At 59.9% G+C, this 115343-nt stretch carries 104 protein-coding genes, 2 tRNA genes and 1 pseudogene (2 of these 107 running past the window's edge); 65 read left to right on the top strand and 42 right to left on the bottom strand.

Annotation, left to right across the window (positions count from 1 at the left end):
• From BM399_RS06355 to gspD, 3 genes are all read right to left on the bottom strand, one after another.
• On the bottom strand, positions 1-541 hold the start of the coding sequence (locus tag BM399_RS06355; protein ID WP_092865673.1) for an RtcB family protein. Its footprint begins 815 nt before the window's first position; only the first 541 of its 1356 coding nucleotides appear in the window; its start codon is at positions 539-541; its stop codon lies beyond the left edge, outside the window.
• 101 nt (positions 542-642) lie between these two features.
• Positions 643-718: transfer RNA gene (locus BM399_RS06350), tRNA-Pro, on the bottom strand.
• A gap of 275 nt (positions 719-993) precedes the next feature.
• Positions 994-3126, bottom strand: coding sequence for a type II secretion system secretin GspD (gene gspD / locus BM399_RS06345; RefSeq protein WP_244531101.1), 2133 nt, complete (start codon positions 3124-3126; stop codon positions 994-996).
• A gap of 699 nt (positions 3127-3825) precedes the next feature.
• Here gspD and BM399_RS06340 point away from each other — a divergent pair.
• Genes BM399_RS06340 through BM399_RS06295 form a run of 10 tightly spaced genes read left to right on the top strand, consistent with a single transcriptional unit; the run spans position 3826 to position 12093 of the window.
• The gene (locus BM399_RS06340) at positions 3826-5559 is read left to right on the top strand and encodes a GspE/PulE family protein (protein ID WP_244531100.1); all 1734 of its coding nucleotides are present in this window, start codon (positions 3826-3828) and stop codon (positions 5557-5559) included.
• An 18-nt stretch (positions 5560-5577) separates the two neighbouring features.
• Positions 5578-6792, top strand: a complete 1215-nt coding sequence (locus BM399_RS06335) for a type II secretion system F family protein (RefSeq protein ID WP_244531099.1) — start codon at positions 5578-5580, stop codon at positions 6790-6792.
• A 32-nt stretch (positions 6793-6824) separates the two neighbouring features.
• Positions 6825-7328 carry a type II secretion system major pseudopilin GspG gene (gene gspG / locus BM399_RS06330; protein WP_244531098.1) on the top strand — a complete coding sequence of 168 codons (504 nt, stop codon included), beginning with the start codon at positions 6825-6827 and terminating at the stop codon, positions 7326-7328.
• On the top strand, positions 7309-7782 hold the full coding sequence (locus tag BM399_RS06325) for a GspH/FimT family pseudopilin (protein WP_092865664.1): 474 nt from the start codon (positions 7309-7311) through the stop codon (positions 7780-7782). Before gspG ends, BM399_RS06325 begins: the two co-directional genes overlap by 20 nt.
• Positions 7727-8170, top strand: a complete 444-nt coding sequence (locus BM399_RS06320; protein ID WP_092865660.1) for a type IV pilus modification PilV family protein — start codon at positions 7727-7729, stop codon at positions 8168-8170. The genes BM399_RS06325 and BM399_RS06320 overlap by 56 nt, the downstream gene beginning before the upstream one ends.
• Complete coding sequence (locus BM399_RS06315; protein ID WP_092865657.1) at positions 8163-8942, top strand: PulJ/GspJ family protein; 780 nt, start codon at positions 8163-8165, stop codon at positions 8940-8942. Before BM399_RS06320 ends, BM399_RS06315 begins: the two co-directional genes overlap by 8 nt.
• Entirely contained in the window at positions 8935-9861 is a 927-nt protein-coding gene (locus BM399_RS06310) for a type II secretion system minor pseudopilin (RefSeq protein WP_092865654.1), read from the top strand. Before BM399_RS06315 ends, BM399_RS06310 begins: the two co-directional genes overlap by 8 nt.
• A 34-nt stretch (positions 9862-9895) precedes the next feature.
• Complete coding sequence (locus BM399_RS06305) at positions 9896-10993, top strand: PilN domain-containing protein (RefSeq protein WP_092865651.1); 1098 nt, start codon at positions 9896-9898, stop codon at positions 10991-10993.
• The gene (gspM, locus tag BM399_RS06300; RefSeq protein ID WP_092865647.1) at positions 10990-11568 is read left to right on the top strand and encodes a type II secretion system protein GspM; all 579 of its coding nucleotides are present in this window, start codon (positions 10990-10992) and stop codon (positions 11566-11568) included. Before BM399_RS06305 ends, gspM begins: the two co-directional genes overlap by 4 nt.
• Positions 11569-11571: 3 nt before the next feature.
• The gene (locus BM399_RS06295; RefSeq protein ID WP_092865644.1) at positions 11572-12093 is read left to right on the top strand and encodes a hypothetical protein; all 522 of its coding nucleotides are present in this window, start codon (positions 11572-11574) and stop codon (positions 12091-12093) included.
• Positions 12094-12144: 51 nt separating this feature from the next.
• On the opposite strand, the gene BM399_RS06290 is transcribed toward BM399_RS06295, so the two are convergent.
• The gene (locus BM399_RS06290) at positions 12145-12627 is read right to left on the bottom strand and encodes a hypothetical protein (protein ID WP_092865641.1); all 483 of its coding nucleotides are present in this window, start codon (positions 12625-12627) and stop codon (positions 12145-12147) included.
• Positions 12628-12771: 144 nt separating this feature from the next.
• On the opposite strand from BM399_RS06290, the gene BM399_RS06285 reads away from it, so the two are divergent.
• On the top strand, positions 12772-13392 hold the full coding sequence (locus tag BM399_RS06285) for a TIGR02466 family protein (protein ID WP_092865638.1): 621 nt from the start codon (positions 12772-12774) through the stop codon (positions 13390-13392).
• A 55-nt stretch (positions 13393-13447) separates the two neighbouring features.
• Positions 13448-13909: a copper resistance CopC family protein gene (locus BM399_RS06280; RefSeq protein ID WP_092865635.1), complete on the top strand. Its 462-nt coding sequence runs from the start codon at positions 13448-13450 to the stop codon at positions 13907-13909.
• A gap of 253 nt (positions 13910-14162) precedes the next feature.
• On the opposite strand, the gene BM399_RS06275 is transcribed toward BM399_RS06280, so the two are convergent.
• Positions 14163-16169 carry a hypothetical protein gene (locus tag BM399_RS06275; protein ID WP_177228054.1) on the bottom strand — a complete coding sequence of 669 codons (2007 nt, stop codon included), beginning with the start codon at positions 16167-16169 and terminating at the stop codon, positions 14163-14165.
• Positions 16170-16448: 279 nt separating this feature from the next.
• Here BM399_RS06275 and BM399_RS06270 point away from each other — a divergent pair, with 279 nt between their 5' ends.
• From BM399_RS06270 to BM399_RS06255, 4 genes are read left to right on the top strand one after another with little or no spacing between them, the layout of a single operon-like run.
• Positions 16449-17312 carry a peptidyl-prolyl cis-trans isomerase gene (locus BM399_RS06270; protein ID WP_177228053.1) on the top strand — a complete coding sequence of 288 codons (864 nt, stop codon included), beginning with the start codon at positions 16449-16451 and terminating at the stop codon, positions 17310-17312.
• Complete coding sequence (locus tag BM399_RS06265; protein WP_092865628.1) at positions 17309-18292, top strand: HupE/UreJ family protein; 984 nt, start codon at positions 17309-17311, stop codon at positions 18290-18292. Before BM399_RS06270 ends, BM399_RS06265 begins: the two co-directional genes overlap by 4 nt.
• Positions 18293-18323: 31 nt before the next feature.
• Entirely contained in the window at positions 18324-18935 is a 612-nt protein-coding gene (locus tag BM399_RS06260; RefSeq protein WP_092865625.1) for a HupE/UreJ family protein, read from the top strand.
• Positions 18932-19552, top strand: coding sequence for a HupE/UreJ family protein (locus BM399_RS06255; protein WP_177228052.1), 621 nt, complete (start codon positions 18932-18934; stop codon positions 19550-19552). The genes BM399_RS06260 and BM399_RS06255 overlap by 4 nt, the downstream gene beginning before the upstream one ends.
• Positions 19553-19620: 68 nt before the next feature.
• On the opposite strand, the gene BM399_RS06250 is transcribed toward BM399_RS06255, so the two are convergent.
• Positions 19621-20712 carry an ABC transporter ATP-binding protein gene (locus BM399_RS06250; RefSeq protein ID WP_092866457.1) on the bottom strand — a complete coding sequence of 364 codons (1092 nt, stop codon included), beginning with the start codon at positions 20710-20712 and terminating at the stop codon, positions 19621-19623.
• Positions 20713-20762: 50 nt separating this feature from the next.
• Complete coding sequence (locus tag BM399_RS06245; protein WP_092865619.1) at positions 20763-22079, bottom strand: ABC transporter substrate-binding protein; 1317 nt, start codon at positions 22077-22079, stop codon at positions 20763-20765.
• A gap of 118 nt (positions 22080-22197) precedes the next feature.
• On the opposite strand from BM399_RS06245, the gene BM399_RS06240 reads away from it, so the two are divergent.
• From BM399_RS06240 to BM399_RS06195, 10 genes are all read left to right on the top strand, one after another.
• Positions 22198-22989: a DeoR/GlpR family DNA-binding transcription regulator gene (locus BM399_RS06240; protein ID WP_143111344.1), complete on the top strand. Its 792-nt coding sequence runs from the start codon at positions 22198-22200 to the stop codon at positions 22987-22989.
• Positions 22986-23858, top strand: a complete 873-nt coding sequence (locus tag BM399_RS06235) for a carbohydrate ABC transporter permease (RefSeq protein ID WP_092865613.1) — start codon at positions 22986-22988, stop codon at positions 23856-23858. The genes BM399_RS06240 and BM399_RS06235 overlap by 4 nt, the downstream gene beginning before the upstream one ends.
• Positions 23851-24684 (top strand): carbohydrate ABC transporter permease, encoded by an 834-nt coding sequence (locus tag BM399_RS06230; RefSeq protein ID WP_092865610.1) that lies wholly within the window; start codon positions 23851-23853, stop codon positions 24682-24684. The genes BM399_RS06235 and BM399_RS06230 overlap by 8 nt, the downstream gene beginning before the upstream one ends.
• Entirely contained in the window at positions 24681-25496 is an 816-nt protein-coding gene (locus BM399_RS06225) for a choline/ethanolamine kinase family protein (protein ID WP_092865607.1), read from the top strand. The genes BM399_RS06230 and BM399_RS06225 overlap by 4 nt, the downstream gene beginning before the upstream one ends.
• Entirely contained in the window at positions 25493-26881 is a 1389-nt protein-coding gene (locus BM399_RS06220; protein ID WP_092865604.1) for an NAD(P)/FAD-dependent oxidoreductase, read from the top strand. Before BM399_RS06225 ends, BM399_RS06220 begins: the two co-directional genes overlap by 4 nt.
• Complete coding sequence (locus tag BM399_RS06215; RefSeq protein WP_092865601.1) at positions 26874-27836, top strand: FAD-dependent oxidoreductase; 963 nt, start codon at positions 26874-26876, stop codon at positions 27834-27836. Before BM399_RS06220 ends, BM399_RS06215 begins: the two co-directional genes overlap by 8 nt.
• A gap of 262 nt (positions 27837-28098) precedes the next feature.
• Positions 28099-28995, top strand: coding sequence for a D-alanyl-D-alanine carboxypeptidase family protein (locus BM399_RS06210; RefSeq protein WP_092865598.1), 897 nt, complete (start codon positions 28099-28101; stop codon positions 28993-28995).
• A complete protein-coding gene (locus tag BM399_RS06205; RefSeq protein ID WP_143111343.1) occupies positions 28982-30037 on the top strand; it encodes a hypothetical protein in 1056 nt (351 codons plus the stop codon). The genes BM399_RS06210 and BM399_RS06205 overlap by 14 nt, the downstream gene beginning before the upstream one ends.
• A complete protein-coding gene (locus tag BM399_RS06200) occupies positions 30025-31272 on the top strand; it encodes a glycosyltransferase (RefSeq protein WP_092865591.1) in 1248 nt (415 codons plus the stop codon). Before BM399_RS06205 ends, BM399_RS06200 begins: the two co-directional genes overlap by 13 nt.
• Positions 31273-31310: 38 nt before the next feature.
• A complete protein-coding gene (locus BM399_RS06195; RefSeq protein ID WP_092865588.1) occupies positions 31311-31922 on the top strand; it encodes a GNAT family N-acetyltransferase in 612 nt (203 codons plus the stop codon).
• Positions 31923-32075: 153 nt separating this feature from the next.
• Here the strand turns inward: BM399_RS06195 and BM399_RS06190 are convergent, their stop codons facing one another.
• The gene (locus BM399_RS06190) at positions 32076-32876 is read right to left on the bottom strand and encodes a FecR family protein (protein ID WP_092865585.1); all 801 of its coding nucleotides are present in this window, start codon (positions 32874-32876) and stop codon (positions 32076-32078) included.
• A gap of 48 nt (positions 32877-32924) precedes the next feature.
• Here BM399_RS06190 and BM399_RS06185 point away from each other — a divergent pair, with 48 nt between their 5' ends.
• On the top strand, positions 32925-35060 hold the full coding sequence (locus BM399_RS06185; RefSeq protein WP_092865582.1) for a CHASE2 domain-containing protein: 2136 nt from the start codon (positions 32925-32927) through the stop codon (positions 35058-35060).
• Here BM399_RS06185 and BM399_RS06180 read toward each other — a convergent pair.
• The 3 genes from BM399_RS06180 to glsA all read right to left on the bottom strand — a co-directional run bounded on the left by BM399_RS06180 (position 35057) and on the right by glsA (position 36903).
• Positions 35057-35467, bottom strand: coding sequence for an ATP-binding protein (locus tag BM399_RS06180; protein ID WP_092865579.1), 411 nt, complete (start codon positions 35465-35467; stop codon positions 35057-35059). The genes BM399_RS06185 and BM399_RS06180 overlap by 4 nt on opposite strands.
• Positions 35468-35480: 13 nt before the next feature.
• Entirely contained in the window at positions 35481-35816 is a 336-nt protein-coding gene (locus BM399_RS06175) for an STAS domain-containing protein (protein ID WP_143111342.1), read from the bottom strand.
• 70 nt (positions 35817-35886) lie between these two features.
• Entirely contained in the window at positions 35887-36903 is a 1017-nt protein-coding gene (gene glsA / locus BM399_RS06170; RefSeq protein ID WP_244531097.1) for a glutaminase A, read from the bottom strand.
• Between the two features lie 1159 nt (positions 36904-38062).
• On the opposite strand from glsA, the gene BM399_RS06165 reads away from it, so the two are divergent.
• The 11 genes and pseudogenes from BM399_RS06165 to BM399_RS06115 all read left to right on the top strand — a co-directional run bounded on the left by BM399_RS06165 (position 38063) and on the right by BM399_RS06115 (position 57301).
• Complete coding sequence (locus BM399_RS06165; RefSeq protein ID WP_092865573.1) at positions 38063-38842, top strand: sigma-70 family RNA polymerase sigma factor; 780 nt, start codon at positions 38063-38065, stop codon at positions 38840-38842.
• On the top strand, positions 38839-39435 hold the full coding sequence (locus BM399_RS06160; protein ID WP_092865570.1) for a hypothetical protein: 597 nt from the start codon (positions 38839-38841) through the stop codon (positions 39433-39435). The genes BM399_RS06165 and BM399_RS06160 overlap by 4 nt, the downstream gene beginning before the upstream one ends.
• Before the next feature lie 3 nt (positions 39436-39438).
• The gene (locus BM399_RS06155) at positions 39439-42855 is read left to right on the top strand and encodes an ATP-dependent helicase (protein ID WP_092865567.1); all 3417 of its coding nucleotides are present in this window, start codon (positions 39439-39441) and stop codon (positions 42853-42855) included.
• 93 nt (positions 42856-42948) lie between these two features.
• Complete coding sequence (locus BM399_RS06150; protein ID WP_143111341.1) at positions 42949-43620, top strand: multiubiquitin domain-containing protein; 672 nt, start codon at positions 42949-42951, stop codon at positions 43618-43620.
• Positions 43595-44767, top strand: a complete 1173-nt coding sequence (locus BM399_RS06145) for a ThiF family adenylyltransferase (RefSeq protein ID WP_092865561.1) — start codon at positions 43595-43597, stop codon at positions 44765-44767. The genes BM399_RS06150 and BM399_RS06145 overlap by 26 nt, the downstream gene beginning before the upstream one ends.
• Positions 44764-45179, top strand: a pseudogene (locus BM399_RS21605) (ubiquitination-like system serine protease family protein). The gene BM399_RS06145 and the pseudogene BM399_RS21605 overlap by 4 nt, the downstream one beginning before the upstream one ends.
• A 180-nt stretch (positions 45180-45359) precedes the next feature.
• Complete coding sequence (locus tag BM399_RS06135) at positions 45360-46769, top strand: DUF2130 domain-containing protein (RefSeq protein ID WP_092865555.1); 1410 nt, start codon at positions 45360-45362, stop codon at positions 46767-46769.
• A gap of 285 nt (positions 46770-47054) precedes the next feature.
• Positions 47055-48278, top strand: coding sequence for a DUF6361 family protein (locus BM399_RS06130; RefSeq protein WP_092865552.1), 1224 nt, complete (start codon positions 47055-47057; stop codon positions 48276-48278).
• Positions 48271-50109 carry a phospholipase D family protein gene (locus BM399_RS06125; RefSeq protein ID WP_143111339.1) on the top strand — a complete coding sequence of 613 codons (1839 nt, stop codon included), beginning with the start codon at positions 48271-48273 and terminating at the stop codon, positions 50107-50109. The genes BM399_RS06130 and BM399_RS06125 overlap by 8 nt, the downstream gene beginning before the upstream one ends.
• A gap of 2 nt (positions 50110-50111) precedes the next feature.
• A complete protein-coding gene (locus BM399_RS06120) occupies positions 50112-53336 on the top strand; it encodes a helicase-related protein (protein WP_092865546.1) in 3225 nt (1074 codons plus the stop codon).
• A gap of 455 nt (positions 53337-53791) precedes the next feature.
• On the top strand, positions 53792-57301 hold the full coding sequence (locus BM399_RS06115) for an AAA domain-containing protein (protein ID WP_092865543.1): 3510 nt from the start codon (positions 53792-53794) through the stop codon (positions 57299-57301).
• 152 nt (positions 57302-57453) lie between these two features.
• Here the strand turns inward: BM399_RS06115 and BM399_RS21535 are convergent, their stop codons facing one another.
• The gene (locus BM399_RS21535) at positions 57454-57957 is read right to left on the bottom strand and encodes a recombinase family protein (protein WP_092865540.1); all 504 of its coding nucleotides are present in this window, start codon (positions 57955-57957) and stop codon (positions 57454-57456) included.
• 235 nt (positions 57958-58192) lie between these two features.
• On the opposite strand from BM399_RS21535, the gene BM399_RS06105 reads away from it, so the two are divergent.
• Positions 58193-59269, top strand: coding sequence for a hypothetical protein (locus tag BM399_RS06105; RefSeq protein WP_092865537.1), 1077 nt, complete (start codon positions 58193-58195; stop codon positions 59267-59269).
• A gap of 444 nt (positions 59270-59713) precedes the next feature.
• On the opposite strand, the gene BM399_RS06100 is transcribed toward BM399_RS06105, so the two are convergent.
• Positions 59714-60400 (bottom strand): winged helix DNA-binding protein, encoded by a 687-nt coding sequence (locus BM399_RS06100; RefSeq protein WP_092865534.1) that lies wholly within the window; start codon positions 60398-60400, stop codon positions 59714-59716.
• A 315-nt stretch (positions 60401-60715) separates the two neighbouring features.
• Here BM399_RS06100 and BM399_RS21090 point away from each other — a divergent pair, with 315 nt between their 5' ends.
• Both BM399_RS21090 and BM399_RS21085 read left to right on the top strand, forming a co-directional pair.
• Positions 60716-60892: a hypothetical protein gene (locus tag BM399_RS21090; protein WP_177228051.1), complete on the top strand. Its 177-nt coding sequence runs from the start codon at positions 60716-60718 to the stop codon at positions 60890-60892.
• Positions 60893-61690: 798 nt separating this feature from the next.
• Complete coding sequence (locus BM399_RS21085) at positions 61691-62908, top strand: site-specific integrase (protein ID WP_092865531.1); 1218 nt, start codon at positions 61691-61693, stop codon at positions 62906-62908.
• A 33-nt stretch (positions 62909-62941) separates the two neighbouring features.
• On the opposite strand, the gene BM399_RS06090 is transcribed toward BM399_RS21085, so the two are convergent.
• From BM399_RS06090 to BM399_RS06060, 7 genes are all read right to left on the bottom strand, one after another.
• Positions 62942-63017, bottom strand: a tRNA-Lys gene (locus BM399_RS06090).
• Positions 63018-63216: 199 nt separating this feature from the next.
• Positions 63217-64353, bottom strand: coding sequence for a rod shape-determining protein RodA (rodA, locus tag BM399_RS06085; protein WP_244531096.1), 1137 nt, complete (start codon positions 64351-64353; stop codon positions 63217-63219).
• Entirely contained in the window at positions 64350-66143 is a 1794-nt protein-coding gene (mrdA, locus tag BM399_RS06080; protein WP_092865525.1) for a penicillin-binding protein 2, read from the bottom strand. The genes rodA and mrdA overlap by 4 nt, the downstream gene beginning before the upstream one ends.
• A complete protein-coding gene (gene mreD / locus BM399_RS06075) occupies positions 66140-66655 on the bottom strand; it encodes a rod shape-determining protein MreD (RefSeq protein ID WP_092865522.1) in 516 nt (171 codons plus the stop codon). The genes mrdA and mreD overlap by 4 nt, the downstream gene beginning before the upstream one ends.
• Entirely contained in the window at positions 66652-67587 is a 936-nt protein-coding gene (gene mreC / locus BM399_RS06070; RefSeq protein WP_092865519.1) for a rod shape-determining protein MreC, read from the bottom strand. Before mreC ends, mreD begins: the two co-directional genes overlap by 4 nt.
• 39 nt (positions 67588-67626) lie before the next feature.
• Positions 67627-68667 carry a rod shape-determining protein gene (gene mreB / locus BM399_RS06065; RefSeq protein WP_092865516.1) on the bottom strand — a complete coding sequence of 347 codons (1041 nt, stop codon included), beginning with the start codon at positions 68665-68667 and terminating at the stop codon, positions 67627-67629.
• 203 nt (positions 68668-68870) lie between these two features.
• Complete coding sequence (locus tag BM399_RS06060; RefSeq protein ID WP_092865513.1) at positions 68871-70442, bottom strand: 2-isopropylmalate synthase; 1572 nt, start codon at positions 70440-70442, stop codon at positions 68871-68873.
• Positions 70443-70918: 476 nt separating this feature from the next.
• On the opposite strand from BM399_RS06060, the gene BM399_RS06055 reads away from it, so the two are divergent.
• Positions 70919-71485 (top strand): cytochrome b, encoded by a 567-nt coding sequence (locus tag BM399_RS06055; RefSeq protein WP_244531095.1) that lies wholly within the window; start codon positions 70919-70921, stop codon positions 71483-71485.
• A 4-nt stretch (positions 71486-71489) separates the two neighbouring features.
• Here the strand turns inward: BM399_RS06055 and BM399_RS06050 are convergent, their stop codons facing one another.
• The 3 genes from BM399_RS06050 to ilvC form a co-directional block, all read right to left on the bottom strand.
• Complete coding sequence (locus BM399_RS06050; RefSeq protein WP_092865507.1) at positions 71490-72401, bottom strand: PhzF family phenazine biosynthesis protein; 912 nt, start codon at positions 72399-72401, stop codon at positions 71490-71492.
• A gap of 123 nt (positions 72402-72524) precedes the next feature.
• Entirely contained in the window at positions 72525-73286 is a 762-nt protein-coding gene (locus BM399_RS06045; RefSeq protein WP_177228050.1) for an NUDIX hydrolase, read from the bottom strand.
• Positions 73287-73896: 610 nt separating this feature from the next.
• A complete protein-coding gene (ilvC, locus tag BM399_RS06040) occupies positions 73897-74916 on the bottom strand; it encodes a ketol-acid reductoisomerase (RefSeq protein WP_092865504.1) in 1020 nt (339 codons plus the stop codon).
• A 271-nt stretch (positions 74917-75187) separates the two neighbouring features.
• On the opposite strand from ilvC, the gene BM399_RS06035 reads away from it, so the two are divergent.
• Entirely contained in the window at positions 75188-75670 is a 483-nt protein-coding gene (locus BM399_RS06035; RefSeq protein WP_092865501.1) for a DUF1190 domain-containing protein, read from the top strand.
• 17 nt (positions 75671-75687) lie between these two features.
• Here the strand turns inward: BM399_RS06035 and BM399_RS06030 are convergent, their stop codons facing one another.
• The 8 genes from BM399_RS06030 to BM399_RS05995 all read right to left on the bottom strand — a co-directional run bounded on the left by BM399_RS06030 (position 75688) and on the right by BM399_RS05995 (position 83332).
• On the bottom strand, positions 75688-76293 hold the full coding sequence (locus BM399_RS06030) for a LysE family translocator (protein ID WP_210186950.1): 606 nt from the start codon (positions 76291-76293) through the stop codon (positions 75688-75690).
• Positions 76294-76358: 65 nt separating this feature from the next.
• Complete coding sequence (gene ilvN / locus BM399_RS06025; protein WP_092865498.1) at positions 76359-76904, bottom strand: acetolactate synthase small subunit; 546 nt, start codon at positions 76902-76904, stop codon at positions 76359-76361.
• 34 nt (positions 76905-76938) lie between these two features.
• Positions 76939-77613 (bottom strand): glutathione S-transferase family protein, encoded by a 675-nt coding sequence (locus BM399_RS06020; RefSeq protein WP_092865495.1) that lies wholly within the window; start codon positions 77611-77613, stop codon positions 76939-76941.
• Positions 77614-77617: 4 nt separating this feature from the next.
• Positions 77618-78106: a hypothetical protein gene (locus BM399_RS06015; protein WP_092865492.1), complete on the bottom strand. Its 489-nt coding sequence runs from the start codon at positions 78104-78106 to the stop codon at positions 77618-77620.
• A gap of 50 nt (positions 78107-78156) precedes the next feature.
• Positions 78157-79923 carry an acetolactate synthase 3 large subunit gene (locus tag BM399_RS06010; protein WP_092865489.1) on the bottom strand — a complete coding sequence of 589 codons (1767 nt, stop codon included), beginning with the start codon at positions 79921-79923 and terminating at the stop codon, positions 78157-78159.
• A gap of 82 nt (positions 79924-80005) precedes the next feature.
• Positions 80006-80944 (bottom strand): tRNA (adenosine(37)-N6)-dimethylallyltransferase MiaA, encoded by a 939-nt coding sequence (gene miaA, locus BM399_RS06005; protein WP_092866447.1) that lies wholly within the window; start codon positions 80942-80944, stop codon positions 80006-80008.
• Between the two features lie 97 nt (positions 80945-81041).
• A complete protein-coding gene (locus BM399_RS06000) occupies positions 81042-82292 on the bottom strand; it encodes a carbohydrate porin (RefSeq protein WP_244531094.1) in 1251 nt (416 codons plus the stop codon).
• 344 nt (positions 82293-82636) lie between these two features.
• Entirely contained in the window at positions 82637-83332 is a 696-nt protein-coding gene (locus BM399_RS05995) for a hypothetical protein (protein ID WP_092865483.1), read from the bottom strand.
• A 370-nt stretch (positions 83333-83702) separates the two neighbouring features.
• Between BM399_RS05995 and BM399_RS05990 the strand changes: the two genes are divergently transcribed.
• Positions 83703-83888 (top strand): hypothetical protein, encoded by a 186-nt coding sequence (locus tag BM399_RS05990; RefSeq protein ID WP_092865480.1) that lies wholly within the window; start codon positions 83703-83705, stop codon positions 83886-83888.
• A 44-nt stretch (positions 83889-83932) separates the two neighbouring features.
• On the opposite strand, the gene BM399_RS05985 is transcribed toward BM399_RS05990, so the two are convergent.
• Together BM399_RS05985 and BM399_RS05980 are read right to left on the bottom strand one after the other, a co-directional pair.
• Positions 83933-85840 carry an ABCB family ABC transporter ATP-binding protein/permease gene (locus BM399_RS05985; RefSeq protein WP_092865477.1) on the bottom strand — a complete coding sequence of 636 codons (1908 nt, stop codon included), beginning with the start codon at positions 85838-85840 and terminating at the stop codon, positions 83933-83935.
• Positions 85841-85882: 42 nt separating this feature from the next.
• Positions 85883-87643 (bottom strand): LysM peptidoglycan-binding domain-containing protein, encoded by a 1761-nt coding sequence (locus BM399_RS05980; RefSeq protein ID WP_092865474.1) that lies wholly within the window; start codon positions 87641-87643, stop codon positions 85883-85885.
• A gap of 196 nt (positions 87644-87839) precedes the next feature.
• Here BM399_RS05980 and BM399_RS05975 point away from each other — a divergent pair, with 196 nt between their 5' ends.
• Positions 87840-88505: an LOG family protein gene (locus BM399_RS05975; RefSeq protein WP_092865471.1), complete on the top strand. Its 666-nt coding sequence runs from the start codon at positions 87840-87842 to the stop codon at positions 88503-88505.
• A gap of 6 nt (positions 88506-88511) precedes the next feature.
• On the opposite strand, the gene BM399_RS05970 is transcribed toward BM399_RS05975, so the two are convergent.
• Positions 88512-90533, bottom strand: a complete 2022-nt coding sequence (locus BM399_RS05970) for an acyltransferase family protein (RefSeq protein WP_092865468.1) — start codon at positions 90531-90533, stop codon at positions 88512-88514.
• Positions 90534-90675: 142 nt separating this feature from the next.
• On the opposite strand from BM399_RS05970, the gene meaB reads away from it, so the two are divergent.
• Positions 90676-91650 (top strand): methylmalonyl Co-A mutase-associated GTPase MeaB, encoded by a 975-nt coding sequence (gene meaB / locus BM399_RS05965; RefSeq protein ID WP_092865465.1) that lies wholly within the window; start codon positions 90676-90678, stop codon positions 91648-91650.
• A gap of 127 nt (positions 91651-91777) precedes the next feature.
• The gene (locus BM399_RS05960) at positions 91778-92158 is read left to right on the top strand and encodes a hypothetical protein (RefSeq protein ID WP_092865463.1); all 381 of its coding nucleotides are present in this window, start codon (positions 91778-91780) and stop codon (positions 92156-92158) included.
• A gap of 99 nt (positions 92159-92257) precedes the next feature.
• Here BM399_RS05960 and BM399_RS05955 read toward each other — a convergent pair whose 3' ends face one another.
• On the bottom strand, positions 92258-93262 hold the full coding sequence (locus BM399_RS05955) for a magnesium transporter CorA family protein (RefSeq protein WP_092866444.1): 1005 nt from the start codon (positions 93260-93262) through the stop codon (positions 92258-92260).
• A 229-nt stretch (positions 93263-93491) separates the two neighbouring features.
• Positions 93492-94928 (bottom strand): APC family permease, encoded by a 1437-nt coding sequence (locus tag BM399_RS05950; protein WP_244531093.1) that lies wholly within the window; start codon positions 94926-94928, stop codon positions 93492-93494.
• A gap of 333 nt (positions 94929-95261) precedes the next feature.
• On the opposite strand from BM399_RS05950, the gene BM399_RS05945 reads away from it, so the two are divergent.
• From BM399_RS05945 to BM399_RS05915, 6 genes are all read left to right on the top strand, one after another.
• Positions 95262-95504: a CDGSH iron-sulfur domain-containing protein gene (locus tag BM399_RS05945; RefSeq protein WP_092865460.1), complete on the top strand. Its 243-nt coding sequence runs from the start codon at positions 95262-95264 to the stop codon at positions 95502-95504.
• Between the two features lie 885 nt (positions 95505-96389).
• Positions 96390-97697, top strand: a complete 1308-nt coding sequence (purB, locus tag BM399_RS05935) for an adenylosuccinate lyase (RefSeq protein WP_092865457.1) — start codon at positions 96390-96392, stop codon at positions 97695-97697.
• A 101-nt stretch (positions 97698-97798) separates the two neighbouring features.
• Positions 97799-98569 carry a phosphatase PAP2 family protein gene (locus tag BM399_RS05930; RefSeq protein WP_092865454.1) on the top strand — a complete coding sequence of 257 codons (771 nt, stop codon included), beginning with the start codon at positions 97799-97801 and terminating at the stop codon, positions 98567-98569.
• Between the two features lie 83 nt (positions 98570-98652).
• Positions 98653-99465, top strand: coding sequence for a phosphatase PAP2 family protein (locus BM399_RS05925; protein WP_092865451.1), 813 nt, complete (start codon positions 98653-98655; stop codon positions 99463-99465).
• Positions 99459-100628, top strand: a complete 1170-nt coding sequence (locus BM399_RS05920; RefSeq protein ID WP_092866435.1) for a glycosyltransferase family 2 protein — start codon at positions 99459-99461, stop codon at positions 100626-100628. Before BM399_RS05925 ends, BM399_RS05920 begins: the two co-directional genes overlap by 7 nt.
• The gene (locus tag BM399_RS05915) at positions 100625-102157 is read left to right on the top strand and encodes a glycosyltransferase family 39 protein (protein ID WP_092865448.1); all 1533 of its coding nucleotides are present in this window, start codon (positions 100625-100627) and stop codon (positions 102155-102157) included. Before BM399_RS05920 ends, BM399_RS05915 begins: the two co-directional genes overlap by 4 nt.
• A 2-nt stretch (positions 102158-102159) precedes the next feature.
• Here the strand turns inward: BM399_RS05915 and BM399_RS05910 are convergent, their stop codons facing one another.
• Together BM399_RS05910 and BM399_RS05905 are read right to left on the bottom strand one after the other, a co-directional pair.
• Positions 102160-102663 (bottom strand): hypothetical protein, encoded by a 504-nt coding sequence (locus BM399_RS05910; RefSeq protein ID WP_092865445.1) that lies wholly within the window; start codon positions 102661-102663, stop codon positions 102160-102162.
• A gap of 189 nt (positions 102664-102852) precedes the next feature.
• Complete coding sequence (locus BM399_RS05905) at positions 102853-103341, bottom strand: YciE/YciF ferroxidase family protein (RefSeq protein ID WP_092865442.1); 489 nt, start codon at positions 103339-103341, stop codon at positions 102853-102855.
• A gap of 201 nt (positions 103342-103542) precedes the next feature.
• Here BM399_RS05905 and BM399_RS05900 point away from each other — a divergent pair, with 201 nt between their 5' ends.
• Complete coding sequence (locus BM399_RS05900) at positions 103543-104127, top strand: RBBP9/YdeN family alpha/beta hydrolase (protein WP_092865439.1); 585 nt, start codon at positions 103543-103545, stop codon at positions 104125-104127.
• A gap of 158 nt (positions 104128-104285) precedes the next feature.
• On the opposite strand, the gene BM399_RS05895 is transcribed toward BM399_RS05900, so the two are convergent.
• On the bottom strand, positions 104286-104612 hold the full coding sequence (locus BM399_RS05895) for a DUF1476 domain-containing protein (protein ID WP_092865436.1): 327 nt from the start codon (positions 104610-104612) through the stop codon (positions 104286-104288).
• A 377-nt stretch (positions 104613-104989) separates the two neighbouring features.
• On the opposite strand from BM399_RS05895, the gene purC reads away from it, so the two are divergent.
• The 5 genes from purC (at position 104990) to BM399_RS05870 (ending at position 108227) form a co-directional block, all read left to right on the top strand.
• Positions 104990-105805 carry a phosphoribosylaminoimidazolesuccinocarboxamide synthase gene (purC, locus tag BM399_RS05890; RefSeq protein WP_092866432.1) on the top strand — a complete coding sequence of 272 codons (816 nt, stop codon included), beginning with the start codon at positions 104990-104992 and terminating at the stop codon, positions 105803-105805.
• Between the two features lie 59 nt (positions 105806-105864).
• A complete protein-coding gene (gene purS / locus BM399_RS05885) occupies positions 105865-106104 on the top strand; it encodes a phosphoribosylformylglycinamidine synthase subunit PurS (protein ID WP_092866429.1) in 240 nt (79 codons plus the stop codon).
• A 3-nt stretch (positions 106105-106107) separates the two neighbouring features.
• Positions 106108-106554, top strand: a complete 447-nt coding sequence (locus tag BM399_RS05880) for a hypothetical protein (protein ID WP_092865433.1) — start codon at positions 106108-106110, stop codon at positions 106552-106554.
• 343 nt (positions 106555-106897) lie between these two features.
• A complete protein-coding gene (gene purQ / locus BM399_RS05875; RefSeq protein WP_092865430.1) occupies positions 106898-107602 on the top strand; it encodes a phosphoribosylformylglycinamidine synthase subunit PurQ in 705 nt (234 codons plus the stop codon).
• Between the two features lie 388 nt (positions 107603-107990).
• Positions 107991-108227 (top strand): hypothetical protein, encoded by a 237-nt coding sequence (locus BM399_RS05870; protein ID WP_092865427.1) that lies wholly within the window; start codon positions 107991-107993, stop codon positions 108225-108227.
• Between the two features lie 444 nt (positions 108228-108671).
• Here BM399_RS05870 and BM399_RS05865 read toward each other — a convergent pair whose 3' ends face one another.
• On the bottom strand, positions 108672-109061 hold the full coding sequence (locus tag BM399_RS05865) for a hypothetical protein (protein ID WP_092865424.1): 390 nt from the start codon (positions 109059-109061) through the stop codon (positions 108672-108674).
• Between the two features lie 322 nt (positions 109062-109383).
• On the opposite strand from BM399_RS05865, the gene copM (BM399_RS05860) reads away from it, so the two are divergent.
• The 6 genes from copM (BM399_RS05860) (at position 109384) to BM399_RS05835 (ending at position 114272) form a co-directional block, all read left to right on the top strand.
• Positions 109384-109761 (top strand): CopM family metallochaperone, encoded by a 378-nt coding sequence (copM, locus tag BM399_RS05860; protein ID WP_092866426.1) that lies wholly within the window; start codon positions 109384-109386, stop codon positions 109759-109761.
• A 157-nt stretch (positions 109762-109918) separates the two neighbouring features.
• Positions 109919-110347, top strand: coding sequence for a CopM family metallochaperone (gene copM, locus BM399_RS05855; RefSeq protein ID WP_244531092.1), 429 nt, complete (start codon positions 109919-109921; stop codon positions 110345-110347).
• A gap of 212 nt (positions 110348-110559) precedes the next feature.
• Positions 110560-112788, top strand: coding sequence for a phosphoribosylformylglycinamidine synthase subunit PurL (gene purL / locus BM399_RS05850; protein ID WP_092865421.1), 2229 nt, complete (start codon positions 110560-110562; stop codon positions 112786-112788).
• Positions 112789-112895: 107 nt separating this feature from the next.
• Entirely contained in the window at positions 112896-113123 is a 228-nt protein-coding gene (locus BM399_RS05845) for a hypothetical protein (RefSeq protein ID WP_092865418.1), read from the top strand.
• 110 nt (positions 113124-113233) lie between these two features.
• Positions 113234-113803 (top strand): hypothetical protein, encoded by a 570-nt coding sequence (locus tag BM399_RS05840; RefSeq protein WP_092865415.1) that lies wholly within the window; start codon positions 113234-113236, stop codon positions 113801-113803.
• Positions 113804-113813: 10 nt separating this feature from the next.
• Positions 113814-114272 carry an FKBP-type peptidyl-prolyl cis-trans isomerase gene (locus BM399_RS05835; RefSeq protein WP_092865412.1) on the top strand — a complete coding sequence of 153 codons (459 nt, stop codon included), beginning with the start codon at positions 113814-113816 and terminating at the stop codon, positions 114270-114272.
• Positions 114273-114378: 106 nt separating this feature from the next.
• On the opposite strand, the gene BM399_RS05830 is transcribed toward BM399_RS05835, so the two are convergent.
• Both BM399_RS05830 and BM399_RS05825 read right to left on the bottom strand, forming a co-directional pair.
• Positions 114379-115164 (bottom strand): glycosyltransferase family 2 protein, encoded by a 786-nt coding sequence (locus tag BM399_RS05830; RefSeq protein ID WP_092865409.1) that lies wholly within the window; start codon positions 115162-115164, stop codon positions 114379-114381.
• Between the two features lie 152 nt (positions 115165-115316).
• On the bottom strand, positions 115317-115343 hold the 3' portion of the coding sequence (locus BM399_RS05825; RefSeq protein WP_092865407.1) for a hypothetical protein. Its footprint extends 243 nt past the window's final position; the window shows 27 of its 270 coding nt (coding positions 244-270); its start codon lies off the right edge, out of view; its stop codon occupies positions 115317-115319.

Below are 115343 nucleotides of genomic sequence, written 5' to 3'. Positions count from 1 at the left end.
CGACGCGATCTGCATTGGTCCGGCCGACGCCGAACGAGATTACCTTCGCTATATCGCGCGCGATGTCGCCAATCTTGCTCTCGATCGACGCAAAGGGCGTATCGAGGCGAACGGCCATGTTCCCGCACCCGATGTCGAAGCCGACACCGGAAATCGAAATTTGTTTCTCGTAGGCGATAACACCACCAACGGGCTGGGCATAACCCAAATGGCCATCAGCGCAGACGACGCCGGCGACGACGTTACCGACGCTCATGCAGTTCTGCATCTGGGTGACCGTCGCCTCGTGGTGCGTGCCGATGATCTTCATGGGCGCATCGCGATACTTGTCGTCCTGGGGCCGAAGATTGGCGATTGACTTCGCAGCGTCGGCTGCTTCGCGCGCCAACTGTTCGTCGCGCGCAGCCTGGCGAAAGCCGCACCATGCAGGCCACGGCTTCAGCTCTGGGCCGCGATCGACTTTGACATCGGGGTCCGCATAACCTGCTGCAATAGCAAGCTCACGCGCGCGCGCCTTATAAGGATCAGCTCTCTCTGTCATATTAAGGTCTCCACGATCAAAAGTGGCGCTTCCGGCATGGTCTCGAACGCGTAACAGCCCGTGAAAAAGGGCTGTTCCAACATTGGAGTTACGGAAGCAATTGGTCGGGATGACAGGATTTGAACCTGCGACCCTCCGGTCCCAAACCGGATGCTCTACGCCCTGAGCTACACCCCGACGAAACGCAATTAGCCGATCACGCTTGATAGCGTGACGGTCTACTCGTCGGTCGTGTGGGTCGTCTATTCATGGCGTGAGCGGATAAACTGGTTTCACGAATTTCGCAACCAGTCTTTTCATTTTTTTCAAACGACCTGCAATATCGGTGCGACGCATGACGCGCACCACGCGCGAGAGATCTTGTTTGAATCTTGGATGCGAAAGATCACAATCAATCCATGGAGAAGCGAGGGGTTCTCATCCCTCAGCTTATTGTCCGACTGTCGAGCCAGCTATTTGAGCTTGCGATTGTCGCTCTGGTTATCCCAAGCCGCGGCCCGCGGTGCCATGGACTGCATCCCGCCCCGAACGGCCTCGGCGACATTGCTTGCGTCCTGCGGATCGTGGATGACGGTGGGCCGCAAGAACACGACGAGCTCCGCTCTGGATCTCCCGTTCGTGGTATTGCCGATCAAGTCGCCGAGATAGGGAATCTTGCTCACGACGGGAACGCGCTTCTTCTCGCGATCGACCTGCTCGCTGATGAGACCACCAAGCACGACCATTTGTCCGCTCTGCACCGCAATCGTACTGCTGATGCGACGCTGCGAAATGGTCGGCGTCAACGTCTCGGAGTTCGTGGCGCCTGTAACGGCGCTGATTTCCTGCCCGATCTCCATCGTCACGAGACCGTTCGAATTGATCCTCGGCGTCACCTTGAGGATCACACCGGTATTTTTGAACGTGATCTCATTGACGACCGGCGAGTCCGGATTGATGACACTCGTCGCCTGCCGCGTAGTGATCGGAACTTCGTCACCGACCTGTAAGGTGGCCGTCTGATTATGGAGCACCACGACCGACGGTGACGAGACGACACGCACCGCGGTTTCGGTCGCCAGCGCATCGAGCACGACTCTCGGGTTCGACGCGATGTTGCCGACAATGAAGTTCAGGCCGGGCGCGGACGGCGAAATTTCGATCTGCGATCCATTCGTGAAGCCAAGGCCGCCGCCTTTACCGCCGTTCTTCTGCAGGAAGAATTGCACGCCATACTTGAGATTGTCGTTGAGCGTCACTTCCGCAAGCGTGGCATTGATCAGCACCTGCAAGGGCGGCTGATCAATGCGGCGCAGAATGCTGAGGATTTTCCGCAGGTCCGCGCCCGACGCCTTGATGAGCAGCTTGTTGTTGCGCTCATCCGGCGTGACGCGAACCCCCGCCCCGCGGGATCGGCCACCTCCGGCTCCCGAAATCCCCATCGTATCGGCTGCGAGCGATGACGTTACCGCCGACGCTATGGCATTGGCATCAGCCCGTTTGTCGGAAGACGCTCGACCCTCCCGTTCTCCGCCAATGTTGTTACTACCGCTACTACCGCCACGGCTTTGCGAGCTCATGCTGGTGGCGATCTCGGTCGGCGCAACCTGTGTTTCCTCGGCTTGACGGCCGCCGCCGCCACCGCTCGATCCCGTGAACGCTTCCATGAGCAAAGCCGCAAGATCCTTGGCCCGCCCGTTCTCCACGCGGTAGACGTAGAAGTCCTCACCCTCGCCGCCGGCGCGATCGAGCCGGGCGACCCAGGATTCGATCTCATCCAGGAATTTCGATTTCTGTGCCAGAACCAGGATCGCGTTCAATCGGACGATCGGCTGAAAGAGCACGAGCCCCTTGCCCTGCCCTTCGCTCTGGAAGACCTGCTGCAGTTCCTTGATGACATCATCGGGCGCCGCGTTCTTTAGAACATAGATGCCGGCCGACTGGCCCCGCATCCAATCGACGTCGAACGTCGACGCCAGTTGAAGAAGCGATTCACGCTCGCGGCCTGTGCCACGAATGATGAGCAGGTTCTTGTCGACGCTCACGCCGAGTCCGTCTTGACGCGCCGAGACGGACTCGAGCATCCGCATCATCGTCGCGCTCGAAACGAACTTCAGCGGCATGATCGTCACGCCGAACCCTGGACCGACGGACTCACGTTCCCTCGCATAGTCGAAGGAGGAGACGGCTTTGAGATTGCCTTCCGTCATCGGGACAATGCGATAGAGGCTACCCTCGACGATCAAGGAGCCGTGATACATCGCCAACGTACTTTCGAGTATCGAAAGCAATTCCTCACGCGACACGGCGCCACCGGTCGATAGCGTCACACGTCCCTGCACAGCGGGATCGTAGGCGTACGGGATGCTGAGCGTGTCTTTCAATATGACTTTCGCGAGATCCGAAAGCTCGGCGTCGTTGAAATTCAACTCAAAGCCGTTCCGCCCCTGCGTAACCCCGTGCGATGTTTGCCTGGGCTTGGCAACCGTGTCGGTGCCTGGATATTTTTCTGCATAGCCATCGACGTTCGACCGTTCCGCACTTTGCTGTCGCGTAGGCCGTCCGCCATTGGCGGATAAATCCGCATTCGACAATTGGTCGATCATATCCGGCGGCCCCAACGAGGGCACCGCGCCCGGAGACGAACAGGCGGCAAGCACCGCACAAACCAGGCTCGCCAGGAACGAACGGGCCCGGCAAATCATTAGCGAGCGCCGCGCGCCGCTAAGTGCTGAATCGGAAACTTGCAGGATCTTACCCTCTTGCGATCGAGCTTCGAACGCGGTCGATCGGCCAATACTTCTCTTGCTCACGCGGAGTCCGCGAAACCTGGACCAGCCAAAATGCGAGCATTCCCCCTTCTTTCTCGTTCACGACGCTAGACCCTCGATGACTCGAAACAGAGCGCGCGACGCCTTATCGCGATCGCTTTGCACATCGCACGAGTTTCCTTCGTCGCTCGTCGTCTTTGAAATTCGTCTGTTGCCCACACGTAACGTCATAAATCCTTCGCAACGCACGCCCTCGCCTCGCACATCACCATCCGCCGCGCGCGCACCCCGCACGATGGTTCATCGACGAAGGCATCGGCCGGACGACAGTCGTCGGCGACTTCGCCGAGACCAGAGTCCGAATACCATCATCGTCTGCTTGTTGATGTCCCCCGCAATGCCATGACATCCGCCTGTCACAGCTTTGCGACAATGTCCGCCGCGCGATGCCGCACGGCATTGAGCAATCGTAACTTTGCATCCAGGGCCACTGCCTCGAGCGGGTCCGGTAGTGCGCAAACCCCTTGGCCCACGGTGGACGGTACTCAAATCCAAAGCGCTAGAACGAGCGATCACGCGAGCGTCGCGAGAGAGGACGCGCCCGCGTTCGAGGACTACCTGCTGGAGCGTGGCCTCATATCAAGGTCTGACTTCGACAAGGTCGAGCGCTTTCGCCGGGAAACAGGCGCGACGCTGCGTGCCGCTTTACGAAAGTCCTCTGCGCTGACAACGCACGCGCTGGTTCACGCCGTTGCCGAATATCACGGCGTTCGAGTGGTCCGCGAAGACCAATGGCTGAACCAGCCATCCGCTTTCAGCAGCATTTCCCATGCGTTCTTGCGCGAGAATAAAGTCCTTCCGCTCGAAGGGGTCGACGGCGCGGTGCTCCTCGCCATGGAGGATCCATCCGACGTCAAGACGATCAACGCCGTGCGTCTCGCATTGGAGCGCCCGATCATCCCCCTCGCCGCATCGGCCGAGGACATTCAGAACGCGATCGAGCATGCGGCCCGTCGCCGTGATGCGCCGTCGGTTTGGACGGAGGCGCCAACCGAAACATCAGGCGACGACGTCGAGCATTTGCGCGACATGGCGCTCGGCGCGCCGGTCGTACGATTTGTAAATCAAATGCTTAAGGACGCGGTCCACGCGCGCGCCACCGACATCCATATCGAGCCGTTCGACGGTCTCCTTGCCATTCGCATGCGCGTGGATGGCATGCTTCGTGATACGACGCCGCCTCCATCGCAAATGTCGAAGGCGATCATCTCGCGGATCAAGATCCTTTCCGGCCTGAACATTGCCGAGCGGCGGCTGCCTCAAGACGGACGCGCCCGCATCCGCGTCGACGACCATCGCCTCGATTTGCGCATAGCAACCATACCGACGATCCATGGCGAGGCCGTCGCAATCCGCTTGCTCGACAACGTCCGCCGCGTCTTGGACTTCTCCGCACTCGGCTTTTCACCACGCGATGAGAACGTCATTCGCAAAGAGCTTTCAGCTCCCTATGGGCTGATCCTCGTCACGGGGCCAACTGGCAGCGGCAAAACCACCACGCTCGCGACCGCGCTTTCCGTACTCAATCAATCGCACCGGAAAATCCTCTCCATCGAGGACCCCATCGAGTACGAGATCAAAGGCGTAAATCAAACGCAGGCGAAACCCGCGATCGGCCTGACCTTCGCGAGCGCTTTGCGTTCGTTCTTGAGGCACGACCCCGACGTCATGATGGTCGGCGAAATGCGCGATGCCGAAACAGCAAGCATCGGCATTCATGCGGCACTTACAGGCCATCTCGTGCTGTCGACGCTCCATACGAACACCGCTGCGGGCGCCATCCCGCGCCTTCTCGATATGGGCATAGACGCCTTCCTTCTTGCCTCATCGCTCCGCTGCGTCATCGGTCAGCGGCTCGTGAGAGTGTTGTGCTCCCACTGCAAGAAATTGGCGGCGGCGCCGGAAGAAGCCTTCTTTTCCCCGCAACACCGATCGACCGCGTCGGCGTTAGCCGTGCAAGAGCAGTGGCATGCTGTCGGTTGCGATCGATGCTTTGGCACCGGCTACAGCGACCGTATCGTCATCGCTGAGGTGCTCGACGTGGACGATGAGATCCGCAATCTCATCCAGCCAAATGCGCGCCCGGCAGCGATCGAGGACGTGGCATGCCGCAACGGCATGACCAAAATGATCACGGACGGGCTCGCGAAGTGCCGCGCCGGGCTGACCACGCCCGAGGAAGTGCGCCGGGTGGCGCTTGATATATAGCCGCCGCGAGGATCTCCAGTGACGCTCTACCGATATAGCGCTGTTACCCGCAGCGGCGGCAAACTGACCGGCGAAATGGAAGCCGTCAGTCCCGCCAGCGTCATCGAGTACCTGCACAAACTCGGACACATGGCGATCGATGTCAGCGAGGGTAAGCGCGCTGGCCAAGCGAAGGGCGCGATCGGAAATATCTCCGGCAAACCCTCCGAAAGCCAGATTACCCTCTTTACGCGCGAGCTCGCCATGCTGCTGAAAGCGGGCCTTCCGCTCGATCAATGTCTCGGCTTCTTGCAAAGGGATGCGCGCTCCAAAAACTTGAAGCGGCTCATCGGCGACATCGCCGGGCTGATCAGGAGTGGAAAGAGTTTCCACGAAGCCCTGGAGGCCCAAGGCAAGGCATTCCCGCCCATCTACGTCAGCATGGTACGCGTCGCCGAGGCGAGCGGCACGCTCGAACCTGTTCTCGATCGCATCGCGCAATGGCGCGAAAAAGCGCAAAAGCTCCGGGGCAAAGCCCTGTCGCAGGTTCTCTATCCGAGCATCTTGATTGTCGTCGCCATCGCCGCCGTCACGATCATGCTTCTGTTCGTCGTGCCGCGCTTCAAGCAAATGATCATCCAGGGCGGCACAACTATTCCCGAACAGGCCCGCGTCGTCATCGGAGCCTCAGATTGGCTTATCGCCAATGGCCACTATTTGCTCATGGGGCTCAGCCTCTCCGTGCTGGCGATAATCTTCGCCTGGCAACGGGGGCTAGGCCGGCAAAGGATAGAGACGTCGTTGCTTCGTATGCCGCTGATCGGCACGATTATGCAGCTCAATCTCACGATCCGCTTCTGCCGCGCACTTGGAATTCTGCTTGAGAACGGAGTTGCATTGCCCGTCGCGATGAAACTCGTGCGTGACGTCATCAACAGCAAGTTCGCAGCCGACGTTCTCGACGAAACCTACGACGCGCTTCGCAAAGGAAAGAGCTTCCTCGAACCGTTGTCACGCTCCGGCCTGTTCCCGCCCGTCGTCGTCAACATGCTGCGCGTCGGCGAAGAGACCGGCAACCTCACGGCATCGCTCTCTCACATGGCGGACATGTTCGAGGAGAAGCTCGAGACGTCGGTACAGCGGACGTTCACGATTATGGAGCCCGTCATCATTCTGCTCGTGAGCGGATTTGTCGCCGGCATCATCATGTCCATTCTGAGCGCCGTCATCAGCGTCAATGACTTGGCGCTCTAGCAACGTCGACACACGATCGAAAAGGAAAGGCCATGTATTCAATGCTCCATCTATCGCGCCGCAGACGCCATGGCGAGCCACAGGCCAAGCGCGGCACGCAGGACGGACGCAACGCGCGGGACCGATCCCACGAGGCAGGCTTCACGCTCATCGAACTTCTGGTGGTGATGGTGATCCTCGTGCTGCTCGCGAGCCTCGTTGCGCCCCGCGTCATAGGCTATCTCGGCAGCTCGCGTACGAAGACCGCCAAGGTCCAGATCTCGAGCCTCGCCACCTCGCTCGAATTGTTCAAGCTCGATGCCGGCCGTTATCCAGATGCGCGCGAGGGATTGAGCGCGCTCGTGCAGCGGCCTACCGGCATCAATGCCTGGAACGGCCCCTATCTAAAGACCGATCGGGTGCCGCTCGATCCGTGGGGACAGCCCTACATTTACCGCGTCCCCGGCCAGCGCGCCGCTTTCGACGTCATTTCGCTGGGCGCCGATAAGCGTGAGGGTGGAGGAGGCGAGGATCAGGATGTCTCGACCGGCGATTAGCCCGCCCGGCAATCGCGCCGCCGGCTTCACGTTGCTCGAGGTTCTGGCCGTTATGGTTGTTCTCGGCATGATGGTCGTCGCACTGTCCGCGTTCAATCGCCCGGGAACGGGCGCGCTGGAGCTGAAGGCGGCTGCGATAGAGACGGCTTCCCGCTTACGCGACCTGCGCTCGGACGCCATCGCCAGGGGAAAGGACCGCGTGGCAATCATCGACGTCAACGCCCGCGGGGTCGCGTTCAGCGATGGACGCGCACCCGTGGCCATCAATCGCGCCATTGCTGTCGACGTGACTGCCGCTGAAAGCGAACGCCGCTCCCCGACGGCGAGCGGAATTCGCTTCTTCCCGAACGGCAGCTCCACGGGAGCGACGATCAAACTGAGTTCTGAAAGGCAAGCGTATGAGGTTCGCGTCAACTGGCTCACAGGCCGCGTGTCGACAAGGGTGCTCAATTGAGGAACTGGCCGCAGATCCCCGCGCAGGCTTCACGCTTCTCGAGACCATGACGGCTCTGACGATCCTCGCAATTGCGTTCGTCAGCCTATACGAGGCGCACGCGGCCGCCATGCGGGCGGCGAGCGCTGCCACAGACGGAACACGAGCACGCATCATTGCCCAATCCCTGCTCGCAGAGGCCGCCCGCGGATGGAACATTCATCCAGGTTCACGCAGTGGCTCGGACGGCCGCTTCAAGTGGTCGATCGATATCGCGCGGGAAGAAGCGGCTTGGGGCCTCATCAAATCCGATCAATGGCGCCTCAACCGCATCCGCGTCGCTGTCACCTGGGACCGGGCGAGACGCCTCCAACTTGATACGCTGAAGTTCGGACGCGCCGATGAATAGCTTCCAACCGTTGCCTAAAAGCCGGACGGACGTTCCCCTCAGGCGGCCAGACGAAGCCGGCTTCACGCTCGTCGAATTGCTCGTCAGCATCACGATTCTGAGCGTCGTTCTCGCGCTCTTGGGTGTTGGGATCCGCATCTTCTCGACGAACTGGGAGGCGAACTCAAAACATATCGAGACCTTGGACATGGTCTCCCGCTCGTATGACATCCTGAACAGAGATGCAGCGGGCCTGCAGCGCTTGATCAACGCCGACGGGGCATCTCCGCGCTACCTCTTTTCCGGCGAGCGCGATGCGCTCTCCTTCGTCACCGTCGAGCCGCCTTACCCATCTGAGACAGGTCTCTACTTCGTCCGCTATTCGGCCGGCTCAGGGGACCAAGGCACGGAGCTGATCAGAGCGCGCGCGCCTTATCAGCCCGCCATGCAAACTTTTCCGGGCGCGACGCCGGCAAATCATGTGTCTCTCCTCGAGGGACCATTCGCCTATCGGTTTTCCTACGCGATGGCGAACGATGGGCAGAAGAGTTGGCTTATATCGTGGCCCTATCAAAATCGGCTGCCCGATCTCGTCCGCCTCGAGATCATCGACGTCAGAGAGCAGAAGCCCCTCGCCCCGCCGCTCGTAGTGGCCATCCGTGCTGACGCGGAACTTGCCTGCATCGAGGAGAAGTCTCCGCTTTGCAGCGCCGCGAAGGACGGCGCACTTGGGAAAGCATCAAACAGTGATCACGACGAAGCCAACCCCAGAGAGAAAGCTGAACATGAGTAGACCGGTCTTTCCACTATCGGGCGCGTACAGCGACAGAGATGCGGGCAGACAACGCGGCGTGGCGCTCCTCATCGTTCTGTGGATCATCGCATCCGCGGCTCTTCTCGTGTCGGCCTTCGGCGTCACAGCCCGCAGCGGAGCGTCTTTAGCATCGTCTGAAATTCAGATAACGACCGCAGAAGCGCTTCTCGACGCGGGCGCCGAAATCGCCGCCGCACACTTGATCGACGACGATGCGGACCTGCGATGGCTGGCAGATGGCAAGCCCCATCAGGTGGTGTTTGCTGGTGCCAACCTGAAGATCACCATAGCGGACCCCAACGGCCTCATCGACCTGAACAGAGCCGATGGCGGCCTTCTACTCGGCCTCTTTCGGCAATTCACCTCGTCCGAGCAACAAGCGAGAGAAATCCGCGATCGCATTCTCAAGACTCGCGGCGAGGCGGCCGGCGATTTGGACCAGAATATTAAAAACACCAGCGCGAAATCGAACGATCCCTCGCGACCTGCCGCTTTCCTAGACGTTACCCAACTTCGCTACGTCGAGGGCATGACGCTGGAACTCTACAAGCAGCTCCTGCCGTATCTCACCGTCTATAGCCGCGAAGGTCTTGTAAATCCTCTGTCTGCACCCGACGCCGTTCTCTCCTCAATTCCCAACATGACGCTATTCGATATCGAGAAAGTGCGGACGTACATGCGAGCCGCCAGCGATGACCAGTCGAGTGCTCCTCCGGTGATGGACAAAGTCAGCTCATTCTTCACCGACGAAACCGGACCCGCCTATTTGGTGTCCGTCGAAACGCAGAGGCCCGGCCAAGACTATCGCGCAGCGAAGGCCTTCGTTCTCATGCCCGCATTCGACAACGATGCTCCCTACCGTCTGATTTCCGAACGTCCCCTTGCACTCCTCAATTGACCGATATCCAGCACGAGATCGCCCGAGCAGCACCATGACCGTAGACGAACTCTCCAGCGCCGCAGCTCAACTCTATGCACGTTGGATCCGCGACTTGAGCCGCATACTGACGTCCCGCAACTCGGGACCGCGCGGCTGGAGCACGCTTCTGCTGAACACCCCTGAAGGAATATCGGTGCACGCCGGCGACCCAACCGCGAACGGACCTGTCCTGCGGCTCTCGGCGAACGCTGCGCCCGAGGAGATCGCAGCAATGAGAAAGCGCGCCACTCAGGAGGCAGGCAAAGACCACAAGAAGATCCTGTTACGCCTGTCGGCAAGCGACATCGTCGACCGCACCATTCAAATTCCAGCTGCCGCAAGCGATCTCGTCGAGCCCCTGCTGCGAAACCAGATGGAACGCATCGTCCCCTGGCCGGTGGAAGAGACCCACTATGGCTATCAAATCGTCGGCGCCAATGCGGACTCACCGGACCAACTCGACATCTACGTCGCGGCAACGACGCGAAAAATCGTCGACAATGCATTGCTTCGAGCCTATGCGCTCGGGCTGAAACCATACGCCGTCGATTTCGCGTCGGAACCCAAAGCCACGACGGGTATTGAACTCCTGTCCCTGGAAGCAGACGCGCTGAAGCAGACAGAGCAGGTGCTGCACATTGTGTTGATGGTTCTTCTCGCGGCAAGCGTCGCGATGGGAAGCTTCGGCTTCTACCTGGCATTCGACCACATGTCGCGGAACGACGACCTCGAAGTGAAAATTATCGCCAGCAAATCGCAAGTCGAAGAGATCACCAAGCTCAACGACGAAAATACGCGCCTTAAAGAGCAGCGCGAGCATCTGACCAAACGCAAGATCACCGAGCCACCCGCATTTCTCCTATTCGAAGCCATGAGCCGGGCCTTGCCGGACAGCGCCTACCTTACGGAGTTTGAAATTCACGGCCGCGAGACCCGCATAGTTGGAAAGTCCGATGACCCAACGGCATTGATCACGAAACTCGAGGACAGCCCGCATTTTGAGGACGTTCGCTTTTCCGCTCCGACAACCCGCCAAGAAGGCGACTCTGTCGGGACATTCTCAATCGTCGGCCGCGCTGAAGGCGGCGCGAATTTGGAAGACCAGCCATGACCGCGCGCTCAGAGATATCCGCCAACGTCGTTTCCCTTTCGGTATTGGCCGCCGCACTTGCGCTCATGGTGCTATTCGCCGCCGCGCCTTTCGTGCGTTTAAGCACAATCGATGCCGCCATATCGGAGCATCAGGTGGAGCTCTCGAACCTCCAACGGCAGTTGGCCACGGAGGGAGAGGTTCGGAAAGAGAACAGCGAATTGGCCATGCTCGGGCAAGACACGGATCTGCTTCTCAAAGGCGAAACCACAGGAATTGCGGGAGCCAATCTGCAAAAACTGCTGAACAATCTCGTGGTCGCGCACGGCGGAGCCGCATCGAGCTTTCAAATCCTGCCGCCGCAGGAGGATGGAAATTTGGTGCGCATTCCCATGGGTCTCTCGATCAGCGTCGGAGTTGATGGGCTGCGCGATATTCTTTACGACCTGGAAACCGGCACACCGTTGATCTTTCTCGATGAGATTGCCATTCGCTCCAGGCAGGGCGATTTCCAAGCTCCCGATCCGAATTACATCGGCCCATACGATGTGACGCTTCAGTTGAGCGGCTTTGCTAAAAAGAACGGGACGCCCTGAAAGATGAATCAGTACCGTCTCTACCTGATGATCGTGGCTTGTCTGGCTCTTGCCTGCCTGGTCTGGTTCGACAACCAGCAGCCAAGCCCCATGGCTTCTGCGCCGCCCATCGCATCCGGCGAGCCGCAAGACCAAACCGATCCTGACTTGTCATCAAACGATGAAAACAAGCAGTCGAGCCACATCTCGATCGGCAATCCTCTGGTAGCGATCTCGAAAGATGAGCTGAGGGACACGGTCGAGCGCCCGCTGTTCGCACCAACCCGCAGGCGCCCGGTCGAGACCGATACAGCCAAGCACCAGGACACAACATTGATCGGCGAGAAACCTGTCTACGAATTGCTCGGCGTGGTTCTCAACGGCGATCGTGCAATCGCGCTCCTGCGCAATGCCGCCGATGGAACGAGCTTTCGTGTAGAGAGTGGAGATATGGTGGGCAGCTGGCGCGTTGCGACGGTAGAAGCAGCATCCGTATTTCTGGAGCGCAGCGATGGCACACCGCTCTCTGTGAGTCTCAATCACTAAGGGACGACCCAGCACATGGCATGTGGATCGACACGCACATGCTCAGAAAACTTATTCGTCCGGACCGCTTCCGACATTTCGCGGACGAGTGCGTTTCCCGTCGTCGGAATACCCCTGACGAGGCGCCGCCGGAGCATGGCCCGCGGCCCCCCTCACAACCGCCTTCGCCTGGCGGGCACCATAAACAGCGTCGATGACTATGACCTTCTCGATGCCGCTAACGGTATCGGTTGAGCGAACGATAACGTGGTTGCGGTTGCGAAGCAGGCGCTCGAGAATGCTGTGGAGGTCTCCCGAGAGGGTCGCTGACAGCGTGTCGCCGCCCTCGTCGACCTTCTCGATCCCGAGAATTTCGAATCCGTATTTTTCACTGAGGTTCTGAAGGATGCCGCCCACGGCCATGTCTTCAATCGTGAGCGTGACGCTCTCACGCGGACTGTCGCCAGCGACAGTCAGGCTGGCAGCGAGCGAAGGTTGCGCACGAAGCAGGAAGACGCAAGCCACGATAAGAAGATGGCGGCAAACCTTCAGCATTTCCCCTCCGAGACGTATTTCGGGCGGGACAATGCCCCGATGCCGGCCGCCGCGCCACCGAAATATTCCGATGTCTAACTGTCATCGGTTGTTCACAAGACAAAGGCAAAAGGGCGCGACTAACTTCGGAGACACTAAGCATTCATGAGCCAAATTGCTCAGCTATTTCCCACTCCGGTGATGCGCGTTGAAAAGCTTTTGCATGAAGACTTGATACGCCGGTTGACCAGCGAGTTCGCAGCTTCCCGCAAGCTGGATAACGACAAGTCGAACCAACTCTCTCATAGCGAAATTATGAGCCCGAGCGGACGAGAGTCCTTTCTCGAGGTGAGCAAGCTCATCCGGCCGAAGCTCGTCGAGTTCGGTGCCTTACTATTCGGCGAAGACCTCGAGTGGACGATCAAAGAGATCTGGATCAACATCCTCGAAACCGGCGGAAAGCAGGCAATCCACACGCACGCGAATAGCTTCGTATCGGGCGTGCTCTACCTGACAAACTCTCATCGCTCTGCAAATCTGGTCTTTCACAAAAGCCTCGGCGGTACGGATTTCATCTTCAGCAATCAAAACAAAAATGTGAAATACGGTCCGTTCAACGGCAGCAAATGGGCGATGCCGGTGATCTCCGCCGGGGACCTCGTTTTGTTTCCGAGCTATCTGCTTCACGAAGTGCCGGTGAACCACGGCGACCGCCGCATTTCGGTTGCCTTCAACGCGGTTCCAAAACGGCTCGATTCATTCGGCTACGCGGTCAACTTCTCTTGAAATTTGATGATGCTCGCTTTCTAGACCAAAGCCTCTCGTCCAAAAGAAGTTGATCATGCGAACCGTTATCGTGCGCGGCGCCTACATCCCCATGCTGGCACTTGGCGCATCACTGCTCATGCCGGCGCAAACGCGCGCTCAGGAAATGTACGACACGTCCGTTCCGGCCGTTGGCGATATCCTGAAAGAACCCCCGACGACGATGCACATCAGTTTCTCGGAGGGAATTCATCTGACCGAAGTCCGGCTTGTGAGCGTCGATAACGGGCGCGAGATATGGCCAATCGAATGGCCAAAGACGAATGAGGATGTCTTCAAGGTCGAGATCGCAGTGACCAAGCCGCTGCCGCCTGGCAAATACCAACTCGAATGGCTTGCCGATGTGCGTCAGCACTATCACTCGGATGGCGGCGTCATTCCCTTCACCGTCACGTCCCAAGACCTGCAGCAACCGAGCAATCCGGTAATGCCCGTGGCGGTACCACCTGAAGATGCCGCGCCGTCGGATGTTCGTTGAACGTCAATTGCCGCGCTACACCTGACCCTCAAAGGTAGCAGCGTCAAAAGTCGCGCCGCTTGGTCGCGACAAGCCGCCCCGGTCGTCATGGTCCGCCGTGCCTGGTTCATTGAATTAACGGCCGGCAAGGCGACGCGCTGCGCGTGAGCCTCTGGGCGCACTCGCGAAAAGAAAACTGGGAGCCGGAAGCCGGCCCCCAGTCACATTCTTCGGAAGACGGTGCGACCGCGAGATCACGATCGCACCTATGCCGTTAGTTCTTCGCGAGCTGCTGTGCGAGCTCGGCGTTCTTCTCAACCAGAAGCTTCGGCTGATCAGATACGCGGATGAAGATCGGGTTCGTGTAGAACCACAGATCCGCCCAAGCTGCGACGTCGTAGCTTGAGAACTTCTGACCGTTCAAGACCTGCAAGTGGGCAGGGCAGGCCTTGTCGGTGCAGGGGATCGTGTTCTTCGCGTCCGTGATCGCCGTCGGATCGAGATCCGCCAGCGGGTTGCCCTGAGCATCCGTCTCGAGCGGCGTCGAGCGAGGCAGGTTGGTGCCGCGGGCGCGGACGTACTGGTTGCTCTGGACGTTCGGAATAACGAAGCTCATCGTGCGCTTCTGGCCCTGCTTCGTCCACTTGTTGCCATCGAACGTGGCATAAATGGCAGCCGTAGCGTTCGTCGCGTCCGTGTACTTCGGATCAGTCGGCGCAATGACGCCGGTGACCTCGCCGCGAATGAAGTCGACATGGTCGAGCTTCGGCTTGTTCAGCGGCTGCTTGATGCCAACCTGCAGCAACGACGGGTTGTTGAACTTGTACGGCGAGTTGTTCGCCTTGTCCGGATCGGTAACCGTGAGCGTGATCCGAACGGACTTGCCGCGCGGAACAACCAAGGTCTCGCCCATCTTCGCAACATTCGTCACACGAGTGCAGGGCTGGTTCCTCCTGGGGAGCACGCATTCCTCGATAAGCTCGGCCCTGTACGACAACTCGCCGGAGATCAGGTCACCCGAAACAGAGAACGAGTTGCCGGCACGTACCGCATCGACGATCAGCTGCGGACGCAGCAAAACTGAACGGCTGCCAGGACGCGGGATATAGAGCTTCTGATATTCACCAGGATAGAAGTCCTGCGTCGATTCACGAACGTACGGGCTGAACGCGCCGCGGTTGTGCCAATCGGAGCTCGCAAAGAAGAACCAATTGCGGCCTTCGCCGAGCATTGCATCCCACAGGCCGCCGATCTTGGCGCCGTAAATCCCCGTGCCGCCAAAGGTCGTTACGCCAGCGGAGTCGATGCCCGCACCGCCGAAATTTTTGCGATATTCGCCGCGGTTATTGCTGGCCTGATGGCCCGGCATCGTTTCGAAGCCGACTGCAACCGTCGGGCCCGCGTTATTGAAGTCGCGGAAGTGCTCGACGTTGAAGCCACGGTTACCGTTCGGGTCGAACACGCCGGCGCGCTCTACGTGAGCCGGAACGAAGTAGCTCTGCAGCGGATAATTGGCCTGCATCCAGGCAACGCTCGGAACAGCTTTGTTGATGTGGTTCGCCGTGCCGAGCCCGGTGCCGGAGGCATTCGCGACCTTGCCCTTCCAGATGCCGCTATTGGCGACACCCGGCGTACCGCCTGGACCGCTCATATCCGTGTCGCTGCGATCGAACCGGTATTCGAACTCGGCAAGCGCGTCGACGTTGCCCGTGCTGCCCTTCCAATCCCAAGAACGCTGCGCACCGAGAACCGTGCTGCTGACGTGCTCGTGGCCGGGAGAGTTGGTCTCGAGGCCGACGTACAGCATCGGATTTTTAAGCTTCTTCGACATCCGCGAAACTTCGGGATACACGAACTCCTGCAGCATCTGCCAACGCCACATGGCGCGGTGAGGCAGTCCATCGGGAGAGTACGAAGTCGAGTTCGCGACGTCGCCTTTGATTGCGGCGGCGCCAATCGTCTGTTCCCAGAGCTTGCCGCTGCCGGTCTTCGAGGAATCACCTTCCGGATCGTCGTAACGGCAGTCACGTGTGTAGCTGCCGCCGTGGCCTGCCTGTGCCATCCAGTCGAGATCGAACGTATTGATCGACTTGGTGATCATCGTCTCGAGCGAGGTGGTGCCGTCGGTGCAGGTGGTGTGGTTGTGAAAGTCACCCGCCATATAGCTGTCGGTTTCACCGGAATTACCGGCGTTGGCGGGCGCGAACCCGGCAACGCTCGCTGCGATGACCAGCGCTGACGCCTGCACGACGCGGCGACCGTAAGAATCTGATTTAGACATACCCTCTCAATTTCCCTGTAGCCCCATGATTGAACCGCCTCAGAGCGGACCGCGCGACGGATAACTACTGACGATGACAGAGGTCTGAAGGAAAAATAACAGCGTCCGAGGAAAGCACCCTGTCGGCGCACATGAATCGAAACTCATTTCGCCCCATCGCTTTGCACTGTCATAGGCCCGACATCTCGGTGCGTTTAATCCCACTTTGCTCGCGCAGTGAATGGCGGCCACACGCGGCCGAATTCCGCGACCGGGATGTTAGGGAGTCAAATATCCGTTATGACTTTCACGCCGCCTGCCGACGGCAGAACGACGCCGTCAACAGACGTTCCACAGAATTCAGCATTTGCAAGTTTGGCGCGCGAACCGCTTCTGCACTTTCTGCTGATTGGCGCACTGTTGTTTGCGGTCCACGCCGCCGTCACGCCATCGGTGAGCAAAGAGCGGCTCATCGAAGTGACGCCTGAGGTTCGGCAATCGATCATCGACCTCTACAAAGAGAAGCACGACATCGAGCCGAGCAAAGCCGAGCTCACGCGCTTGATCGATAATTGGATCCTCAACGAGGTGACGTATCGTGAGGCGCTCGCTCAGGGTTTAGACCGCGGCGATGACATGATCCGCGAACGCATCATGCAGAAAATGCGCCTTCTCGTATTCGGCAACGTCAATGTCGAAGAGCCGACCCGGCAGCAACTTTCGGAATGGTTCGAAGAGAGACGCGCCCAGTACGACGTTCCGGATTTTGTCGGCTTCTTCGAGGTCCCTTTCACCGGACCGGAAGCCGAGGTCCAGGCAAAAGCAACACTTCAGCAGATCGAATCCGGCAGCGAGCCGGAAGAGGTGCGGTTGCGCGCGCAAATTTTTGCCGACCGCCCCAAGCCAAGTCTCGAATCGTCCTTCGGGAAGACATTTGTCGACCAGATCGCCGCCCTCCCGGTCGGCAAGTGGACGACCCTGCAATCAGCTTCTGGCTGGCATATCGTCCGCCTCGACTCGTTCGTTCCTGGCCACGCCGTTCGAATGGACGAGATCGAGACCCAGCTCATCAATGAGTGGAAAGACGACCGCGCGCGCCGCCTAGGCGTGGCCACGATACGCGACATGGCGAAGGCCTACGTCATCAGGCGCGGTGAGCCATGATCGGCGCTGCACGAAACGTGTTCGCAGGTGTGCCAGCACTTTTATTGACATTGCTGGCCTTCCTCGGCTCGCATTTCAATTCGGCGGGCACGGCATCGGCTCACGAGGCTTCGATGGCCGTGATGACGCTGCGCGAGATGGCGCCGGGTCGCTACTTTACGCAGTGGACGATGCCGCCGACGGAACAGAGCTACCATCCGATTTTTCCCGAACACTGCGTCTGGAACGCACCCGATCTCAACTGTGGTGAAAAGGGTCTAGTCGGTCAGCTGAGTTTTACCGGCCTCGGCAGCAAGCAATCGGCGGCGATGATCCGGGTCATCGCCAAGGAAGGCCCAGTGCATGCCTACACCGTCAGCGCGGCCAATCCTGTGGTGACGCTTGCTCGCGATCCTGGTCATGATCTGAATGCGTGGCTCGACCTTGCCAGCACCTACATCAATCTCGGCATCGATCACATCCTGCGTGGCATCGATCACCTGCTGTTCGTTCTCGGGTTGATCTGGCTTGTACGCGGCCCATGGATGCTCGTTCGCACCATCACGGCTTTCACCATCGCGCATAGCTTGTCGCTGGCCGCAGCGACATTTGGATGGGTTGGTGTTCCCGAGCAGCCGCTCAATGCAGCCATCGCGCTCAGCATCGTTTTTCTTGGCGTGGAGATCGTCAAGCTTCAGCGCGGTCAAATAGGCCTTACGGCTCGCTATCCTTGGTTTGTCGCGTTCATGTTCGGCCTTCTGCACGGACTGGGCTTCGCCACGGCGCTCACTACCATCGGTATTCCGTCCGCAGTCCTGCCGATGGCCCTCCTCTTTTTCAATGTCGGCGTCGAGATCGGACAACTTCTCTTCGTCCTGCTCGTGCTCGCGCTGATGTGGGCTCATCGCACAACACAATCCATGCTGCCTCAATGGGCTGCAGCGTTACCTGCCTACGCCATCGGTAGCGTCGCCTCATTTTGGTTTCTCTCGCGCATCTGAAAGCCAAGGATTTCCCGAAGGAGTCAAAGAAATGAAAATCGCTTCGCTCAAAGCGAGCTTGGCCTTGGCCACGATATTCGCGCTCATGCCCCTCGCGCCTGCGTTTGCGCACACGGGAACGGGCACGTCCGCTGGACTGCTCTCTGGCTTCATGCATCCGATCACCGGCGTCGATCACCTCGTCGCCATGGTGGCAGTCGGCCTATGGGGTGCCCAACTCGGCAATCCCGCGATCTGGATACTGCCGATTGCGTTCCCGCTTGTGATGGCGATCGGCGGCCTCTTCGGCGTCTCGGGATTTGATCTGCCCTTCACGGAAATCATGATTGCGATTTCAGGAATTGCGCTCGGGCTAGCGGTCGCGATGAATATCCGCCCTCCGCTTTGGGTCGCCGCCCTCCTCGTAAGCGTCTTCGCGGTTTTCCACGGCTACGCGCATGGACGCGAGTTGCCTGAAGCCGCCGATCCCCTCGCTTTCGGTGTGGGCTTCGTCGTCGCCACTGGCCTCTTGCATCTCTGCGGCATCGTCATCGGCGTGCTCACCCGTTGGCCGGCCGGCGCACAGCTCGTTCGTGCCAGCGGGGCCGCGATTGGTGCAATCGGCGGATACTTCCTCTTGAGCGCAATGGGATTGGTGGCTTGAAAAAGGGAACGCTGATCCGCGCCATTGCTGCGGCGCTCGCACTCGTCGCCGCGCCCGCGAGCGCCGATGCACATCTCATCAACACGACCCTCGGCGACTTTTACGGCGGCGTGCTTCATCCGCTCTCCGGTCCTGAGGACGTCGTGCCTTGGTTTGCGCTCGCGGTCCTTGCTTCTATTCAGGATTCACGGAACGCACGCTGGTTGTTGTTCGTATTTCCGATCTCCCTTGTGGGAGGAGCGCTGCTGTCGGTTGTTGCACCGGCTCTGTCCATCTCTCCAGCCTGGAACCTTGCAGTCATCGTCGTCACGGGCCTGGCTGTTGCAGCGGCCGCCAAGCTTCCCTTCCCGGTCTTTGTCGGCCTCGGCACGCTCATCGCTCTGCTGCACGGCTACCACAACGGCCAGGCGATGACGCAAGACACGGACCGCCTACTGTTTATCTGCGGGGTCGCAGCGGTCGGTTATGTTTTCGTCACGCTGATTACGGCCCTCGCGATTTCTTTCCTTCAGGGCGGCATGGAATGGCGACTGATCGCATTGCGGGCAAGCGGAAGCTGGGTCGCCGCCGTGGGCGTCATAATGATAGGGCTGCAGCTGCGCACTTCAGCCATGTAAGCGATGCTCGCGCAAAGGTGCGAAGGGCTGCGACCAAACCCAACCCCCCATGTATGCGCGCGCGAACCTTAGGCGGTGCTTTTCTCGCTCATTCGCGCACCGGTCTCAGCATCGAACATGGATATGCTGGAAGCCGGCGCGAACAGCGATATGACGCTCCCTGGCTCCGGCATCGGCTCCCGCCATGCCGTGACAGCGACCAGGCGGACCTTTCCTCCGTCCGTTTCCAAATCGACGAGGAGCGATGCGCCGAGCGGCTGCAGGGCGACAACGGTCGCCGGAAAACGAATGCCCTCGCCACCCGAAGCTTCCAGTTGGATATCCTCGGGACGGCAGCCCAGGATGAAATTCGGATCATTCGGCAACACGCAACCGGCGCTGACGTCCGCCTGCGCGCCGCCAACGGTTATGCCAGCGCCGTCACGTTTCAGGTCCAGGAGATTCATACCCGGACTGCCGATGAAGCGGGCAACGAAGGTGTTGGCAGGCGTCTTATAAACTTCGCGTGCAGTGCCGATCTGCTGGATCACGCCCTTGCACATAATGACGATACGCTGGGCCATCGTCATGGCCTCGACCTGATCATGAGTCACGTAGATCACGGTCTTCTTCTGCTGTTCGTGGAAACGGATCAGCTCGGACCGCATTTCCTCGCGCATGCTCGCGTCGAGGTTCGACAACGGCTCATCGAACAGAAATACATCCGGTTCGCGCACCATCGCCCGGCCGAGCGCAACACGCTGGCGTTGACCGCCGGAGAGCTGTCTCGGCTTGCGATCGAGGAGTTCCGCCAGCCCGAGCAAACCACTCACGCGGGCGACCTGCCACTCGCGCTCAGCCTTGGGCATTCCTTTGACCCGCAAAGGAAAGGCCAGGTTTTCTCCGACCGTCAAATGCGGGTAAAGCGCATAGCTCTGGAAGACCATCGCGATGTCGCGCTCGCTCGGACGCAATCTCGTCACCGCGCGATCACCGATGAAGATTTCGCCGTTGCTTGGGTCCTCCAGTCCGGCGACCATGCGCAAGAGCGTGGTCTTGCCGCAACCGGACGGACCGAGAAGAACGGTGAATTCGCCGCTGCGGATCACAAGATCCAGCTCTGGAATGACATCGGTCGCACCAAAGCTTTTCGATACGCGGCGCAGGGAAACGTCGGCCATTGAAGTCTCGCTGATGGTGGAGCGGGCCGGCACGAAGCCGGCCCCTTCCGTCACTTCTGATAACCGAGCGACTTCATCAGCTCGTCGAGGTTTTTGTTCGCAGTCGAAATAGCTGCGTCGGAGGTCGACTTTCCGACCCAGGCCGCGAACAGCTGATCGTAAACGGTCCGCTGCATCTCAACATATTCCGCGAGCCCGGACGTCAACGGAACCAGCACTTCCGTCTCTTTGACAGGCTTCAGGAAGGGAAACTTCGTCAGCCATTTATCGTTGTTGTAGACGTCAGCGCGATAGGCGCCTGATGCACCGGCTTCGAGCATGATGTCTTGCCCTTCAGCACTCGTGACGAACGCGATGAACTGATACGACGCATCCGGCTTCGGTGCATTAGCTGCAATCGCGATCTGGTAGCCGCCGATATAATCGGTGCGCTTTCCGTCGAGCGTCTCACGCGGAGGCAGCGCATACGCGACCTTGCCGAGAACCTTGCTGGTTTCGGGATTTTCGATGTCGGGGAAGAATCCGAACCAGTTGATGTACATTGCAGCGTTGCCCTGCATGTACGCATTGGTGGCTTCGGCGTAGCCCATCTCGTTTGCGCCAGGCGCGGTGAAAGGCTTGATCTCGAGCCAGCGATCCAGTGCCTTCCGGCCGTTGCCGTCGTTCTCCAGCATCGGCTTGAAATTCTTGTCCCAGACGAACTGGGTAGAGTTCGGCGGCATCGGAAGGCTTGCGAGACGCACGGTCCACTCCGAATACCCGCCATCCTGCTCGCCCGGCATGCTCACGACGCCGTAGACGTTGTTGGCCGGATCGTTCAGCTTCTCCGCGTGAGCCTTGAATTCATCCCACGTCTTCGGCGGTTCTTTGAGGCCGGCCTTCTCGAAAAGATCGGTACGATAGCCCATCACTTCGATGAAGAAATCGACGGGCGCAGCCCAGCGCTTGCCGTCAATGACGTCGTAGGCGTCCGCGATGCCCGGCAAGAACGCGTCCCACTCGACTTTCTCTTTTGCTTTTTCCTCGAGAGGCTCGAACGGCTGAACCCACTTGTTCTTCACGAAAATTGGCAGCCAGATGCAGTCCAGCACCATCATGTCGTATTCATCGGACCCAGCGGTGCCGAGCAGAACTTGCTTGTTGTAGGCATCTGAGTAAGGAAACTGGTCGACCGTGACTTTGATACCGGTCTTCGTTTCGAAGACCTTCGCCGCCGCCTTGAGGCCGAGACCATAGGGCTCGCCGGTGGCGATGATCCGCAGCTCTTCCGCTTTCGCGACAGAAAGCGTTCCGCCAAAAACTGCGGCCAGCACCGAGCCACCCAACAGCACCGCACCAGCATGCTTTGCCAAATTTCTCGAACTCATCCCGTCACCCCTTTTCAGGCCTGCACTTTCGTGACAGTAAAAGGAAATAATCACAAAACGCAAACACTATGATTGATAGTGATTGTTTTGTGCGCACCTGATCGATTATAATGCGGCAATGCAAAAATCGAAGCGAGCCCCCGGCGTGCGCCGGGCCGAAATCCGTCGGATCCTCCGCACCCAGCAATCTGCGACGGTTGAAGAGCTGTGCGCGCTTTTGAATGCCTCGCCTGCCACCATCCGCCGGGATCTCGCGGCTCTAGAAGACAATGACGAACTCGAACGAAGCCACGGCGGCGCGGCCGTTCCGCTTCTTCGCGAAGCCGAGCAAAATTTTGCGCAGCGCGAAGCCATCGACGCCGAAGAGAAGCAAGCGATCGCGGAGGCGATCCTTCCCCTCCTCGCTCCGGGAAGCACATTGTTCATGAATGATGGCTCAACCGTGATGGCGATCGCGAAACTGATCGTCGAGAGCGGGATCGAGTTGTTCGTCGCGACACCGGCTGTCAACGTCGCTGCCAAGCTGTCGGAGAGCAAATCGATCACCGCATGTTTGCTCGGCGGTTTTGTGCGGCAATCATCGCTGGCGACGTCCGGTCCATTTGCTGAAGCCATGGCTGCCCAGATCAACGCCGACCTTGCAATCATTTCGCCCGATGGCCTGCATCCCGAACAGGGACTGACATTCCTGAATGCAGAGGATGCCGCTCTGGCGCGGAGAATGGCGTCTCAATCAAAAAGCGTCGCAGCGGTCGCGACCAAAACAAAACTCATGTCGGTCAAACGCGTCATCGGCGTCGCCATGTATGCCGTCGATCATCTGGTGTGCGGCTGCTCGCGCGCCGAAATCCCGTCGGCACTCACGGAGAGCGGCGTGAATATTTTATCGCGATCGAAGGAAAAAGCATGAAGGGGCCCAATGCGCGGGCGGCTCGTCAGGGCCTTTGGTTTTTTCTTCCCGCTGGCGTGTTTCTGACCGTCATTCTGGTCTATCCGATGCTGTACTCGCTCTATGCGAGCCTGACGAACATGCGGCTGACGAGCCCCATCACGCGTTTTGTCGGGCTCGATACGTATTGGAGCGTTCTGACGAACAGCGCGTTCGGAAGTTCTCTCGCAGTGACGGTGATTTTTCTCGTCGCAGCGATTTCGCTCGAATTTCTGATCGGCTTTGCGCTCGCGCTCTCCTTCAAATCCATGCGCAACACGCATCCCATTATGCGCGCGCTCCTCATGCTGCCGTTGATGGCAACACCAGTCAGCGTCGGCTTGATCTGGAAGCTGATGCTCAACAGCGACTTCGGGATCATCCCCTATGCCGGTCAACAGTTGGGCTTCGGTACGCTTCTCTGGCTTGCGGATCCCATCCTCGCGATGGTGTCAATCATCATCATGGACGTCTGGCAGTGGACGCCCTTCATGTTTCTGATCCTGCTGGCAGGGCTTGAGGGCTTGCCGGAAGAAGTCTTCGAAGCGGCTGAAGTCGACGGATCGCGATCATTCGACTTGCTGATCCACATCACGCTGCCGCTCATGTCTCGCATAATTGCGGTGGCGCTGGCATTCCGCGTGATGTTTGCGATCGCGACATTCGACACGGTCTTCGTTCTGACGAAGGGCGGCCCTGCGCGCGCAACGGATCTCATCACTCTTCTCATTCAGCGCGAGGGACTGGTGAACCTCAACGTGGCTTTGGCATCGGCGATGTCGTTCCTCGTGTTGCTGATGGTCACGGCATTCAGCGCCTTTACATTCAAGCGAGTGCTGTCAAATGGCTGAGAACCGTCGCAAGAGCTGGCTCGAAGCCGCGCATCTCGCCGCCAACATCCTGATCGTTGCGCTGTTCCTGTTTCCATTGGCATGGATGATCCTCGGCGCCTTCAAGGCGCAAGCCGATCTCCTCTCTCCAACCCCCGTATGGTTCTTCACGCCGACGCTCGATCATTGGTATTTCATTTTTGACAATTGGAATGTCGAACGGCATCTGGTGAACAGTATCATCGTCAGCGTTGCGACGACGGTCCTCACTTTGCTGTTGGCTTTGCCTGCAGCCTACGGGCTTGCCCGGTTTCCGATCAAAGGCAAAGACGCGATCACATTTGAGATCCTGAGCCTCAAGATGATCCCGCCGATCGCGGCAGTCGTGCCGCTGTTCATCTTGATGCGACAGGTCGGGCTTTATAATACGCTGACGGTTCTCATCCTCCTCAACACGGCGTTCCAGCTGCCATTCGCCATTCTCGTTCTCAAATCTTTCGTCGAGGAGATCCCGCGCGAGATTGACGAGGCTGCGACGGTCGATGGCTGCCGTCCGTTCGGTGTGCTTTGGCGCGCCATCCTTCCGTTGTCCGTGCCCGGATTGATTTGCTGCGCCGTGTTCGTATTCATCTTCAGTTGGAACGAATTCATGATCGCGAACACGCTCGTGGGCGGAGACTTGCGGCCGCTGCCCCCAATCGTCGGATTGGCACTCACGCATCGCGGCATCCTCTGGGGACCGGCGCTTGCACTTGGCGTCGTTGTCCTGCTTCCGGTCTTTGCTCTGACGTTCTCGCTCTCGCGCTACATGGCGCGCGGACTGACATTCGGAGCCGTCAAAGGATGACCGAGGAGGAAGCCATCGCTGCTTTGCCGATCTGGCGTAGCACACCGAGCCTGGTGCCTTTGGAGAAAGGCCGGACCAACCGCAACTTCATCATCCGCCATGGCGATGACCGCTATTTCGGCCGCATGGGCGTAGACTTACCGCATCACGACGTGAAGCGCACGAATGAGCAGGCGTGCGCGAAATTCGCGGCCGAATTAGGCGTTTCACCGGGCGTCCACTACGCCGACAACGGCATCCTGATTACTGCCTTCGTCGACGGCGCCACCTTGTGCGCCGCTGACATGCATGACGACGAGACGATTGACGCGATCGCCGCAGTTCTTCGCCGCCTTCATGCCCGCCCCGCACCTCGCACGATCACGGCGCGCTGCGGCGTTGCGATCTGCCGTAACTATCTCGAAACGACGCCCGACGACGAGCTACCCGTACCGCGCGAGACCATCATCCGGCTGCTGGGCGAGCCAAATCTCCATGGCGACTGTCTCGTCCACACCGACATCATCCCTGAAAACTTGATGCGCACCACAACCGGTTTGCTGCTGATCGATTGGGAATACTCCGGGCGCGGCGCTCCTGAAATCGATCTCGCATCAGTCATCTCGAATGGCGATCTCACTCCGGCTGAAACACAAAGGCTGCTTGCCGCATACGGGCCTCATCGCACCGAAGTATTGGAACAACAGCGCGTGGCTCTCATCGTACGCGAGGCCTTGTGGTGCCTCGCTCAACTCCGTCACGGCGGACCGCAGGGCGACATGGTTTCGTACACGAATCTCTGCATCGACCGAATGCTGAGACTATTTTCATGAGTGCTCAGTTCGATATCGCGGTCATTGGCGCGGGAGTCGTCGGTTCGGCGATTGCCCGCGATCTATCCCGCTACGACTTGAAAGTCGTTCTGCTCGAAGCCAATACGGATCTTGGCGACGAGTCGAGCAAAGGCAACTCCGCCCTCATGACCGAGGGACACGACACGCCGGCCGGTTCCCTGGAGCGCGATCTCGTTGTGCGCGGGTACCAACGCTATATGACTGAGGCTCCGCAACTTGGCCTGCCGATGCGCAAGACCGGCGCCATCATGCTGGCCTGGACTGACGAGCAACGCGCGACTGTCGAGAAGCTTGTCGAGGAAGTCCATAGCGAAGGGTTTCACAACGTCCACCTGCTCGAGGGCTATGAAGTGGCAAGGCGTTGGCCTCAGTTCCGCCCCGGTGTTCTTTGTGCGCAATGGATGCCCGATGAAATCATCGCCGATCCGTTCTCGACGCCATACGCCTATGTACTCGACGCGGTCACCAATGGAGTCGCGTTCTGGCGGCCGTGGCGCGTCTCACGCGCCGAGCGAAACGCTCGCGGCTGGCGGTTGAGTAACAACCGTGGCGACGTTCTCGATGCCGGTCTGGTCATCAACGCGGGCGGTATCCGTGCCGATATGGTCGAGAGCTTGGTCGGCCATTCCGATTTCGTGATGCGCCCTCGGCGCGGGCAATACATTCTGCTCGACAAGCCGGCGCGAGCGATCCACGACATCATCGCGTATCCGACACCGACACCGGCATCGCGCGGCATTCTGATATCGCCGACGATATTCGGAAACGTACTCGTCGGCCCGACTGCCGAAGAGGTGGAAGATCGCGACGACCGCGGCGTCACCGAGGCCGGACTCCGCGCGTTACGGCAGGCAATCGATGACATGGTTCCGAGCCTGCGTGGCATGCCGGTGAACACGATCTATGCCGGCATGCGGCCAGCAACCAACCACAGCGATTATCAAATCATCCCGCGCTTCGATGAGCGCTGGCTGACGGTTGCAGGCATTCGCTCGACAGGGTTTTCAGGCGCCTTGGGTATCGCCGAACATGTGATGTCTCTCGTGTTTCCAAACGTTTTCGATAAGCAGCCGGTCAATCCAGTGCGCGGCGTGCGCGTGCCGGATCTATCGGAAACCAGCATTCGACCCTGGGCGGATCCGGAGAAAATCGGGGCCGATCCCGCGTATACGGATATGCTCTGTCATTGCGAACGGATCAGCGTCGGAGAAGTGCGGGACGCTCTCAACTCACCGGTCCCACCGGCATCGATCAAAGCTCTGAAGCGACGCACACGCGCAATGTTCGGCCGTTGTCAGGGCTTCTATTGCGGCGCGCGCGTGCAGGCCATGTTCGACGAAGCAAAGGTCAAGCGCGATGCGTGACCCGAAGGTACTTATCGTCGGCGCAGGCCCCGCAGGTCTGGCCGCAGCGGCCGAACTGACAAAACGCGGCGTGAGCGACATCCTCATCATCGATCGCGATGATGCGCCCGGCGGCCTGCCGCGCTTCTGCGCGCATCCGGGTTTCGGCATCGGCTATTCGGCAATTCCCCGATTTGGTCCTGAATTTTCCGCGCGTCTCGTCCGCGCTGTCGAAGACAAAAACGTGCGCATCCTCTGCAGCACCACCATGACCGCCCTCGATAACGGTCCCGCTGTTTCGATCACCGGGCCCGAATGCGGCTATCGGATCATCAAGCCTCGCACCGTAATTCTCGCGACAGGCATTCGCGAAGCAAACCGTGGCAACAGAATGGTGCCAGGGGACCGGCCGGAAGCTGGAGTTTTGACCACAGGGTTGCTTCAGCAGATGGTCGCGCGGAGTGTCCCCTTCCCCGCCGCCATGAAATCAATCGTCGTTGTCGGCACAGAGCACGTATCATTCTCGGCGATATGGACCGCACATCATGCAGGGTTGAAAGTACGCATGATGGTGGATGACGGCCCGCGGATCAGCTCATTCCGCCCCGTGGGATGGCTCGCCAAAGCGATCGGCATCGATATTCGCCTTCGCACGCACGTCGCTGCGATCAAAGCGCGCGACAACCGCGTTTCAGGCATCGTTGTCGATGGCCCTCGCGGAACCGAGACGATCGCCTGCGATGGCGTCGTATTCACCGCCGGTTGGATACCCGAAGTCGCAGCCGTCGCGACCGGTCCTGTCAAGGTCGATGGACAAACCGGCGGTCTCGCAGTCAACCGCGCCGGACTGACGAACGTCCCCGGCGTCTTCGCAGCCGGCAACGTTCTTTCCCCGCTCAAGGCAAGCGGCTCGTGCGCGATACAGGGCCGGCGCGTTGGATTATCCGTAGCAAAATATCTGGGCTCACAGAGCTAGGCGACGCCGAAGTGACTCTGCCGATCAGTAACAGTCCGACTACGGTGGCTTAGCGCCGAACATCCTCAGTTTTTCTTGCATTTGGTGGGTCGTGCTCGAACGGAATCAACGTTTCCGTGCCGGCTCAAGCATAGGGCATTCAAGAGCAAATAATGTTTTGAACAGATAGTGCACAAGTAAATCAGGCGGCCGGCTTCGTCGCCAATCGAATCACCAGTAAGCAATAGGGGTTTGCGCGCGGGTACAAGGATTTACGTCTGGAATGGCGGAGAAAAGCGAGACAATTGCGAATCTCGATACTGCCGTCGCTGGGCCATCTGTAAGCCGAATGCCTGCTAGGCCCTTTTTGAGACTTTCGAAGTCTCCGGCGACAAGCTTCGCAGCGCTTCCGATTGCGGCCGAACGGGTAATCGTCATCGAGCCAAAAAGTGGCGCCGTTCTCTTCTCAAAAAATCCCACCGTGGGCCGTCCTATCGCCAGCATTCAAAAGTTACTGACGGCCCTCCTTATTGTTGAAAGGGGATCGTTGAAAGAACGCATCGAAGTATTGCCGGAAGATCTGCCGGCAGATGCGCAATGTCTACCCGTGACGGCGGGTCTCCGCCCCGGCGACGCTTATTCCCGGCAGAGCTTGCTTTCAGCAATGCTGATTGGCAGCGCCAACGATGCCGCGAGTGCCCTGGCCCGTGACCACTCCGGCAAGGTCCAAGCTTTCGTAGATGCGATGAACGTGCGCGCGAAAGAGTTGGGAATGCACAGCAGCCGGTTTTGCAATCCCGGCGGCCTCCCCCACGAAGAGCAGTTTTCTACCGCCGAAGATGTTGCGGTCCTCGCAAGAACGGTCGACGACATTCCCGATGTGCGAGCCATCGTCGCCACACAGGCCTGCAATTTGATCCACGGCGACGGATCATCGGTGCGCTTGAACAATACCAATCGCTTGTTGCGTACGATGCCGGCCTGCGACGGCATGAAAACGGGCTTCACTCGAGCATCGGGCAACTGCCTCGTCGCGTCCGGTTCTTTGAGACAGATGCGGCGCATCGTTATCGCGCTGAACAGCACCATGGATCAAATTTGGAGCGATGCCCGCCAGCTCTTGACTCTCAGTCTCGGCATCCCCGATCGAACCAGCGGAGCCTCACTTGTTCCAGACTGATCAGCGCCGAGAGCCCCCCACCTTCACCAACCGGAATAGCGCTTGCCAAGCCCGCTTGCGGGATTTGACGTTCGCACTGTCGGGACCCAAGACGCGGCAGCACGCGCGGGTCTATGGCCGCGGCAAGCAATGGCAAAAGACGGCACGGCAACTGGACGATCAATTCGACACCTTTCTCCGGACGTTCGGATTGCCCTTTAAAACCTGGGCCGAAAACAGCGTCGGCGAACGCTACGACCCGGAGACGGTGTTCTACCCCTTCGGCGGTCCCGACTTTTGTTTTCCCTACTACCTCTCCCCGAATGCCCGCGAGTATATCCTCGTCGGCTTCGAGCCCTGTTCGCTTTGGCCGCTTGACGCGTTGTCGCCCGCGTTTGAATTCGGCGACACCCTCGAGGCGATGCGCCATTATCTTTGCTTTTCTTACTTCATCACGAAGGACCTTCACCGCAGTTTGGCGGCGACTAACGTGCGCAGCGTATTGCCTTTGCTTCTGACGCAGATTGCCCGTTGCGGATTGCCGTTGCTCTCGCTCGAGTTCATCGATGGAGCAGAAGGTCTGTGCATTGAGTTCGGCGAGAGAGATGATCCTCGGCGCCTGCATTACTTCCGGCAGGATTTGCGTGACGGTCATTGGAGTGAAAGCAGCAGCCTGCATCGCCGTCTCTTGGCGGCTAAAGGTCTGGCCGTGTTCGTGAAGAGCGCGAGCTATCTGCTGCACGAGCCGCCGTTTGAGAGGTTACGGCAAGTGATCAGGGATCACGCGTCGGTATTGGTTCAGGATCCAAGCGGCGTTCCCTACGATTTGCTGAAGACGTGGCGCTGGAGCGTTGGTCTTCATGGCCAATTTACGTCTGACATCCCTGTCTTCTCTCGATATGACCAATCGAGCCTCGCGCGCGCGTATCTGGCCTCGAAAGACAGTCGCCGGCTCGATTTCGGAATAGGGTATTTGACGACTCCCTCCGCATCGAGCCTCATCGTGGCCAGTCCGCCGGAGCGCGCTTTCGTATCCCATCAGGAGGTGTCATGCGCATCGTGATGACGCAGCGCGAGCTGAGCAATGTCGCTGGCTCGGAGATGGTGACTGTTGAAGTGGCAAAGACTTTGGCCGCTCGCGGGCACGAGATCGCGGTGTACAGCCCGAAGATCGGCGATGTCGCCAAGCTGCTGCTGCCGAGCGGCGTACAGGTTCTGTGCGAGCTCCGCGACGCCCCGTGGACACCTGACCTGATCCACGGTCAGCACCACTTGCCCGCTATGGCCGCGATTGCGAGGTTCCCGACATCATCGGCAATTTACTACTGCCATGGCACGCAGCCATGGGTCGAAAGACCTCCCGTCCACGGCAGGATCGGCAGATATGTGATGATGTGCGAGTGGATGGTGCTTCGCACTCAAGCTGAACTCGGACTGGCGCCCGAGCGCGTTACGTTCATTCCGAATTTCGTCAATACGACGCGCTTCTCCGAAGTGCGCCGGGCGCCGGCGCAAATTCGCAACGCACTGCTGTTCGGGGGATCGCGTCTACCTGAGGCCGAGCTTGTTCAACTGGAGGCCGCGTGCGCAGCTCTTGGCATCAAACTCGACAAAATCGGGCACGCATATAAAAGCCACCGACCGCGCCCCGAGGTCTTCCTTCAGCAATACGATCTCGTCTTCGCCATCGGCAAATGCGCGTTGGAGGCGATGGCGACAGGCTGCGCAGTTATACCCATCATTCCGGGACAAGCCGGCGCGCTTGTAACCGCCGACACATTCGACGAATGGGCCTTCTCGAATTTCGGACCGCGCTATTTCATGTCGTCTAGCCAGATCAACGAGCAGTGGCTGCGAAAGCAGATCGACAGGTATTCGCCCTCAGATTTGGAGCGGATCACGGCAAAAGTCCGCGTTGAATGCACGATCGACGTCGCCGTCGATAGGCTCGAAGCCATTTATCGCGAGGCGGCGCAAGCAAAGCCAGCAGCGCTCGTCGCGGACGATTCCTTCGCGCCCTATCTGGAACAGCTCGCGAAGGATGTTGACCCCATGTGGGCCGAGCTGGAAGGCATCCATGGCAAGCTCAAGAAGTTGGCGGAGATGAAAGCGAAGTTGCGCGAGAGCACCAGAGCACAGCAGCACCAGCAAGTGGAGTTGCTCGCGCTCTACCGCAAATTTCACGGAGACCATCTCCCTCGACACCTGCGCTGTCGAGAGCTTCTTCACCGCATGTGGGCGAGCTTGCGAGCGCAATGGTCACGAAAGCGTCTCAGGCACGTGATCCCTGCGGAGTAATATAGCCCCGGCAATCATTTGATATTGGCACCTTAAGCATGACGCAGATGATCAGTTTCGACTGGCCGAGGACAATGGGCTCTGCGATGGCGCCATTAGCGCCGCTTCATCCGAGCTTCGTCGATGGCGCGACGGCCCTTTGTCCGTTCAATGATGACACACCGAAACTATTCGAGCGCTGGTTTGCGGACCAGGAGCTTATAGGCGTCATGGGCGACTGGGAATTTCTTCCTCTGCCCTATTACGACCAGACGCCCGAGGAATTCGTTCGTCGAACACGTCGCAGCACCTGGTTGGTGTGCGCGAGAGAGAACGAAAGCCTCGTCCCAATCGGCTATACGGGGCTTTATGTACAGTCTCGCCATCGCGTCGGAATATTAAGGCTAGCGATTGCTGAATCAAAATATCGCCGGCAGGGTCACGGGCTGCGAGCCACGCGAATGGCGATCGATTGGGCGTTCCGATCATTGGACCTCTTCACGCTGCATCTTTCGGTCACGGCCGCAAATCAGTCCGCGATTGAGCTTTATCGCGGATGCGGCTTTCGCGAATGCGGCCGTTATCAGCTGTCCCGATTTTCCCGCGATGGCCGGTCCGATGAAGTTCTGATGGAGTTGATGCGCTCCGATTGGCCGCCGGCCAACCGATAACAAGCCCTCACTTAGCGCTCAGTTGAATACGCTGATGTCTGGTTTTGGCCCATTGCGGACATCGGCAACGGAAGATCGTACCGTCTGATTTAGGATGGATAGCTGACATGTCGGGATCGCAAAGCAGTCTCCCGTGATGAATTCCCAATCAACCTAAAATGGAATGGCCTTCCGAAGCGATCGGCCGATTTCACCCGCTCCCTTCGTAATGGAGCGTCCCGCTTTTGTGGCAGGATCGGCAATGATATCGGCTGTTTTCAATCGCCGGATGGGATCGATGCGCAGAGTCTTTCCGACAAACGGAAATGCAGTGCCGACTCCCAGCCCCGGAATGAGGTCCTTTGAAAACTTGAGGGGCGCTGAAAGTATGCCCCCAACCGTCGCCCGAACGATGCGCCCGACGGTATTATGGCGGCGGCATGTATGCGTCTTCGTGCAGATATCAACCTCGCCCTCCTGGAGAAGCACCAGGGTATCGCCATTACCGTCGACATAGACGTCGAACACCGTTCCGCGCACGCCGATCGTCGCTGACGGCGTGTCGATGCGATAGGCATCTTTCTTTTCCGAGCCGGTGATGAAACGAAATGTGCCCTTGATGAAATTGACCCCGATGCTCGTTATACCGCCTGAATTTCCGATCACGAAATCATCGAGCTTCAGACCAGCGTTCGGCCCGAGAGCAAGCTTCGTCTGGTCGTCGAGCTTCAACTCCGCCTGCGCCTCGCTCCCCGTCTCCAGATATTCGGAGCGGTGAACGCGGCCACCTTCCTGCAAATCTCGTTTTTCCTCGCCGAGCGTTGCAACGACCTGTCGCTTGATCGTTAGGGCGGTGCCAATCTCTGGCGCGCCGTCGTCAGCGAAGGCCGGACTGTCGAACGCGAGCCATATCGCCGCAAACACGACGACGACTTGGCCAGCACGTCGAAGGCTCGGCAGCAAATTGCTCCGCATGCAAAATATCCGAATAAAGTATTTCCCTCATTCTGAGCCTTATGTATCATGCTCCACGAAATCCACCACGGGCGTTTTTTAGTCGACATGCTGCATAAAGAGGCGCCTCGCGATCGCTGGCTGAGCATTCGCGCGACTTACTGGCTGCTGATCGCCGGAGTGCTGGCAGCAAGCGTCCAGTTACGTGAGAAAGACCCAGAATTTATCGCCCGTTTGCGATTGCTCGGCTTCGACGTTCTGCAGCAAACGATGCCGCGCGCTGTGAACGCTGATTATCCGGTCCGTATCATCGATGTCGACGAACCCTCGATAAAGGCATTCGGCAATTGGCCGTGGAAACGCGACGTCCTCGCTCGGCTCATTGACAGGCTCTTTGCGTCGGGCGTCCGCGTCGTAGCATTCGATATGGTTTTTCCGGACCAGACGCCGGGCCTGTTGGCCCAATTGCCGGAAGCATTGCGCAACGCCCCCGAGTTAAAGCCGCTTCTCGACACCTATGCTGACGCGCCATCCCCCGACGATGCGATGGCGAAATCATTGCGCGGTCGCCCCATCGTGCTCGGCATCATCGGCACGTCCAGGGATACGGGTTTCACCTCACAGGCCAAGGCATCGTTTGCGACGATCGGCGAAAATGCCTCTGCTTTTGTTCACAGATTCCCCGGTGCATCCGGCAATATCCCTGTTCTTGCGCACGAGGCCGCCGGAATCGGCGCGTTAAACTGGTTGCCGGACCACGACCAAATCCTCCGCCGTATTCCCTTGCTCGTCAGCATAGCGGGCGAACTCTATCCCTCGCTCGTTGGCGAGTCGCTGCGTGTGCTCATCGGCGCGAAGACGATCCGCGTGCGCACCGCCGGAGAGGGTGGCTTCACCGGAAACACAGGCATTACGACGGTCGGGATCGGTGACGCAATCATCCCGACTGATGCCGATGGCCAACTATGGCTTCACTTCTCACGGCACGATCCTAAACGTTCGATTTCTGCTGCCGACGTGCTTCGAGACACGGTGCCGCCCGGCAGTCTCGAAGGCCGCGTCGCAATCGTCGGCACGAGCGCGCCGGGACTTCTCGATTTGCGCGCGACACCGCTCGATCCCGTCATTTCCGGCGTCGAAATCAATGCGCAGGCGTTGGAACAGTTGATCGATGGCGCTCCACTCGTCCGTCCGGACTACGCCAAGGGAATGGAAATCGCTGTCACGGTGATCTCGACCCTGCTGCTGGCGGCGATGATCTATCTGTGGGGCGCACGGATTGCTGCCATCGTCGGATTTGCTACGGTTTGTCTATTTGTCTTGGGCAGCCTCTGGGCTTTTTCCTATGGGTTGCTTTTGGACGCAGTGTTCCCGATCATGACCAATTCCGCCGCCTACATCTTGGGGACCGGCTACCTCTACTTCGAGGCGGAAAGCGAGCGCAACCGCGGCCGTCAGGCATTACAGCGCATCGCACAGGAGATGGAGTCAGCGGCACAGATCCAGCGGACCTTTCTTCCGCAAGCTATCCCGACCGGTCCGCTCGATGACAAGTTCGATATTTTCGCCATCATGAAGCCCGCCAAGTCTGTGGGTGGCGATTTCTACGATTATTTCCTGATCAACGATAGAAAGCTCGGCTTCTTGGTAGGCGATGTTTCCGGCAAGGGCGTACCCGCCGCGCTCTTCATGAGCGTCTCACGAACCGTGCTACGGACGATCGCGTTTGAGAACGATGAGCCCGGACAGGTGCTGTCCAAAGTCAATTCCATTCTGGCACGCGACAATACCGAAGGCATGTTCGTCACGATCGCCTATGCCGTGCTCGATCTCGAGACCGGTGTCTTGACGTTCTCGAGCGCCGGACATGACGATGCTGTATTATTGACCGGTATCCAAGATTTCGAACAAATAAATCACATGGGCCCCGCGATTGGTCTGTTCGATGGTGCGGAATATCCGACCGCGATGCGCCACCTTTCACCAGGCGACGCTGTCGTTCTTCTCACCGACGGGATCACAGAGGCATTCAACATCGACGGTCGGGTCTTCGGCTCCGAGCGCCTCATGAAATGGCTGAACAAGAGAACCCACGTCGCATCGGCCGAAATGGTTCAACACTTGACCGCCGAGGTGGAACGCTTTGCAGAAGGAACCGAGCAGTCCGACGACATAACATGCGTGGCGCTCCGTTTCCGCGGCTAGCCTTCACATGCGATATCGAGACGATTGAACTCTCCCTCGCGCGCGTAGTCGATCCGGCTGGCGCGTTCTCGGATAAGCGCGACGCCAAAGCCGCCAGGCTCACCCGACATCAAATCTCGATCCTTAGGAAGCGGCCATTCCCGGATGTCGAAATAGGCACCGTTGTCCCGGACGGTCGCCTTGGCGCAGCCCGGTTGAAGATTGATGTCGATAGATATGAACGGGCCCGCGCGATCCTTGAGGCCGTAGCTGATGAGATTGGCGACGATCTCGTTGAGACAGAGTTTAAGATCGGCCGCCAACGATTTTTCAATGCGGCTTTCAACAAACGTTCGGTCGAGCCAGGCATTCAATCGTGTAACGTCGGAGGGTGTGGGCTGGAGACTGATCTGACCTGCGAATTTCATTGACGCTCAACTGTCACCCACACGTCGCGATCGCGGCCGCCTCGTCCGCTACGACAAGGACGATGCTGTCGATTCCGGTTGAGCGCAGAACCTTTCGCGCATCATCTGTTGGGCTGAACACGACAAGACGCCCGTTTCTTTTGGCGATATTCCGCGCGGCTTTCACGAGAAGCCTGATTCCGATCGAGGCTAGGAACGTAACGTCCTTGAAGTCGATAATGACCTTATCATTGTTGCTCGAAATGGCGCTGAAGGGCGCATCGACTTGCCCTGCGCCAGCGATATCGAGCGGCCCGCTAAGTTTTACCTTGAGTATGCCGCCCGGCAGCCCGACTTGATCTAAACGCATCTCTTTTTCTCCCGACTTTTCTTGCCGCTTCCCGGGCTTTCTTGTCCTGTCCAATACCGTTATGTGGGCTTCAGTTTTCTGCTGTGTCCGAAGTGAAGAACGAACTCACGAAACCCGAACCCGTGTTCGTCAGGTCGAAGGAGTGCAGACCAAGGCTATCCGACATCATTCGATAGCTCGCGACACCTCGCACCGAATTGCCATTGCTGTCGAGGCGCGGGGAATATGTGCCGATGCCGATTTGCCGGTTGACCACGCCGAGGATGCCGCCCCCAACTCCGCTTTTTGCGGGAATCCCCACTTCGTAGGCCCAGCCGCCGGAGTAGTCGTACATTCCGCAGGTGAACATGACCGACTGCGTATCACGCACCGCATCGATATCGAAGACTTGCTCATTGGTGACCGGATTGACCCCGAGATTGGCAATCGTCGCGCCGATGCGGGCCAAATCCGTTGCCGTCACCATGACCGAGCACTGCTTGAAATAGAGGTCGAGGACGGGCTCTACCGGCTCGGTCATGGCTCCCACGCTTAGAAGTAAATGCCCAATCGCTCTGTTCCGATGTCCCGTCGCTGCCTCGGAACGATAGACGCTTTCATTGAGTGACAGTTGACGTCCTGCGGCGCGAGAAAATCGATCGAGGACAAGATCGAATGCCTTCTGCTCGCCGAGGATATCGCGCAGTAATCCCGAAATGGCGATGGCACCGGCATTGACCATCGGATTGAATGGCCTGCGGGTCTCCGGGCTAAATTCAATGGCATTGAATGGATCGCCGCTTGGTTCAACTCCGGCGCGCGATAGAACCTCTTTGCGGCCGACGAGCTCGAGCGCCATGCAATAGGTGAGCGCCTTCGACGTCGACTGGATTGTGAATTCGACGTCAGCGTCTCCCACCTTATGAAGCTTGCCCTTGGTCGTGGCCACAGCAATACCGAAGGAATCGGCCGGAACCTTTGAGAGCTCCGGAATGTAGTCTGCCAAAACTCCGTGGGTGATAGGACGCGTCTGCTCATAGACGTAGGCGAGCATCTGATCGACTTGCGAAGTGGGATTCGGCACGGCATCGACGGAAGTGGCTTTCACTACCTCCGGCTCCGCGATCGTCCCCCCGGATGAGATCGCATTTTCCATTTGATGAGATGGGTCTCCGCTCGTCCGTTTTTTCCAAAACATCGCTTTCGGCTCGCTGATTGTGCTCAGTTCTTGTTCAACCGTAACCGCGTCTGCGCACAAGTTTGGCAATGATGCGATACACGCAATAAGGCGCGCGTATCGATCATCTTCTACAAGTGCCGCGAAGCATTGGATTTTTCAGAAAGGCGCCCCGACAGCATACGGGTTATTCGCAATATGTATGCCAGCAGACGCGTCCGGGGACTCATGTCTGACTATCGGAGAAGAGCACTGGGATGCCTGAATGCCCCTAAGGGCAAAATACGAGCCTGATCATGTTGATTAGGCCAATTGCTTTCCGGGCCGCTATTGGCCCAAAGCGGAGATCGAGAGTGAAAGATTGTTCGGTCTGATATCAGAATAAGAGCCGAACATTGCGGCGAACGAATTTCTGATAGTCTGCTGCAAATGTAAAACGTATCGCGAAAATCTCTCCGAGATTTCCAATATTTGGTGGGTGATCACGGGCTCGAACCGTGGACCCGCTGATTAAGAGTCAGCGCATTTATGTTGTAGATCAATGGCCATTCCGACTTTTATGGCCATATACCTACCACGCGCTATCAATGGGTTATCCGATGTGTCGGAATGCCAATGGACCGTTCGCAATTACGCGCGGGTGCATCGGACGGGGTGAAGGTCAGCGCCGGAAGCGATGACGCACTGACGTTCGCGCTCAATCCCATTTCAGACGTCGGTTGCTCCGTAACCGAGCGGCTCACAAATGCTGTAGATCAGCTCCAGTTACTGAAGTACAGCGTCCGCAGTCGAGGAGGCCGGAGAGAATAACTAACTGGCGGCGCGCTCTGGTCTGCGACCAACGCCATTTCACTCGACCTCAATCAGGCGCTCGCCACGCTCGAACCGGACACGACCTGCTACCTCATTCGCCGGCTTGCCCGAAGTCGAGAGCGCCACGGGGCTGCTCTACCGTGAATTGCGAATCCAGAGAGATGCACGTTGAGAAAACGATGACTCGTAAGTAGGATGATCGCAGAGCGATTCTCGTCGCTATTCCCTCAAATTTGCATTTGCCAGGCGTTCCTGCGCCGGCTCCACGAGACGCGCGATGCCGCCCCCACTGACCAAGACCAACGCCAATGGCGTGCGCTACCGCCGGCAGACCACCGTCGACCAGCTCATCGACGAGGTCGCCATGCTCGACCGTGCCGCGTTGCTCTCGCGGTTCAGCATTACAAACCGACACGACCCGATATATTTGCCGTCTGAGGTACTCCTCCACGCGATCCGGGCGACGCGCCAGGACAACCGCGACAGCCACTTCGAGGCACTCTTCCGCATCCTGCTCGCGCGCGTCGAATCCTTGTCGCGCAACGCCATCTCAACCTCTCAATACCGCAACGTCGACGAGATCCGCGCCGAAATTGCAAGCAGGTTCGCCACAATGATCGCGCAAGACCGAACCCAGGGTGGCGATCGGCTCGACATTTTCGAGGTCGTCTTCGATAAGGCCCTGGCAGCTTTGCGCGTCGACGTGCTTCGCAAACTCGGTCCTGAGCGCCTCAGGACCGAGCCGATTGACGACGCCAACACCGGCGAGCCGACGGCCGCCGTCGAGCGGGCAGCAGAAGCGTTCCTTGGCCAATCGCGCGAAAAATTCGATGATCCGGCTTTCCGGTCTGACCTCGTCGCTGCGATTGACCACTTGCCGAACGACGAGAAAACAGTGATCGGCCTCATGCTCAAAGGCATACCGATCGACGGCAAGGAACCTGGTGCCGTGACAATAGCCAAGCTGTTGGGTTGCACTGAAAAAACCGTCCGCAACCGACGCGACCGCGCGATCTTCAAGCTCAGAAAGGCCCTTGCAGGGGAGTATGCGTCATGACCAGTCAGACCAGTCCAGCCCAAGAGGACGTCTTGCTCGCCTTCTCCTGCGAAAACGATGCAAGCCCAGCTACGCTTGCAGAATACGTTCGTCGCTACCCGGGGTACGCCGGCGCACTCGCTGATCTCGCCGTTGAGCTGATGATCGTTCCGCTTCGTGAGGACGCCTGCTGCTCACCGCAGGATGCTACCGTCGACCGTGCCTGGGAGACATTCAGGTCGAGCGCCACTTCGCTGGAGACTAAGAGTCTCGGTGCCGCCGGAAGCCTGATCGCCGCTCTGCCGCCGGCCGAATTCCGGGCGCTTGCCAAACGCATAGGCGTCAACACCCTTTTCCTAGTTCAGCTGCGCGACCGCATCATCGATGCCACCACCATCCCTCGCCGGTTTGTCGAGCTACTCGCCAGGGAGCTGTCCAGCACGGTGTCGGCCGTGATGGATGATCTCGCCCGACCGCCGATGGTCGCAGCCAGCGAGCGTTTCAAGTCCGACCAGAAGCCCGGAGCGGACAAACGCATCGCGTTTGCGGACGCCATAGGAAACTCCGACCTCGATGATGAGCAGCAACAAAAACTCAGAGCTTTCATGGATTGAGCAATGGATGCCGCCGAGACTGCACGTCAGGCGGCCGCCCGCCTCCACTCTCAGGCCGTAGCTGCTGGCCACGATCCGGGGCAGCCGCTCGCCTTCGCCATGGCTGAGGTTGATCGGCGCAATCTCGAAGTCTACTTCGTCGCGCCCGAACATCCCGGGCTCAAGGGCGGCAGGGCATCGTTCGATCACCAGGCTGCGCATATCCTGGTTGTGAAAGACGCGACCGATTTCCAGCGGGCGTTACTCATCGCCCACGAGATCGGCCATGTCGTGCTCGAAGGCGGCGACCGCGATGATGTGGTCTCTCATTTCAACCAACCCAATTCTACCGAAGCCATGTCTGCCGCCGAGCGAGTGGTCGATTATTCGCGCCGCGAACGCCGCGAAGTTCGTATGGATCTCTTTGCGCGCGAATTTCTGCTCCCGCGCACATGGCTTCGTGGCCTCTATCTTGATCAGAGCTTATCGCGTCAGGCCATCGCCTCACGTCAGAAGGCACCTCTCGAAGTCATCACGCAGCAACTGCTCGATGCCCTGTTGCTCCCAGAGGTGCCGTCGGCGGACTCCTCCACTGAGGCCAAGCCCGAGAAACCGCTCGATCACTCCCAGGCCGCTGCCGCTGCCAAACGCGGACTTGCATTCCAACTGCAAGCCGGCCCAGGCACGGGAAAGACGCAGACGCTCGTTCATCACATCGATAGTCTTCTGCATGATGGCGTCGCGCCGGAGTCGATCCTCGCGCTTACTTTTTCCAACAAGGCTGCAGCCGAGCTGATCCACCGCCTGGAACGCAAGCACCCCGAAGCTGCCGCCGGTATCTGGGCAGGAACATTCCATTCCTTCGGCCTCGACGTCATTCGGCGCTTCCACGAGCGCCTGGGTTTGGCTGAAGCTCCCCGCCTAATTGATCGCAGCGAGGCGATCGAGTTGCTTGAGGACGAGCTCGCACGGCTCCCCTTGCGCCATTTCCGCAATCTATGGGACCCGACTCTCGTTCTCGCCGATATCCTCGCCGGCATCTCGCGTGCCAAGGACGAAGTCGCCGATGCGAAGCGGTATCGCGAGTCTGCCGATGCCATGCTTGCGAAGGCCGGGAGCGATCCCGACGCTCGCGAACGGGCCGAAAAATGTGTGGAGGTCGCCCAGGTCTACGAGGTCTACGAGAAGATCCTGAACGAGAAGGGCATGGTCGACTTCGGCGACCTCGTCGCGATGCCTGTAAGGCTCGTGGAAAACGACGCAGATGCCCGTGCCGTGCTCGCAAACCGCCATCGTCACATCATCGTCGACGAATACCAGGATGTAAACCGAGCAAGCGTGCGACTGCTTCAGCAGCTGCGCCAGCCCGGTAATCGCATCTGGGTCGTAGGCGACGCCCGGCAGTCCATCTACCGCTTTCGTGGTGCCTCCTCGGCCAACATGGCGTCCTTCGCAACAGACTTTTCTGGCGCAGAGGCAGCGCCGCTTGCGGTCAATTACCGATCGAGGCAGGAGATCATCACTACGTTCCAGGCGTTCGCCCGGACCATGCTGGCGTCTCATTCAGCCTTGCCGGTTGACCTCGATCCAAACCGCGGCGCCAGCGGAGTACGGCCCAAGCTTCGCGTCGCCGGCACTCCCGAAGATGAGATCGGCGTCGTAGCCGCAGCGATAGAGGATGCCAAGACAACCGGCGCGAGCTATCGCGACCAGGCTGTGCTTTGCGTCAGCAACGGACGCCTCGCTCAGTTTGCATCCGGTCTCGAAGCCCGCGGAATCCCTGTCCTCTATCTTGGCGGCCTGTTCGAACGACCAGAGATCAAATCCCTGCTCGCTCTCCTTTCGCTCCTCCAGGACCCCTTTGCACCGGCGCTCGTCTCGGTCGCGACGCTGGATGCGAGCCGTATGCCGCTCGCCGACGTCCAAACGCTGACGCGCATGTTGCGCGAGACGTCGGCAAGGCCACTCGACTGGCGACGGATAGCGACAGCCGTTCCGCATATCTCTGCAGCAGGGCGCCAGGCTATCGCGGACCTTGCGGATGCTCTCTCCTCTTTCGACTTAGCTTCGCGCCCATGGGACGTGCTGACTGCACTTGTCCTCGACAAGCCGGGAATCGCACGCACGCTGCACGGCGCAAGCGACGTTGCATCCCGTATGCAAGCCATCGCGATCTGGCAGCTGCTGGCCTTCGCACAAGTGCAGCCGTCCGCCCGGGGAGCGCCGATCCGGCGCTTCCTCGACCGAATCCGCCGGCTCATCCTCATCTCAGACGACCGCGAGCTGCGGCAGCTTCCCGCCGCGGCGCAGTCCATCGACGCCGTGCACCTGATGACCATTCACGGCAGCAAGGGGCTCGAGTTCCCGATCGTCCACCTGCCCGACCTGATCGCAAGCAAGATGCCCCTTCCCAATCGGGCGCCCCGGTGTCCGCCACCAGACGGGCTAATCTCCAGCGCCGAGAATCTCCCTGGCCTCGAAGTCCTCAAACAGGGTCACGACCAGGAGCAGGAGTGCGTCCTGTTCGTCGCACTCTCCCGCGCACGTGACGAGCTCCACCTGTCGGCCTCGTCGCTGCAGCCAGGTGGCAAAAAGCGCAATCCGTCACTCTTTCTGGATCGGTTCACCGCACATCTGGACATGGTGCGGACGCCGCGTTCCATTGCCGGACCATCGCCTGCTATCGAGGATGTAGCCATCACCTGGACCACGCCGCCCGCGCTCACCGATCACCAACTCGGGCAGTTCGAGGATTGTCCGCGGCGTTTCTTCTACACGCATGTCCTCAAACTCGGAGGCCGCCGCTCCGAGACGGCCTTCACTCGCATGCATGACGCTTTGCAATCAGTCCTCGATTGGGTCTCGGAATCCTTTCCGGCCAGCAACCCCGAGCCCGGCGTCGCCGAAACGCAACTCGATGCCGCCTGGCAGGCAAACGGGCCTGTCGATCATCCCTTTGCATCTGACTATCGGCGTATCGCAGGGGAGCTGCTTTCGTACCTCCTCGGCTCACGCACGGCCGGCCCCCTCGTCGAGCCAAAGCCGCTGACGCTCGCGCTCGGTCAAAGCCGTGTCACTGCCGTTCCCAATCACATCGTGCGCAGAGCCGATGGTGCCGTAGCGGTGAGGAAGGTGAAGACCGGACGCAAGAGTTCGGAAGAATTTGACGGGCTGGACTATACCGTCCTGCTGCTCGCGGCCCGCGCCGCGTATGGCCCCCAGACCGTCGTCGAAGTCGTGCATCTGACGTCCGCGACCACCACGCCCGCGGAGATCTCCCCCAAGGTCCTGGCCAACCGTCGGGTCAAAGCTGAAACCGCCGTCGCCAACATTCGCCAAGGCGCCTTTATCCGCCAACCGGTCGATCGACGTTGTCCACGCTGCCCGCACCTCTTCCATTGCGGCGCACTGCCCGATGGCGCGATCTCGGCAAAAATTTGACGCTGAGCTTTCCGGTTCATGAATGTCGCTGCGATTGCCTGATCAGAAGCCGCCGCAAACCTCCGCGCCGGCAACGCTCAGGAGTTCAAAAGCGTGCCTCAACAACACCGCTACAGCGTGACCGACGCTACACTCGACGCCAAGACCGTCAAGATCGATCACCCGAATCCGACCGGCGCCGAGATTCTCGCCGCCGTCGGGCTGATCCCGCCGGATGAGCACATTCTCCTCGGCATCATGCCCAATGGCGACTTCGAGGATGTGCGTCTGACGGAGCATACGGCGAACGAAACGCGCAAGTTCATCGCCTTTCATTCCGACCGCCTCTACCGCTTCACGCTCGACACCCGCCAGCTCGGCTGGGGAGAGCCTAGCATTTCGGGCTCCATCCTCGAAAAACTGCTCGGACCGGCGGACATCGGAAAAGACATCGTGCAGCGCCGCCATGACGGCACCGAGACGGTCATCGAAAAGGGCAGCATCGTGCGGCTCGACGAGCAAGGAACCGAGCACCTCGTCACTCGGGCCCGCACCTTCGTCATCGTCGTCAACACCAGGCGCAAAACTACCTCCAAGGAGAGCCTCACCTTCGAGGAGCTGATCTTGCTTGCCTTTGAGAAGCCGCCGACGGGGGAAGGCGTGCAGTTCACGATCCAGTTCACCCGCGGCCCAGAAGCCAACGCCTCCGGCACTCTCCTTGAGGGCCAGTCCGTCAAGATCAAGAATGGGATGGAATTCGATGTCACGCCGACTAATCGCTCGTAGTCCCGATCTGCAGCACCTCGAAGATGAGGGCTTCGATCTTGCCATCATGGGCGGTCACCTACTCGTCCGTGACGTTCCCTTCGTCACCAGCAACAAGTCCGTTTCGAGCGGCATCCTCGTGATGCCGCTTGATCTCGCAGGCGAGACGGCCTCTAAGCCGCACTCGCACATCGCCTACTGGATCGGCGAACACCCGTGCCACGCGAGCGGCACGAAGATCACCACGATTGCCAACGCCTCGAACGTAGAGCAACTCGCAGAAGGCCTCCAGATCGATCACACGTTCTCTGCCAAGGCCGACTACCGCGACTATCATCACAAGGTGAGGACCTATGTGGGCCGCATCGCAGGCGAGGCCGCCATGATCGACCCGAACGCGAAAGCGCAGACCTTTCCTGCGATCCCCGCCGATCCAGGCGACAGCGTATTCGAGTATGCCGATACGGCATCGAGCCGGGCCGGCATCGCTGCCATCAACGCGCGCGTCGCGGGCCTCAAGATTGGTATCCTCGGTGCCGGCGGCACCGGCAGCTACGTGTTCGATCTCGTCGCCAAGACCTTGGTCGCCGAGATACGGGTCATCGACGGCGATCTCTTTCTAAACCACAACGCCTTCCGCTCGCCGGGCGCGCCATCACTTGCGGACCTCACATCGAAACCTAAGAAGACCGATTATCTCGGTGCCATCTACAGGAGGATGCACCGCGGCATCGTGCTGCACGACATCAACATCGACGATGGCAACCTGCATCTTCTCGACGGGCTGGATTTCGTATTCGTCTGCATGGACACCGGTGACGCCAAGCGCAAGGCCGTCGAACGGCTCACTTCCAGCGGCACATGCTTCATCGAGGTCGGCATGGGTGTTCTCGTCACTGACGATAAGCTCGGCGGCATCGTCAGGACTGTATGCAGCACGCCAGAAACGAGACAGGCGGCGGTTGCGCGCATCTCCTATGCCACTGATGACGGCGGTCTCAACGCCTACTCGGCAAACATCCAGTCCGCCGAGCTCAACGCGCTCAATGCCGCGCTCGCCGTCATTCGCTGGAAGCAGCTCGTCGGCATCTATCACGACATGCGCAAGGCTTCCTACCGCGGCTACTCCATTGCGTCGGGCGATATCGTTACCGAGGGTGACGAATGACACGTATCACCCGCCTTAAAATTAAGCACATAGATTCAGTGCCCGATAAGCTTGAGGTCGGTGTGCTGTACGTCTCCAGCCGCTTCGCAACCGCGATGCACTTGTGCTGTTGCGGTTGCGGCCATGAGGTGGTGACCCTCTCAACCCCGCCAAATGGAGATTGGTCGAAGACGGTGACAGAGTTTCGCTGTATCCATCTATCGGGAATTGGAGCCTTCCGTGCCGCTCGCACTATTGGATCGAACGTGGACAAATCCGCTGGGCGGGTGCTTTCAATGCGAAGCAAATCGCGGCCGTGCAGGCACGCGACCGACGCGACGCCATCGCCGCACGACCGTCGATTGTCGGATCGCGGGGCAAGCTTACCGCAAGGATCTTGGCGGTCTGGTCTTCTTTAACGAGCTGGTGGTGACGAAAAAGGCCGTAAGCATTGATCGCCTGATATCTGCGTCAACGCTCTTGAGGCTGGATTGAACACCACAATAACCCTGTTGAAAAGCAGGTCACGAACGTCCGGCGAGCGCAGCAGCGTCGCAGACTGAAGAATGAAAACAGGCCGATACACTTCCGGTTTTGGAAAGGGTAATTCGTTATGCACGAAATCATCTGCCCCCACTGCAGTAAGGCATTCAAGATCGACGAAGCCGGGTATGCGGACATCCTGAAGCAAGTCCACAATAGCGAGTTCGAGAAGCAGCTGCACGAGCGGCTCGAACTGGCCGAGCGCGACAAGCAGTCCGCCATCGAACTTGCGCAGACGAAATTCACCGGCGAATTGCAGAGTTCGACTGCAGCCAAGGACACTAAGATACAAGAATTGAAGTCGCAGCTCGATGCTGGAGAGGTTGAACGCCGGCTCGCCGTCACCCAAGCGGTAAGCGCAGTCGAAAAAGAGCGTGACTCGCTGGCCAGCGAACTTGCGCAAGCTGAGCAGGATAAGAAAGCTGCTTTAGAGTTAAGTGAGGCGAGGTCGGCGAACGAGCTACAAAAAGCGGCCACCGCCAAAGATAGCGAAATCCAAGACCTTAAGGCTCAACTCGCCGCCAACGAAGTGGCTCACAAACTTGCGATAACAGAAGCGATCAATGCGGTTGAAAGGGAGCGCGACGAACTTAAGAGCGACGTTGAGCTAGCAAAGCTTGAGAAGCAACTTTCAGAGAACGCGCTCAAGGATAAGTACGAAACCCAGATCAAGGATCGCGACGACGCGATCGAGCGCCTGCGGGAGATGAAGGCTCGCCTGTCGACGAAGATGGTCGGCGAAACCCTTGAGCAGCACTGCGAGACTGAGTTCAACCGCATTCGCGCGATGGCGTTTCCGAGGGCATATTTCGAGAAGGATAACGATGCGCGGTCTGGCAGCAAGGGCGACTACATCTTTCGCGACTCAGATGAGTCTGGCAATGAGATCATCTCGGTCATGTTTGAGATGAAGAACGAGAGTGATCGCACCGCGACGAAGAATAAGAACGAGGACTTCCTAAAGGAACTCGACCGGGATCGTACAGAGAAGGGGTGCGAGTACGCGGTTTTAGTATCCCTGCTCGAACCCGATAGTGAGCTTTACAACACCGGGATCGTCGATGTGTTTCACCGCTACCCGAAGATGTACATCGTCCGACCGCAGTTCTTTCTTCCAATCATCACGCTTCTGCGGAATGCGGGACTAAACTCCCTCAAGTACAAGTCGGAGCTGGCACTCGTTAAGGCGCAGAATATAGACATCACTCAATTCGAGACCCAACTCGAGACGTTCAAGACTGGCTTCGCGAAGAACTTTGACCTCGCGTCCAGGCGTTTCCAAACGGCGATCGATGAGATCGACAAGTCGATCGACCACCTACAGAAGACGAGGGAAGCCCTGATTGGCGCCGATCGGAACCTTCGTCTTGCCAACGACAAGGCGCAGGACGTTACGATCAAGAAGCTGACTCGGGACAACCCGACGATGGCGGTCAAGTTTGCGGAACTCAAGGAAAATGGCCCTTCAGATACTGGATGAGAACACGAGTGGCTTGCGCCTCGTGCTGGCCAACGGGCTTCCGGTCGACCGCATCTGAATGGATTCCGGACCGGGGCCAAAAGCCCAGAGATGCGGCCAACGGGGAACCGGCTTCCTCCGCTGGTCCACATCAAGTGCAGTAGAAGCCGCAGAACAAGTTCTCTGGTGTAATCAATCCACAAATCGCTCGCTGGTGCCCGGTGTGGATTGGCGCAGCCGTGGGTAGGCTACAAACCATCTCTCAGAACCTGCACCCACATCACGCTTAGTCGGAGCACTACCTGAATGTCATCATTCGTCTGGCTTGACTACTCGGAGCGTGAGCGTCGCAAGATGCTCGACGTCATCGAGCTCTTCCGGGAGTCGGAGACGGTCGACGAGCTCGGGATAGGCTCCATCCGCGATGCCTTCGCCGACATGCTGTTTCCCGGCACGTCGACGATCATGACGCGCGCGCGCTACTTTCTGCTCATCCCCTGGATCTATCAACATCTCGAGGGGCGTCGGGTTTCCTCAGCTCAGATCGAGGCCCGCGGACGCAACACCGAAATCGACTTAATCGAGCACATCGAGGCTTCGAATGACAACGCGGGCAATATCGGCCGACTCGCCCGCAGCAACCTGAAGCGACTGGCCAGTAGCGTCTATTGGCAGGGCCTCGGCGTTTGGGGCATCCGCTCATTCATAGGGTCTCAAACTCAATACTACCGTAGCCTCGATCGGTATTATCAAGGTCAAGCGCGTCACGCCGGGCGCCTGTCCGAGCGCGGAAGCGAGCACGATGACCTAATCGCCCCCAACTGGCATGGTGGGCTGATCTCGCCTCCGCCCGGCTTCCTGACGACGTGCTCTCTGCGTCTGAGCCGACGCGAGGCGAAATACCTCGCCGAGCGAATCACCCTCAGCCCAGGCTGCTCGGGATCTTTGCTTGCCGCTTTGGTCCGGCACGGCAAGCGGGAAGATGACATGACGTTTGCCTGGGAGCATCCGTATTACCAGCGCCTCAACGGCAAGCTGTCGGTTCAGCTCGACCATGCCCGAAACTTCTCAGCGCTGATGCACGGGGCACCCCTGCTCTACAATCTCATCCTGGCCGAACAGACAAATAACGACACGCGTCGGGACCGCTACTGCCTACTCCTCAGGGAATGGAGCGACTTGATCGCCGAGCGTCGGCAGTCGCTCGAACATTGGAAAAACGGGGAGTTTTGGACAGTGGTCCTCGACCAGAATGCGCGCATCACGCCAAACACACGAAGTTTCGTCAACGAATGGTGGCAGCTTGTGCTCGATGCTGGCCCACGCGATATTGCCCACTCGGAAGTAGCGCGCAATCTCGTCACGTACCGTGAGCGCCAAATCAAAAAGCAGTTGGCCCGGATCAATAACCCGCGAGCCAGCGAACTCTGGGGCGGGGACAGTGGGATTGCTCCGCTCGACTACCGCTGGCGGATTTCTCAGATTTTGATCGGCGATATCTTCGATGGCCTTGGAGGCGGCGATGCTTAAGCCGGGGGATCGTGAGCATCTTATCGAGTTGTTGCGGCCGCCGGTCGGATGCTGCTTGGATTTTGCCGTTGGGACGACCTTCTCCCTCGATCTCGTCAGCGCCTTGCTGTTGCCGCTGTCGTTTGCGTTCTGCGACTGGCAAAAGCCCGACGGAGAGCTTGCCGCAGATCCGTTGGCTTTGCTCGAGGCCCTGCGCCGCTATGGCGACAAGTATGCGGTGTTCTGCCAGTCCGGCCAGATCCGTCTGCCAGCCAAGTATCCACCCCTCGTCACCTTCCTCGAACAATCAATCTATGGCGTTCAGCCCCCGGATGAGCAGGGCGTGTTCCATCCCAAAGTTTGGGCTCTGCGTTTTCAGGAGGGGGACGCGAGCGTTCGGTACCGCGTGCTTTGCCTCAGCAGAAACCTCACGTTCGATCGGTCATGGGACACCGCAGTCATTCTGGATGGCGTGTTGACCGAGCGAGAACTCGCGTTTGCGGCCAACCACCCCTTGGCGGACTTGATCGGGGCACTTCCCGAACTCGCGCTCCGACCGCTCACACGGGCCCACGCAGCGGGAGTAGCGCGGCTGTCGGATGAGTTGCGACGCGTGAGATTTGACGTTCCCAAGCCCTTCAAGGCGCTTGCGTTCTGGACCGGCGGGCTTGAGGGCCTACCGACGCGGGCATTCGAGCAAGCCGCCCGCAAATCCCTGATCATCGCACCGTTCCTCTCCAACGATGTCGTCAAGGGTTTCCAAGACCTCTCATCGGAAACGCACGTCGTCTCCCGGCTCGAGGCTTTGCAGGAGTTGCCGCCATCGACCTTGCAGGCGTGCAAAAGCGCCTTTCAGCTCCTCCCCGATCTCCAATCGGAATCGGAAGACGACACGCTGCCGCGCGAAGAGGTCTTAGAGTCCCTCGAAGGGCTTCACGCCAAGGTTTTCGTCAGGGACCAGGGCTGGGAAAGTCACGTCTTCAGCGGATCGTTTAACGCCACGAACCATGCGCTCCGGCATAATGTGGAGTTCATGGTCCAATTGACGGGGCCGCGCAGCGACGTCGGCGTTGATGTTCTGCTGCGTCAGGTGCAGGGCGAGTTGCTATTCGCTGATCTTTTGAAGCCCTACGAGGCTGCGACTGTCAGCGTTGCACCCGATCCTGCCCTTCGACAATTTGACGATCTTGTTCGTGTCGCCAAACGAGCAATCTCAGTCGCTGGTGGTCGCGTCGTCGTCGCCACCGGACAAGAGCCGGATCGGTTCGACGTTGCGATTGTCTGGAAAGCGCCGTCCATCCTCCCGAACGAGATCGACGCTAAGGCGCGGTTGATCACACTACCGCCTGATCGTGCCCTGGACTTGAGCGCTCCACTTTCATTCCGCGCTGTCTCCTTCGAAGGTTTGACGCCGCTGCTCGGCATCGAGATCACAGCCAAACTCAACGGTAAGCCGATGACCTGCGAGTTCGTGCTCGATCTGCCCATGGAGGGCGCACCGGAGGATCGGCAGGATCGCGTACTGCGATCGATGATCAGTAGTCGAGAGCAGCTGTTGCGCTACATCCTGTTCCTCTTGGCCGCTGGCGACGGGGGCGAGCTCTCGTCGCATCATATTCAGCAACTGATCCGGGATGGCACCGGTGCCCAGTCGTCCAAGACGATGGCGGAGACCCGGTTGGTTGAAACCATGCTTCGTGCACTGCACAGATCGCCGGATCAATTGGAACGCGTGAACTCCGTGATCGACGTGCTGCGTCGGGAAAGCACCAGCTCTGCACTGCTCAGCGCCGAGTTCAATCAGATTTGGGAGCCAATCTGGCAGACGGCCGAGCGTGCGAGGAATACATAATCATGTGGCACGACCCCGCCTCCACATTGGCAAAACTGAAGGACTTTCAGCGGGCAACGGTCGACTACGCTTTCGCGCGCCTCTACGAGGAAGGCTCGAGCGCTCGCTTTCTCGTTGCCGACGAGGTCGGGCTGGGCAAGACCCTGATCGCCAAAGGCGTGATCGCGAAGGCGATCTCCCATCTGAGCCGGACCCAGCACCAGATTAACATTCTCTATGTCTGCTCGAACGCCGACATCGCACGGCAGAACATTAAGCGGATGCGCATCCCACAGCTTGCCGATGCGGCGCAGGCCACGCGTTTGACGCTGCTGCCGCTCGAGTTGAAGATGATGGCAGCCAATCGGGTCAATTTTATCGCGCTCACCCCCTCCACCTCGTTCGAGCAATCCAAGGGCGGAGGCCGCTACGACGAGCGTGTGCTGCTGTACGCGCTGCTCGATGAGGTTTGGCAATTCAATGGGCGCAAGGCGGCGCTCCATGTCCTGCGCAATCAGGCTGGGGCAGACAGGTTCCAGGCTCACTTGGCTCGCTTCGATCATGACCGAGTGAATCCCGAGATCAGGACGCACTTTACTACGACACTCGAGCAGTCCATCGCTCAAGATCGGAAACGAAAAGCAGCTGATCTCAAGCGGCGCTTCGACGCACTTTGCGAAGTCTTTGCCCGCAGCAACTCGCGACCGACGGTGGAGGAGGCCCAGGAGCGCACGCGCTGGCTTGGGGACATGAGGCAGCTGCTGGCCAGGGTTTGCCTGACTTCCATACGACCAGACCTGATCATTCTCGATGAATTCCAGCGCTTCAGCCATCTGCTCAAAGACGACAATGAGGCGGGCGACCTCGCGCGGGATTTGTTTCAGTCCAATCAGGAGCTCGGCGCCAGGGTCCTGCTTCTGTCCGCGACGCCCTACCGCGCCCTGTCGTTGCATCACGAGACCGGCGACGACCATTACAGTGATTTTTTGTCCACGCTCCGCTTTCTGGAGAATGGGACGTCGGACGAGATCGAGGAGCTGCTCGCCGACTATCGCGCCGCGCTCGTCGACGTCATGCAACCGAACGGAATGTCCAAGCTGACCACCGCCGTGAGGGCCCTCGAAGCGCGATTGCGGCGGACGATCGCGCGAACAGAGCGAAACACTTTTCCAGGCAGTCCGCGGATGCTGCGGGAGGTCAGCCCGCCGAACGTACCGCTCAAGGAGCACGATGTTCGCGGTTATCTTGGAGCCCAGGCGATTGCCGATCTGATCGAGGAGGGCGATATTGTCGAGTACTGGAAATCATCGCCTTATCTCTTCAACTTCATGGACGACTACAAGCTCAAGAAGTCCTTTAAGGCATGGGATCAGCAGCGCGAATTGATTGAGCTGGTTCGCAGACATGGCGACTGCTTCATCGACGCGGCACGCCTCGCCAACTACCAACAGATCGATCCCGCGAATGCGCGACTGCGGGGGCTGGTCGAGGAGACCGTGGGACGTGGCATGTGGCGCCTGCTCTGGTTGCCGCCCTCGCTGCGCCATTACGATCTTGATGGTCCATACTCGGCGCCGGAATTGCAGAATGTCACCAAGCGCCTCGTCTTCTCGGCATGGCACATGGTCCCGAGGGCCCTGGCATCGATGCTGTCCTATGAAGCCGAACGCCAGATGATGCGGGCGACGGCGCCGCGCTCCAAGGTCACGCAAGACGATCGCCTGAAGCAACGTGGCCTCCTCCGATTCAGCTATTCTGCGGGCCGTCCGTCCGGTCTTCCTTTTCTGCTGCTCGTCTATCCTTCTCTGACACTGGCAACGGCCTGTGACCCTCTGGCCCTCGCTGCGGCAGAGGTGGTATCAGCTGCCGAGATGCGAGATCGGCTTGCGCGCAAAGTTTCCGAGCTTCTCTCCACACTTGAGATTGTCGCGGACCACGCAGGCCCTGCCGACGAGCGATGGTATTGGCTAGCCCCCATGCTGCTCGATGAGGCACAATATTCGGTCGCTTCCAGCGCGTGGTGGACGAACTCCGCGCTCGCTAAGACCTGGGGATTGAGCAAGTCGAACGACGAGGCCGAGGACGACGGCCGCTGGGCAGACCACGTCCACTTCGCGCGGGATACGATCGCTGCTGTGCGTTCAGGAGCAACGATGCTCGGCCGGAAGCCCGACGATCTCTGTGAAGTGTTGGCGCTATCCGCATCTTCGGGGCCGGCCACTGCAGCCCTCAGAGCGTTTAGTCGCAGAGGTGGTGGATGCTCCATGGAGGGTGTGAGTGTGCGTGAGGCGGCCGGCCGGGTTGGCCACGCCTTTCTGTCGCTCTTCAATCATCCCGAGGTGATCGAGCTCGTCCGTGCGGTGATGACGGACGAGCCCTATTGGAAAATGGCACTCGCCTACGCGCATGCAGGAGGATTGCAGGCAGTTCTCGATGAGTATGCGCACCTGCTCCAGGAAGGATCCGAGACCAGCGACCGATCGGCGGGAGAGGTTGCGAGATCCCTCTCCAACGCCATCATCGAAGCGCTGACCATCCGCACAGCCAACATCACCATCGATGCTATCAGCGCGCCACCCTACACCCGATCTGTGCAGGTGAAGCCCGAACGCCTTCGCAACCGCTTTGCCATGCGCTTTGGCGACCAGCAATCGGACGAGGAGACGGGCGCACTCGACGACTCCGGTGTAACCCGGAAAGAACGCGTTCGCGCCGCATTCAACTCGCCATTCTGGCCGTTCGTCCTCGCCTCGACTTCGGTCGGCCAGGAAGGACTGGACTTTCATCACTACTGCCACGCCATCACACATTGGAACCTGCCCTCGAACCCGGTCGATCTAGAGCAACGTGAGGGGCGCGTTCACCGCTATAAGGGGCATGCGATCCGCAAGAACGTCGCAACCGCGCATGGCCTAGCCGCATTACGCGCTGCAGGCCCCGACGTCTGGCATACGGCCTTCGACATTGCCGCCCGCGAACGAGGACCAGGCCGCAACGACCTCGAACCCTATTGGCTGTTTGCCGGCGACGCACATATCGAGCGCCATGTCCCGGCCCTCCCCTTCAGTCGTGACGCCGCGAGGTTGCACGATTTGCGCCGAGCCCTGGCCATTTATCGGATGGTGTTTGGTCAGAGTCAGCAGGAGGACTTGATCGCCTATCTGCTTAAAGAGATCCCCGAACAAGAGCGGGAGCCCATCGTGGCTGAGCTGCAGATCAATCTCAGCCCGATGAGGGTCAGAGCCTAGCTTACGCGAATGACGCGGGCAGCAACAATGACGTGATGGCCCTGATGTGTACCAAGCTCCGACGTGTGTACCACTTGCAACCGCTCAGTTCGCCAGGTTCGGGGCGAACAGCGGCCGTTCGGCGCAGCCAAATTGATGCTAATCGTCGACTAAGAGCGACTTCCGCTTCCTCGCCATTACGGTCACGATCAGGAGACAGCAATACCGAGAAAGCAGACTTTAGATCGCTTGGTCTCTTTGAGGTCCTGAAGGACTGCCAACATTTCGGAAGGCCGTCGCTGTAAGGGCCAGGAAGAGCCAGTCGGTAATCGGCGAAGGCGACAGTTCTCTGAGGCCAAACGGCCACAGGTCCGCCACAGCAAGTAGCTGCCTCAATCATGTCACCGAAGAAAATCGGTCGGTTGCTTGATGCCAGAGGCTTAATCCGCCACTCATTCCGCTGAGTGGGGGCATCAATGCGGCGACCTTTAATACAATTTGGCATCGCTCAGCTACGCAAGCTGTACGAAGAACGCGGACATGAGCATGCCATCCTAGAGCAGCTTCGCGAGGAGCTAACTTTCCGCAGCACCGCAGGTGCGAAGCAGCTGAACGCTGAAGTACTCCAGCGCATTCAGGAGATGGCAGCGGCCGACGATAATGTAATTATTGAACTACCCCCTGGACCATCCCGCGATGAACCTGATGACGAGCAGGATGGCAACTTAGCGCCGGAGGGCTCCCCTGATACCACCAACAGCCATCTTCATCCCGACGACCAAAAACGCCCGGCAAGCCTCACACGCATAAGGCCGCCAGGCACATCCGGCTTACCCGAACCGTGGCAGCGCACGCTCAGTCAAGAACTGACGCTGCCGGTTGCGAAGGACGCCGACCTGCCCGACCTATTCATCGCGGCTCTCAATGCACTCATTGCCGAGATTAAGCGCAACAGCGCCAACCAGAAACGCTACGAGCTGGAGAATGGCGAACGGCTGGAGACTGCGCAGGACGACATACTCTATGCATTTCCTTTCACTGACGAAGCCGAGCTGTTCGAAGAAGCTCAGATTGAGCTGCAGGCCTTTGGACGCCGCGTCGAAGGCACCATCGTCTCCATCTCAGCAGGTCGCCTCGTTCTTGCCCTACGCGAAGATTTAGGCGCCGAGATCGCCAAGGCCATTCTGGTCATTGACACCACCGCCCTGCTTGCCGCATTGGTGACCAAGATCGAGCAGGTCAAGAAAGGCGAAGTGAGCCTCAACCGTGATCTTGCCGACAGCATCGCTGGCCGGAATGCCCATCCTACCAAGCCAGAGCTCATCGATGCAAAGCCGCCGAAAGAGCTCAACGCAGCACAGCAGCGCGCCTTCGCGGCGGCATCCACCGCCGCCGTAACGTGGATCTGGGGTCCCCCCGGCTGTGGCAAGACTAAGACGTTGGCCGAGATCGTCCGAGCGGTTTTCGAAAGCGGTCGGCGCATCCTTGTCTGCTCAAATACGAATAAAGCCGTCGATCAGGTGCTGTACAGCATCTGTAAAGCCCTTGAGACTGACCATCCAGCCATGCGGGAAGGGCGGGTCGTCAGATTAGGTCGGATCGCCGACAAAAAACTCAACGACTACGCGGACTACGTTACCATCGACGGCATCGTGGAACGGCGCAGCCAGGAGTTGCGGCACCGTCGCGCGCAGGTCGAGCGTGCTTTGGAGTTGCTCGATGCCCGGACCCTCAAGAGCCAGCGACTTATTGCAAGATTCGGGAAGCTTGACCGAGCCGCCGCGGAGCTGGCGGCAGCACGCGAACTGCTTGCGAAGATTGCCTCCGACGCCGAGAGCGCCCAACGCTCGCACCAACGCAACGCGCAGCGCACGACCGATTTCCAGGCCGAGCTGGAGAAGCGGCAGAAGGCCTTCTTCACCTTGCTGAGCCGCAATGAAGAAAGCATCACGCGTGATCTTGCCGCCGCTGAGGCCGAACACGCGAATATTGAAGCCCAGATGCAAGCTGTCAGGCAGCGTTACGAAACCGCCAAACGCGTGTTCGACGCGGCTGCCACCGATCATGACGCCATGCGAAACACCCTTGCCGGAGAAGATAGGACGGCGGCCGAGGAAGCCATCCGCATCGCTGCCGACGAGCGCTCAGATTTTATCGCAGAGCTGCGTGATATCGAGGCCAAGATTGCTGCCATTCGCGAAACCATTATCAAGGAAGCGCGCATACTCGGAGTCACGTGTACCAAAGCCTACTTGGCCGTCCGAGAAATCGGCCAAGTCGATTTGGTCATCATAGACGAGGCATCGATGGTGCTGCTGCCTGTGGCGTGGTTCGCAACCGGCCTCGCCAAAGATCGCGTCATCGTGTGCGGCGACTTTCGGCAGATCCCCCCCATTGTACCGAGTGAACAGCAGAGCATCGTTGATGCCATTGGCACGGACGCCTTCACCGCTAACGGAATTAATGAGAACGATCCGCGCATCATGATGCTCAACACGCAGTATCGCATGCATCGCACCATCTGCCAGCTGATCGCCGAGCCAATGTATGCCGGAAAACTTGGAACTGCCGCGGATCGGCTCGAAGCGACGGACCAAGTACCTCCGCCCTTCAATCAGCCCCTGACGATTGTCGACACCTCCGACCTGTGGCCGTTTGAATCGCAGAACGCCTTCTTCTCCCGATTCAACCTGATGAACGCGCTCCTCGTGAGGAATATTGCGTTCCACTTCGCCAAGCACGGCGCCATTCAAGAGCATGAGGATCTAGGTATCTGCACGCCCTATTCCGCGCAGGCAAAGATCATAGGCAAACTTCTGGAGGGAGAAAATCTACACGACAAAGTGCAGGTCGGCACGGTCCACAGCTACCAGGGCGACGAACGCAGCACGATGCTACTGGACATCCCAGAATCACATGGTGGGGCCTGGAGCCTGGGTCAGTTCGTCCAAGGCGTGCCGCCGAAGAATGTCGGCGCACGCCTCATCAACGTTGCCATCAGTCGCGCCAAGCATCGACTGATTGTGCTGGCAAACCTCACCTACCTCGACCGCAAATTGCCCTCCACATCCCTGCTTCGTTCGGTGCTCTTTGATATGCAGGGAGGTGGCCAGGTAATCCGAGGCAGCGACGTCCTCGCCTTACGCCCCATAGAGCGGGATCTGAAGGGTCTCTTGGGACAGCCGCCGTTCGAAAAGATGATCGAGACGTTCGGCATCTTCGACGAGCCAACTTTCGAACTGGCACTGGAGCACGATATCCGTGAAGCAAAGCGATCGATCGTTATTTTCTCCGGCTATGTCACGCCTGCCCGCGTCGGGAAGCTGGGCGACTTGTTCCGCGCCAAAATTGCCGATGGGTTGAAGATCCGATGCGTCACGCGCCCCCCACAGACCAATGGCTCCGTACCACGAGAGCAAGGCAGTGAAGCTCTCGACATGCTCGAAGGCATCGGTGTGACTGTCGATTGCCGTGCAAAGATCCACCAAAAAATTTGCCTGATCGACAATCGGATCGTTTGGCTGGGCTCGCTCAACGCCCTTAGCCACGCGGGCCGCTCCGATGAAACGATGACCCGCGCCGTCAACGAAGGCTATGCGGCTGCAATCGCTGGTCACATGTCAAAACGGCGTATGTCGACAGACAAGGCCGCCTCATCTGTCGCTGATGCCGAAAACCCGCGTTGTCCGGAATGCGACAGCCGATCCATCTATAACGATGGCCGGTTTGGTCCGTACTTCGCCTGTGAAAGCGAGTGCGGCTGGAGGGCAAACGAGAAGTCACTGAACGGCAATAGTGCTACACGAAACGCTGAAGATCCCGATGCAGATTCACTGCCTCTACTCGGCCCAAAATGTCCTAAGTGCAAATCCCCAACAGCGCTTCGTACCGGGCGGCGTGGAAAGTTCTACGGATGCACACAATATCCAAAGTGCGACGGCACGCGGCAGGCCTCAAGCGATGGCAACGAGCGACGTCGAGCGTGAGTGGACATCATAGCAATGTCCTCGCGCATGAGATGACATTTGAGCGTAGAAATACAATTCAACGGATACTTGCGAAACCGATTGTCTGCCACTGATTGGCCTAACGTTGCGTCGGACAGAAATTGCTCGCCGCAGTGTGACCGGAGAAACATTTAGGCTTGGGCCACATTCGCCAAAGGCGATTTCGCGGGTTTCGTAGGAGCCGCGTCGCAGTCTCTTCGAACGAGCTTCGCTGGCCGTCCCAACCTCGTACCTCTGGCACGAGCAGCAGCTAACCCCGCTTTGGTGCGTTCACTGATGAGGGAACGTTCAAACTCGGCCAAAGCGCCCAACAGATGAAACTGAAGCCGGCCACCAGCGGTGCTCGTATCGATAGCATCCGAAATCGACCGGAACGCCACTCCCCTGCCCTCGAGATCCGCGACGAGTGAGATGAGATGGGAAAGGCTTCGGCCCAATCGATCAAGTCTCCAGGTGACAAGCGTATCGCCTGTCTTCAGCCAACGTATCGCTTCATCGAGAGCTGGCCGGTATTCGAGCGCACCTGAATATCCCGGGTCGCAAAAGATCTTCGTGCATTTTGCCTGCTTGAGCGCGTCGATCTGCAGATCCAGACTCTGGTCATCCGTGGAAACGCGCGCATAGCCAATCAGCATGCCCAAAGTCCTATGACGCCAGCACCACCCTCAGGTGATTGCGGGCAGCATCCAAGTAGATGGTGGAAAAGTATCAAAAAGGGTCCTTTTTACTCACTATTTGAAAGGGGTGCTTGAGTGGGCAAACACCCCTGCAAATCCAAAGATACCCAGGCCGCTAACCATCATGCAACGAGGCTGCACAAAAAAGGACCCTTTTTTCTGGTGGGGGTCCTCCTCTCGTATTGAGGATCACATGCGGGATCCGAGTCAGAACAGCGAGACAATTCACACGCGCAAGGAGTTGTACACGCGCGCATGGAAGGCTCCTTTAGAGACGCTGGCGCAGGAATTGAGCATCACGCCTCACCGCCTGAAAAAAATCTTCGATGAACTTCAGATTCCTTACCCGCGCCCCTCCTATTGGAAGCGCAAACAAGAAGGCAAATTTGTCTTCCAACGCAAATTACCCAGCCCATCGCCAGCGACGCCTTCCCATATCGTCCTTACACGTCAGGAGGAACAAGAGGATCAGTCAAGAGCCTCATTAAAACCGCATCCGGTTATCGCTGGATGGCGTGAACAACGGAAGGATTTCATTGCTACTCATCCCCACTTCGCATCGGTCCGGAGCGCGTCAGAGCTACGCAAGCAACAGATCTTGGATCCAATATTCAAAGCGGTCGAAGAGCACGGCATCAAACCTCTCGCACGACACGAACGAAATCACATCTATTTCGCATATGAAACGATCGAGATTAGCTGCACTCTGCGCGAAAGGAAAAGACGTACCGCAATAAAAAGAAGCGGGGTCAATGACATCTCTTATGACCTCAAACCGACCGGCGACTTCATCTTCAGCATCGAGAGCTTCTTAGGGCAGCACAACCTCATCCGAAGACAGTGGAAGGACACCGCCACCAAGCGACTGGAGGACATGGCGCCCGAGATTGTTTCCGCACTTCTCAAGGCGGCACCCGCGCTTCTTCGCATACGACAGGACGAAGAGAAGCGGGCAAAACGAGAATTCGATGAACGGCAGAAAAAACGTGAGGAAGAAGCATACAGACGGCGCGACGAGCGTCGTTGGGCGGAATTTGTTTCATACGCCAAGCGACTCGAGGCTCTGGACAAACTAGGGGTGCTCATTGCCCACCTTGAGCGCAACACTGCCGACTTCTCAGTGGTCGTAGCGGACCGCTCGCTCGCGGATTGGCTTCAGTGGGCGAAGGACCGTGTCGCGGCATTCGACCCCCTTCACATCGAACCCGAAACTTTGATCCTTGAAATGATCACATTGGCTGATCAGCGCGTGACCTCAGAGGATCATTGAGCACGCTAGGAACTAGGCTATCCGCCCCCTGTTGCGCCTCAAATATGCCCTATTAAGCCCTGCACCGAGCATTTTTTCTCACCCCGCCAAACCCTGCCAGACCTCTTTATTCCTGGTCGTTTCGCAGGATATTTCGCGAGCCATGCAAGGTGCGCATGATGATCAATGCTTGTGTCGCCCCCTGACGACCCACCGCGTGCGGCATTCACTGAATGCTTCTTTTGCATGGATTGTTTGGGGGGCGATCAGTGAATCCCTGGAGGGCACCAGACTGAGTTCGAGTCCCTCCTGGGGCGCCAAACCGGGTTCGAGTCCTCTTCTGGGCATCGAACCTCATCGCGGGAAGGCCCCTGGGGAGCTCCAAGCGAATCCCGAAAATTTCCTTTGTGGTTCAGGCTGTTAAGAACCTTGACCACCTGCGCCGCCGGAGCAGTCCGTTTCCGGCTATGTAGCAGAAGCATGTTCAGACGTTGTAAGGTCATCGACTTTATCGGGCGCTATATAGAACGGTTCTGAAGGCGCCTTAATCCGCTCGAGCGTCACCATGCAACTCACAGAGATATAACGATCTCGTGCCGCTACGAGCTTCCTGACTTCCTCTTTGCAGTACTTAACCGCATGCCACCCGTACAGAAACCTGCCATGGAGGTCTGCTCGCGCCTCGCAATGACCCTTGAGATCGCCATTGAACCTTGACTTATCTTGAAAGTCTATCGCGACGTCTAGGTCACCGTAGTCCGTCGCTAGCGGGTCTATGAAGCTTCCAAACAGGCGTACCTCCCTTATGAAGAAAATAAGGTCGCGTCGCGCATTCACCGCTTCAATACGAGCATGAAATCTATGAAGGATGGGCACAGCCTCGTGCCTGTCGATCCTTTTGACAGCCCGCGTGGAGGCTAGCCGACACCCCTTGTCGGTTATTTTATAGCGTCGCTCACCTCGATCCTCATCCTCGACGGCTACAAAATCTTCTGACAATAGCTTTCCAACGATAATCATCGCGGTTTCTTCACCAACGCTTAAACGCTGCGATACGAGAGACTTCGATACGTGGCGCCCGTGGACCCTCAGAAAATCGCGAATTTCAATCATTTTGATGCCGCCTATTCGTTCATTCCAATCAACGCGCATGACCTTCCCTCCTAAGTGTCCTCGGTGTGCGATGCCCCGCACCTGCCGTCAGCCTTGCCGACGCGCACGATCAAAACCGCGAAAAACTCTTATGAAAAGGCCCATTTTCTCGCACTCGGGCCTGGCATGTAACGTCATGGGTTGGCAGGGTTTGGCGGGGTTTCACGATTTGGTGAGCGCAGAATCCCTACGCCCAAATTGGCCTCTCAGGCCGCACCATCGCCATGATTGGCAGCATGAACGTCCTCGTCTGAGCAATCGACTTTCTCGAAGTCGGCCGTCACCGGAATTAAAGGCTCTGCACCGCAGAGCAGCGTGACAAATCCTTTTCTCGCCGAACTTTGGCGGAGCGACGATTTTTATCTGAAGGTGCTGGCCGGCAGGGAGGATGTTTTGACGCCGGGTCAAGTCTGCAGCATCCGCCGTCTGTCGGAGACACGGCTATCCGTCGAAGATATTGCGCTTAAGATCGAGGCCCGCAATGTCGGCTAGGTCAAACGCATGATCGCCGGCAAGACGTATCGAAGGATAGGTCAGCAACCGCTTCATTGAAGGCGGCCGACCGATTTGCTTGAGGCCACTTCTGAAAAGCCCCGGGTGTCCGGTTAACATCGACAAGCTGACGCCGCCAACAACGCGCTGTTGGAGCACCTCTTAATTTCGCGAATGTCTGCCATTTGGACAAAACAGCCTTCGTCTTGTGGGAGCCGATCAGCAGATGGAAACTCTGAGAAACATTGTTCGTCGGCGCCAGCGCAAATAACCGGATGCCAGAGGCTTGGTCTTACTATTTTGGCGTTAGTGCTGTTTACGCGAAGCAGGCAAGTCCGACTAGTAAAGTATTAGGCCCGCAACGATCAAACATTCCGTGGCCTAATTTAAGATAACGAGAAAGTGAAATCCTGGCGAACCAGGACAAACCTCGGCAAACCCTGCCATTGCCGGATGCATAAATTCTGAACTTGCGAGGCTTGCTGTTCGCTCCCATCCAGGAGGCATGCGATCAGACTCAGACGCACTTTCGAGAATACAATCGTTGCCCCTTGGCGATCGCCAATGGCCGCGTCTGATGCGCGCTGAGACCGCGGCACGATACGTCGATGAAGTCTCTGTGCGGAGCTTTTTGCGATCGGCGGGAAGAATCTATCCTCCTCCCACCATAATACCAGGCAAAGGTCGGCGATGGTTACGTGATGAATTGGACAGATCTATCGAGCGATTGACATGCAAAACCCTCAAAAGCGTCGACGTCGCAGATCTACTTTGAAGCCGGCGAATTGGCCTCGCTATATGGTCGCCAAACAGCTGGGTGGAAGCGGCATTTGTTATTATTGGGCGCCGGCCACCCGGGATCTAAAAGCTGGTTGCCCAGTTCATCGCCAATCTCTTGGAAACAGCTATGCTGGAGCGATCGCGCGCGCCGAACTTCTAAATCATCATCTCGATGCTTGGCGATTGCGACCAGAGACGCCCCCGGATCTTGACGCACGCGGTGACATGGGCTCGCTCGATTGGCTCGTCGAGCGCTATAAACGCAGCCGGGCTTGGGAAAAGGTTTCAGCCAGATCGCGCCTTGAATATCAAAAAGTCTTCGACCTAGTTTTGCTCTACCAAACGAAGGACGGCGGACGGCTGGGTCAACTCAAGGCCACCTCAATGAGCGCCCGGGCGGTAGATACGCTCTACGCCAAACTTCAACCGGGAAAACGGGTCGAGCGACGTCTCCGAACTGCAAACCTGGCCATCACTATCATGGCAAGAGCGTGGGACGCCGTCCATCGGCTCTATCCAAAGACCATTCCTTCCGAAAATCCGTTCCGAGGGGTTGAACTCGATTACAACACCAGCACGACACGACCCGCCTCGCGCGAGGAAGCCTATGCGCTCCACAAGGCGCTCATTGCAGTGGGCGAAATTCATCTCGCTGCTGTGCCCTTGATTTGTTTCGAATGGCATCAACGCCCCGAAAATGTCTTAGCCGGCCATCTCACCTGGACGGATTACCGTCCAACGGAACGACCAGATGCGGTTCGTATCCTTCACCACAAGACGGGTGAACTCGTGTGGCTGCCGCTTTCAGATGAAGATGGCCCTCTGTTCCCAGAGCTGACAGCATATCTCGAGGGCTTGGACCGCCTCGGCGTTCCTGTCGTGTTGATGATGCCGAAAAGGGGAAAATCGAAGCCAGCTCGCCCATTCAAAATGCGCGATGCCCGCGCGCGAGTACGAAAGGCCGCCACGAAAGCCAAACTTGCGCGTGATCTCACATTGGCCGCCTGCAGGCATGGCGGCCTCACGGAACTCGGCGATGCTGAACTTACAGAGCAGGGCGTCATGGCACTCTCGGGGCACAAAACGCCGGAAGCCGCGAGGCTCTATGTGAAGCGGACTGAGACCCAGCGCGTCACCGCCGCACGGCGCCGTCGCGCCTGGATCGAAAGCAATCAAAATCGAGAACAATCCGCGGCCAAGAGTCGGAATGAAGCATCGACCGCAGAGTCGGAATGATCAATAGCGATTGAAGTAAGTTATTGATGTTATTGGTGGGTGATCACGGGCTCGAACCGTGGACCCGCTGATTAAGAGTCAGCTGCTCTACCAACTGAGCTAATCACCCGTACCAATGACCGGCCTGACGAAGGGAGCCGAAGCTCCAAAGGACGGCGAAGGGGCCCGAATGCGGGCCCCTTCGGAGGAGCGAATAGCATCGGCCGGGGGCGCTGTCCACCCCCCTCCTCAAACTATAACAGCCCTGTGAAATAAACGCCGATTTTGGGGGCTTCCGAGGCGCTCCATCGGCTAGGGGCGCCCCGTGCTCAGCGCCCGGCGGCCCGCCCATGGACATACGCCGACATCGCCAACCCGAGACCGATCATCAGCGTCGTCATCGATGTGCCGCCGTACGAGACGAGCGGCAGCGGTATGCCGACGACAGGAACGAGCCCGGTGACCATGGCGAGATTGAAGAACACGTAGAGGAAAAATGTGGTCGCCGACCCGGCAATGGCGAGGCGCGCGAAACGGTTCTCGCACCTCTGCGCCATGATCATCATCATCAGAATGAGCAGGGCGTAAATCGCGATCAAAACCAGCATCCCCTTGAAGCCCCACTCTTCGCCGATGATGCTCGCGATGAAATCGGTGTGCTTCTCCGGCACGAAGTCGAGCTGGCTCTGCGTGCCCTGCATGAAGCCCTTTCCCGCAACGCCTCCCGCGCCGAGCGCGATCTTCGATTGCGTGATGTGATAACCCGAACCCAGCGGGTCCATGCCGGGATTGATGAAAACTTCGACGCGTCGCTTCTGATAGTCGTGCATTCCCGACCAGATCACCGGCAGAGAGGCAATGGTGATCAGCCCGCCGAGCGCGAAATACCGAAGCGGTACGCCCGCGAGAAACATCAGCGCCAAACCGAGCGCAACGAACAGGCAAGCCGATCCGAGATCGGGCTGCTGCATGGTCAGAAACACCGGCACCCCGATCAACACCAGCGGCGCCAAGACATACTGAGGCTTTCCGATTTTTTCGGGCGGAAGCTGGAAATAAAAACGCGCAAGCGCCGCAACGAGGGCGAGCTTCATAAGCTCCGACGGCTGGAACGAGATCGGACCAATGTCGATCCATCGCTTCGCACCGAGCGCCTCCGAACCGGCAAACGGCACGAGCGCCAACATTGCGAGCGCCGCGAGATACGCCGGATAAGCGAGCTTCATCCACACTTCGAGGCGAACGGTCGCCATGGCGACGACAATGCCAAGCATGACCAGAAAGCGCAGCGTGTGCCGTTCCGCCCACGGCTGAAACGAGCCGCCGGAAACGGAATAAAGCGTCGCCGTCCCGATACCCGCGAGCAGGCACGCCGTCAGAAGCACGGGCCAGTGAATGCGCCACAGCTTGTCGCTGAGGCGAAGCGGCCGGCTCGTGCTCCAAGCGGAAAACAGCGCGTCCATCATCCGGCCTTCCCGGTGTCGTCGCCCGTGGGAGAAACGCCGCCGCCTTGCGGAGACTTGCCGCCGGCATGATCCGCGCGATCGACGGCGAAGTTCAGAATATCGCGCGCGAGAAGAGCCGCTGACGCGTTGCCGCGCTCGACGACGGTTGCGATGGCATATCGCGGCGTCTCCGCCGGCTCATAGCCGATGAACATCTTCGATGCCCCGGTTTTGCCCGCAACAACTGGCCGGCCCGCGCCGAGCTTGGCCTCCTCCGCACTCCCACCCTGCTCGTTGACGGCGGCGGCCATGCCCTGCCTAACGGCGTCGACATGCGCCTCACTGAAGCCAAGAGGCACGAACCCGGATATGCCGTCGCGCTTCTCGAGCTGAGGCACGACGCTCCGCCCGGAAGCGATCCGCGCCGTCATCACGGCAAGCTGCAACGGCGTCGCCTGCACGTAGCCTTGTCCGATGCCGGTCAGCAGCGTCTCGCCGCCGAGCCAAGCCGAATTGAGATTGCCCCGCTTCCAATCGGGATCCGGAACAAGCCCGGATTTTTCCTCGCTGAGCCCGAAGTTCCACGTCGCTCCAAGCCCGAGCGCCCGCGCGGCAGCCGAGAGCCGCGCGATACCCAAGCGGGCGGCCACTTCGCAGAAGAACACTTCGCAAGACGAACTGATCGCTTCATGAAGGGAGAGGCTTCCATGCCCTTCCCGCTTCGAGCAGCGGTACACGTCTCCGCGATATTCGTACTCACCGTGGCAGACGATGCGTTCGCCCGGCGACAGCACACCGGCTTCGAGCGCAGCGAGCGCCGTCACCACAACGAAAGTTGAACCGGGCGCGTACTGGCCGGCGACAGCGCGATTGAGAAGCGGCTTGTCTTCCGATTGCGCGAGCTTCTGCCAGTCGGCGGCCGTTATTCCACCCGCAATGGCTCCCGGGTCGAACCCCGGAGCCGAAGCCATGACGACGATCCCGCCCGTTTGGATATCGACCAGCACGGCAGCCGCCGCAGAGGCTCCGCTTTGCAGCCGGTCGCCGACCAGCCGCTGTAGCTCGGAATCGATCGTCAGCGTCACATCGCGGCCCGCAACCGGATCGACCGTCTCGAGATTGCGGACGACGCGCCCGCGCGCATCGACTTCGACTTTCTGCGTCCCGCCCGCGCCGCGGAGGTCGCCATCGAACCCCAATTCAGCGCCGCTTTTGCCGATGCGCATTTCCGGCAGCCTCGCAACGGCATCATCGTCGATCGTGAACCGCTCGACGCTTCCGACAAAGCCCACGACATGGCAGAGCGCCGACCCGCCAAGATAGCGACGCCGCAGCGCGAACTCGGTGTTGATGCCGGGAAGGCTCGGCGCGGCGAGATTGAGATGCGCCACCTGTTCGAAACTCAAATCCGATGCGACGGTCGTCGGAACGTTCCGCCCCTGCTTCCGCGCCCGCGCGACGATCTTCGCGATCTCGTCGTCCGTAAGCGGCAGAATACGGCTGACGCGCCGCAGAACGCCGCCCACGTTCTTTGCGATTGCCGGCGTGATCGTAACGCGAAAAACTTGTTCGTTGTCGGCCAGCACGCGTCCCGAGCGATCGAGAATACGCCCGCGCTTGGGCGCCACGACCTGCAGATTGAGACGGTTATTCTCCGCGAGCGGCCCATAACGGTGAGCGCCCATCACCTGCAGATCGAACAGCCTCCAACCGACAAGGCCCAAGCCCGCCGCTTGCACGCCGCCGAGCAGCAGGCTTCGCCGTGTGAATTGATCCAGTTGCCGTCGATCCCCATTGGAGGTTTCCGTCATCCGCTGCCTCGAGTGAAACGGATACCTCGCGGCGGCCTCGATACGGATCGGATAAGGCCGAGCACTGGAACAACCAAAAGTGCGGCGAACATCGCGACGATCGCGCTCCTCGCATAGGGCGCCCAGTTCAACATTTGCAGAAAATAGAGGGAGGCCAATAGCCACGCGAAGGCGGTCACCAGCAGGATCGCACCGGCGAGGAGGGCCATTCTGCCGAAGGCGCTATCGCTCCTCACGCGCGAGGCGAATAACGCGACGGCATAGGCGAAGAGATAAACGAGCGCCCAATATCCGAGAGGACCTTGCGTCAACACGTCGAGCGTCAAGCCGGCGAGAAAGACCACCCACTCCGGCAACCACGCATCCCTGTCGAGCGTCCACCGGTAAATCGCGATGACGGGCAGGAGCGGCAGCACGAAGCGATCTTCAGCCGCCAGCCCCCACGGCAACACGGCCGCGAGCGTCAGCACCACGACGGAAATGACCGGCATCAGAAAGCGAAACCACATCATTTTGGTTTCCCGATCGGAGCAAGACCCGGCGAAGCGACGTTGTTTGCTTCCCCGGCCGTCCTGCGGTTCGCGAGATCGTCGGTGAGGTCGCGGAACGGATCGGCATAGAAGAGCACGCTCACGTAATCCAAACGGTCGAGGTCGGCACGCAATTGAACGCGCGGGTCCGAGAGATTTCCCGCGACCGTTCCGAGGCGAAGACCGGCGGGAAACAACCCGCCCGTGCCGGACGTCGCAACATCATCGCCGATCGCGATGTTGGCGCCATCGGGAATGTAGATGAGCTTCGGACGGGGACCGTTGTCTCCGGCAAGAATACCGCGGACGGCGTTGGGGCCGATCTGAACGGGAATTCGGCTGTTGAGATCCGTCGCAAGCAGCACGCGGGCAACGCTCTGACTGGCGTCGACGATACGTCCTACGAGTCCATCGGCGTTGATGACCGGATAACCCTCTTTGACGCCCCGCGCTCGCCCCGCGTCGATCGTTACGCTGCGCACGAACGCGCCGTTCGATTCCGCGATGACGCGGCTCGTTACGAAATCGAGCTTCTGCTCGGGGACAACCTTCGCCAATGCTTCGAGCTCGGCGACCTTCGCTTCGAGTTGGCGCGCCCGCCACTTCCAGCTCTCGAGCTTTTGATTTTCTTGGCCGAGCCGCGCGAGTTCGTTTCTGAGATCGACTTGCGTCGATATCGTTCGTCCGATTTCGCGAACCGGCTCGGCCGGTATCATCGCGCCCTGCAGAACTGGCGTCAGCCAGGACTGAGCCCGCCAGCGGACGTCGCCGATCATCCCGTGGTCGAGCCGGCTGAGCAACATTAAGCCGGCGGCGGCGAACACAAGAAGCAGCAGCACGGGCCGCGCGCGCTTTCCCGCCGTCACGCTATCGCCGCGCCGCAGAAAAAGGTTGTCGTCCCTCAGCCGGGCCATAACAATTTATCCGCTGCTCTCAACCTGCATTGGCGCAGGTCAAGGCCTGATCAAAAGATGCTCGCGTTCCTTCAGCGAGCGCAATATCGCAGCCGTCCCCGCAATGACGCATTGCTCCGGCAGCTCGGGTAAATGAACCTTGACGCCGATCCTGCGTTCCAGTTCCTCGTCGAGCTTGGCGAGCTTGGCGCCGCCGCCCGAAAGGTGAATACCGCGCTCGCAGATATCCGTCGAAATTTCCGCCGGCAGATCCTCGATTCCGTGCTGGATGAATTCGGCGATCTGCTCGACCGTTCCCTCGAGCGCCTCCGCGATATCGTGCGGCCCGAGAACGACCGTCTTCGCCTTCCCCTCCCTGATCTCCCGGCCGCGAATAAAAATTTCGGCAGTTTCGCCGTTGATGATGCGCGACGCCGAACCCGCCTCGATCTTGATGCGCTCGGCATTCGCTTCGCCGATCACCAGTTGATGCTTGCGCCTGACGTAACGGACGATGGCATCGTCCATCGCCGTGCCGCCGCAGCGGATTGAGCGCGCCTGCACCACGCCGCCGAGAGACAGAACCGCGATGTCCGTCGTCCCGCCGCCGATATCGACCACCATCGATCCCTTGGGCTCGTCGATGGGCAACCCCGCCCCGATCGCCGCCGCGACAGGCTCCTCGACGAGAAAGACCTTCCGGGCCCCGGCCGACAGCGCCGTCTCGTAGACAGCGCGCCGCTCCACGGGCGTCGCGCCTGCTGGCACACAGATCAAAATCCGCGGGCGTACGAATTCGATGAGCGACTTCGTGCGCCCGATGAACTGGCGCAGCATTTCCTCGGTCGCGATGAAATCGGCAATCACGCCGTCGCGCAGCGGCCGTATCGTTTCGATGCTTTCCGGCGTCCGGCCGAGCATCTGCTTCGCCTTCTCGCCGACCGCCAGTACATCGCGGACGCCACCGCGCGAGCGAATGGCGACGACGGACGGCTCGTTGATGATGACGCCGCGACCCTCGACGTAAACGAGCGTGTTCGCAGTGCCGAGATCAATCGCAATGTTATCGGGAAGTACGCTGCCGAAGCCTAAACCGAACATTCGCGAACCTGGCCTAATCTGATGCCGCCCAGCTTATGGTGTGGAAGGCGTTATACAAGATGGCCGGCCTGTCCAAAGCAAGGCTTCTGAGCGAATGGTAACGGGCTGCGGCTTCTGTTGTTATACAGACAAACGGGCGCGGGGTAGCGCACATTGCTGCACGCTACCCCGACTAAAAGTTAAGCGAAAATCTGCTAATTCGCCTAAATTGCCTGCTGAGCCTGGGCGGTTTTCTGCCGCTTCACGACAAGCTTATTAAGCGCGGCGACAAAAGCCCGGGCGGACGCAACGAGCGTATCGGGATCGGCGGCGCGCCCCGTGGCGACGCGGCCATCCTCCTCGAGACGCACCGACACCTCGGCTTGTGCGTCGGTGCCCTCCGTTACCGCGTGCACCTGATAGAGATCCAGGCGTGCGTTATGCGGAAAGAGCTGTCTGATCGCATTGAAAGTTGCATCGACCGGCCCATTGCCGGCGCTCTGCACCGTTTTCGACTGCCCGTCGATGTCGAGCGTCAGCGTCGCCGACTGCGGCCCCATCGTGCCCGCAATCACGGTCAGAGCCGCGACTTTTACCCGGTCGTTCATGTGCGCCATGCCGTCGTCGACAAGGGCTTCGATATCCTCGTCATAGACATGCTTCTTGCGATCGGCGAGCGCCTTGAAGCGATTGAAGGCATCCTCCATCGCATTGTCGCCGAGCGTATAGCCGAGTTCTTTCAGCTTCGACTTGAACGCCGCCCGCCCCGAGTGCTTGCCCATGACCAGTGACGATTTTCCGACGCCGACGGACTCCGGCGTCATGATCTCGTAGGTCTCGGTGTTCTTCAAAACGCCGTCCTGATGGATGCCGCTCTCGTGCGCGAAAGCGTTCCGGCCGACGATCGCCTTGTTGTATTGCACCGGGAAATTCGTCACCGCCGAAACGAGCTTCGAAGCCCGCGCCAGCATCTCGGACTGAATGCCCGTGGTGTACGGCATGAGATCGTGGCGCGTGCGAATGGCCATGACGATCTCTTCCAAGGCGGCGTTGCCTGCGCGTTCGCCGAGACCGTTGATCGTGCATTCGATCTGCCGCGCGCCGGCGCGAACGCCCGCGAGCGAGTTGGCGACGGCAAGACCCAGATCGTCGTGGCAATGGGTCGAGATCACGACCTTGTCCATGCCGGGAACGCGCGTCTTCAGCATCGTGATGAGGTCGAAATACTCTTCCGGCAGCGCGTAGCCGACCGTATCGGGAATGTTGATCGTCGTGGCGCCGGCCTTGATCGCCGCTTCGACGACCCGGCAGAGATAATCATGCTCGGTGCGCGTCGCGTCCATCGCGCTCCACTCGACGTCGTCGGTGTAGCCGCGCGCCCGCGTCACCGACGCGACGACACGCTCGTGCACCTGCTCCTGGGTGAGCTGCAGCTGATGCTGGCGGTGGAGCGGCGAGGTCCCGATGAACGTATGAATGCGGCCGCGCTTCGCCGGCTTGATGGCTTCGCCCGCCCGGTCAATGTCGTTGAAGTTCGCGCGGGCAAGACCGCAGATGACCGACTGCTTGGCGAGCTTGGCGATCTCGGTCACCGCCTCGAAGTCGCCTTCCGATGCGATCGGAAAACCTGCCTCGATAACGTCGACGCCCATCGCATCGAGAAGCTCGGCGACCTGCAGCTTCTCCTCGAACGTCATCGTTGCGCCGGGACACTGCTCGCCGTCGCGCAAGGTTGTATCAAAAATGATAATCTTGTCTTCGTCGCGCTTCGGCGCGGCCTTGGTCGGGGAAGTCATCGCTTTTCATCCTTTGCCGGGCGACCCTTGGGTCTGCCGCGATCGCTATCGAGCTCGATTGGTGACCGTCTCATCCCCTGGGCACGAACCCGGCGACGGCCGGGGTGTCATGCGGCCCAGGGGCCGGTAAGTAGAAGAGCCGAAAGCAGGAGATGAGGCGCGATTGTACCGCCGTGCTCGCCATGCGCGAAAGCACCGGAATCAAACAAAAAATCAGCAGCAATGTCCGTCGCGCGCGCCATGAAGGCAGACAACCCAGCGAAATGGCCGAACGACCCGGCCGATCAATTCAGTCCGGGCTGAATAGCCGATCTGGCTCCCCAAAATCAAGCCGTTCGACCGTCGCGCCCCTCAGCCCCGGCAAAAATCCGTGGTCTGCGGCAATTTTCATGGCGCTCCAACGGATAACGGCCCTAAAACCCGTTCAGAAGGGGCCAAAGCGCCAAATCGAAGAGCATTTCGGGGGAGAAGATCGCGTGACCACAGCCATAGAGCCATCTGCTAGGGCGACCACCTATCCGCCGTCCCTCATCGCACTGCATTGGATCACGGCTCTGATATTCGTCGGCATTCTCGCCGCCGTCGAGCTGCACGAGTTCTATCCCAAGGGCAGCCCGACGCGCGACCTGCTGATGCTCACCCACAAATCGTTGGGGCTAGCGATCCTCTTCCTGGTCGTCGTCCGCATCTTCATCCGGAGCCGGACCGCGGCGCCGTCGATCATTCCCACGCCCCCGGCATGGCAGACCGCGATCGCGCACAGCGCCCATGCTGCCCTCTATGCTGCGATGATCGCGATGCCGCTGCTCGGCTGGCTGATGTCGAACGCTGCCGGCCGCCCGGCGCCCTTTTTCGGGTTAGAGCTCCCCTTCATCATCGGCGAAAACAAAGATCTCGCGGGCACCCTCAAAGAGGTCCACGAGTTCATCGGCAACGCGCTCTATTACGTGATCGGCCTGCACGCGATTGCAGCACTCGCACATCACCACGTGCTCAAGAACAACACGCTTCACCGCATGTTGCCAATGGCGGCGCGCAAATGAGAGATCAGATCTGGAGTGTGCCCTCGGCGACGCGCACGGCGTAACCGCCGATGCGCACACCGTCGAGCTTGCCGCGCGCGATCGTCATCGTCAGCGAGATCGCGCTCGGGCGACCCATTTCGAACCCCTGCTCGATGCCGCGCTTATGCACGCCATCGGGTAAGGCGTCGAATTCCTGGATGACGTAGGCGAAGCTTGCCGCCGCCGACCCGGTCGCCGGATCTTCGCCGACGCCGAGATCCGGCGCAAACATCCGCGCATGAAACGCCGATTGACCGCGAACGCACTGGCGCGTGTAGAGATAGGCGCCGTTGACACCGCGATCGGTGAACGCCCGCGCCCAATGCTGGGGCGCAATTCTCACCTTCGCCATGGCATCGAGGTTCGACACCGGCACGAATGCGAACGATGGCGCACTTCTGACAAGCGTCGCCTTGTGATTTTCGAAGGTGATCTCATTGGGAATGAGACCCACGGCCGCCGCTATCTGCTCCGGCTCCGACATGATTTCCGGAACGCAGCTGAGCTTCGGTGCATCGAACTCTCCGAACGACGCCCCGCCCGCGCGCATGCGCACCCCGACCCGAAGGCTGCCGATCTCTTCCTCGAGCGCGATGATCGCATCGCTCTCGCCGTTCCCAAGCAGCGCGCGAAGCTCGGCCAATAGCACCGCCGTCCCGATCGTCGGGTGGCCGGCGAACGGCAGCTCCCGGCTCGGCGTGAAAATGCGGATGCGCGCCGTATGCCCGGGCGTCGTCGTCGTCAACACGAAGACCGTCTCGGAGAGATTGAACTCCCGGGCGATCGTTTGCATCTCGGTGGCGCTGAGGCGATCGGCGCCGAGCACGACCGCTAGCGGATTGCCGCCGAAAGGCCGTTCGGTAAAAACGTCCAGGACATGATACGTGAGCGCCATCGTGCGCCGTACTCCCCGCTGCTTCGTTTGCCGTCGAGATTGCCCCGCGCGCGTATAGACCTTGAGCATCAACGCGAGCGGCCGGAACCATGCGGCAAGCCTCAGCCGCAGCCAAGCCCTTTTTCAATCCGCCGAAGGCCCTCGGCGCGCGGCGAAAAGCGCCTCCATCGTCGCCCGGGTCGAAGGCAGCATGTTGAGGCGCTCGATATCGTCGCGATTTGCGACAGGAATGATCGTTTGGATTTCCGGATCGTCACAGGTCGCGTTGTGTGCCTCGAGAAGGCGCACGATCTCGGCCGTCGGCACGGGCGCGTAAAAAGGAACCGCGAATGACATCTGCGTGTCCGAGCGCGTGACGATGAAGCCCTTCTCCTTTTGAACGAGCTTCGCGACATCGCCGAGCTCTTCCGCAATCTCCCGCTCGATGCTCCGTGTGATGTCGATCGTGCCGTCAGGAAGCACATCGCGTTCGTCGATGAAGCCCGAAGGCAGACACGCGAACCCGTAGTTCACGTTGCCCGGCATCTGTTCACCAAGCAGGTACTCGCCGTCCGATGTCCGGATGAGCGCCGATCCAAATCCGTCGAGAACGCCGGCTTCGGGAAAGCCGTGCATGCGCCAGTAGAGATAACTCTTGAACTCCGTGCGCGTCAGCGTCGCGTGAAGCACGCCGTCGACGAACCGTACACTGTCAATGAGATGCACGATGCCGTTGAAGTACGCAGGGTTCTCGTTCGTCGCCGCCTGCCAATGCGCATCGATCGCGCTCGCATGCTCTTGCGCAAAAGGCCAAGCTTCGCCTGAGAGTTTTAACGAGCAATCGGCAACGGATTTAACGCCGTTGGCGAAAGGAAAACCGGCATTCGGTATTGCGCGCGCAATCACGTGAGCGCCACCGCGAAACGAAACGCGCGAGCGCGCGAGTCACAAATAAGTCTCCGTTTGACTAGAACTCGCCCGCGCAATTTCAGCTCCCTTTCAAATGCTCGAAGCACAAATATGTTCGGCATTTATCGATGTGAATTCCAATTGCACAAAAACGTTCTAGCCTTGGGTTCAGCCAAGTTTCGTCATGACGCGGCCAAGATTCGGCACGCATATGACACTCACGACAGCGTCGCTGGGGGGCGACAGTCAAGATCTCCCAGCACCTTTGGCCGGTTTCAGCATCCTGGTGTTGCACCAGGTTTCATTGCGGCGAGGTGTGATGATGGATCACCTGCCGCCCGATGGAAACACCATCGGGCTCACGCAGCGGCCGCGCTGCGTCAGAGCCCCTTTAAATCCGAAGAAGCCGTGCAAGCGGCAGAATCGGAAACGGGCGGCAGAGGTCCCCGCTCCTCTGCCGCCCGCGTTAGTCCCAGTCGATTGTCCGAAAGGTCAGTTGGCTGGATTTGACGTAGACCGCCCGCGCTGCCGCACGTTAACCCTCCCCAAAGCGCAGTAGTGCGGGCGGTTCACGCTGTGCGAAACCGCCCGTCAGCCGCCGGCGCTCTTAGTTCTTGCCCTTATCGACCAGCTTGTTCTTCGAGATCCAGGGCATCATCGCGCGCAGCTTCGCGCCGACTTCCTCGATCTGATGGCTATCGTTCAAGCGGCGCGTCGCCTTGAAGTTCGGCTGCCCCGCCTTGCACTCGAGCATCCAGTCGCGCGTGAAGCGGCCGGTCTGAATGTCGGCGAGCACGCGCTTCATCTCGGCCTTCGTCTCGGACGTGATGATTCTCGGACCCGTCTTGTACTCACCGTACTCGGCCGTGTTCGAGATCGAGTAGTTCATGTTGGCAATGCCACCCTCGTAGATGAGGTCGACGATCAGCTTCACTTCGTGCAGGCATTCGAAGTACGCCATCTCCGGCGCATAGCCCGCTTCGACCAGCGTCTCGAAGCCGGCGCGGATCATCTCGACGAGGCCGCCGCAAAGCACGGCCTGCTCACCGAAGAGATCCGTCTCGCATTCTTCGCGGAACGTCGTCTCGATCACGCCCGAACGGCCGCCGCCGATTGCAGACGCATAAGACAGGAAGAGATCGTGCGCGTTGCCGCTCTTGTCCTGGTGGACAGCGATCAGGCACGGCACGCCGCCGCCCTTCTGATATTCTCCGCGCACCGTGTGGCCGGGGCCCTTCGGCGCCACCATGCCGACGTCGAGGTCCGCACGCGGCTCGATCAGATTGAAATGCACGTTGAGGCCGTGCGCGAAAAGAAGCGCTGCGCCCTTTTTCATGTTGGGCTCGAGCTGCTCTTTGTAGATGTCGGCCTGCAGTTCGTCCGGCGTCAGCATCATGATGACATCGGCCCACTTGGCCGCGTCCGCGACTTCCATGACCTTGAGACCGGCGCCCTCGGCCTTCTGCGCCGAACCCGAACCCTTACGGAGCGCAATGACGATGTCCTTGACGCCCGAATCCTTGAGGTTCAGCGCGTGCGCATGGCCCTGGCTGCCATAGCCGACGACCGCGACTTTTTTTGATTTGATGAGGTTGATGTCGGCATCACGATCGTAATAGACGCGCATGGGCGGCCTCTCGGGTTCCCCGGTCGATATCGACAGTCGGGCTGGGTTGAAAGCAAGGGGGCCCGGATCAGCTTTGAGCCGGGCGCCCTGAAATCTGGGCGGAACCTACAGAGATCGGGATAAGGATTCAACGGGCCGGGGTGCTACCGACTGCCCTAGCACGAATATTTCTGCGCCCCCTTTTTCTTGTCGCCCCTTGCAACAATTAACCGAACCCTAACTGGGAAAAGCGCAGAATTGCGATATCTGACGCCCAATTCGGACCCGCCCCATGCGAACAATCGCATTATTCGGAATTTTGTCTGCCGCAGTAGCACTTGCCGGTTGTGGCAACAGCGCGGCCCCGGCCGCACCGAAGGCAAAGGCCGAAACGGGGATCTTCATTTCCTCCGGAGATTGCGCCAGCCGCCAGAAGCTCACCATCGATGAGTGCGGACAGGCGATCGATAAGGCGGTTGCACTGCATCAGAGCCGCGCCCCATCCTATAATTCGCTCGCCGCTTGCGCCGCCGTCGAAGGCCCTGACCGCTGCGCAAAGGGCGTCGACGGCAATTACCAGCCGAAACTCCAGGCATTTTTGATCACATTCAGCCAGCCGCCGAGCGCGGTGCCGCTTTACGCGACATCGGACGGGTCATCCGGCTTCAAAGGGCTCGACAAGCAAAATTTTGGACTGAAAGATGTCAGTAACACTTTCTCTGAATCGGCCGAGGCGTTGGCACACGAGAACGCCCGGCTCGCCAAGAAGAGCTGACGCTCGGCGTCAATCTCTCAAATCATTTCGTGGACGAGCGGCCACAGCGACGCAACGAGCGCAACGGCCATCGCCACGTTGAAAATCCGGACTTGCCTCGGATTGGCCAGCAGCGGCCGAAGCGACGTGCCGAAGAACGCCCAGGTCGAGGCTGAAATCAGCGAGACCGTGAGGCAAACTGCTGAAATCAATGCAACGCCGGCCCAAAGATTCGCAGGCGAAATGTAGTTCGCTGCGACGCTCAGCGCCACCATCACGCCTTTGGGATTGACCCACTGGAAAAGCACCGCCTCGAAGAAGGTCATCGGGCGGGCCTTGTCGGTCACGACCGGATTGCTCGTCCCCGCCGTCGCGATCCGCCACGCGAGCCACAACAGGTATCCGATGCTGACGACGCGCAGCACCGAGTAAAGCGTCGGGAACACCGTGAATATCCGGCCCGCGCCGAGAGCGACCGACGCGAACATGATCGTGAACCCGATCGTCACGCCGAGAACATGCGGCCGCGTCCGGGCGAACCCGAAATTAACGCCGGACGTCAACAGCATCATGTTGTTCGGCCCGGGCGTCATGCTCGAGACGAACGCAAACGTAAGGAACGAGAGAAAGAGATCCTGCGACACTCGAACGGCAACCCGGCGAACCGGCCTCCCTGTTACCGATCACAATCTGCAGTGATCTTGGGAGATCAGCCAACTGCCCCACGGCCGATAGCAGCTATGCCCGTGCGTGACACTTCGACGAGCCCAAGTTCCGACATCAGCTGAATGAACGTCTCGATCTTCGACGGCTTGCCCGTGACCTCGAAAACGAAATGCTCGATCGACGTATCGACGACCTTCGCGCGGAAGATCTCGGCCAGCCGCAAAGCTTCGATGCGCTTGTCGCCCTTGCCCGCGACCTTCACGAGCGCAAGTTCCCGCTCGATGGAACCGCCCTCTTCCGTCAGATCGCGAACGCGGTGCACCGGAACGAGCCGCTCGAGCTGATGCTTGATCTGCTGCAGCACTGCCGGCGTGCCGCTCGTGATCACGGTAATGCGCGACAAGCGCTTCTCGTGCTCGACCTCGGTCACGGTCAACGAGTCGATGTTGTAGCCGCGGCCCGCAAAAAGGCCGATGACGCGCGCCAGCACGCCCGGCTCGTTATCGACGACGACCGAGAGCGTACGCGATACGATCTCCTGCGATCTGAGAACGCTCGGCGGCGGCATTTGCTTCGTTAGGTCGGACATCGTCGGTCTCTTGGGTGTCTGGTGAAATGTTGGATCAGATGAAGCTTTCGACCGGCGTGTGACCGGCCGAATATTCCGGAATGCGCCACGGCTCGACCAGCGCTGCCGCCCGCCACGCTTCGTATGCGGGATGCGCGAGAACGGCATCCATATAGGCTCGCGTGGCCTCGCGCACGGGAATTTGATAGGTGTCGAAGCGCGTGACGACGGGCGCATACATCGCATCGGCCGCCGAGAACGCACCGTAGAGAAAAGGCTGGCTGCCCGCAAAGCGATTGCGCGCCCCCGACCAGATATCTTCGATCCGGTCGATGCACGCCTGCAGCGGTTCGGTTAACGGCGGCGTCGCAAAACGAGCGCCGAGATGCATCGGGCATCCTTGCCTCAGCGCCTGAAAACCGGCGTGCATCTCGTTCGAGATTGCGCGTGCGTGCGCCCGGGCTTGGGCATCGCGCGGCCAGATCGCAAGCTCGGGAAACTTCTCCGCCAGATATTCGATGATGGCGAGGCTTTCCCAAACCGATACGTCACCGTCGACCAGTGCCGGCACTTTGCCGGATGGCGAATATTCGAGTACGAGGTTGCGGCTCTCGGGCGTCCGCAAAGGAATGATGACTTCCTCGAACGGGACGTTGAAAGCCGACAGCACAAGCCACGGCCTGAGCGACCACGACGAGTAAAGCTTGTTGGCAATGACGAGCTTCAGCATTTCGCTAACGGTCGCTCGCCTTGCCGGGATCGGCAGCGGAGTCAGCTTCACCCGGCTTCCCCGGAGGAAAGATCGCCTTCAGGAAGATCGGCATGCCGTTCTTATCGACCATCTTCTTGAAGCTCTCGGCTTCTTTGACCGAAATATTATACTGCTTGAACGTCGCGACGAACCGTTGGCCCATGCCACGCGCGATGTCTTCCGGCGCCGGCGTGCCCATGCGGACGCGGTCGGCTTGCGGAATGCGCGCATAGATCTGCGCCAGCACTTGGCTGTGCATGTAGTCCTGCGCCATGCACGACTCGAGGCCCGCCGAATAGTTGCTGGCGAGCGTTTGCGTCCGGTAGCAGGCATCGAGGAACTTCAGCACGCCCTGAGAACCTTCGCGGCGATGCAGTTCGGCAAGGCGCTTTGCGGCGTCCTTGATGTTGGCGGCGTGGTCCCAAGTTTCCTTGGCGGCCGACGCCTGGGGCACGGAAACAAGGGTCGCCATGCAAATGGCGGCCACGATGCTACCGATCCCGAAGCCAGAGCCCCCGCTTCTCAAACCAGTACCTTTCCTGCATCGTCGATAGCCCGCTCGACTTCTTCGTCGGTAATGTTCTCGCCGAGCAGCATCTCGTTGTGCCCCTTGCCCGATGGGATCATCGGGAAGCAGTTCGCGAGCTTGGCGACGCGGCAATCGAAGATCACCGGTCCCTCTGTATTGATCATCTCTTTGATCGCATCGTCGAGATCGGCCGGATGCTCGCAGCGCATGCCCTTCCAGCCATAGGCCTCGGCCAGCTTCACGAAATCCGGAAGCGCCTCGGTATAGCTCTCCGACAAGCGGTTGCCATGCAACAGCTGCTGCCACTGGCGCACCATGCCCATGTACTCATTGTTCATGATGAAAACTTTGATCGGCAGGCGGTATTGGACTGCTGTTGAGCACTCCTGAATATTCATCAGGATCGACGCGTCGCCGGCGACATCGATGACGAGCGAGCGGGGATGCGCAAGCTGCACACCGATCGCGGCAGGCAATCCATATCCCATCGTGCCTAGCCCTCCGGACGTCATCCAGTGGTTGGGCTCCTCGAACTGGAGGAACTGCGCCGCCCACATCTGATGCTGGCCGACCTCGGTCGTGAAGAACGTATCGCGATTCTTCGTCAGCTCCTGCAGACGCTGACACGCGTACTGCGGCATGATGATGTCTTTGGAGTTCTTATACGCAAGCGATTTTTTCGCGCGCCAGCCATCGATCTGCTTCCACCAGGCCTTATGCGCCGCCTTGTCGAGGGCCGGCGCTTTCGCCTTCCAGATCCGCAGCATGTCTTCGAGAACGTAGGCGCAATCGCCGACGATCGGCACATCGACCACGATGTTCTTGTTGATCGACGACGGATCGATATCGACGTGGATCTTCTTCGATCCCGGTGAAAACGCATCGACGCGGCCGGTGATGCGGTCGTCGAAGCGCGCGCCGATGTTGATCATCACGTCGCAATCGTGCATCGCGAGATTGGCTTCGTACGTCCCGTGCATGCCGAGCATGCCGAGCCACTGCTTGTCGGATGCCGGATAGGCGCCGAGGCCCATCAGCGTCGACGTGATCGGATAGCCCGTCAGCCGCACGAACTCGCGCAACAGCTGGCTGGCTTTGGGACCCGAGTTGATGATGCCGCCGCCGGTATAGAAAACCGGCTTTTTGGCGCTCGCGATGAGATCCACGGCTTCGCGCACCGCCGTTTGTTCGGGCTTCAGCTTCGGCCGGTAGGTCTTATGCTGAATATTCGACGGGCCGACGTAGTTGCCGAGCGCAAACTGCACGTCTTTCGGAATGTCGACGACGACCGGACCTGGACGCCCCGTGCGCGCGATGTAGAACGCCTCGTGCAATATCCGCGCGAGGTCGTTGACGCTTTTGACGAGCGTGTTGTGCTTGGTGCACGGCCGCGTGATGCCGACGGTATCGCATTCCTGGAAGGCATCGTTGCCGATCAGGTGCGTCGCGACTTGGCCCGTGATGCACACGAGCGGAATGGAATCCATCAAAGCGTCCGTCAGGCCCGTCACGGCGTTGGTCGCGCCCGGCCCCGACGTCACGAGGCAGACGCCGACCTTGCCGGTCGACCGCGCATAACCTTCGGCCGAGTGCAGCGCCCCGCCTTCCTGGCGAACGAGAATGTGCCGGATCTTCTCCTGCTTGAAGATCTCGTCGTAGATCGGAAGGACCGCGCCGCCCGGATACCCGAAGATCAGCTCGACGCCCTGATCGGCGAGAGCCTGCAAAACGATTTCGGCGCCGGTCATCGTGCGTGCCATGAATAACTCCTTCGCCGGCAAAAGCCTGCAGGCGGTTTCAAAGGTCGGGGGAAAGTAGGGGTCCGAGCCTAATAGGTCAACGCTAACGCTGAATAAATGAGAAAATATCTCGCAATGAACTTGCCGTTTCTTTCGTTGTGACAGGTTCCCACGAAATCATATTTCTTTTCAGCCAAGTTTCCTGGCGTTTGATGTACTGGCGGGTCTCCGCTTTTGCAAGCTCGCGAGCCTCGTCCTCGCCGATCTCACCCCGGGCGAGCCGCAGAAGCGGCCGCACTCCGATCGCCCGCATCGCCGGAAGATCGGGGTCGAGTTGCAGAGCCGACAAAGCCCGCGCCTCGTCGAGCGCCCCTTCCCGCATCATCCGATCGAAACGAGCATCGGCCCGCGCATGCAGTTCGGCTCGGTCGCCGGAAACCGCGAGGCGAACCGTCTCGGGTTCCTCGATCACCGGCTCGCCCCGCAATGATTGCCACTCGGCGAGCGACCGTCCGGTCGATTGGATCACCTCGAGCGCGCGCACGATCCGTTGCGTATCGGTCGGAGCCAGGCGCTCGGCCATGACGGGATCGACCCGCAGAAGCTCGCTGTGCAAGGCCCCGGCGCCCCGCTCCTCGCCTGCCCTGCGCCAGTAGTCGCGAACGTCGGCGGCTATGGCGGGTATGGGCGAAAGCCCCTCGATCAGCGCCTTGAAATAGAGCCCCGTGCCCCCGACGATGACCGGACGCCGCCCCGCGCTTCGAGCCCTCGCGATGGCCGCCGCGGCATCGCGAACGAACCGCCCTGCGGAATAGGCTTCCCCCGCCGGCACGAACCCGTAGAGCGCATGCGGAACGCGGGCTTCTTCTTCCACGGACGGCCGCGCCGAGAGAACGCGTAGCTCCCGATAGACCTGCATGCTGTCGGCGTTGATGATCTCGCCGCGGGCGTGCTCGGCAATCGCCATCGCGAGCGCAGACTTACCGCTCGCCGTCGGCCCGGCGATGAGAATAGGCTTTGTGTGATTTGGCGCTGCGCTCATGAAAAGGCCTCCTAGCGCACCCATCGGGGCGGCGCTAGGAGGCCGAAGTCAGATCGCGATTTGAAAACCCGAAACGGAGCTTAGGAATGAAGCAGGCTCAGTAATTCAGAATGGTCCTGACGCCGACAACGGCGGCATTGGGGATCTGCTTCAGATCGTCGGAATCGCTGCCGACGCGGCCGCCGGGGTTCCAGATGTATTGGAAGTCCGGCGAGATAGCGAAACCAGGACGGATCTTCGCGAGATAGTTGAGTTCGAGCACGGACTCGTAATTCGAGATCACATCCGAAGTGAAATCGCTATCCGGATCGGCCTGTGCCTGGCTGAACTTGTTCGAGATGTGGCCATAGCCGAACGCAGCGCCGAAGGCGTCTTCCTTGCGTCCCGGCACGAACCCCGTGAAGACGATGCCGGTATCGAAATAGGTATCGATCAGGTTCTGTTTGTCGGGGCTGCCCGATACCCGCACGAACGCGTTGATCGCCTTGTCGTCCGCACCCTTCCAGATCTGCTGGTCGATGATGCCGTAGATCCCGTAGCTGGTGTCGAGAACTGTCGGATCGAGGAAGTCCGTCGCGTAGTGATTGAACTGCTTCCAACCACCGAGCTTGAAGGTTCCGGGCAGGCCGGCATCATACTTGTACTGCGCTTCGACCATCAGCAACGGCGCGTCCTGAAGACGGAATTCCACGCCGTGATTGTTGTCCTTTTGCGGGTTCTCCGAAAAAGGATTGGCCGGGCTGCCGTTGAAGACGGCGGCCAGGATGTTGAGGTTATCGGTCGGCTGGTACTGCAAGCGCACGCCGAGCGAAGCCAGCGGATACCCAGGTCCGCCTGCCGCCTGATCCGCAGCCGTGATGCCGGGCCAGCCGAACGTGCCGTTGATGAACTGCGAAGCCGTATCGCTGATGAAGAATTCGGTATCGGCGGCGATCGAGCCGACCTTCACTTTCAACTTGTCCTCGAGCAGCGACTGCTCCAGCCAAATTTCGTCGAGCCGGAACGTCTCGTAGCCTTCGATATTGCTGACCGCGAAGATGTTGCCGACGCGCTCAGTCGAAGCACCGATGCCATGGATGTAGAAGGCGTTGGCGTGGATGACGGCGCCCTTCCAGCCCACAAGCTTTTCGAGATCGATGTCGGTGTGAACATCAAAACGGCCGTCGAAGTTCGAGCCCTGCGAGTTGCCGCCCGACGCGACGTTCCAGTATTCGCCGATCCAGTTGACGCCGTAAGTGATGCCGCGGCTCGCGAATGCCGCGCGCACCGGATCATTCCAGCCGGCAGCGAGCGAATCTTCCGGAACGCCGGTGATGGATGCCTCTTCCGCTCTCACCCCGCTAGCCATGCCCCCGGCCGCCGCGGTCAGTGTTCCCAACGCCAAAACTGGCAGTAGGCCGGACGAAACTCTCAATCTCATTCGTATGCCCCCACAAGGTCCGCGCCGGCCCTGCAAACAGCCGCACGCAAACCTCACCCCCTCATGCCCTGCCTCGGGCTCAACTCCAACTTAGAAGAAGATACTTGACCACTCCCGTCAACATTGGATCGCGGAAATGCTATGGGCGCTACATTCTCGGGCCATGCGCTGTTGCCCGTTTGCAATTGTTTTTGTCCGGACACGGAATGGCGCAGCCCGGAGAACTTCCCAGCGCACGCCTCCAGCTGCGCTCCGCCTCAGGCGGCCCCGAATCATTTTATCGAAAGATCGCGCTCCGCGGGTGGCTTTCCGGCAAACGGCAACTCACGTCCAGTCAATCGCCGCCATAGATCCGAAGCGCGCGGGCGGAGCCGCTTCCAGGCCTGTTGGACATTCGCCACGACCCGCGCCTTGACGATGCGCCCATACCGCCAGACCCACGACGCCCGTATCTGCGCGAAAAGCGCGTCCTTCCACGGCATCAACCAATTGAAGGCACTAGCGAACCAGCCGATCTGCATCAGCGACGGCTTCGTCAGTATGAATATCCGCGCAAGAATGGCCGTCGAAGCGAGCTTTGCGCCGATGAACAACAGCGTCGCCGTCGCGAAATGCCCGTTGGCGAGCAGCCATACGGCAACGAACTTCAGCGGCAGCAGCAACGATGTCGGCAGCGCCAGCGCAACGAGCGCCGCATAGGGAGGCAGCCCGGCGATAAACCGCTCCACCGCCGCGATGGGCGCGAATTTCGCGAGCCGTCCGATAAGCTCGGAAAGCGGCCGCCATCCCCATTCCTCGAAGAGGATGATCAGCGCCGCGGCGACATTGAGGGCGGCGATCAAAGGCCCCCGCACGATCGACCAGAAAGTCCTCAGAAGCTCGCGCATGGTCCAGAGCGCAATGACCGACCCGCGCCAGATCGCACTGAGAACCCGCCCTGCCGTCTCCTTGAATTCCTGACCGTCCAAGCGTCAAAATCCTTCCAAAAAACCGGACACCGCCGGTCGAACGGCCAAATTTAACACCCGATGATGAACCGGGGATATGTTTTGCCGGGATTGATGCCAAGCCCCCGCTCGCGACAGGTCTTGCCCAAAACTTGGGTCAACGCGCCGCGCAAAAAAGACCCCCAGGTCCATTTCGGATATTGATTACTTTTTTTGTATAGAATAGAGACAGGTGCTAGAGCTAAGCCACACGCTTCCCAGAACGGCTAAAGGCTGAACTCGCGACTAGCCCCGAGATGGCTCTCCCGGCCCCTATCTCGGGGCTGGTTTTTTGCCGAAAGTTGCGGTCACTCTTCCCCGGCTCACCGGGACGAACGCGAGATTTCGGCCAATGGCATATTTACTGGAAGAGCAGCGGCACGACGTATTTCGCGCCACAGGACAGCACACCTATCTCGGCAACGGTGACGTGTTCGTCCCGCGGTCCCTGGCGATCCGCTTCACAACGCGCGACGAAGCCGAGACGAAGCGGAAAAAACTGCCTCATCCCGAAGGCTGGAAAGTCGTCGAAGACTAGACCACTCCCCGATTGATCCGAGCCACCCGAAAACCGCCGAGCCGTTACGCCGGCTCGCCGGCTTCTTCGAGCGCATGCGCAAGTTCTTCGCGCGCCTTCTCGGCCTGCCGCTGACGCGCCCAGAGGCTCGCATAAAGACCGTTCTTCGCGATCAGCTCGCCGTGCGTGCCCTGCTCGGCCACGCGGCCCGCCTCCAGGACCAGAATGCTGTCCGCATGGATGATAGTCGACAAACGGTGCGCGATGACGACCGTCGTCCGGTCTTTCGAAACGCGGTCGAGCGCGTCCTGGATTTCCCGTTCCGTATGGCTGTCGAGCGCGCTCGTCGCTTCGTCGAGCAGCAGGATCGGCGGCGCTTTCAAAATCGTGCGCGCAATCGCGACGCGCTGCTTCTCACCGCCCGAGAGCTTGAGGCCCCGCTCGCCGACCATCGTATTGTAGCCGTCAGGGAGCGCGCGAACGAAATCGTCGATCTGCGCAAGCTTGGCAGCCGCATAGACTTCCGCGTCCGTAGCATCCGCCCGGCCGTACTTGATGTTGTAGAAAATCGTATCGTTGAACAGCACCGTATCCTGCGGCACGACGCCGATGGCCGAGCGCAGCGAATGCTGGCTCACGTCTCGAATATTCTGCCCGTCGATCGTGATTTTGCCGCCCGTCACGTCGTAGAAACGCAGAAGCAGCCGTGCGACGGTCGACTTGCCCGCACCCGACGGCCCGACGATGGCGACCATCTTGCCCGCCGGCACATCGAACGAAACGTCCTTCAAAATCACGCGCTCCGGATCGTACGCGAAGCCGACGTGGTCGAACCGGATCGCTCCGCCCGACACCTTGAGTTCCTTTGCTCCGGGCTTATCGGCGACCTCGGGGTTCTTCTCGAGCACTTCCATCATGCGCTCGATGTCGGTCAGCCCCTGTTTGATCTCGCGATACACCATGCCCATGAAGTTGAGCGGCATGAAAAGTTGCAGCATCAGCAGGTTGACCATCGCGAAATGGCCGACCGTATCCTTGCCGGCCACGATGTCCGTCGCCGACATCACGAGGCAGATCGTCAGCGCGATCGTGAAAATGATCGCCTGGCCTGAGTTCAAGACGGCAAGCGACGTGTAGGTCTTGATGCTCGCCTTCTCGTAGGCTGCCATCGACCTGTCGTAGCGCGCCGCTTCCCGGCCTTCCGCGCCGAAGTATTTGACGGTCTCGTAATTCAGAAGACTGTCGATCGCCTTCGTGTTGGCGTCCGTGTCGCTCTCGTTCATCGCCCGGCGGATCGCAAGCCGCCAGTTGGTCGCCTTCACCGTGAACCACAGGTAGGCGGCAATCATCAGCACGATGGTCACGATGTAGCGCCAGTCGAACTCGTAAGCGCAGACGGCAATGATCATCAGAAATTCGACGATGGTCGGGATAAGCGTCATCAGCGCCATGCGGCTGATGTTCTCGATCCCGGCGCGGCCGCGCTCCAGAACGCGCGTCAGTCCACCCGTCTTGCGTTCGAGGTGGAACCGCAGCGACAGCCGATGCATATGCTCGAATGTCGACAGCGCAAGCTTTCTGACCGCATGCATCGCAACGCGCGCGAACATGCCCTCGCGGACCTGCACAAGCAGCGACATCACGATCCGCGCAATGCCGTAGAGAATAGTCGCCACCACCGGCGCGCCGATGAGCCAGGGCAGCGTCTGGCTGCTCGACACGTGGCCGCCGGTCGACGCGACGAGCGCATCCGTCGCCCACTTGAGCGTGAACGGCACCGTGACCGTCACGCCCTTGGCAATGACGATAATGACGAACGACCAGATGACCGTCCGCTTGAGATCCGGCCGGTCCTCGGGCCAGACGTAAGGCCAGAGAGCTTTCAGAACCCGAGAACTCTCGGCGGAAGGGGTAATGCGCGCCAGCAATCCATCGCGGACCGCCGCGCACCAATTGACAAAGGCGCTTTGCATTGGGCTTCAGATAGGATTACGCGGCGCGAAAGTCCATCACAGTTACCTGCTGGGCAGATAAAGCCGCTCGCACGGATAGATCAGGTTCGGATTGCGGATAACATCCTGGTTCGCGCGGTAAATCCGCCGGAAATACCAACCGTCGTGATAGTGCCGAAGGGCGATGAGCCACAGGTTGTCGCCGCGTGCGACGGTATAGCGGCCCGGCAGCAAGACCTTGTGGCCCGCAAGCCGGCAGCGGCCCTGGCGGGGACGCCTGACCCAGCGCTTCACCACCGGACCACCCTTATGCGCCGATTGACTGGCCCCGGCGTTGCCAGAGCGATTGACTGAGCGATTGGCCGAGCGATTGCTCGCTTGCCTGTGAACGCGGGCATGATGGCGCGGCTTGCGCGCTGCGGCTTTGGCTTCGCTTTCGCCCGACGATTTACCTTCAACTTTCCGCGCGGGCTGCGCGCCATTGACTGACGGTTGCTCGGCCGCCCTCGGCGCAGCCGCGACGTTGGTCTCGTCCTTATCCTCGTCCTCGACCATCGCTTGCCTGGTCGGAGCCGGGGTTTGCGGAGCGAGTGCCTGCGGAGCGAGTGCCTGCTTGGCTTCCGCGTCTTTCTTGGCAATCTCTTGGGCCGCGCGTTCTTTTTCTGCAGCCTCGCTTGCGGCAGCAATCTTCGCCCGGGCCTCGGCCTCCTGAGCAGCAGCGATCCTGGCTGCTTCCTCATCCGCCCGCCGCTTCGCTTCCGCTGCCTTTGCTTCTTCCGCTGCCCTGGCCTCTTCCGCTTCCTTGGCTTCCTTGGCTTCCTTGGCTGCCTTTGCCGCCTCCGCCGCCTTGGCTTCTTCCGCAGCCTTGGCTGCCTCGGCTTCTCTCAAGGCTTGCTGCTTGGCTTCCGCCTCCTTTGCCTCCGCCGCCCTTTTTGCAGCAGCTGCTTCCGCTGCCTGCCTCTCGGCGATCTCTCGCTCTTTTGCCGCTGCAGCCGCTTTCTCGGCTGCCTCCTTCGCGGCCGCTTCCTCCGCGGCTTTCTGCTTCGCCGCTTTCTCTTCCTCGGCGAGCCGAAGTTCAGCCTGCCGCTTTTGCTCCTCCGCGCGGCGCTTTTCTTCTGCCGCTTTCCGCTCCTCGTCGATACGAGCCGCTTCCGCTTCGCGAGCCTTGGCTTGCTCCGCAGCCTTCGCGGCAGCGTCGGACAGTTCGCGCTGATGCTGGGCCTCAGCCTCGGCCGCGAGCTTCGCGTGCGCCGTACTGAGCGCCTCTTGCGCGCCCGCCGCCGCAGCCGCTGCATCCTCGTCCTTCACATCTTCGATCTTGCGCGCGATGCCGTCGCCCGCAACAGCCGACGGCGTCGATAACCGGCGAATGATCGTCGATTGAAATTCGCGATTGGCACGCGCCAGCCAGTCTTGCACGCGATCGGCAATCCCAAGCTCCTTCGGCGGCCATAAGCTCCGAGTGAGATTGCTGTCCCCCTCGGACGAAACGTCGGCGTCGGGGGGAGAAGTCTCGGGCGGCCGGACGTCGATCTCCCGCGCATCGGAGCCTGTCGGCGCGTCGGCCTGCTTCGGAACGTCCTCAGCCAGCACGGGAAGCCGGTCTTCGGCGTCGAGCGTATCTTCGCTATCGATCGCGACCGCTGGAAAATCACTGGCGATAATGACAGTTGTCCCGCTGGACGCCGCATCCCCCTGATCGATGGCGGCCCCGAGCGGCAGCGGCAATAGCCCGGCAAGGACGAGAAGCGCGGCAACGGCGCCAGCCCGCGCGCTTACGATCGCGGTTTTCTTCGCGGAAACCGTGGCTTCGTCATTTTTCATAACATCGCCTTTTAACTCGACTATGAACTAAGCACACGTGTCACGCTCTCGCCAAGCCCCGGAGCTACGACGGCGTGAAAATTCCTCTTGAACAGACCGCGGCCCCGCAAAAGCGGCATGCGTCCTATTCATACTCTGGTGGCCCGGCGGCGAACCCCCAAATACTGATGCTACATCGTTTGAGAATGGACCGAGAATGAATGAAATGACAAAAATGGCCGGCGCACCGGCCAACGATGATAATTCCACACCCCCCTCAAAAATCGAAGGCGTCTGCGTTTATTGCGGCTCCGGAAAGGGACTGAACACCGCTTACACCGTGGCCGCACGCAAGCTCGGCAAGGCACTCGCCGACAACGGCATGCGCCTGATCTACGGCGGCGGCAGCCTCGGCTTGATGGGCGAGGTCGCCCGCTCCGCCCTCGGCGCCGGCGGCAAGGTCACGGGCATCATCCCGGAATTCCTCGGCAACCGCGAGTTGATGCTGAAAGACGTCGACGAGTTGATCGTCGTCGAGAATATGCACACGCGCAAACAGCTGATGTTCGATCGCGCCGACGCGTTCGTGGCGCTTCCCGGCGGCGTCGGCACGCTCGAGGAACTCGTCGAACAGTTGACGTGGTCCCAGCTCGGCCGTCACGCGAAGCCGATCATCATCGCCAACATCGACGGTTTCTGGAATCAGTTCCTGAAGCTTCTCGAACACATGAAGCAGGAGACTTTCATACGCGACGGCCTCGACGTGCGCTTCACCGTTGTCGACAAGGCCGAAGACATCCTCCCCGCCATACTCAAAGCTGCGAAGCCGCAAAAACCCGCGGCCGAGGAAGCGGCCGAGGAAAGCGTGCTGGACAAATTCTGACGGCCATCACGGCTGAAGAGCTACTGGCGGCTCCGACTTCGCCGCGCCATTGAACAGCTCGTCGAACATTTGTGAAAGTGTCGCCACCCCGTTCGGCGAAAGATGACCGGCGTCCGAATACATCGGCTTGCCATCGTCACTGTAACGGCAGGTCTTCCCGTCGCAAAGACTGAGATGCGGATAGACGACGCGGACATGCGGGATGGTCGCAAGCCGCGCGAGAACCGGCAGGACAAGACGCTGGTTCTGCGTGAACTCCTGCAACGCCAGTTCGGGCGGTAGAGGCAGGCCCCATGCGATGTGGCGAGCCATAGTCGGGCCGACATCAAATCTGTGAATCGGCACGGGTCCCAGTATGACAACATCTTTGTCTTGCGCGGCGAGACGCCGGACGACGTCTTCAAGAGTGCTGGCAAAAACGGCGCCGTCCGCATTCCCGTGTTTCGTGTAGACAGCCGGATTTCCGTCACCGTCCCGAACAACAGCGCTCGCAAATCCTTCCCAGCGCGCCACGAGAATTACGCGCCGGATACCTCGCGCCGCGACCGCTTTGAAAATAGCGTTGTTTCGAGGTTTACAATTCGCGCCCGGCGAGCGCCCGTAGAAGGTGACACTAGGCAGCGGTGGGCATCCCGGATTAGCCGCTATGACTGCGCCTTTCCCGGTCTTTTTATAATAAGTGATGAACCCGGGGATGAGCGCTTGGGCGAAACTGTCACCCCATAAAACGGTATCGGGTGTGCTGCCCTCGTTGCCCACCCGATAGGTGTCATGTGGCCATTCCGGCTCCCGCTTCAATCCGAGGACGCGCCCGGAAACGGTTCTTCTGAATTGCATTGCATCTATCGCCGCCGGCCATCTGTGCAGCCAGTTCGGACGTCCAATGACTACCGCAGACGTCGCGGCAATCGCCAAAACTGCCGAGGCTCCTGCACCGAATACAGTCTTCGTCAAAATGCCTCCGGATCGCCGGAAAGGTTCCTCGATGAACCGCCACGACAAGGCACCGAGACCGAGGCTGGCTATCGCGAGCCCCATGCGCGCCGCCGTCGCGTGCGGGGCATCAGCTCCGAAGACGTCCGGAAAACGATATTGGCAGAGCACCAGCAAAGGCCAGTGCCAGAGGTAGATCGAGTAGGAAATGAGCCCGATGCCCACCATCGGTGGCGACGATAGCAATCTTGCCACGAACGATTTTTGCGGAGACATGCCGGAGTGAATGATGAGTGCTGCTCCGAAGCACAGCGGCAACGCCGCCAATCCGGGAAACAGCGTATTGTCGTCGTAGAAGAAATAGCCGAAGGCAATCAGTAAAACGCCCGCCCCTGCCTCGGCTTCGATTGCCCAGCGGCGCGACGCAAGCGGCAAAGCGGCAAAGGCAAGAAGCGTTCCGGTGCCCAATTCCCAGACCCGACCTAAAGTTGAGAAAAAGGCTGGATCTGGCGAGCGCGCGACGCTGAAACTGCTGTACGCGAGCGAAAGAGCCGCAATTGCCGCCAGCACAGACAACACGCTCTTCCGCGCTAACTTGAAGAGCAGAATGAGAGCCACCGGAAAGACGATATAGAATTGTTCTTCTACCGCCAGCGACCATGTGTGAAGAAGCGGCTTTTCCGTTGCGGCGCCGTCGAAATAGCCGTTGCGGACCGAGAAATAAAAATTCGATAAGGAGAGCGCAGCCGCCAGCAGGCTCCGTCCGTAATTCTGGAAGTCACGCGGGAAAAGAATGAAAGCCGCAGCAAGGGTCGTCGCGGCAAGACACACCGTCAGCGCAGGCAATATCCTGCGGATGCGCCGAACGTAGAAGTGCGTCAGGGAAAAAGTGCCGGCCTCGAGTTCGGATTTGATGATCCCGGCAATCAAAAAGCCGGAAATGACAAAGAAAACATCCACTCCGCCGTAGCCGCCCGTCACTCCGCCCAATCCGAAGTGAAAGGCCAGAACGCCCAGTATGGCGACGGCTCGCAGGCCGTCTATGTCGGAGCGGTGCGTCTTCACCGCTCGACCGTGCATCGTCTCGACCGACAATCGCCCTTGTCCGACACGATCCCCCCCGGCTAGGCGTCTCACCGCGGAGAAAGGATCACATTCACCCCTCCGCCTCAACCCCACGCCTTCCGCCCGCGGTAACACAGTTGCGTGCGGGCAGCTTCCCTTCTAATCAGCGCGTATGACCAAAACGACCGCAGATCCGCTTCCTCCCGTTGCCCGCATTCCAGCCGCCGAAATCGCGAGCTACGTCGACCGTATGCGCGCGGGCGAACGCCGTGCCATCGCAACGGTGATCACCGAGCTTGAACGGCTCTCAGAAGCCGCGCCCGGGTTGCTTCAGGCGCTGCAGCCTCATCTCGGGCACGCGCTCGTCGTTGGATTTACAGGGCCGCCGGGCGCCGGCAAATCGACCCTCGTCAACGCCGTCATCGCGCATCTGCGACAGCACGGCCGGACCGTCGGCGTCATCGCCGTCGATCCGTCGAGCCCGATCTCGGGCGGCGCCATTCTCGGTGATCGCATTCGCATGACGGCGGCATTGGACGACGACGGCGTCTTCGTACGCTCGCTCGCCTCGCGCGGTTATCTCGGCGGCCTCTCGCCCGCGGCCGTCCGCATCATCGACGCGCTCGACGGCGCGGGCTTCGATATCGTGCTGCTGGAAACGGTCGGCACCGGACAGAACGAAGTCGATGTCGCGGAAGTTGCCGACATCCGCGTCGTCATCGCCGCGCCTGGAATGGGCGATGATATTCAGGCGATGAAATCCGGCCTTTTGGAAATCGCCGACATCATCGTCGTCAACAAAGCCGATCGCCCAGGCGCTGAACAAACGATGCAGCAGCTTGTCGGCGCACTGTCGATCCGCGCGATGGCGGCGGAAAAAGTCCCCGTCCTGAAAACCAGCGCGTTGAGCGGCGATGGCGTTCCCGCACTCGTCGAAGCGTTCGACGAAATCGGCACCCGCGTCGCAGCCGATGGTGCGATCAAGAGAAGGCGCCGCAGGGCTCGCTATTTGATCGCGCGCGCCGCCGCCGACATCGTCGCCGCCCGCATCAAGTCCGGCGGCAAGGAAGGTCTCGATCCGCTCGCCGATGCCGTGCTCTCGGGCACGATGACGCCGGACAAGGCAGCACGCCGCTTGCTAGAATAGTGAATCGGGCTATCTCGGCAACAATCCGCGCCCGATCTTTACTTTTTCCACAGGCTCGTTTCGCAGCGCACGCATCAATTTGCTAAAGCGTTCCCTATCGAATTTTACGATTTCGAGACGGGGGTAAATGAACATGCGACGAGGCGTTCTCGCCGGGTTGGCGACGGTAGCGATCATGGCATCGGCCACTCAGGTTGCGGCCGACAATCTCACTGGCATCGAGCTGCGCGGGCTACTCGCCGGACGGACGATTTACATTTCCGCGCCGTTCGGGTCGGTTCCTATCCGCTACAATCCCGGTGGCACGATGAGCGCCAAGTCAAAAGCGATGGCCGTCTTCTCAGGCGGGATCTCAGAAGACCGCGGAACCTGGCGCATTTCCGGCAACCAGTTCTGCCAGCGCTGGAACCTCTGGCAGGCGGGCCGCGAGCAATGCTTCTCCGTCACGCGCACAGGTTCGACGCTTCGTTGGGCCAGCAACGACGGCATGACCGGAACAGCGCACTAACCGCCAGCGTTGGCGGCCGGCTCCCGGAACGGGAGTCGCCAACGCAAACGTATGACTCGGCCGGCTCGCGGAACGCGAGTCGCCAACGCTCAACAAAAGCTACAGCCACCGGCGCCGCTTGAAATAGAGATACGGCAGGATCGCCGAGATCACCATCATGCCGAGCGCAAACGGATAGCCGAGACCCCACCTGAGTTCCGGAATATCGGCGAAGTTCATGCCGTAGATCGATGCGACCAGCGTCGGAGGCAGAAACACCACCGCCGCGACCGAGAAGATCTTGATGATCTGGTTCTGCTGCAGATTGATGAGCCCGAGCGTCGCGTCGAGCAGGAAGTTGACCTTGCTCGACAGGAACGTCGCCTGATCCGTCAACGCGACCACGTCCCGATACAAAACCTTGCTGCGCGCCTTGGCTTCCTTCGTGACCTTCTTGTCCTGCTGGTCGACGCTGGTGTGATAGGTCAACACGCGGTTGATGCTGACGAGACTTTCGCGGACCTTCGTCAACAGATCGCCGTCCTGGCCGATCCGCTCGATCACCGCCTGCAGATCTTCGCTGGAAGGTGAGGCCTTTTCCTTCCCCTTCCCGCCTTTACGAAAGACTTGCCGCGAAACCTGATCGATCCCCGTTCCGACGCGCTCGAGAGCATCCGCCATGCGATCGAGCAGCGCTTCGATCAGGCCCATCATGATCTGCTCGCCGTTCCCGACCGGCACCGTATTGGAACGCTGCGCGCGGACGACGAAATTGGCGAAGGCCTTCGGTTCCGCATAGCGAACGGTCACGAGCGTGGTGCCCTTGAGCACGAACGTGATCGGCGTGTTGATCGGCTCGTCGCTTTCAAGCTGAGACGCAGCCGTCAGCGTCATGAACTCGGCGCCGTCCTCCTGATAGAGCCGGGCGGAGACTTCGATCTCCTGCATCTCCTCCCGCGTCGGCAGCGAAATACCGAGCAACTGCTCCACATAGCGGTTGTCCTGGGGAGCCGGATTATAGAGATCGATCCAGAACGGAAGATCGATCGGACCGGCCGTCTCGGCCGCAATGCCTTCCTGCGCCAAAACGAGATGCGAATTTTCGCGGCGATAGCTGCGCAGCATGTATAGGCCCTTCCGGTTCTCGGCCACCACGCAGCCGTCCGAGCGGGCCTGGTATCAGCCGAGCTCGAGGGATACGGGCGAAATCGAAGTATCGCTTCGACTGTCGCAGTCCATTTGTGTTGATCCTCGTATCCGGGCCGACGGAAGATGCTTTCAGGCGGCCGCGGTCGGCCGGGAACCTACTCTCGCGCTTTGTCTTTTTCCAGTGGGGTCTTGAGGGTTAATCGGCCTATGCCACCGCGAGCCGGCTGTGCCTGATGGAATACACGAAGTAGATGACGAGCCCGAGCGCCAGCCAGATGATGAAACGCAGGTGCGTCTCGAACGGCAGGAACCCGATCAGCGCGCCGCACGAAATGATGCCGAGCACGGGAATGATGAGGCCGCCGGGCATCTTGAAGGGTCGCGGCAGATCCGGATGCGACAGCCTGAGCGCGATCACGCCGGCGCACACCAGAACGAACGCCGCGAGCGTCCCGATGTTCACGAGTTCCGCGAGAATGCCGAGCGGAAGGAAGCCGGCCATGATCGCCATGATGAAGCCGACGATGACCGTCGTGCGGACGGGGGTATGCGTACGGCGGTTGACCACGGAGAAATATGGCGGGAGCAGTCCGTCTCGCGACACTCCGACGATGATGCGCGTCAGGGCGTAGTAGAGAACGAGCATGACGGTCGTCAGCCCCGTGATGACACCCGCGGCGACCAGCGCCGAAGCCCAGTTGTACCCGATCTTTTGAAGCGCGAACGCAACGGGCGAGGACACATTGAGTTCGGTGTAATTGACGATGCCGGTCAGCACGCCCGAGACGACGATGTAGATGATCGTGCAGAAGATCAGCGAGCCGATCAGGCCCCGCGGCACGTCACGTTGCGGGTCCCGGGCCTCTTCGACCGCAGTCGAAACCGCATCGAAGCCGACGTAGGCGAAGAAGACGAGAGACGCGCCCGCCAGAATGCCGACCGGCCTGCCTTCCGCATTGTGGTCGAACCAGCCGAACGGCGCGAACGGCGTCCAGTTCTCGGGGTGGATGTTGAAGATCGCGACGGCCAGGAAAATCGCGATCGTCCCAAGCTTCACCGCCACCATCGCCGCATTCACCCGCGCCGTCTCCTTCACCCCGATGATCAGCATGATCATCAACAGGAAGACGATGCCGAACGCAGGAAGGTTCACGATCCCGCCCGCAAAGGGCCCCTTCGTGAGCTCCGGCGGCAGCCCGAGGCCGATGGCCGTCAGCGCGTTGTTGAAATACCCTGACCAACCGTTGGCCACCGCCGCAACCGACACGCCGTATTCCAGGATGAGGTCCCAGGCGATGATCCAGGCGATGAGTTCACCGAACGCCGCATAACTGTAGCCGTAGGCACTTCCGCAACCGCCGACGCTCGAAGCAAGCTCGGCATAGGACAGCGCCGCAAATCCGCACGCCAATCCCGCAACGACGAAGGACATAACGACGGCTGGGCCGGACTGCGTTGCAGCCGCCACCCCGGTCAGGACGAAAATGCCGGTTCCGATGATCGCGCCGATGCCGAGCAGCGTCAGATCGAGCGCGCTCAAGACACGCTTCATGCCGAAGTCCGAGTCGTCGTAGGCGACAGATTTCTTACGGAAGAGATCGGCCATGCGCGGGTCCCTCATGATCTGGACATCTTTGGTCACAGGACATTTTGGCGCTGGATGACCTTCCCCGCTCGGACAGCAATTCCCCCGCCGCCACGCCCGTCAGGACTCCACGCGCTTCTTTGCGACCTTCGCCCAGCCGTTTGCCGATGTCTAGGACGCCGTTGCCGAAAAATGTTGCCAGCCTGCTTGTTAGGCAGGTCGCAGCGAAACGGCCAAGCCGGACTGCCGAGCCGAACAGCACGGGCCCTTGCCCGTCGCTCCCAAACCCGATAGCGAGTCAAAAAACGAGGGGCTGCACCAGCTCGGTTCGGCGAGCCGATTCAAACGAGCCAAGTTCAGCGTGCCAGTCGCGCGAGATGGAGTACGACGATGTCTGACGAGGCCGTAGTCGCCCAAACCGGGCCCTATCAGGTCGACCTCACTGAGGGCCAGGAATATTGGTACTGCCGCTGCGGCAGATCCAAGACCCAGCCCTTTTGCGACGGCTCGCACGAAGGCACGTCATTTGAACCGATGCGGTTCGTACCGGACCACACGGGCACCTTTAACCTCTGCGGCTGCAAGGCGACCGACGACGAACCCTATTGCGACGGCACCCATAACGTCCTGTAGCAACGGAGCAACATCGGGCGGCTCCGCGGCACCTTGCGCTGAAGGCTTCGCCGCCCCGCCGCATAGTAAAGCCGCATAAAAAAAAGGCCGCCTCGCGCCAGATTGCGCAAGCCGACCTGATGGCACGAAGGCCACCAATGAAACGAGGCGCAAATGCCGGGCATTCCCAGCTTTGCTATTTAGCGGAATTAGCGGCCCAGGATTAGCGACCCAGGATTACCGACCCAGGATTACCGACCCAGGATTACCGCCCCTGAGAAGCCAGCATGCATTCCGTCATTAGCCGTCTCTCGAGTTTCGTCAAAACATCCGGAATATCCCGGCCGGAATCCCGAAACTCTGTGATTCGTTCTTTCACGAGGGCGTAGCACTGGCGCGGATCGTCTTCCGACTGCTCCATCTGATGGACCAATTCAGCCAGTTCCCCGCTGCCCATCTGTTGCGACATGTTCTTCAAGTCTCCCGCTGTGGTTTTTATCGCGGAGTTCGAACGGGGGATCATTGTTGCCACCCGGGAAGAGCTCCTCGACTCAATTACATCCTTGGGTATTTCTATGTAGGCCCACCCGTACACGAATAGAATGCGCTAATTCGAACGTAGACCGACGAATTTTACGAGTGTGGCTTAACTGCCCTGAATAATACCTGAACGAAAAACAGAAATGCCCGCCTCGTAATGCGGAAACTAGGTCAGCCGTTCGTGGCGATAGACGGGCGACAATCGAAACGTCGCTTCACGAATTGTTTCAAAGCATTTGGTGCAGAGCAGCAAAATGCCGGTACCTAAGCGAAGTCTCGCTATGCCTCTGTCGGAACCGGCTCCGGCGATTGATGCGCCGTGGCCCGTCTGCTACGCCTCCCGCGTTGCATCAAGGATTTAGCTCTATGATACCCCGCTATTCACGACCCGAAATGACGCGCATCTGGGAGCCCGAAACACGTTTCCGAATCTGGTTCGAGATCGAAGCCCACGCCGCGACCGCCAGCGCCCGGATCGGCATAATTCCGGAGGCTGCGGCAAAAAACATATGGGAAAAAGGTTCGGCCGCGACCTTCGACGTCGCCCGCATCGATGAAATCGAGGCGGTTACGAAACATGACGTGATCGCCTTTTTGACGCACCTCGCCGAGCACGTGGGCCCCGACGCCCGCTTCATCCATCAGGGAATGACCTCGTCCGACGTGCTGGACACCTGCTTGAACGTCCAGTTGGTACGCGCCGCCGATCTCCTGATAGCGGACCTCGATCGCCTTCTCGCCGCACTCAAGACCCGCGCCTTCGAATACAAGGACGCGATCACCATCGGGCGCAGCCACGGCATCCATGCCGAGCCGACGACGTTCGGCGTCAAGCTTGCCTACGCCTATGCCGAGTTCGAACGCGCACGCGAGCGCATGGTCGCCGCCCGGAAGGAAGTCGCGACGTGCGCCATCTCGGGCGCGGTTGGAACCTTCGCCAACGTCGATCCCCGGATCGAGGAATACGTCGCGGAGAAGATGGGGCTCGTTCCCGAACCCGTGTCGACGCAGATTATTCCGCGCGACCGTCACGCCATGTACTTCGCGACGCTCGGCGTCGTCGCCTCGAGCATCGAGCGCCTCGCCATCGAGATCCGTCATCTGCAGCGGACCGAAGTGCTCGAAGCGGAAGAATATTTCTCGCCGGGCCAGAAGGGCTCGTCGGCGATGCCGCACAAGCGCAACCCCGTGCTCTCGGAAAACCTGACGGGTCTCGCCCGCATGGTTCGCGCCTACGCGCTCCCCGCCATGGAAAACGTCGCCCTCTGGCACGAGCGGGACATCTCGCATTCGAGCGTCGAGCGGATGATCGGACCTGACGCGACGGTGACGCTCGACTTCGCGCTGGCGCGCCTCGCCGGCGTCATCGAAAAGCTTGTCGTCTATCCGGAGACGATGAAGCGGAACATGGAAAAGCTCGGCGGCCTGCACAATTCCCAGCGCGTGTTGCTGGCTTTGACCCAGGCCGGCGTCAGCCGCGAGGACGCCTACGCGCTCGTCCAGCGCAACGCCATGAAGACCTGGGAACTGGGCAAGGATTTCTTGACCGAGCTCAAGTCCGACAAGGACGTGACCGCCAAGGTGCCAGCTGCCGCTCTCGAGGCGATGTTCGACATCGACTATCACACGGCCCACGTCGACACGATTTTCCGGCGCGTCTTCGGCAGCGCCTGAAGTCGTTCGTCAGCACCGTCACCGAAGTGTAACGAAACTGACGTGCCTCTGCCATCTCGACTGCCGATAGGCTTTCAATCGAGATATGTCGGGGTGGTGGGATGTCGGCGCCGGGCTTTGTTTTCGGGACGGAAGAGCGCCACGAGGGTGACGCGGCTGAAGAACAGCCCGTCATCGGCGCGATCAGCCTGCTCAAGGGCGCCGTCGCTGTCGGCGCCCTCGCATTCGCGGTATTTGCTCTGGTGCCGGGAATAGACCTCGCGATCGCGCGTCTCTTCTATGCCGGGAACGGCCAGTTCATCGGCAACCAGCTGGCTATGTTCGGAATGCTGCGCTTCACGTTCAACGGCCTGTTCTATCTGACGTGCGCGGTGACCGCCGTCGGCCTGGTCATCACCGCGCGGCGAGCCGCCAGTTGGCTTGGCCTCGGCATACGCAAATGGCTGTTCATTGCTGTCTGCCTCCTGACCGGCCCCCTCGTTGTCGCCAACATCGGCTTCAAGGATCACTGGGGCCGCGCCCGCCCGCGAGACATCGTCGAATTTGCCGGCAGCAAGGCATTCACCGCACCCTTCCCCGCCTCGAACCAGTGCAATTACAATTGCTCGTTCGTTTCGGGAGAGGCCTCGTCGGTGTTCATGGTGCTGTTCGTTGCTGCGCTGCTGTTCAAATCCCTCTCTCGCAATTTTGTCACATTGAGCATCCTGCTCGGCGCCCTCGCCGGCCTGACGCGAATGGCTCAAGGCGGGCACTTTCTATCCGACGTCATCTTCGCCGGGGTGCTGATGGCGATGACCGGTGCAAGCTTGCAACTCCTTTTCGACACATTGGAGTCCGACCGTAAAAATTCGATCGAACCGAGTTCGGCGTAAGTGACCGGCACGGTCGAATGCTGCTACGTGACGTCCGGAAAGCGGAAGTCCAACCGAGCCTCGGGCGGAAAGCTTAGTGTCCGATGGGAATAATGATGGCGGCAGAGCCGCAAGCCGAGTTCGGCACGCAAGAAAAAAACCGGAACGTTTCGTTGCTTCTCTGGGGCGCCGCGATCGTCGGCGTCATCGCTGGCATCGTCTTCAGCGTGTTCCCGGAAATCGACATAAAGACGGCGGCGCTTTTTTATGAAGGCAACGGCGTATTCTCCGGAAAAGGCGGCGGCGGCATCTTTTACGGTAAGTCGTCGACCGCAGCCGACCTCATCCGTTTTGTGCTCTTTCTGGCTTTCGTCGGCGTCGGCATCGTCACCGCCTGTGGCCTCGCAACGACCGTCCTTCGCGGCCGCGCGTTTCTCGGTTTCACGGCGCCGAAATGGCTCTTTCTGGCTGCGTGCCTCGCCATCGGACCGGGCGTCGTCAGTAACGCAATCCTGAAGGACAACTGGGGGCGCGCGCGGCCCGTTCACCTCGCCGATTTCGGCGGCAGCAAAACGTATTCACCGCCACTTCTCCCATCCAACCAGTGCGAGAAGAATTGTTCGTTCGTCGCGGGCGAGGCATCGATGGCCTACGCGACGTTCTTCGCCGCTGCATTTCTCTTTGCTGGCATGGGCACCAGGCTCATCTGCGCCGGTGTCCTCGCGGGGCTGTTCTCAGGCGCGGTGCGAATGTCGCAAGGCGCGCATTTTCTATCCGACGTCATCTTTGCGGGCGTGGTCATGGCCACAACCGTGGCCGCCATCTACCTGCTGTTCGATCTCATTTCGCGGACAGGCGGCGGAACCGATCCAGCGACCGGCCCGCCAAATCCGCTGGCTCGATGGTGCTCATGGTAACGTCCGAACTTGAAGCCGGATCGCAAAACAGCGATACCGAGACCTCACCCTCCGGATCGCGGAGCGTGATCGCCAATTCCCGGCCGCGCCTCTCCGTCATCGTGCCGACCTACTGCGAAGCCGGCAACATCGGCGCCATGATCGCGGCCCTCGATGCCTCCCTCGCCGGCATCCGGTGGGAAGTCATCTTCGTCGACGACGACAGCCCCGACGGAACGATGAAAGTCATCCGGTCTCTCGGCGAAAGCGACAACCGCGTGCGCGCCATGCGCAGAGTTGGCCGCCGTGGCTTGGCAGGTGCGGTGATCGAAGGGATGCTCGCATCCGGCGCCGACATCGTGGCAGTCGTCGATGCAGATCTCCAGCACGATGAAAAATTGCTCCCGCGCATGTTGAGCGAGATTGAAAGCGGGCAAACCGACCTCGTCATCGGCACGCGCTACAGCCAGTCCGGCGAAGCGCGCGAAGGCTTCTCGACCGCCCGCCGCCTATCGAGCGAGCTTGCAACGCGCCTCTCGAACCTCCTCCTCCGGACGAACGTCAGCGATCCGATGAGCGGCTTCTTCATGATCAGACGAGAACTCGTCGATACGATCGCTCCGAACCTTTCCCCTGGCGGATTCAAACTGCTGCTCGACATTCTGGCTTCCGCGCCCGCCGGCGTGCGCGTCCGCGAGATTCCTTATGTGTTCCGCCCGCGCCGGGTCGGAAAGTCCAAACTCGACGGCCTCGTGATTGCCGATTTCGTGGGCCTGCTTCTTTCCAAGCTCGCGGGCAATTGGGTGCCCCCGCGTTTTTTCCTGTTCGCGCTCGTGGGAACGCTGGGCCTCGTCGTCCACCTCTTCGCGCTCAGAAGCGCGATCGTCGTCACCGACGCGTCTTTCAATACGGCCCAGATCTTCGCGTCGTTCGTCGCCATGACATTCAACTTCTTCTTGAACAACGCGCTGACCTTCCGCGACCGCCGCCTCAGCGGTTTCCAAGCGCTCAAAGGCCTGCTGATCTTCTATGCCGTGTGCAGCGTCGGCGCGCTTGCGAACATCGGCGTTGCCGATCTCGTCTATAGCCACGACACGACGTGGTGGCGTGCCGGCATCGCAGGCGCACTGATGGCGGCCGTCTTCAATTACGCGGTCAGCTCTGCATTCACCTGGCGCCGATGACGGCTAGTATCATCACCCCCGAAGCCGCGAACCGGCCCGCGAGCCCCGAACGCGCGTTTTCGAAACCGCCGCTCGACAACCGGACGGCCAACAGTATCCTTCTGGCAGCCGTCCTCGCGCTCACCGCCATTCGTCTCGCGCTCGCGAGCGCCACCGGGCTCGTCGATGACGAAGCTTATTACCGGATCTGGACGCTCGGCTTCTCGCTCTCCTACCTCGATCACCCGCCGATGGTCGCCTGGGTCATCGGCGCCGGGCGCGCGATCGCCGGAGATACGTATCTCGGCGTTCGCCTCTTCGCGCCGATCATCGTCGCCGCCGGAGCCGCTATCCTTTGGCGTACGGCGTATCTCCTCTACGGGCCGGAAATCGCTAGGGCGTCGGTTTGGATCATGCTGGCGATGCCGCTGCTCGCGGTCGGCGGCATCGTCGTCACGCCGGATCTGCCATCCGTGCTTACCGCAGGGCTCGTCGTCTGGGCGCTCGCAGAACTCGACCGGAGCCAGAATGCCAAATGGTGGCTGGCCATCGGCCTGTTCGCAGGCCTCGGCTTTCTGTCGAAATATACGAACCTGTTTCTCGGCGGCACGATCCTGGTCTGGTTGATCGCGTGCCCCGACAACCGCAAATGGTTCCGCGCACCCGAGCTTTGGATCGGCGGCATTATCGCGGCCGCCGTCGCGAGCCCCGTATTCATCTGGAACGCACAACACGGCTGGGCATCCTTCACGAAGCAATTCGGGCGCGTCGGACATAGCGGCTCAGGCGGACTGAACTACCTCCTCGAATTCATCGGCGCATTCCTCGCGCTTGCGAGCCCGGTGATCGCGGTTCTCGCCATATGGGGCCTCGTGCGGGTCACGCGCGCGGCAATCGCAAGCCGTGGCCGGAGCCGCCCTGACGTGCTGCTGGTCGCGGCCGTGGTCCCGATGCTGATCTACTTCACCGCTCACGCCCTGCACGACCGCGTGCAGGGCAATTGGCCCGCACCACTCTATCCGTCTCTCGCGATCTGCGCGGCGCTGGCGCTCGACGCCGTGTCGCCGAAGTGGCGGCGCACGACATTCCTGTCCGCGCTCGGCATCGGCTTCGTGATGACGGCCGGCATTTACGCCCACGCGATTCATCCGTTGGTGGCGGTCGCAAAGGACCCGACCGAACAGATGCGCGGCTGGCCCGCGTTCGCCGACGCCATCGAAGCCAAGCGCCGCGAGACGGGCGCCGGCTGGATCGCGACGTCGAGCTACGCGACGACCGGCCAGATTGCGATGGGGCTCAAGGGAAGAAGCGAAGTCGCGCAGCTCGATCAGCGCATTCGCTATGAATTTTTAGCCCCGCTCCCGGCGTCGGCGCTCGCCAAACCTGCCCTCTACGTCGAACTTGAGAGACGCCTCGATTTCCCTCTCATGCGCGAGAAATTCCGCAAGATCGAGCCGCTCGGAACGCTGACGCGCAACAACGGCAGCCCCAACGGCGCGACCTACGTCGTCTACCTGCTCTCCGACCCGCCCGCGCCGCCGCTCCAATAGCGTTATTGCTTCGCGTCGGCCTCGCAAGTCTTTAACTGCTCGCGCGCCCTCGCCAGACCCGAAAGGTCCAGTTTATATTGGCGATCTGCCACATCGATGGTCACGAGTTGATCGGGCAAATCGGAAATCATGCGACGCGTGTTTCCGCTCTCCTGCTCGGTAGTCGCAAAGGCAGGCCCGTCAGCTGTCGAGGCTAGCGCGCCGAACACCTGGGACCCGGCGGAAAATTTCATAGGGCCTGCCGTGGACGGCGGAGACGCCTCATCGACAAGCGTTATGAGCATCGTCGGTCCGCTCTGGACGATTGAGAGCCCGAACGTATGCGCATCACGGAAGGCCTTGCCGGTAGTGCATACATGAGCGCCATCGGAATGCTCCCGAAGCTCCGTCAGCCACCCATCGTCCGTGCGCCATGACTGCAGCACTTTGCTGACCTCGGCCAGAACCGGAGTGAACGACGCGCACGCGAAACCGGCCACCAAAGCAAAACGTGAAAGAACGCTCATGCGAAAACCCCAAAGGCAGGAACAGCGAAGCTAGGCTATTGCTCCCGGCCTTCTGGAGAGTTGAGATATTGTCCGCAATTTTAATCAGTAGACGGCCAGCCTGTCCGAGCACTGAAACAAGCGCGCCGGAATAAGAAAAAGACGCCGGGCACATCGTGCAGCGGCGTCTCTTTCCAAGCCTCACAGCGGTTAAGCTGCTTCCTTGTTGAGACGGCTTTCCGCAAGCTTCGTCAGCTTGTCGTCTGCGCCGTATTCTTCCTTCAGGGTTTTCTCGAGGATCGTTGCGATCTCCTTGTGACCCAAGAGCTTCGCCCACGAGACGAGCGTGCCGTAGCGGGTGATCTCGTAATGCTCAGCCGCCTGTCCGGCGGCGATCATCGCGGCATCGCGCGTATCGGGATCCTTGATCTCCGACATCAGCTCTTCGCCTTCTTCGAGAATGCCCTTGATAGCCGGGCACTCGGTTGCCTTAGGCTTGCGACCCAGAGCTTTGAACACTTCATCGAGCCGGGCGATTTGCTCTTTAGTCTCTTCCATGTGCGTCGTAAAAAGCTTGGCGAGCTGCGGCGAATCCGACGCCTTCGCCATTTTCGGCAGCGCCTTAACGAGCTTGTTTTCCGCGTAGTAAACGTCTTCAAGCGTATGATTGAACAGGTCTTCTAGATTTTCGATTTTCATGGGGGCGTTTCTCCTCAGACTTCGACTGCTGAAGTCGCGTAATTCGCCAACGCCGTGCCTCGCTCGCGGTTCCCAATGATGAAGCATCCGCAGACTGCGGATCGATGCGGGATGCGATAGCGATCTCACGCAGGAGCCGCCCTCCCCGGTCGCTCTGCCGCTCTTCCCTCCGCGCGAGCCGTCCGTTAATCAGATTCCCGCATGAAAACATCGGAAGTCGACATCCTCATTGTGCCCGGCTGGCAGGACTCCGGTCCCGATCACTGGCAGAGCCGGTGGGAACGAAATCTCCGGACGGCGCGCCGCGTCATCCAACAGGACTGGGATAATCCCGACGTCGAGACCTGGGGCGACCGCATGGCGAAATTCGCGAGCGGCGCAACGCAGCCCGTCGTGGTCGTCGCTCATTCCGTCGGTGTAGCGGCCGTAGCCCTTGCAGCCGACAAGCTGAAGCGCAACCGCGTCATCGGCGCGTTCCTTGTGGCGCCCGCCGATCTCGACCATGCCGATTTCTGGCCCGACACCGGCGGCAAACGTTGGCCGCCCGAGAAAGGCACGCGCGGTTTTGAAACGATGCCGGAACGGCGCCTGCCGTTTCCCTCACACGTCGTCGTCGCCAACAACGATCTCTATTGCAGCTACGCGCGCGCCGAACATTTCGCGGGAAAATGGGGCGCCACGTTGAGCGACGCGGGCGAAAGCGGCCACATCAATATCGAGTCGGGCCACGGGCCCTGGCCGGAAGGGCTGCTGCAGTTCGGTCAGTTCTTGAAAAAGCTCGGATGATCAACGCCCCCGCGCTGGCCTAGCACCGCATAACGAAACGGGGCCCGCATGAGCCCCGTCCGTGAAAAATTTCTGGCGCTTCCGGCATTTGCGGCCGGCTCCCCGCAGGGTAGTCGCAAACGCCAACTAAAGAGCGTCGCCAACGCCCAACTAAAACTTCAGCTCTTCGCTGATTCGATATCGCTCACGGCCTTCGCCAGGGCTTCAGCCATGAAGGCGCGGATCTCCGTATCCGAAACTGCGATGCCCTTTGCAGCGAGATCGCCTTTCACTTTCCGGAAGACATCGTCATCGCCCGCCTCGGCGAGATCGGCCTTGCGAACTTCCTTCACGTACGCTTCGAGCGCGTCTCCTGCGAGACCGAGCTTGGCGCCGGCCCACTCAGCAATCGCTTTATTGCGACGAGATTCGGCGCGGAAGCGCAGGTCTTCGTCGTGGGCGAATTTGCTCTCAAATCCCCGCTCGCGGTTGTCGAAAGTCGTCATGGATCATCTCCTCGTCCGGGCTGCCAGCCGGTATGGACTTTTGGTTGTATCGACAGCGATTGCACGCTGTGCGCGTATTGCAGACGCTCGCCAAACGCATATCTCAGCCCAGGGTTACCGCGCGCCCTGAGCTAAATCAACGGCTTGGCTGCCGGTCACCATAAGAGGTGCTGCGGCTCATGGTCTACATTGTGTCGCCCCCCTCCTTCGGCTAGTGTCCGCCCAAGACATCCGAGCGCGAAAGGTGCGCCGCTTCTTTCCCGACATGAAGAAAACACGTTGGAAAATCAAGGCGTCAGCGTCCGTGTACGAACTCGTGAAAAGATCCGTGTATCGCAATGAGTGAGAGCAAGCTGTTGATCCTCAGAGGTCCAGGAATGAACAAGCGTCGGCGAATTTACGAGGGCAAAGCAAAGGTCCTCTATGAGGGTCCCGAACCGGGCACCCTCATTCAACACTTCAAGGACGACGCAACCGCCTTCAACGCAAAGAAACATGCGTTGATCGAGGGCAAGGGCGTTCTGAACAATCGTATCTCCGAGTATATTTTTACCAAACTCGGCGAGATCGGCGTGCCGACTCATTTCATCAAGCGTCTCAACATGCGCGAGCAGTTGATCCGCGAGGTAGAGATCGTGCCGCTCGAAGTCGTCGTGCGCAACGTTGCTGCAGGCTCGTTGTCGACGCGCCTCGGCCTTGAAGAAGGCTCGCAGCTCCCGCGCTCGATCATCGAGTTCTATTACAAGAAGGACGACCTGAACGACCCGATGGTCTCGGAAGAGCACATCACTGCGTTCGGTTGGGCAACGCCGCAAGAGATCGACGAGATCATGCAGCTCGCGCTGCGGATCAACGATTTCTTGGTCGGTCTTTTCCTCGGCATCGGCATCCGCCTCGTCGACTTCAAGGTCGAGTTCGGCCGTCTCTACGACAACGAGCAGATCCGCCTCGTCCTCGCCGACGAAATCAGCCCCGATTGCTGCCGCCTTTGGGACATCCAGTCGGGCGACAAGCTCGACAAGGACCGCTTCCGGCGCGATCTCGGCGGCGTTCTCGAAGCCTATCAGGAAGTGGCTCGCCGCCTCGGCGTCCTGACCGAGACACCGCGTCCGCGCGGTGCGGGTCCGGTGCTCGTCGCTTCGAACACACCAATCAACGGTCCGGTCACGCCCGTAAACGGCAAGCCGAACTAACGAACTGACACTCTGTTCTCTCTCCCTGCCTCGCGCGGGGAGAGAGAATGAAGGACGCCATGAAAGCCCACATCAAAATCACATTGAAGAACGGCGTGCTCGATCCCCAGGGCAAAGCCATCGAAGGCGCAGTCAAGGGATTAGGCATCACGGGCGTCGGCGACGTCCGTCAGGGCAAGTACATCGAGGTCGACCTCGCAGAGAGCGACCCGGCGAAGGCGAAAGCCATCGTCGAGCAGATGTGCAAGGACCTGCTGGCCAACACCGTCATCGAGAACTACAGCTACGAAATCGGTTGAGCCATGGCGCCAAGGTTGCGGATGACGCTTGCCTTGGTTGCGCTCTGGCCTTGGCCTGCGCTCTCTGAGCCCGTGTCCGCCGCGCCCGATCTCGATTGCAGCATGGGGTTCGAGGCGCTTCGCAACTGGGCTGCCTGGGTTCCCGGAGCCGAACAGGTAAGCGGCGGCAACCCGAATGTCGTCGCAGTCGCGCAGCCGGACGTCTGGCGCGTTGAAATCACCTTCACCAAGCAGGGCGACGCGGCGCACCCCGCCGTCACCTTGCGCAAGTTCGTGAAACAGGTGACGGGCGTTTGGACGGCGCAGAGCAAGGTCTGCGGCTATGGCGATCAGGCTCAATTCCAGGCCCTGGTGGCCGGGGCGAAGGCCGAGGACAGCAGATTGACGAACCTGTCCCGTGCCGAAGTCGAAGAACAAAAGAAAAAGCTTTCGCCGCTCGGTTCCCCGTAAGGGCCACATCAATTCCGACGTCATCCCCGCGCAGGCGGGTATCCGTCCAAGTCGAGGTTCATCGCAAATATCTGGCCTTAGCTTCGCTCGTCCGAAGATGACGAGATGCGTGGTGCTTCCTCGCTTCCCCTCCCCCTTGCGGGGAGGGTGGCGCGCAGCGTCGGGTGGGGGTCATAACGGTCTCGATAATGTCACCCCCACCCCTAACCCCTCCCCGCAAGGGGGAGGGGAATACCCGAGGACTGGGACAGCGCGGCAGATGGACTTAGGCATCGAGTCCCACTATCTCCTGTGACCTATCGGCAGATCAGGCATAGTCCATCAATCAATCGGGAAATCTGAAGTGCTCCGCGCCTCCGTCATCGTTTTTCCGGGATCGAACTGTGATCGCGACGTCCAGACCGCGATCGAGCGGGTGACCGGCTTCGCCCCGAAGATGGTCTGGCACGGCGACGCAAGCGTTCCCTCTTCCGACGTGATCGTGCTGCCCGGCGGCTTCTCCTACGGCGACTATCTTCGCTGCGGTGCGATGGCTGCCCACTCGCCGATCATGAAGGACGTCGTCGCCAAGGCGAACGCCGGCACGCCCGTCATCGGCATTTGCAACGGCTTCCAGATCCTCTGCGAGTCTGGCCTGCTTCCCGGAGCACTGCTCCGCAATGCATCGCTGCACTTCATCTGCCGCGACGTGTTCCTGAAGGTCGAGAATGATCAGACGTTCTTCACGAAGTGCTATCGCGAAGGCGAAGTGATCAAGATCCCGATCGCGCACGGTGAAGGCAACTACTTTGCCGACAGCGAGACGCTCGACCGTCTCGAAGGCGAAGGCCGCGTCGCTTTCCGCTATGCCAACGAGGCAGGTGAAACGACGCCCGAGAGCTGCCCGAACGGCGCCCAGCGCAACATCGCGGGCATCGTCAACGAAACGGGACGCGTGCTTGGCATGATGCCCCATCCCGAACGCCTCTACGAAAAAGCCCTCGGCGGCACGGATGGACGGCGCGTCTTCGAAAGCATGCTGCTCTCCACGCTCGAAGCCGCGGCCTGATCGAGCCCAGTTCGCGGGCACCATGCTCGGCCAGGGCGCGTAACACCCACCGTCATGCCGACTTCACTCCCCAACATGTCATCCTCGGCTTCATGCCGAGGATCCATCGTGCCGCAAATTCCGCACCCGCTGATGAATGGATCCTCGGGACAAGCCCGAGGATGACAATGTCAGACGCGCGCCGTCTCGCTCCATTGTGATCATTTCGTGGCATTTGCGTTTGCCCCCTTGGCCGCCGCTGCCACCCTTCCCATCTGTTTAATGATTGCGGGGCCGGGCCCCTCTGGCAGCGCCATAACGGTGCTGCGATGTCGGACCGCATCGGGTGTGCCCGGTGCTGAGTCGAATTGCCCCGGACATACCTCCAGTTCGATCCGGAGGAAAATTCATGTCCCGACGTTTTATGACCCTTCTCGAACGAGTCAGCCGCGTTCGTGAAATGATCGACCGCGAGCAGCGTTCGAACGCTGCGAGCCCCGTGCGTCTCATCCGCATGAAGCAGCTCTATCTCAACCTTTCGGAAAAGCTTCGCCGCATGACGAAGCAGCAGCTCATCAGGATGGCGTCGGCGCCGCGCTTCCGGTCCGAACCGATCTTCGCCCCGGCGTATTCGGGTCGCTGGTAACGCCTAGCGAGCAAGCAACAAAAAAGGGGCCCTAGGGCCCCTTTTCCATGCAGTCGAACGATCCGCTTAGCGGATGTTCCCGCGCCGCTGATTTTTGCGAGGAGCTGCATACGCAGAACTCATCGAGCTAAATACAGCGAACACGAAGGCCTTCATAACATCACCTGTTTTGAGCTAACCGGCTGGGCTCAATCCCAAACCGGGTCCCGGGATAAGGCCCCCGGGTCGCCTCTTCTACGGTGTAGATATGTGATCCGCGTGACGGGCGCCAGGGGGCAAATGGCAGGTCTCTTATGCGCGCCGCACAACCCCCGGAAAATCACGAAATCGTTAGCTCTTACCAAGCTTTAGCAAACCAAAAAAAGAGGGCGGGAGTTGTAGCCCCCGCCCCAACTCGAACAGTTTGCAAGCGTGGACTTGAAACCGACGAGGAACTCTTCTGACTTATTTCGCAACTGCGCTATACGCGAACTCCCGAACGGGTTGTATGGTCATCGTTGACGCGCCGGTCGAACAAGCGAACGCGAGTGACCCTTTCAGCGCATCGACCTGCGCCGAAGTTCCTTCCCGAACCGTCAAATTGACTCGCACCGGCTCCGACGCCGGCTTGTCGGATTCGGAATAAGGATCCGCCAACATGAGTGTCAGATGGCAGGAACCGGCGTCATTCTTGTAATAGCCAACCGCACGCTTCTGCCCGACCGCCAAGGTGATGCCCTTAAGCGGCTCAACGCGATAACCGGATGCCTCGTCAGCAGACGATACGTTGGCACCAGGAAGCAAAGCCAAGCCCGAGAGAAGCACAATACCCGTGAGTTTTGCGGAACGTGTCATGACAGGATCTCCACTGTCCAAGAGCGTCGAGTTCAAATCCGCGCACAATTGTCTGGACGTGACGTCGTCGCTGGAGATCCAAATAAGGTACTGACTCCCCGCAAAAAATCCCCAGACTGCGCAATTCCGAACTGCGAGTTTTGCAGCGCGGAACCGTCACAGCCCGTACGGGTAGGACGGAAGTGCCACATCCAATGCGCGCAGAAGTGTCTTCAAATTCGAAACTGAGAGTGGCGATGTGCCTTACGCCCACCAGATAAATCGCGTCCCCTCGGCCTTCGCGCATGACAATTCGCGAAAGGACTTCCCGAAAGGAACGGCCATGAAAAACATCGCGGCCCTGATCTGCCTCGCGCTCGTTTCCATTACGCCCGCAGTCGCCGGAGACGCGGAAATGAAGGGCATGGATCACATGAACATGGACACGGCAAAGACCGCCGAGGGGGCCGGCTCGTCGAAGGCCTTTGAAGCCGCAAATCAGAAGATGCACAAAGCCATGTCGATACCCTACACGGGCGATGCCGACGTCGATTTCGTCAACGGCATGATCGCCCATCACCAGGGCGCGATAGACATGGCCAAAGTTGAATTGCGGTACGGCAAAGACCCGGAGATGCGGAAGCTCGCCGAGGACATCATCGCAGCGCAAGAGCAAGAGATCGCCGGCATGAACGCTTGGCTCGCCAAGCATAAAAACTAAGAGCTGCGCGTCGCCGGCCGAGTGCGTAGCGGCAGCAGCAGTGCATCCAATCCGCGCAAAATTCGGATCAAATGCGAGGGTTCAGATTTCAAGATCTCCAACACCAGTAGGATAGCGCTTGAGCTTCCGGCGGCCCTTTTGCTCGAAAGGAAGGCTCATGAAAAAATTCACAGCTATGAAAAACTTCACAGCTCTGACTTGCCTGGGCCTCGCTCCCGTTCCCCGCGCCATGACTGCGGAAAGGATGACTGCGGAAAGGGTGAAAAAAGACAAGACCCTCAAAATGGATACGGCAGCTGGCATTACAGCAGCCCCGGCCGCGAGCGCGCTGGCAACCGCGATCTACAAAATGGACGAGGCCATTCACGCGCTGACCTACACGGGCAATCCCGACGTCGACTTCGTCGCCAATCTGATTCCCCACCACCAAGGCGCCTTGGACATGGCCAGGGCCGAACTCGAGTACGGCACGGATCCCAAAATCCGAAAGCTGGCTGAGGGCATCATCAAGTCCCAGGACAAGCAGATCGCCGAGATACAGGGCTGGCTCGCCAGGCGCAGCAAGGCCGCAGCGCCGGTCAATTGACGCCGATAGGCCCCTTTTCCTTGGATTTTTGGCAGGAAAGGCCAAATGAAACGGCCGGCCGCCGATAAGGCTGGGCGGCCGCCTCCCCTCCCGCCATGAGGGCGCCGGCGTTATCGCGACGTTTGGCCGTTGGGCCCACGGGAGCACGAACGCGACAAACCGTTCTCGAGCCCATATAAGCGGACGCAATTCGAGCGCTCGACGGAACCCCGATGACCGATACGACTACGCGAAAGATCACCCCTCAGATCGTTGCCGAGCACGGCCTCAAGCCCGACGAATACGAGCGATTGCTCGAAATCCTCGGCCGCGAGCCGCTGATCTGCGAGCTTGGCATCTTTTCGGTGATGTGGAGCGAGCACTGCTCGTACAAATCCTCGCGCGTCTGGCTGAAAACCCTGCCGACGAGCGGCCCGAAAGTGATCCAGGGCCCCGGCGAGAACGCTGGCGTCGTCGATCTCGGAGATGGCGATGCCGTCGTCTTCAAGATGGAGAGCCACAACCACCCGTCCTACATCGAACCGTTCCAGGGCGCCGCGACCGGCGTCGGCGGCATCATGCGCGACGTCTTCACGATGGGCGCACGGCCCGTCGCCAACATGAACGCGCTCCGCTTCGGCGCGCCGGACCATCCGAAAACCCGCCACCTCGTCGGCGGCGTCGTCGCCGGCATCGCCCACTACGGCAACTGCACCGGCGTCCCGACCATCGGCGGCGAGACGAACTTCGACGAAGGCTACAACAACAACATCCTCGTCAACGCCATGTGCGTCGGCCTCGCGAAGACCGACAAGATTTTCTACTCCGCCGCGAAGGGCGTGGGCCTGCCCGTCGTCTACGTCGGCTCGAAAACCGGCCGCGACGGCATCCACGGCGCCACGATGGCGTCCGCCGAGTTCGACGAGAAGAGCGATGAGAAACGCCCGACCGTTCAAGTCGGCGACCCCTTCACCGAAAAGCTGCTGATCGAAGCCTGCCTAGAACTGATGGCGACGGATAGCATCATCGCCATTCAGGACATGGGCGCGGCCGGCCTCACTTCGTCGACCTCGGAAATGGCCGACAAGGGCGGCGTCGGCATCGAACTCGATCTCGATCTCGTGCCCCAGCGCGAAACCGGCATGACCGCTTACGAGATGATGCTCTCGGAAAGCCAAGAGCGCATGCTGATGATCCTGAAGCCCGAGCGCCAGGAACAGGCGAAAGCCATCTTCACCAAATGGGGCCTCGACTTCGCTGTCATCGGCCAGACAACCGACACCCAGCGCATGGTCATCAAGCACAAGGGCAAGATCGAAGCCGATCTTCCCGTGCCCGTGCTCGCGAACTCCGCGCCGATGTACAAGCGTCCTTACATCGAGCCGAAGAAGCCATCGAAAATTCTCCCCGAATGGGTGCCCGCACCAAATTCGATCCTCGGCACGCTGAAGGATTTGATGGGCGGTCCCGCTCTCGCATCCCGCCGCTGGATCTGGGAACAGTACGATCACATGGTGATGGGCGACACTGTCGGCCGTCCGGGTGGCGACGCGGGCGTCGTCCGTGTGCACGGAACGAAGAAGGGCATCGCCGTCGCTTGTGACGTGACGCCCCGCTACGTCACCGCCGATCCCGAGGAAGGCACCAAGCAGGCCGTCGTCGAAACCTGGCGAAACCTCACGGCCGTCGGCGCCGATCCACTCGCGATCACCGACAACATGAACTTCGCCAATCCCGAACGGCCCGAGATCATGGGCCAGTTCGTGGCGAGCGTCCGCGGCATGGCCGAAGCCTGCACCGCGCTCGACTATCCGGTCGTCTCCGGGAACGTCTCGCTCTACAACGAAACGAACGGCGTCGGCATTCCCCCGACCCCCGCGATCGGCGGCGTCGGCCTCGTTCCGGATTGGACGAAGATTGCCGACATTCGCCTGAAGAGCGAAGGCAACATGCTGATCGTGATCGGCCGCGAGGAAGGACACCTCGGCCAGTCGCTCTACCAGCGCCACGCAACCGGCAAATTCGATGGCGCCCCGCCGCCCGTCGATCTCCAGGACGAGATCAAGGCCGGACGTCTGATCCGCACGCTGATCCGCGAAGGCCGCGTGCTCGCAGTGCACGATTGCGCCGACGGTGGCCTTCTCGTCGCCGTCGCCGAGATGGCGCTCGCAGGCGGCAGCAGTGGGCTCGGCGTCGAACTCTATCCCTATGAAGGCAAGCTTCCCGCACACGCCATCTGGTTCGGCGAAGACCAGGGCCGCTACGTCGTCGAAGTGACGCCGCAGAAGGCCGAGGAAGTCTTGGAGCGCGCACGACTTCTCGAATTGCCCGCACGCATCGTCGGCCGCGTCAGTGGCGACGCCATCGGCCTCAAGGGCGAGAAACCCTTGCCGCTATCGGAACTCCGCGCAGCCCACGAAGGCTTCCTGCCGAACCTGATGCAGAGCGAGTTGGGCGCATAGACGTCGTCCAGAACAGCTGGCCGCTAGCAGGCGGCCAGCTGTTCTTTGCGAGCATAAAGATCCGATGGTAAGCGTTGCAGGCGATCCCAACGAAAAAGGCGCTTTGAATGGCGAGCGAAAGCGATCCCCAACCCGCACAGGAATTGAGTGAGATCAAAGGCGCGCTCGACGTCCTTTTCACCTTGCGCGAAGAATTCGCGACCTGGGTCGAGGAAGCGCAGAACGAGGATCGCAAGGAAGAACTCGACAACGTCTACCAGCACGTGCTGGCGATGGAGGCGGAATATCATCGCCGGCTCGAGGCAATCCTGAATAAAGCCAAGCCATCGGTTTAGCGCTGAGCTTTCAGCAGCGGATGTCTCTAGAGCGGCGTCTGAAGGCTTCATGCCGAAGCTGATGCGGCGACGAACTCGGGGCGTAACGGACATCGGGTTTTGGAGAACGCATGTCGATCGTCGATGCCAACTATCGTTTCATCGCGGCAGCTCAAGAGGCGAACGCACGCATCGCCCAGCGCCAGCAAGCGATCGCGATTTATGTGACGATCGTTCTGTCGTTGATCGCCGCGATGGTTGCGCTCTCGCGTCCGGGCACCGATCACTCCGACAGTTCGATGCCTTGGCTTCTGCTGGGGTTCCCTCTCGCATCGCTCTGCCTCGTCTTTCTCAACTTCAAGTCCGAGGCGGCTCTCGCGAACATTCGCCGGTTTCTGTCTGAGCTTGAACAGCTTGGTCAGGCCCACGAACGTCTTCCGAGTTTCAACACCGATGCGCGGTGGGTTGAGACAGCCAACCGGGCGCGTCGCTATCACGATTTCGCATCGGCTGCTTTGACGGCGGGCGCGCATGCGATAGGCATTGCCGTGGCCGTCAAGACCAACCCAGGCAACCCGCTGGTCATAACACTCGGAACTGTGACGGCCATAGCGGGTACGCTTCTGACCGCGGCGCTTCTCTTGGTGCCGCGATGGCGCTACCAGCCGCCCACCGAAATGACGCGAATAACAAGCAGCTGAAGGAACTCAAATGCGCCACGCTCGCTTTCCGGCCATAATGGCCATCGCCGCAGCATTCGCTCTGAGCGGTGCAATCCTTCCCAACCAATACGCATCCGCTGAACCACAAGGATCGACAATGACCACCACTCCCTCCGGCCTGCAGTTCGAAGACACCGTCGTCGGCACCGGCGCCTCGCCCGAGACGGGCCAGATCTGCGTGATGCACTACACCGGCTGGCTCTATCAGGATGGAAAAAAGGGCAACAAGTTCGATTCCTCGGTCGATCGCGGCAGCCCCTTCGAATTCCCCATCGGCACCGGTCGCGTCATCAAGGGCTGGGACGAAGGCGTCGCGTCGATGAAGGTCGGCGGCAAGCGCACGCTCATCATTCCGGCTGCGTTGGGATACGGAGCACGCGGCGCCGGCGGAGTCATCCCGCCCAACGCCACGCTGATCTTCGACGTCGAGCTACTCGATCTCAAATAAGGCCTTCTGCGAGAGTGGGCGAAAGATCGTCAACTCTCGCTTTCATCCCGCCTGCGTCCGGCGGGAACTTCATCTGCGCTGCGCAAATAATTCGAACGCAAGGCGATCAAGCGGGCACGAGCTGCCCGTAACCTTGGTAGCTTGCGAGCTTCGCGATCACCGCACTCAGGTCCTTGCATCGCGGCCGATGATAGCGATCGATATTGCCTAAGTATTTCACGCGCGTGACCGTGTTGGGATGGTCCGTGCCGCGAGTCCGGATTTCCTCTGGGCTCATCTTCGTGCGGATCTGCAGTTTCCGCGCGATGCCGTCCTCGTTGAGAACGGAATATCCGTAGTAGAAAATCGCCAAGTCATTGAGCGTCGGACTCTGAGACCAGTGCCGCCCGCCGCACTCGGGATATCGCGGCCCGAAATTGTGAAGACTGCGGCTCGCTCTCATCCCGAGATTTAGCTTTCTGAAAGAGTTGGGATCATCCTCGTAATAGCCGAAGGTCGCCTGCTCGTGCAGCGGACGGCCGTACACTGGCGGCGGACCATTCATCGGGTCGACGAAGACGTAGTTGCCGATAAAATGCCGCGTCGGCGCGATGACTTCGTCCAGCTGCTGAAAATTGCCGTAGAGAAATTCGGTCACATTGAGCGCCATGCGCCACGACCGGCACGTCCGCTCGTAATCCTCGACTTCGCGATCGACGCAGGCGCTGTCGAAATAAGTGTTCCGCGTGGTGTGAATTTCCCAACTGGGACAGAACTTCTTGATCAGCTCGCGGCTTCCGTCCGTCGAATTGTAGTCGATCATGATGCCGTGGTCGAAGACGCGCCGGTGGTGATCGAGCCACCAGGGCAACATGTATTCCTCATTGAAGAAATGGCAGACGACCGTCCGCATTTTTCCCCCTGCAATGATGTATTTTCGCGAGCGCCTCGCTCCGTTCACTTCAAAGAAGATTTGACGTCAGATGTTAGGTTGATTCGCGCACGCCCTGAAGTAGGACGCGTACGGGTTCAGCGTTCGGTTGCCCGTCGGAACCGAGGCGAAATCTACGCCGCTCGCCGCCGCGCTTTTCC

The organism is Hyphomicrobium facile, from assembly GCF_900116175.1.
Taxonomy (GTDB): domain Bacteria; phylum Pseudomonadota; class Alphaproteobacteria; order Rhizobiales; family Hyphomicrobiaceae; genus Hyphomicrobium_B; species Hyphomicrobium_B facile.
The sequence above is the reverse complement of the archived record's forward strand: the minus strand, read 5'-3'. Positions and strand labels throughout refer to the sequence as shown.

Bases quoted from the DNA above. Each gene is read 5' to 3' on its own strand.
- gspD (WP_244531101.1), bottom strand. From the start codon at position 3,126: ATGATCGACCAATTGTCGAATGCGGATTTATCCGCCAATGGCGGACGG.
- gspG (WP_244531098.1), top strand. From the start codon at position 6,825: ATGTATTCAATGCTCCATCTATCGCGCCGCAGACGCCATGGCGAGCCA.
- BM399_RS06325 (WP_092865664.1), top strand. From the start codon at position 7,309: ATGTCTCGACCGGCGATTAGCCCGCCCGGCAATCGCGCCGCCGGCTTC.
- BM399_RS06320 (WP_092865660.1), top strand. From the start codon at position 7,727: ATGAGGTTCGCGTCAACTGGCTCACAGGCCGCGTGTCGACAAGGGTGC.
- BM399_RS06315 (WP_092865657.1), top strand. From the start codon at position 8,163: ATGAATAGCTTCCAACCGTTGCCTAAAAGCCGGACGGACGTTCCCCTC.
- BM399_RS06310 (WP_092865654.1), top strand. From the start codon at position 8,935: ATGAGTAGACCGGTCTTTCCACTATCGGGCGCGTACAGCGACAGAGAT.
- BM399_RS06305 (WP_092865651.1), top strand. From the start codon at position 9,896: ATGACCGTAGACGAACTCTCCAGCGCCGCAGCTCAACTCTATGCACGT.
- gspM (WP_092865647.1), top strand. From the start codon at position 10,990: ATGACCGCGCGCTCAGAGATATCCGCCAACGTCGTTTCCCTTTCGGTA.
- BM399_RS06295 (WP_092865644.1), top strand. From the start codon at position 11,572: ATGAATCAGTACCGTCTCTACCTGATGATCGTGGCTTGTCTGGCTCTT.
- BM399_RS06290 (WP_092865641.1), bottom strand. From the start codon at position 12,627: ATGCTGAAGGTTTGCCGCCATCTTCTTATCGTGGCTTGCGTCTTCCTG.
- BM399_RS06285 (WP_092865638.1), top strand. From the start codon at position 12,772: ATGAGCCAAATTGCTCAGCTATTTCCCACTCCGGTGATGCGCGTTGAA.
- BM399_RS06280 (WP_092865635.1), top strand. From the start codon at position 13,448: ATGCGAACCGTTATCGTGCGCGGCGCCTACATCCCCATGCTGGCACTT.
- BM399_RS06275 (WP_177228054.1), bottom strand. From the start codon at position 16,169: ATGTCTAAATCAGATTCTTACGGTCGCCGCGTCGTGCAGGCGTCAGCG.
- BM399_RS06270 (WP_177228053.1), top strand. From the start codon at position 16,449: ATGACTTTCACGCCGCCTGCCGACGGCAGAACGACGCCGTCAACAGAC.
- BM399_RS06265 (WP_092865628.1), top strand. From the start codon at position 17,309: ATGATCGGCGCTGCACGAAACGTGTTCGCAGGTGTGCCAGCACTTTTA.
- BM399_RS06260 (WP_092865625.1), top strand. From the start codon at position 18,324: ATGAAAATCGCTTCGCTCAAAGCGAGCTTGGCCTTGGCCACGATATTC.
- BM399_RS06250 (WP_092866457.1), bottom strand. From the start codon at position 20,712: ATGGCCGACGTTTCCCTGCGCCGCGTATCGAAAAGCTTTGGTGCGACC.
- BM399_RS06245 (WP_092865619.1), bottom strand. From the start codon at position 22,079: ATGAGTTCGAGAAATTTGGCAAAGCATGCTGGTGCGGTGCTGTTGGGT.
- BM399_RS06240 (WP_143111344.1), top strand. From the start codon at position 22,198: ATGCAAAAATCGAAGCGAGCCCCCGGCGTGCGCCGGGCCGAAATCCGT.
- BM399_RS06235 (WP_092865613.1), top strand. From the start codon at position 22,986: ATGAAGGGGCCCAATGCGCGGGCGGCTCGTCAGGGCCTTTGGTTTTTT.
- BM399_RS06230 (WP_092865610.1), top strand. From the start codon at position 23,851: ATGGCTGAGAACCGTCGCAAGAGCTGGCTCGAAGCCGCGCATCTCGCC.
- BM399_RS06225 (WP_092865607.1), top strand. From the start codon at position 24,681: ATGACCGAGGAGGAAGCCATCGCTGCTTTGCCGATCTGGCGTAGCACA.
- BM399_RS06220 (WP_092865604.1), top strand. From the start codon at position 25,493: ATGAGTGCTCAGTTCGATATCGCGGTCATTGGCGCGGGAGTCGTCGGT.
- BM399_RS06215 (WP_092865601.1), top strand. From the start codon at position 26,874: ATGCGTGACCCGAAGGTACTTATCGTCGGCGCAGGCCCCGCAGGTCTG.
- BM399_RS06210 (WP_092865598.1), top strand. From the start codon at position 28,099: ATGGCGGAGAAAAGCGAGACAATTGCGAATCTCGATACTGCCGTCGCT.
- BM399_RS06200 (WP_092865591.1), top strand. From the start codon at position 30,025: ATGCGCATCGTGATGACGCAGCGCGAGCTGAGCAATGTCGCTGGCTCG.
- BM399_RS06195 (WP_092865588.1), top strand. From the start codon at position 31,311: ATGACGCAGATGATCAGTTTCGACTGGCCGAGGACAATGGGCTCTGCG.
- BM399_RS06190 (WP_092865585.1), bottom strand. From the start codon at position 32,876: ATGCGGAGCAATTTGCTGCCGAGCCTTCGACGTGCTGGCCAAGTCGTC.
- BM399_RS06185 (WP_092865582.1), top strand. From the start codon at position 32,925: ATGCTCCACGAAATCCACCACGGGCGTTTTTTAGTCGACATGCTGCAT.
- BM399_RS06180 (WP_092865579.1), bottom strand. From the start codon at position 35,467: ATGAAATTCGCAGGTCAGATCAGTCTCCAGCCCACACCCTCCGACGTT.
- BM399_RS06175 (WP_143111342.1), bottom strand. From the start codon at position 35,816: ATGCGTTTAGATCAAGTCGGGCTGCCGGGCGGCATACTCAAGGTAAAA.
- BM399_RS06165 (WP_092865573.1), top strand. From the start codon at position 38,063: ATGCCGCCCCCACTGACCAAGACCAACGCCAATGGCGTGCGCTACCGC.
- BM399_RS06160 (WP_092865570.1), top strand. From the start codon at position 38,839: ATGACCAGTCAGACCAGTCCAGCCCAAGAGGACGTCTTGCTCGCCTTC.
- BM399_RS06155 (WP_092865567.1), top strand. From the start codon at position 39,439: ATGGATGCCGCCGAGACTGCACGTCAGGCGGCCGCCCGCCTCCACTCT.
- BM399_RS06145 (WP_092865561.1), top strand. From the start codon at position 43,595: ATGTCACGCCGACTAATCGCTCGTAGTCCCGATCTGCAGCACCTCGAA.
- BM399_RS06135 (WP_092865555.1), top strand. From the start codon at position 45,360: ATGCACGAAATCATCTGCCCCCACTGCAGTAAGGCATTCAAGATCGAC.
- BM399_RS06130 (WP_092865552.1), top strand. From the start codon at position 47,055: ATGTCATCATTCGTCTGGCTTGACTACTCGGAGCGTGAGCGTCGCAAG.
- BM399_RS06125 (WP_143111339.1), top strand. From the start codon at position 48,271: ATGCTTAAGCCGGGGGATCGTGAGCATCTTATCGAGTTGTTGCGGCCG.
- BM399_RS06120 (WP_092865546.1), top strand. From the start codon at position 50,112: ATGTGGCACGACCCCGCCTCCACATTGGCAAAACTGAAGGACTTTCAG.
- BM399_RS06115 (WP_092865543.1), top strand. From the start codon at position 53,792: ATGCGGCGACCTTTAATACAATTTGGCATCGCTCAGCTACGCAAGCTG.
- BM399_RS21535 (WP_092865540.1), bottom strand. From the start codon at position 57,957: ATGCTGATTGGCTATGCGCGCGTTTCCACGGATGACCAGAGTCTGGAT.
- BM399_RS06105 (WP_092865537.1), top strand. From the start codon at position 58,193: ATGCGGGATCCGAGTCAGAACAGCGAGACAATTCACACGCGCAAGGAG.
- BM399_RS06100 (WP_092865534.1), bottom strand. From the start codon at position 60,400: ATGCGCGTTGATTGGAATGAACGAATAGGCGGCATCAAAATGATTGAA.
- BM399_RS21085 (WP_092865531.1), top strand. From the start codon at position 61,691: ATGGTCGCCAAACAGCTGGGTGGAAGCGGCATTTGTTATTATTGGGCG.
- rodA (WP_244531096.1), bottom strand. From the start codon at position 64,353: ATGATGGACGCGCTGTTTTCCGCTTGGAGCACGAGCCGGCCGCTTCGC.
- mrdA (WP_092865525.1), bottom strand. From the start codon at position 66,143: ATGACGGAAACCTCCAATGGGGATCGACGGCAACTGGATCAATTCACA.
- mreD (WP_092865522.1), bottom strand. From the start codon at position 66,655: ATGATGTGGTTTCGCTTTCTGATGCCGGTCATTTCCGTCGTGGTGCTG.
- mreC (WP_092865519.1), bottom strand. From the start codon at position 67,587: ATGGCCCGGCTGAGGGACGACAACCTTTTTCTGCGGCGCGGCGATAGC.
- mreB (WP_092865516.1), bottom strand. From the start codon at position 68,667: ATGTTCGGTTTAGGCTTCGGCAGCGTACTTCCCGATAACATTGCGATT.
- BM399_RS06060 (WP_092865513.1), bottom strand. From the start codon at position 70,442: ATGACTTCCCCGACCAAGGCCGCGCCGAAGCGCGACGAAGACAAGATT.
- BM399_RS06050 (WP_092865507.1), bottom strand. From the start codon at position 72,401: ATGGCGCTCACGTATCATGTCCTGGACGTTTTTACCGAACGGCCTTTC.
- ilvC (WP_092865504.1), bottom strand. From the start codon at position 74,916: ATGCGCGTCTATTACGATCGTGATGCCGACATCAACCTCATCAAATCA.
- BM399_RS06035 (WP_092865501.1), top strand. From the start codon at position 75,188: ATGCGAACAATCGCATTATTCGGAATTTTGTCTGCCGCAGTAGCACTT.
- ilvN (WP_092865498.1), bottom strand. From the start codon at position 76,904: ATGTCCGACCTAACGAAGCAAATGCCGCCGCCGAGCGTTCTCAGATCG.
- BM399_RS06020 (WP_092865495.1), bottom strand. From the start codon at position 77,613: ATGCTGAAGCTCGTCATTGCCAACAAGCTTTACTCGTCGTGGTCGCTC.
- BM399_RS06015 (WP_092865492.1), bottom strand. From the start codon at position 78,106: ATGGCGACCCTTGTTTCCGTGCCCCAGGCGTCGGCCGCCAAGGAAACT.
- BM399_RS06010 (WP_092865489.1), bottom strand. From the start codon at position 79,923: ATGGCACGCACGATGACCGGCGCCGAAATCGTTTTGCAGGCTCTCGCC.
- miaA (WP_092866447.1), bottom strand. From the start codon at position 80,944: ATGAGCGCAGCGCCAAATCACACAAAGCCTATTCTCATCGCCGGGCCG.
- BM399_RS06000 (WP_244531094.1), bottom strand. From the start codon at position 82,292: ATGGCTAGCGGGGTGAGAGCGGAAGAGGCATCCATCACCGGCGTTCCG.
- BM399_RS05990 (WP_092865480.1), top strand. From the start codon at position 83,703: ATGGCATATTTACTGGAAGAGCAGCGGCACGACGTATTTCGCGCCACA.
- BM399_RS05985 (WP_092865477.1), bottom strand. From the start codon at position 85,840: ATGCAAAGCGCCTTTGTCAATTGGTGCGCGGCGGTCCGCGATGGATTG.
- BM399_RS05980 (WP_092865474.1), bottom strand. From the start codon at position 87,643: ATGAAAAATGACGAAGCCACGGTTTCCGCGAAGAAAACCGCGATCGTA.
- BM399_RS05975 (WP_092865471.1), top strand. From the start codon at position 87,840: ATGAATGAAATGACAAAAATGGCCGGCGCACCGGCCAACGATGATAAT.
- meaB (WP_092865465.1), top strand. From the start codon at position 90,676: ATGACCAAAACGACCGCAGATCCGCTTCCTCCCGTTGCCCGCATTCCA.
- BM399_RS05960 (WP_092865463.1), top strand. From the start codon at position 91,778: ATGAACATGCGACGAGGCGTTCTCGCCGGGTTGGCGACGGTAGCGATC.
- BM399_RS05955 (WP_092866444.1), bottom strand. From the start codon at position 93,262: ATGCTGCGCAGCTATCGCCGCGAAAATTCGCATCTCGTTTTGGCGCAG.
- BM399_RS05945 (WP_092865460.1), top strand. From the start codon at position 95,262: ATGTCTGACGAGGCCGTAGTCGCCCAAACCGGGCCCTATCAGGTCGAC.
- purB (WP_092865457.1), top strand. From the start codon at position 96,390: ATGATACCCCGCTATTCACGACCCGAAATGACGCGCATCTGGGAGCCC.
- BM399_RS05930 (WP_092865454.1), top strand. From the start codon at position 97,799: ATGTCGGCGCCGGGCTTTGTTTTCGGGACGGAAGAGCGCCACGAGGGT.
- BM399_RS05925 (WP_092865451.1), top strand. From the start codon at position 98,653: ATGGGAATAATGATGGCGGCAGAGCCGCAAGCCGAGTTCGGCACGCAA.
- BM399_RS05920 (WP_092866435.1), top strand. From the start codon at position 99,459: ATGGTAACGTCCGAACTTGAAGCCGGATCGCAAAACAGCGATACCGAG.
- BM399_RS05915 (WP_092865448.1), top strand. From the start codon at position 100,625: ATGACGGCTAGTATCATCACCCCCGAAGCCGCGAACCGGCCCGCGAGC.
- BM399_RS05910 (WP_092865445.1), bottom strand. From the start codon at position 102,663: ATGAGCGTTCTTTCACGTTTTGCTTTGGTGGCCGGTTTCGCGTGCGCG.
- BM399_RS05905 (WP_092865442.1), bottom strand. From the start codon at position 103,341: ATGAAAATCGAAAATCTAGAAGACCTGTTCAATCATACGCTTGAAGAC.
- BM399_RS05900 (WP_092865439.1), top strand. From the start codon at position 103,543: ATGAAAACATCGGAAGTCGACATCCTCATTGTGCCCGGCTGGCAGGAC.
- BM399_RS05895 (WP_092865436.1), bottom strand. From the start codon at position 104,612: ATGACGACTTTCGACAACCGCGAGCGGGGATTTGAGAGCAAATTCGCC.
- purC (WP_092866432.1), top strand. From the start codon at position 104,990: ATGAACAAGCGTCGGCGAATTTACGAGGGCAAAGCAAAGGTCCTCTAT.
- purS (WP_092866429.1), top strand. From the start codon at position 105,865: ATGAAAGCCCACATCAAAATCACATTGAAGAACGGCGTGCTCGATCCC.
- BM399_RS05880 (WP_092865433.1), top strand. From the start codon at position 106,108: ATGGCGCCAAGGTTGCGGATGACGCTTGCCTTGGTTGCGCTCTGGCCT.
- BM399_RS05870 (WP_092865427.1), top strand. From the start codon at position 107,991: ATGTCCCGACGTTTTATGACCCTTCTCGAACGAGTCAGCCGCGTTCGT.
- BM399_RS05865 (WP_092865424.1), bottom strand. From the start codon at position 109,061: ATGACACGTTCCGCAAAACTCACGGGTATTGTGCTTCTCTCGGGCTTG.
- copM (WP_092866426.1), top strand. From the start codon at position 109,384: ATGAAAAACATCGCGGCCCTGATCTGCCTCGCGCTCGTTTCCATTACG.
- copM (WP_244531092.1), top strand. From the start codon at position 109,919: ATGAAAAAATTCACAGCTATGAAAAACTTCACAGCTCTGACTTGCCTG.
- purL (WP_092865421.1), top strand. From the start codon at position 110,560: ATGACCGATACGACTACGCGAAAGATCACCCCTCAGATCGTTGCCGAG.
- BM399_RS05845 (WP_092865418.1), top strand. From the start codon at position 112,896: ATGGCGAGCGAAAGCGATCCCCAACCCGCACAGGAATTGAGTGAGATC.
- BM399_RS05840 (WP_092865415.1), top strand. From the start codon at position 113,234: ATGTCGATCGTCGATGCCAACTATCGTTTCATCGCGGCAGCTCAAGAG.
- BM399_RS05835 (WP_092865412.1), top strand. From the start codon at position 113,814: ATGCGCCACGCTCGCTTTCCGGCCATAATGGCCATCGCCGCAGCATTC.
- BM399_RS05830 (WP_092865409.1), bottom strand. From the start codon at position 115,164: ATGCGGACGGTCGTCTGCCATTTCTTCAATGAGGAATACATGTTGCCC.